97 protein-coding genes and 15 pseudogenes (1 of these 112 only partly in view) are annotated in these 115,343 nt (G+C 67.6%); 47 read left to right on the top strand and 65 right to left on the bottom strand.

All coding sequences use genetic code 11. The features are described from left to right. Nucleotides 1-293: 293 nt before the first annotated feature. Nucleotides 294-1,148, bottom strand: a complete 855-nt coding sequence (locus OG905_RS38800) for a hypothetical protein (RefSeq protein ID WP_328681960.1) — start codon at nt 1,146-1,148, stop codon at nt 294-296. 148 nt (nt 1,149-1,296) lie between these two features. Here OG905_RS38800 and OG905_RS38795 point away from each other — a divergent pair. Beyond that, nucleotides 1,297-1,821: pseudogene (locus OG905_RS38795) on the top strand (NAD(P)H-dependent glycerol-3-phosphate dehydrogenase); the annotation flags it as partial. Between the two features lie 185 nt (nt 1,822-2,006). Here OG905_RS38795 and OG905_RS38790 read toward each other — a convergent pair. Continuing rightward, nucleotides 2,007-2,429, bottom strand: coding sequence for a hypothetical protein (locus OG905_RS38790; protein ID WP_328681958.1), 423 nt, complete (start codon nt 2,427-2,429; stop codon nt 2,007-2,009). A gap of 362 nt (nt 2,430-2,791) precedes the next feature. Between OG905_RS38790 and OG905_RS38785 the strand changes: the two genes are divergently transcribed. Beyond that, a complete protein-coding gene (locus OG905_RS38785) occupies nt 2,792-3,259 on the top strand; it encodes a hypothetical protein (protein WP_328681956.1) in 468 nt (155 codons plus the stop codon). Between the two features lie 19 nt (nt 3,260-3,278). On the opposite strand, the pseudogene OG905_RS38780 reads toward OG905_RS38785, so the two are convergent. The 11 genes and pseudogenes from OG905_RS38780 to OG905_RS38735 all read right to left on the bottom strand — a co-directional run bounded on the left by OG905_RS38780 (nt 3,279) and on the right by OG905_RS38735 (nt 13,096). Next, nucleotides 3,279-4,282, bottom strand: a pseudogene (locus OG905_RS38780) (IS5 family transposase). Between the two features lie 563 nt (nt 4,283-4,845). After that, complete coding sequence (locus OG905_RS38775; RefSeq protein ID WP_328681953.1) at nt 4,846-5,223, bottom strand: hypothetical protein; 378 nt, start codon at nt 5,221-5,223, stop codon at nt 4,846-4,848. Between the two features lie 409 nt (nt 5,224-5,632). Beyond that, nucleotides 5,633-5,946 (bottom strand): annotated as a pseudogene (locus OG905_RS39300) (helix-turn-helix domain-containing protein); the annotation flags it as partial. A gap of 43 nt (nt 5,947-5,989) precedes the next feature. After that, a complete protein-coding gene (locus OG905_RS38765) occupies nt 5,990-6,679 on the bottom strand; it encodes a hypothetical protein (RefSeq protein ID WP_328681948.1) in 690 nt (229 codons plus the stop codon). Between the two features lie 515 nt (nt 6,680-7,194). Continuing rightward, nucleotides 7,195-8,211 carry a 4-hydroxy-2-oxovalerate aldolase gene (dmpG, locus tag OG905_RS38760; protein ID WP_328681947.1) on the bottom strand — a complete coding sequence of 339 codons (1,017 nt, stop codon included), beginning with the start codon at nt 8,209-8,211 and terminating at the stop codon, nt 7,195-7,197. Next, on the bottom strand, nt 8,208-9,140 hold the full coding sequence (locus OG905_RS38755) for an acetaldehyde dehydrogenase (acetylating) (RefSeq protein ID WP_328681945.1): 933 nt from the start codon (nt 9,138-9,140) through the stop codon (nt 8,208-8,210). Before OG905_RS38755 ends, dmpG begins: the two co-directional genes overlap by 4 nt. Continuing rightward, the gene (locus OG905_RS38750; protein ID WP_328681943.1) at nt 9,137-9,928 is read right to left on the bottom strand and encodes a 2-keto-4-pentenoate hydratase; all 792 of its coding nucleotides are present in this window, start codon (nt 9,926-9,928) and stop codon (nt 9,137-9,139) included. Before OG905_RS38750 ends, OG905_RS38755 begins: the two co-directional genes overlap by 4 nt. A 135-nt stretch (nt 9,929-10,063) precedes the next feature. Further along, on the bottom strand, nt 10,064-11,338 hold the full coding sequence (locus tag OG905_RS38745) for a trans-sulfuration enzyme family protein (protein WP_328681941.1): 1,275 nt from the start codon (nt 11,336-11,338) through the stop codon (nt 10,064-10,066). Beyond that, nucleotides 11,244-11,783: a RidA family protein gene (locus tag OG905_RS38740; protein WP_328681939.1), complete on the bottom strand. Its 540-nt coding sequence runs from the start codon at nt 11,781-11,783 to the stop codon at nt 11,244-11,246. The genes OG905_RS38745 and OG905_RS38740 overlap by 95 nt, the downstream gene beginning before the upstream one ends. Before the next feature lie 220 nt (nt 11,784-12,003). Continuing rightward, nucleotides 12,004-12,786 (bottom strand): IclR family transcriptional regulator, encoded by a 783-nt coding sequence (locus tag OG905_RS39295; protein ID WP_443044045.1) that lies wholly within the window; start codon nt 12,784-12,786, stop codon nt 12,004-12,006. A gap of 88 nt (nt 12,787-12,874) precedes the next feature. After that, a complete protein-coding gene (locus OG905_RS38735; protein WP_328681937.1) occupies nt 12,875-13,096 on the bottom strand; it encodes a hypothetical protein in 222 nt (73 codons plus the stop codon). A gap of 182 nt (nt 13,097-13,278) precedes the next feature. Between OG905_RS38735 and OG905_RS38730 the strand changes: the two genes are divergently transcribed. Further along, entirely contained in the window at nt 13,279-13,911 is a 633-nt protein-coding gene (locus OG905_RS38730) for a CGNR zinc finger domain-containing protein (RefSeq protein ID WP_328681936.1), read from the top strand. A gap of 249 nt (nt 13,912-14,160) precedes the next feature. Here the strand turns inward: OG905_RS38730 and OG905_RS39290 are convergent, their stop codons facing one another. Then, nucleotides 14,161-15,123, bottom strand: coding sequence for an oxidoreductase (locus OG905_RS39290; RefSeq protein ID WP_443044116.1), 963 nt, complete (start codon nt 15,121-15,123; stop codon nt 14,161-14,163). Between the two features lie 658 nt (nt 15,124-15,781). On the opposite strand from OG905_RS39290, the gene OG905_RS38725 reads away from it, so the two are divergent. From OG905_RS38725 to OG905_RS38715, 3 genes are read left to right on the top strand one after another with little or no spacing between them, the layout of a single operon-like run. Continuing rightward, nucleotides 15,782-16,381 carry a RidA family protein gene (locus OG905_RS38725; protein ID WP_328681934.1) on the top strand — a complete coding sequence of 200 codons (600 nt, stop codon included), beginning with the start codon at nt 15,782-15,784 and terminating at the stop codon, nt 16,379-16,381. Beyond that, nucleotides 16,371-17,378, top strand: a complete 1,008-nt coding sequence (locus OG905_RS38720) for a threonine/serine dehydratase (RefSeq protein WP_328681931.1) — start codon at nt 16,371-16,373, stop codon at nt 17,376-17,378. Before OG905_RS38725 ends, OG905_RS38720 begins: the two co-directional genes overlap by 11 nt. Then, entirely contained in the window at nt 17,375-18,361 is a 987-nt protein-coding gene (locus OG905_RS38715) for a quinone oxidoreductase family protein (protein WP_328681929.1), read from the top strand. Before OG905_RS38720 ends, OG905_RS38715 begins: the two co-directional genes overlap by 4 nt. Here the strand turns inward: OG905_RS38715 and OG905_RS38710 are convergent. After that, entirely contained in the window at nt 18,287-18,610 is a 324-nt protein-coding gene (locus OG905_RS38710) for a PaaI family thioesterase (RefSeq protein WP_328681927.1), read from the bottom strand. The two genes, OG905_RS38715 and OG905_RS38710, sit on opposite strands and share 75 nt — an antisense overlap. Between OG905_RS38710 and OG905_RS38705 the strand changes: the two genes are divergently transcribed. Next, nucleotides 18,573-19,154: a hypothetical protein gene (locus OG905_RS38705; protein WP_328682859.1), complete on the top strand. Its 582-nt coding sequence runs from the start codon at nt 18,573-18,575 to the stop codon at nt 19,152-19,154. The genes OG905_RS38710 and OG905_RS38705 overlap by 38 nt on opposite strands. Before the next feature lie 280 nt (nt 19,155-19,434). Here the strand turns inward: OG905_RS38705 and OG905_RS38700 are convergent, their stop codons facing one another. The 6 genes from OG905_RS38700 to OG905_RS38675 all read right to left on the bottom strand — a co-directional run bounded on the left by OG905_RS38700 (nt 19,435) and on the right by OG905_RS38675 (nt 28,087). Beyond that, nucleotides 19,435-19,851, bottom strand: a complete 417-nt coding sequence (locus OG905_RS38700; RefSeq protein ID WP_328681925.1) for a peptidase inhibitor family I36 protein — start codon at nt 19,849-19,851, stop codon at nt 19,435-19,437. A 361-nt stretch (nt 19,852-20,212) separates the two neighbouring features. Beyond that, entirely contained in the window at nt 20,213-20,563 is a 351-nt protein-coding gene (locus OG905_RS38695; RefSeq protein WP_328681922.1) for a hypothetical protein, read from the bottom strand. Between the two features lie 736 nt (nt 20,564-21,299). Then, nucleotides 21,300-23,786 (bottom strand): SAV_2336 N-terminal domain-related protein, encoded by a 2,487-nt coding sequence (locus OG905_RS38690; protein WP_328681919.1) that lies wholly within the window; start codon nt 23,784-23,786, stop codon nt 21,300-21,302. Beyond that, entirely contained in the window at nt 23,783-24,595 is an 813-nt protein-coding gene (locus OG905_RS38685) for an AAA family ATPase (protein WP_406301132.1), read from the bottom strand. Before OG905_RS38685 ends, OG905_RS38690 begins: the two co-directional genes overlap by 4 nt. A gap of 10 nt (nt 24,596-24,605) precedes the next feature. Next, nucleotides 24,606-26,921, bottom strand: coding sequence for a hypothetical protein (locus OG905_RS38680; RefSeq protein ID WP_328681918.1), 2,316 nt, complete (start codon nt 26,919-26,921; stop codon nt 24,606-24,608). Continuing rightward, a complete protein-coding gene (locus OG905_RS38675; protein ID WP_328681917.1) occupies nt 26,918-28,087 on the bottom strand; it encodes a hypothetical protein in 1,170 nt (389 codons plus the stop codon). The genes OG905_RS38680 and OG905_RS38675 overlap by 4 nt, the downstream gene beginning before the upstream one ends. A 486-nt stretch (nt 28,088-28,573) precedes the next feature. Here OG905_RS38675 and OG905_RS38670 point away from each other — a divergent pair, with 486 nt between their 5' ends. After that, nucleotides 28,574-28,744: a hypothetical protein gene (locus OG905_RS38670; protein ID WP_328681915.1), complete on the top strand. Its 171-nt coding sequence runs from the start codon at nt 28,574-28,576 to the stop codon at nt 28,742-28,744. Nucleotides 28,745-29,045: 301 nt separating this feature from the next. Beyond that, complete coding sequence (locus OG905_RS38665) at nt 29,046-31,049, top strand: hypothetical protein (protein ID WP_328681913.1); 2,004 nt, start codon at nt 29,046-29,048, stop codon at nt 31,047-31,049. Between the two features lie 54 nt (nt 31,050-31,103). Here OG905_RS38665 and OG905_RS38660 read toward each other — a convergent pair whose 3' ends face one another. From OG905_RS38660 to OG905_RS39285, 5 genes and pseudogenes are all read right to left on the bottom strand, one after another. After that, nucleotides 31,104-32,021 (bottom strand): SMI1/KNR4 family protein, encoded by a 918-nt coding sequence (locus OG905_RS38660; RefSeq protein WP_328681910.1) that lies wholly within the window; start codon nt 32,019-32,021, stop codon nt 31,104-31,106. Nucleotides 32,022-32,535: 514 nt separating this feature from the next. Continuing rightward, nucleotides 32,536-33,744, bottom strand: a complete 1,209-nt coding sequence (locus OG905_RS38655) for a glycosyltransferase (protein ID WP_328681907.1) — start codon at nt 33,742-33,744, stop codon at nt 32,536-32,538. A gap of 281 nt (nt 33,745-34,025) precedes the next feature. After that, nucleotides 34,026-35,072: an alpha/beta hydrolase family protein gene (locus tag OG905_RS38650; protein ID WP_328681905.1), complete on the bottom strand. Its 1,047-nt coding sequence runs from the start codon at nt 35,070-35,072 to the stop codon at nt 34,026-34,028. 625 nt (nt 35,073-35,697) lie between these two features. Beyond that, nucleotides 35,698-36,069, bottom strand: a complete 372-nt coding sequence (locus OG905_RS38645; protein WP_328681903.1) for an alpha/beta hydrolase — start codon at nt 36,067-36,069, stop codon at nt 35,698-35,700. Between the two features lie 50 nt (nt 36,070-36,119). Beyond that, nucleotides 36,120-36,398 (bottom strand): annotated as a pseudogene (locus tag OG905_RS39285) (alpha/beta hydrolase); the annotation flags it as partial. On the opposite strand from OG905_RS39285, the gene OG905_RS38640 reads away from it, so the two are divergent. Then, nucleotides 36,321-36,710: a hypothetical protein gene (locus OG905_RS38640; RefSeq protein WP_328681901.1), complete on the top strand. Its 390-nt coding sequence runs from the start codon at nt 36,321-36,323 to the stop codon at nt 36,708-36,710. The pseudogene OG905_RS39285 and the gene OG905_RS38640 sit on opposite strands and share 78 nt — an antisense overlap. A 35-nt stretch (nt 36,711-36,745) precedes the next feature. On the opposite strand, the gene OG905_RS38635 is transcribed toward OG905_RS38640, so the two are convergent. From OG905_RS38635 to OG905_RS38620, 4 genes are all read right to left on the bottom strand, one after another. Then, nucleotides 36,746-36,895: a hypothetical protein gene (locus OG905_RS38635; RefSeq protein WP_328681899.1), complete on the bottom strand. Its 150-nt coding sequence runs from the start codon at nt 36,893-36,895 to the stop codon at nt 36,746-36,748. 246 nt (nt 36,896-37,141) lie between these two features. Further along, nucleotides 37,142-37,822 (bottom strand): response regulator transcription factor, encoded by a 681-nt coding sequence (locus OG905_RS38630; RefSeq protein ID WP_328681897.1) that lies wholly within the window; start codon nt 37,820-37,822, stop codon nt 37,142-37,144. Next, nucleotides 37,819-40,281, bottom strand: coding sequence for a histidine kinase (locus tag OG905_RS38625; protein WP_328681895.1), 2,463 nt, complete (start codon nt 40,279-40,281; stop codon nt 37,819-37,821). The genes OG905_RS38630 and OG905_RS38625 overlap by 4 nt, the downstream gene beginning before the upstream one ends. After that, nucleotides 40,274-41,251, bottom strand: a complete 978-nt coding sequence (locus tag OG905_RS38620) for an alpha/beta hydrolase (protein ID WP_328681894.1) — start codon at nt 41,249-41,251, stop codon at nt 40,274-40,276. Before OG905_RS38620 ends, OG905_RS38625 begins: the two co-directional genes overlap by 8 nt. 264 nt (nt 41,252-41,515) lie before the next feature. Here OG905_RS38620 and OG905_RS38615 point away from each other — a divergent pair, with 264 nt between their 5' ends. The 4 genes and pseudogenes from OG905_RS38615 to OG905_RS38600 all read left to right on the top strand — a co-directional run. After that, on the top strand, nt 41,516-41,821 hold the full coding sequence (locus OG905_RS38615; RefSeq protein WP_267002932.1) for a transposase: 306 nt from the start codon (nt 41,516-41,518) through the stop codon (nt 41,819-41,821). 56 nt (nt 41,822-41,877) lie between these two features. Next, nucleotides 41,878-42,732 (top strand): annotated as a pseudogene (locus tag OG905_RS38610) (IS3 family transposase); the annotation flags it as partial. Between the two features lie 319 nt (nt 42,733-43,051). Continuing rightward, nucleotides 43,052-43,459 carry a nuclear transport factor 2 family protein gene (locus OG905_RS38605; RefSeq protein WP_328681888.1) on the top strand — a complete coding sequence of 136 codons (408 nt, stop codon included), beginning with the start codon at nt 43,052-43,054 and terminating at the stop codon, nt 43,457-43,459. 450 nt (nt 43,460-43,909) lie between these two features. Continuing rightward, a pseudogene (locus OG905_RS38600) lies at nt 43,910-44,314 on the top strand (ISAzo13-like element transposase-related protein); the annotation flags it as partial. On the opposite strand, the gene OG905_RS38595 reads toward OG905_RS38600, so the two are convergent. The 3 genes from OG905_RS38595 to OG905_RS38585 all read right to left on the bottom strand — a co-directional run bounded on the left by OG905_RS38595 (nt 44,304) and on the right by OG905_RS38585 (nt 47,891). Then, nucleotides 44,304-44,915, bottom strand: coding sequence for a hypothetical protein (locus OG905_RS38595; protein ID WP_328682858.1), 612 nt, complete (start codon nt 44,913-44,915; stop codon nt 44,304-44,306). The pseudogene OG905_RS38600 and the gene OG905_RS38595 sit on opposite strands and share 11 nt — an antisense overlap. A gap of 565 nt (nt 44,916-45,480) precedes the next feature. Continuing rightward, the gene (locus tag OG905_RS38590) at nt 45,481-45,975 is read right to left on the bottom strand and encodes a hypothetical protein (RefSeq protein ID WP_328681886.1); all 495 of its coding nucleotides are present in this window, start codon (nt 45,973-45,975) and stop codon (nt 45,481-45,483) included. Further along, nucleotides 45,972-47,891, bottom strand: coding sequence for a hypothetical protein (locus OG905_RS38585; RefSeq protein WP_328681883.1), 1,920 nt, complete (start codon nt 47,889-47,891; stop codon nt 45,972-45,974). The genes OG905_RS38590 and OG905_RS38585 overlap by 4 nt, the downstream gene beginning before the upstream one ends. A 241-nt stretch (nt 47,892-48,132) precedes the next feature. Between OG905_RS38585 and OG905_RS38580 the strand changes: the two genes are divergently transcribed. Next, nucleotides 48,133-48,660 (top strand): hypothetical protein, encoded by a 528-nt coding sequence (locus tag OG905_RS38580; RefSeq protein WP_328681881.1) that lies wholly within the window; start codon nt 48,133-48,135, stop codon nt 48,658-48,660. Here the strand turns inward: OG905_RS38580 and OG905_RS38575 are convergent. From OG905_RS38575 to OG905_RS38560, 4 genes and pseudogenes are all read right to left on the bottom strand, one after another. Further along, nucleotides 48,608-48,841 (bottom strand): transposase, encoded by a 234-nt coding sequence (locus OG905_RS38575; RefSeq protein ID WP_328681879.1) that lies wholly within the window; start codon nt 48,839-48,841, stop codon nt 48,608-48,610. The genes OG905_RS38580 and OG905_RS38575 overlap by 53 nt on opposite strands. Continuing rightward, nucleotides 48,736-49,449, bottom strand: coding sequence for an IS5 family transposase (locus OG905_RS38570; RefSeq protein ID WP_328681877.1), 714 nt, complete (start codon nt 49,447-49,449; stop codon nt 48,736-48,738). The genes OG905_RS38575 and OG905_RS38570 overlap by 106 nt, the downstream gene beginning before the upstream one ends. A gap of 217 nt (nt 49,450-49,666) precedes the next feature. Beyond that, nucleotides 49,667-50,170, bottom strand: a complete 504-nt coding sequence (locus tag OG905_RS38565; RefSeq protein WP_328681876.1) for an N-acetyltransferase — start codon at nt 50,168-50,170, stop codon at nt 49,667-49,669. Between the two features lie 180 nt (nt 50,171-50,350). Continuing rightward, nucleotides 50,351-50,527, bottom strand: a pseudogene (locus OG905_RS38560) (IS256 family transposase); the annotation flags it as partial. A gap of 8 nt (nt 50,528-50,535) precedes the next feature. On the opposite strand from OG905_RS38560, the pseudogene OG905_RS38555 reads away from it, so the two are divergent. Continuing rightward, a pseudogene (locus OG905_RS38555) lies at nt 50,536-50,781 on the top strand (transposase); the annotation flags it as partial. Nucleotides 50,782-50,798: 17 nt separating this feature from the next. On the opposite strand, the pseudogene OG905_RS38550 reads toward OG905_RS38555, so the two are convergent. Further along, nucleotides 50,799-51,890, bottom strand: a pseudogene (locus OG905_RS38550) (IS110 family transposase); the annotation flags it as partial. Between the two features lie 161 nt (nt 51,891-52,051). Here OG905_RS38550 and OG905_RS39280 point away from each other — a divergent pair. From OG905_RS39280 to OG905_RS38525, 5 genes are all read left to right on the top strand, one after another. Beyond that, entirely contained in the window at nt 52,052-52,258 is a 207-nt protein-coding gene (locus OG905_RS39280; RefSeq protein ID WP_443044044.1) for a hypothetical protein, read from the top strand. Nucleotides 52,259-52,869: 611 nt separating this feature from the next. Continuing rightward, complete coding sequence (locus OG905_RS38540; protein WP_328681874.1) at nt 52,870-53,568, top strand: hypothetical protein; 699 nt, start codon at nt 52,870-52,872, stop codon at nt 53,566-53,568. 269 nt (nt 53,569-53,837) lie between these two features. After that, entirely contained in the window at nt 53,838-56,108 is a 2,271-nt protein-coding gene (locus OG905_RS38535; RefSeq protein WP_328681873.1) for a hypothetical protein, read from the top strand. A gap of 298 nt (nt 56,109-56,406) precedes the next feature. Next, nucleotides 56,407-57,681, top strand: coding sequence for an IS701 family transposase (locus tag OG905_RS38530; RefSeq protein WP_328665437.1), 1,275 nt, complete (start codon nt 56,407-56,409; stop codon nt 57,679-57,681). Nucleotides 57,682-57,857: 176 nt separating this feature from the next. Continuing rightward, nucleotides 57,858-58,298 carry a GNAT family N-acetyltransferase gene (locus OG905_RS38525; protein WP_328681870.1) on the top strand — a complete coding sequence of 147 codons (441 nt, stop codon included), beginning with the start codon at nt 57,858-57,860 and terminating at the stop codon, nt 58,296-58,298. Here the strand turns inward: OG905_RS38525 and OG905_RS38520 are convergent. The 3 genes and pseudogenes from OG905_RS38520 to OG905_RS38510 all read right to left on the bottom strand — a co-directional run bounded on the left by OG905_RS38520 (nt 58,276) and on the right by OG905_RS38510 (nt 61,103). Then, nucleotides 58,276-59,203 (bottom strand): annotated as a pseudogene (locus tag OG905_RS38520) (IS5 family transposase). The gene OG905_RS38525 and the pseudogene OG905_RS38520 overlap by 23 nt on opposite strands. 380 nt (nt 59,204-59,583) lie before the next feature. Beyond that, a complete protein-coding gene (locus OG905_RS38515; RefSeq protein WP_328681868.1) occupies nt 59,584-60,006 on the bottom strand; it encodes a hypothetical protein in 423 nt (140 codons plus the stop codon). 242 nt (nt 60,007-60,248) lie between these two features. Continuing rightward, nucleotides 60,249-61,103 carry a helix-turn-helix domain-containing protein gene (locus tag OG905_RS38510; protein ID WP_328682829.1) on the bottom strand — a complete coding sequence of 285 codons (855 nt, stop codon included), beginning with the start codon at nt 61,101-61,103 and terminating at the stop codon, nt 60,249-60,251. 520 nt (nt 61,104-61,623) lie between these two features. Here OG905_RS38510 and OG905_RS38505 point away from each other — a divergent pair. The 7 genes from OG905_RS38505 (at nt 61,624) to OG905_RS38475 (ending at nt 66,758) form a co-directional block, all read left to right on the top strand. Beyond that, complete coding sequence (locus tag OG905_RS38505) at nt 61,624-62,046, top strand: hypothetical protein (RefSeq protein ID WP_328681866.1); 423 nt, start codon at nt 61,624-61,626, stop codon at nt 62,044-62,046. A gap of 550 nt (nt 62,047-62,596) precedes the next feature. Beyond that, nucleotides 62,597-62,842, top strand: a complete 246-nt coding sequence (locus OG905_RS38500) for a hypothetical protein (protein WP_328681864.1) — start codon at nt 62,597-62,599, stop codon at nt 62,840-62,842. A 273-nt stretch (nt 62,843-63,115) separates the two neighbouring features. After that, the gene (locus OG905_RS38495; protein ID WP_328681862.1) at nt 63,116-63,577 is read left to right on the top strand and encodes a hypothetical protein; all 462 of its coding nucleotides are present in this window, start codon (nt 63,116-63,118) and stop codon (nt 63,575-63,577) included. A gap of 5 nt (nt 63,578-63,582) precedes the next feature. Continuing rightward, nucleotides 63,583-64,968 (top strand): hypothetical protein, encoded by a 1,386-nt coding sequence (locus OG905_RS38490; RefSeq protein ID WP_328681860.1) that lies wholly within the window; start codon nt 63,583-63,585, stop codon nt 64,966-64,968. After that, nucleotides 64,965-65,276 (top strand): hypothetical protein, encoded by a 312-nt coding sequence (locus OG905_RS38485; RefSeq protein ID WP_328681858.1) that lies wholly within the window; start codon nt 64,965-64,967, stop codon nt 65,274-65,276. Before OG905_RS38490 ends, OG905_RS38485 begins: the two co-directional genes overlap by 4 nt. Before the next feature lie 218 nt (nt 65,277-65,494). Beyond that, nucleotides 65,495-65,776, top strand: coding sequence for a hypothetical protein (locus OG905_RS38480; protein WP_328681856.1), 282 nt, complete (start codon nt 65,495-65,497; stop codon nt 65,774-65,776). A 436-nt stretch (nt 65,777-66,212) separates the two neighbouring features. Further along, nucleotides 66,213-66,758, top strand: a complete 546-nt coding sequence (locus OG905_RS38475; RefSeq protein WP_328681854.1) for a thioredoxin family protein — start codon at nt 66,213-66,215, stop codon at nt 66,756-66,758. A 220-nt stretch (nt 66,759-66,978) separates the two neighbouring features. Here OG905_RS38475 and OG905_RS38470 read toward each other — a convergent pair whose 3' ends face one another. Both OG905_RS38470 and OG905_RS38465 read right to left on the bottom strand, forming a co-directional pair. Then, a complete protein-coding gene (locus OG905_RS38470; protein ID WP_328681852.1) occupies nt 66,979-67,440 on the bottom strand; it encodes a hypothetical protein in 462 nt (153 codons plus the stop codon). Between the two features lie 905 nt (nt 67,441-68,345). Further along, a protein-coding gene (locus OG905_RS38465; RefSeq protein WP_328681850.1) for an IS5 family transposase occupies nt 68,346-69,154 on the bottom strand; the annotation gives its coding sequence in 2 pieces (ribosomal slippage) (nt 68,346-68,815 and nt 68,815-69,154; 810 coding nt in all). A gap of 908 nt (nt 69,155-70,062) precedes the next feature. On the opposite strand from OG905_RS38465, the gene OG905_RS38460 reads away from it, so the two are divergent. Together OG905_RS38460 and OG905_RS38455 are read left to right on the top strand one after the other, a co-directional pair. After that, a complete protein-coding gene (locus OG905_RS38460) occupies nt 70,063-70,614 on the top strand; it encodes a hypothetical protein (RefSeq protein WP_328681848.1) in 552 nt (183 codons plus the stop codon). A 64-nt stretch (nt 70,615-70,678) separates the two neighbouring features. Further along, nucleotides 70,679-71,104: a hypothetical protein gene (locus OG905_RS38455; RefSeq protein WP_328681846.1), complete on the top strand. Its 426-nt coding sequence runs from the start codon at nt 70,679-70,681 to the stop codon at nt 71,102-71,104. Nucleotides 71,105-71,202: 98 nt separating this feature from the next. Here OG905_RS38455 and OG905_RS38450 read toward each other — a convergent pair whose 3' ends face one another. Further along, complete coding sequence (locus OG905_RS38450; protein WP_328681844.1) at nt 71,203-73,236, bottom strand: caspase, EACC1-associated type; 2,034 nt, start codon at nt 73,234-73,236, stop codon at nt 71,203-71,205. Nucleotides 73,237-73,238: 2 nt separating this feature from the next. Next, entirely contained in the window at nt 73,239-73,616 is a 378-nt protein-coding gene (locus OG905_RS38445; RefSeq protein WP_328681843.1) for an effector-associated constant component EACC1, read from the bottom strand. Nucleotides 73,617-74,109: 493 nt separating this feature from the next. Here OG905_RS38445 and OG905_RS38440 point away from each other — a divergent pair. Continuing rightward, nucleotides 74,110-74,908: pseudogene (locus OG905_RS38440) on the top strand (IS5 family transposase). A 21-nt stretch (nt 74,909-74,929) separates the two neighbouring features. Here the strand turns inward: OG905_RS38440 and OG905_RS38435 are convergent. Then, nucleotides 74,930-75,747: pseudogene (locus OG905_RS38435) on the bottom strand (IS5 family transposase). 23 nt (nt 75,748-75,770) lie between these two features. Here OG905_RS38435 and OG905_RS38430 point away from each other — a divergent pair. From OG905_RS38430 to OG905_RS38420, 3 genes are all read left to right on the top strand, one after another. Next, nucleotides 75,771-77,291: an ISL3 family transposase gene (locus OG905_RS38430; RefSeq protein WP_328681841.1), complete on the top strand. Its 1,521-nt coding sequence runs from the start codon at nt 75,771-75,773 to the stop codon at nt 77,289-77,291. A gap of 90 nt (nt 77,292-77,381) precedes the next feature. Continuing rightward, nucleotides 77,382-77,768 (top strand): nuclear transport factor 2 family protein, encoded by a 387-nt coding sequence (locus tag OG905_RS38425; protein ID WP_328681839.1) that lies wholly within the window; start codon nt 77,382-77,384, stop codon nt 77,766-77,768. Between the two features lie 913 nt (nt 77,769-78,681). Then, nucleotides 78,682-79,284, top strand: a complete 603-nt coding sequence (locus OG905_RS38420) for a hypothetical protein (RefSeq protein ID WP_328681837.1) — start codon at nt 78,682-78,684, stop codon at nt 79,282-79,284. A 636-nt stretch (nt 79,285-79,920) separates the two neighbouring features. Here OG905_RS38420 and OG905_RS38415 read toward each other — a convergent pair. The 7 genes from OG905_RS38415 to OG905_RS38385 all read right to left on the bottom strand — a co-directional run bounded on the left by OG905_RS38415 (nt 79,921) and on the right by OG905_RS38385 (nt 87,204). Beyond that, nucleotides 79,921-81,120 (bottom strand): SUKH-4 family immunity protein, encoded by a 1,200-nt coding sequence (locus OG905_RS38415; protein ID WP_328681836.1) that lies wholly within the window; start codon nt 81,118-81,120, stop codon nt 79,921-79,923. Nucleotides 81,121-81,287: 167 nt separating this feature from the next. Next, nucleotides 81,288-81,938: a DUF7691 family protein gene (locus OG905_RS38410; protein ID WP_328681834.1), complete on the bottom strand. Its 651-nt coding sequence runs from the start codon at nt 81,936-81,938 to the stop codon at nt 81,288-81,290. A 326-nt stretch (nt 81,939-82,264) separates the two neighbouring features. Then, nucleotides 82,265-82,975, bottom strand: coding sequence for a hypothetical protein (locus tag OG905_RS38405; RefSeq protein WP_328681832.1), 711 nt, complete (start codon nt 82,973-82,975; stop codon nt 82,265-82,267). A gap of 186 nt (nt 82,976-83,161) precedes the next feature. Then, entirely contained in the window at nt 83,162-83,479 is a 318-nt protein-coding gene (locus OG905_RS38400; RefSeq protein ID WP_328681830.1) for a hypothetical protein, read from the bottom strand. Further along, on the bottom strand, nt 83,476-84,045 hold the full coding sequence (locus OG905_RS38395) for a hypothetical protein (protein ID WP_328681828.1): 570 nt from the start codon (nt 84,043-84,045) through the stop codon (nt 83,476-83,478). The genes OG905_RS38400 and OG905_RS38395 overlap by 4 nt, the downstream gene beginning before the upstream one ends. A gap of 687 nt (nt 84,046-84,732) precedes the next feature. After that, nucleotides 84,733-86,259: an amino acid permease gene (locus OG905_RS38390; protein ID WP_328681826.1), complete on the bottom strand. Its 1,527-nt coding sequence runs from the start codon at nt 86,257-86,259 to the stop codon at nt 84,733-84,735. An 81-nt stretch (nt 86,260-86,340) separates the two neighbouring features. Further along, on the bottom strand, nt 86,341-87,204 hold the full coding sequence (locus tag OG905_RS38385) for a hypothetical protein (protein ID WP_328681823.1): 864 nt from the start codon (nt 87,202-87,204) through the stop codon (nt 86,341-86,343). Between the two features lie 797 nt (nt 87,205-88,001). Between OG905_RS38385 and OG905_RS38380 the strand changes: the two genes are divergently transcribed. Continuing rightward, nucleotides 88,002-88,202: a hypothetical protein gene (locus OG905_RS38380; protein ID WP_328681822.1), complete on the top strand. Its 201-nt coding sequence runs from the start codon at nt 88,002-88,004 to the stop codon at nt 88,200-88,202. 39 nt (nt 88,203-88,241) lie between these two features. Here OG905_RS38380 and OG905_RS38375 read toward each other — a convergent pair. From OG905_RS38375 to OG905_RS39270, 7 genes and pseudogenes are all read right to left on the bottom strand, one after another. Beyond that, a pseudogene (locus tag OG905_RS38375) lies at nt 88,242-88,513 on the bottom strand (flavin reductase family protein); the annotation flags it as partial. A 20-nt stretch (nt 88,514-88,533) separates the two neighbouring features. Beyond that, nucleotides 88,534-88,896 carry a DDE-type integrase/transposase/recombinase gene (locus OG905_RS39275; protein ID WP_443044115.1) on the bottom strand — a complete coding sequence of 121 codons (363 nt, stop codon included), beginning with the start codon at nt 88,894-88,896 and terminating at the stop codon, nt 88,534-88,536. Beyond that, nucleotides 88,848-89,042: pseudogene (locus OG905_RS38365) on the bottom strand (hypothetical protein); the annotation flags it as partial. The pseudogene OG905_RS38365 and the gene OG905_RS39275, both read right to left, overlap by 49 nt. Before the next feature lie 208 nt (nt 89,043-89,250). Then, nucleotides 89,251-90,012 (bottom strand): amino acid ABC transporter ATP-binding protein, encoded by a 762-nt coding sequence (locus tag OG905_RS38360; protein WP_328668337.1) that lies wholly within the window; start codon nt 90,010-90,012, stop codon nt 89,251-89,253. A 1-nt stretch (nt 90,013) separates the two neighbouring features. Further along, nucleotides 90,014-90,964 (bottom strand): amino acid ABC transporter permease, encoded by a 951-nt coding sequence (locus OG905_RS38355; RefSeq protein ID WP_328668336.1) that lies wholly within the window; start codon nt 90,962-90,964, stop codon nt 90,014-90,016. A 43-nt stretch (nt 90,965-91,007) separates the two neighbouring features. Then, nucleotides 91,008-91,967, bottom strand: a complete 960-nt coding sequence (locus OG905_RS38350) for an ABC transporter substrate-binding protein (protein ID WP_328681821.1) — start codon at nt 91,965-91,967, stop codon at nt 91,008-91,010. A gap of 618 nt (nt 91,968-92,585) precedes the next feature. After that, nucleotides 92,586-92,987 (bottom strand): hypothetical protein, encoded by a 402-nt coding sequence (locus OG905_RS39270; RefSeq protein ID WP_443044114.1) that lies wholly within the window; start codon nt 92,985-92,987, stop codon nt 92,586-92,588. Between the two features lie 690 nt (nt 92,988-93,677). On the opposite strand from OG905_RS39270, the gene OG905_RS38345 reads away from it, so the two are divergent. From OG905_RS38345 to OG905_RS38335, 3 genes are all read left to right on the top strand, one after another. Then, a complete protein-coding gene (locus tag OG905_RS38345; RefSeq protein ID WP_328681820.1) occupies nt 93,678-94,166 on the top strand; it encodes an SRPBCC family protein in 489 nt (162 codons plus the stop codon). A 905-nt stretch (nt 94,167-95,071) separates the two neighbouring features. Next, nucleotides 95,072-95,236, top strand: a complete 165-nt coding sequence (locus OG905_RS38340; protein WP_328681819.1) for a hypothetical protein — start codon at nt 95,072-95,074, stop codon at nt 95,234-95,236. 619 nt (nt 95,237-95,855) lie between these two features. After that, nucleotides 95,856-97,097 carry a PP2C family protein-serine/threonine phosphatase gene (locus OG905_RS38335; protein WP_328681818.1) on the top strand — a complete coding sequence of 414 codons (1,242 nt, stop codon included), beginning with the start codon at nt 95,856-95,858 and terminating at the stop codon, nt 97,095-97,097. 610 nt (nt 97,098-97,707) lie between these two features. Here OG905_RS38335 and OG905_RS38330 read toward each other — a convergent pair. From OG905_RS38330 to OG905_RS38320, 3 genes and pseudogenes are all read right to left on the bottom strand, one after another. Next, nucleotides 97,708-97,888 (bottom strand): annotated as a pseudogene (locus OG905_RS38330) (IS30 family transposase); the annotation flags it as partial. A 368-nt stretch (nt 97,889-98,256) separates the two neighbouring features. Next, entirely contained in the window at nt 98,257-99,825 is a 1,569-nt protein-coding gene (locus tag OG905_RS38325) for a glycerol-3-phosphate dehydrogenase/oxidase (protein WP_328681817.1), read from the bottom strand. After that, nucleotides 99,822-100,421 (bottom strand): TetR/AcrR family transcriptional regulator, encoded by a 600-nt coding sequence (locus OG905_RS38320; protein WP_328681816.1) that lies wholly within the window; start codon nt 100,419-100,421, stop codon nt 99,822-99,824. Before OG905_RS38320 ends, OG905_RS38325 begins: the two co-directional genes overlap by 4 nt. An 81-nt stretch (nt 100,422-100,502) precedes the next feature. Between OG905_RS38320 and OG905_RS38315 the strand changes: the two genes are divergently transcribed. From OG905_RS38315 to OG905_RS38305, 3 genes are all read left to right on the top strand, one after another. Beyond that, a complete protein-coding gene (locus OG905_RS38315; protein ID WP_328682827.1) occupies nt 100,503-102,098 on the top strand; it encodes an FAD-binding oxidoreductase in 1,596 nt (531 codons plus the stop codon). Between the two features lie 35 nt (nt 102,099-102,133). Next, the gene (locus OG905_RS38310) at nt 102,134-103,015 is read left to right on the top strand and encodes a YegS/Rv2252/BmrU family lipid kinase (RefSeq protein ID WP_328681815.1); all 882 of its coding nucleotides are present in this window, start codon (nt 102,134-102,136) and stop codon (nt 103,013-103,015) included. A gap of 403 nt (nt 103,016-103,418) precedes the next feature. Further along, nucleotides 103,419-104,033 carry a dihydrofolate reductase family protein gene (locus tag OG905_RS38305; protein WP_328681814.1) on the top strand — a complete coding sequence of 205 codons (615 nt, stop codon included), beginning with the start codon at nt 103,419-103,421 and terminating at the stop codon, nt 104,031-104,033. Nucleotides 104,034-104,429: 396 nt separating this feature from the next. Here OG905_RS38305 and OG905_RS38300 read toward each other — a convergent pair whose 3' ends face one another. Continuing rightward, nucleotides 104,430-106,007 carry an alkaline phosphatase family protein gene (locus tag OG905_RS38300; RefSeq protein ID WP_328681813.1) on the bottom strand — a complete coding sequence of 526 codons (1,578 nt, stop codon included), beginning with the start codon at nt 106,005-106,007 and terminating at the stop codon, nt 104,430-104,432. 1,015 nt (nt 106,008-107,022) lie between these two features. On the opposite strand from OG905_RS38300, the gene OG905_RS38295 reads away from it, so the two are divergent. Next, a complete protein-coding gene (locus tag OG905_RS38295; protein WP_443044043.1) occupies nt 107,023-108,303 on the top strand; it encodes an MFS transporter in 1,281 nt (426 codons plus the stop codon). Nucleotides 108,304-108,403: 100 nt separating this feature from the next. Continuing rightward, nucleotides 108,404-109,432 (top strand): TolB family protein, encoded by a 1,029-nt coding sequence (locus OG905_RS38290; protein ID WP_328681808.1) that lies wholly within the window; start codon nt 108,404-108,406, stop codon nt 109,430-109,432. A gap of 175 nt (nt 109,433-109,607) precedes the next feature. Here the strand turns inward: OG905_RS38290 and OG905_RS38285 are convergent, their stop codons facing one another. Then, nucleotides 109,608-112,013 (bottom strand): immune inhibitor A domain-containing protein, encoded by a 2,406-nt coding sequence (locus OG905_RS38285; protein WP_328681806.1) that lies wholly within the window; start codon nt 112,011-112,013, stop codon nt 109,608-109,610. A 484-nt stretch (nt 112,014-112,497) separates the two neighbouring features. On the opposite strand from OG905_RS38285, the gene OG905_RS38280 reads away from it, so the two are divergent. From OG905_RS38280 to OG905_RS38265, 4 genes are all read left to right on the top strand, one after another. Continuing rightward, nucleotides 112,498-113,004 carry a SigE family RNA polymerase sigma factor gene (locus OG905_RS38280; protein WP_328681804.1) on the top strand — a complete coding sequence of 169 codons (507 nt, stop codon included), beginning with the start codon at nt 112,498-112,500 and terminating at the stop codon, nt 113,002-113,004. 11 nt (nt 113,005-113,015) lie between these two features. After that, nucleotides 113,016-113,510, top strand: coding sequence for a hypothetical protein (locus OG905_RS38275; protein ID WP_328681802.1), 495 nt, complete (start codon nt 113,016-113,018; stop codon nt 113,508-113,510). 163 nt (nt 113,511-113,673) lie between these two features. Continuing rightward, nucleotides 113,674-114,954, top strand: a complete 1,281-nt coding sequence (locus OG905_RS38270) for a bifunctional glycosyltransferase family 2/GtrA family protein (RefSeq protein WP_328681800.1) — start codon at nt 113,674-113,676, stop codon at nt 114,952-114,954. 173 nt (nt 114,955-115,127) lie between these two features. Beyond that, nucleotides 115,128-115,343 carry the 5' portion of a glycosyltransferase family 39 protein gene (locus OG905_RS38265; protein WP_328682826.1) on the top strand. 930 nt of this gene lie beyond the right edge of the window, so 216 of the gene's 1,146 nt are visible here — the first part of the coding sequence; it begins with the start codon at nt 115,128-115,130; the stop codon falls past the right edge of the window.

The following is a 115,343-nucleotide window of genomic DNA, read 5'->3' as shown; positions in this document are numbered from 1 at the left end:
GCTGAGGCGGTGCACCTGGGGGATGTTCTGGGCACCGAGGCGACCCGAATCCGGTCGAGCCCGCGGCCCGATGAAGGGATCTGCGACAAAGAGCACTGTCCGGAGTGCGGTCTGGACCCATCCGTGATCGTCGCCTTCGAGCCCCTGGGACCTGTCACCGATTCACCGCCAGAGACGTCACCCCCTGAGTGGCGTCCCCGGAAGATGATCCCGCCGACTGCACCGACGGTACGCGCCACTATCGGCCCGGATACAGCGACTTGGGCGTCAACCATCCACGATCGTGTGGGGTTTCACGAGGCGAGCGGATCCTCGGTCGCGGTAATGCGGGCCAGCAGTGTGCGGGCTTCCTGGATGCGGGGGTGGGCCGGATGCAGGAACTGCTCACAGGCGGTCAGCGCCTGACGGGCTGCAGCTTCTGCCTCACTGCGGCGGCCCACGCCATGCAGGGCTGCGGCGGTAGCCATGCTCAGAGTTCCGCTTTGGGCACGGACCCAAAGCGGCGTGAGCCGACCTGCCTCGGCCAAAGCCTCCTCGTGCCGGCCCTGCCCGCTCAGGCTGCGCACCAGGACACGGTGCAGGGTGGCAGCCGTATTCCCCTCCGCGCGGGGCAGATTCCCGCGGGCGATGGCCTCGGCCTCTTCGTAGCGATCCTGCCCGCACAAAGCAGCTGCCAGATTGGCCAATGCGGACAGCTCGACCCTCCACACCTCGGTGAGGAGCGCGAGACGGGCTGCGCCGCGCAGTATGTCCTGCGCCTCGGCCTCCGCCTCCATATGCCTTTCCTGGTCGAGGAGGACCGACACACGGTTCCCCCGGACCGCCAGCAGCAGTGTCCGCTCGGCGCCAACGGCCCGCTCCAACTCCGCGATCAAAGTCTCCATCTCGGCCAGCACCTCGGTCCCGCGCCCATGAGCGCCCGCCGCCGCCGTGGCGAAGGCCTTGGCCAGCCACACCACCATGGGGCTCCGGCCCCAGACGCGCCGTGGCGCGGCCGCAAGAGCTCTCGCCCGGGCCTCGGCCTCCTCGTACTCGCCTGCCTCGAACAGGTCCCGGAGGCAGTCGAGCTCCCTCCCCTGCCAACGGGACACCCCGGACACCCCGCCCTCGGCCCAGCTGAGCCCCGAGCCGCCCCGCACCATTCGCATGAAACTCCCAAGCCGTGAGATTACGGGAACCCAGGCAATTTCGTCCCCGCGGTTCCACGGTCCCGAAAGCCTCCCCGCCACCACCGGTCTCCGGCAACATCCAAACGCCGATCTGTGGGCCGCACCTGGACGATGTCACACATTCGCCGCCTGGAGGCACAAAGCCGCATCGGTGATCGCCTGCCACGACGAGACCACCGCGAAGAGGCTGCAAGGAGCGTGCCTGACCCCGTACTTCCGGCCCTACACCAACACCGACGTGGTCGGATGCGAACTCGGCGGCGCGGTCAAGAACGTCATCGCGCTCGCCGTCGGACTCGCCACCGGGATGGGCCTGGGGGACAACGCCCGCGCCCTGCTGATCACCCGCGGGCTGGCGGAGACCGCCCGCCTCGGCGCAGTCCTCGGTGCCGATCCCCTCACCCTTTCCGGACTGGCCGGCGTCGGTGACCTCATTGCCACCTGCAGCTCGCCGCTGTCCCGCAACCGCACATTCGGTGAACACCTCGGCCAGGGCATGACCGTGGCCGAAGCAACCGCCGCCACCAGCCAGACCGCCGAAGGCGTCAAGTCGGCCGCCTCGATCCTGAACCTCGCCCGCAGACACCGGGTGGAGATGCCTATCACCGACATCGTCGTCGCTGTCATCAACGGCACCGTCACGGTCACCTAAGCGGCAACTCTGCTGATGACACGGTCCCCCAAACCCGAACGCTACGGCCCCTGATCAATGCCGGGGCGCGTAGCGGCCGTACCGGTGCAGGCGCCCATCGAGTATCTCCCGCAAACGGTCGATTCCGAGCGCGGACAGTGCCCGCTTCGGCAGGTAGAGCACCACTAGTCTGTGCGGGGCGGGGTTCAGCAGCACGAACCCTGCCGCCGTCTCCACGTACCCGAAGAAGCTGCCCCAGCCCGCCGGACCTCCATGCCGGCGCCCGTGAACCGTACCCCCTCGCCGCATTCAGAGACCGTCGCGGTCCACGGCCCGAGCGGGACGCCCGCCCTGGCTTGCCGAGCGGCCACAACGCCTCGCTTGAGCGGCAGGCCCAGCAACATGCCGCAGAACGTGGCACCTGCGACCAGGCCGCGGCCAGTGAGGATGAGCACCGCCGCCCCGAAGAGCAGCGGGCCCAAGACGCCGAGCAGCCGCGCCTTCACTCCCTGCGGCACCTGCGCACGGCCGCGGAACACGTCCTGCCAGTCCGGCTGCCGCAGCTCGAATCTCAGCTCGACAACGTCGTTGGCGTCGATGTCGTGCACCACGCCCGAACTCTCGGTCATGGCCCTCCCAGTCCTCGGTGACGAGCCGTGATCGTAACGCTGAGGTCAGACAGCCGAGCCGGTGGTGTCGCGGTGAGAACGAGAGCGATGATGAGCACCGGCGTTGGCGACTGAGCCAAAACCCTGACGTCAGCTCAGCCTCGCTGACCGCCTCGCCGGGGCGCCCGGAGCATGCTCGCCGCCTGACGCGTCCCCGTTGCCTGGCGCTTCACCCACCGCAGCCGTACGGCCTCGGACTCACGCACGAGGGAGGCCCTCGCAAGATCGCCCCCGCCTGCGGCTGGTGACACACGTCCGCCGTGGGTTGAGGGGTTGATTCTGAAGTGGCAGCATGAGAGCGGGGCTGTTCCTATGCTGCGGCGATGGAGTGGACAGCCGTGATCGCGGTGGTGCTGGGCGGAGTCATCGGTGTGGGCAGCACGCTGGCCACGGACCGCGCCCGATGGCGCAGAGACCGGGCGACGCAGGACCGCGAGACGCTGCGCACGGTGTATGTGCAGTACTTGGAGGCTCTCGCCCAGGCCCGCGATGTCATATCCCACGCCAGTCAGGAAGTGCACCGCTCCGCAGAAGAACGGGCACAGATCGCGTGGACCGTCACGCGGGACCACGGCGTGTATGCCAGGCAGTACGCCCTCGAACTCATCGCACCCACCGAGGTAGTGGAGAAAACCAAGGCCGTCGCCGCGAAACTCGTGGCCTACCGGGATGCAGTGGTCAGCGGCGAGACATTCGCAGATGCTGGCTGCACGGAAGCCCGGCGCGCCCTCCGCCACGCTCGCCACGCACTCATGAGCGCCATGCGTGACGACCTTGCCCGTCCGCACTAGGGCCTGTGTGACGTCGTGATCAATCAGTTGCCTTCAGCAGGTCGTTGATCCAGATCATGGAGGCGCGGAGGTGGAGGCCGGCGAGGTAGCTCTCGGGTGTCTTGTCGTATCGAGTTGCGATGCCCCGCCAGGCTTTCAGCTTGTTGATCAGGCGCTCGACGGTGTTCCGCCCCTTGTAGAGTTCGGCGTCGTGGCGTGTGGGCCGGCCGCCCCGGCTGCCTTTCTTCTTTCGGTTGGCGGCCTGGTCCTTCTTCTCCGGGATGACTGCCTTGATGTTGCGTTTCCGCAGGTAAGCGCGGTTGGCGCGGGATGAGTAGGCCTTGTCCGCGGCGACAGCGTCAGGCCGGGTCCGGGGACGGCCGACCGGTAGACGGACCCGCACCTTCTGCAGCACGGGGACGAACTGCGGGCTGTCGGCGGCCTGTCCTGCGGTCAGGACGAACGACAACGGACGGCACTTGGGGTTAGCGGCGAGATGAACCTTGCTGGTCAACCCGCCACGGGACCTGCCGAGCAGGGCTTCCTTCAAGCGGAGCTTGCGCCGTCGCCTGATGTGCCGCCGCTCGTCCTGGCCGGGGGCGTCCCTTCCGTCCTGTCCGTTCTGTTCCGGCGGGCCGCCCCCTTTTGCCGGGGCCGTTCCTGGTCAGCGGCGGCTTCCTCGAGGGCCTCCATGACCTCCTTGCCGATGCACATCCCGGCGGCGTCGTGGTGGGCGCGGGCGGTGGTGGAGTCCACGCTGACCAGGGACAAGTCCGTCTGCCCCTGGCGGGCGGCTTCAGCGATCACGCCTTCCAGCAGCGCGGTGAAGACGCCGGCGTCCCTCCAGACCCGGAAGCGGCCGTAGACCGTCGGCCACGGGCCGAACTCGCCCGGCATCTCCCGCCACTGACTGCTGGTGCGGAACCGCCAGATCACCCCCTCGAACTGCTCACGCAGCCGCTCGGGGTACGGGCCGTACTCGCCTATCGGCAGGAACGGCTCGATCAACTTCCACTGCTCGTCGGTGAGTTGCCTGCGCGTCACGATCGTCTTCCTACTGGATCCGGCTTCCAAACGAATCCGGATCGGCAAGATTGATCACGACGTCACACACGCCCTAGAACCCGCCGTCAAGACTGGCACCGGCAGACGGATGGATGACGGTGCCGCTTCTGAAATCGCCTGTTTCAGCGAGTCTGTTCGGCAGCCCTTCGATGCCGTAGAAGGCTGCCTGGATGAGGCGCCCAGTGGGTCCGCCCCGGGCCGTCGGCGACCGCCGCGCCGCGCTCCCGGACCCGTCAATGAAGGTGCTGTGCCTGCTCCGTCGCTCGCGCCGGTGACAGGACGGGCGGACATTGACCGCGAGCGGATAGACTCGGGCGTCCGCGAAGCGCACATCTCGGCAGCTGGCGGATCGTCACGGGCCCTGCGGCACGGACTTCAGACTGATCGCATGGATAACTGGGACGGTCCCGATCCGCCGGACTGGCAGCTATACGCCGTTGGCCGACTGGGCCCCGTGACAGGCAGCGGCTGCGCCGCCCACCGTCACCCTGAGCTGCGGCGGTTATCAAGATTCGACGGCACATGAGGCGGTGGTGCGCGCGCTAGAGCTCGGGCTCTGCGGTTTCCTTGTACGAGACGTGGCCGATGGCCCTGTACGCCTGGTCCAGGCCGCGCTCAAGAGCTTGAGACGCCTCGCTGGCTGCGGCGAGGCCGACGTGGAAGTCCTGCAGCTTCTCCTCCAGCGACGCGCCCCGGAAGTCGGTCTCCAGGCGGCCAGCTGCTCGCAACCGGTCGATGCCGCCCTCGAAGAGCTCGAGCAGTTGCGGCAGTTCATGGGCGCTGCGCGTCAGGCCGCTCAGGATCCTGTACGCCTCCAGCGGATACTTCGGCGGCGACTCGGCCAACGCCTGGACCAGCTCGCTGTGTGCTTGTGAAGCGTCCAGCGCGTACCGCTCAACGGCCTCACGGTTATCAGTCAACGGAACCGTCCCTCGGAGTCGCGGTGGTGGTCGAGAGTCTGGCAGCGGGCAAAATGTTCCGGGCCGGAACGGCGGATCCATGCTGCAGCGCCTTCAAGTGACCCTGACGCGCAGGACGTACCGATTGCCTGCTGATCGCTTCGGCCTGCTCGACCAGGTCGGCGCGGGTTGACTCCAGCAGGGCCTGGCGGCCGCCCGACGCAGCATGGGCAGGATCTCGGCGACGGTCCGGACACGGTGCGCAGGAGCAAGCTGATTGAAGGCCCACTGGCAGCGAAGTGCGCAGCGAAGTCCCGGGCATTGCGCCCGGCACTTCGTGTGCCATCGGTAGGTACCGAGCAGAGCCCGGGGTCAACGCGCCGCGTGTCGTACTTGATCGCCCACAGAGGAATCTGGTGCGTCCCTGCCCACGTCCGATCAGCGTCTTGATCCGCGCCAGCGTCCAGGTGTGGTCCGGCCAGCCGTGCGCTACCGGCCCCTTGGCCAGTTCGGTGCCTCACTCAGCTTGGGTTTGGACGCCGGTCCCTTCGACTCCAAGGCTGACTTTCCGCCGTGTTCCGATGCCTGGTGCCATCGCTGTACCGACCGGACGCTGACACGTAACTGCCTGGCGACCGCGGCACTGTCGTGTCCAAGGGCGAAAAACTCGGCCGCCTGCATCCGAATGTACTCGCGAAACGCCCGTCTCTCCGCAGTCAGCCCGCCCCCTTGTGGATACCTCATACAACCGGCCTACCGCGCCAACCACCGCTTGTCAGCCACGACATCACGCCAACAAGGTCAGTAACGCGACGGAGTCTGCGGGTTGGGTGCGAAAGGTGGCGAGTCCCCACTGCTGGTCGACGACTAGGGTCATCCCGCTCTGGGCAAGAGCGGGTCGCATCCGGTGGATTCGGGCTTTGAGGGCGCGCAGGTTCATGGGAAGGCCAGGTGAGCCCATCAGCAGTCGCAGGTGGTGACAGCAGACAGGCGTCCTCGCCGCAGCCAGGATGTCGAAGAGCAGGCTCTGGCCGGCGGACCAGCTGATGTGTCGGGTCGATGCTGGCGGGGGCGGGCAGCTTCTGAGGTCGGCGCGAATGCGCCAGGCCAGTTCTGCAGCCGGGGCCTTGCGGTCCAGGACGTTGAGGGCGCCCGCGGTGAAGGCAGTGAGCGTGTCCTGCCCATCGGGGGGCAGGACGGTGACTGGCGCAAGGAGGCGCGCTGCTCTCACGAGGCCGGTCAACTGCTGCTCACTCGCGCTGGGCACGTCGAGGAAGATCACGGCTGGTCTTCGGTTGTGCACCATGTCGAGGGTGGAGGTGCGTCCCCAGCTCATGGCAGGCCCGAGGGCTAGACCGGTTCGCGCCAGCCGCTGAGCGAGTTGGGCGCTGGCCGCCTGTTCAGTGGAGAGGAGCGCAGGTGCTTTGGAGACGCCCGTGGTGTGGACGGTGAGGTGAAGGTTTGCGTGGTGCGTCATTGGTGACTCCTGCCAGCCGGTTGTGTTGCATTCCGGTGAAGGCACCAGGGACGGACCTCGTGTTGACAGGTCCTGTCCGGCCCCTGGGCGGAGGTCGAGATGATGGGGACTCGTTGGGTGGAGCAGCAGGTGATGGTGCGGGCGCTCGCCCAGATCGAAGAGTCGGGCGCGGTCTGGCAGGTGGTTGTCAGATTCCCAGTGGGCCGAACGGGCCGGTCCAGAGGCCAAATGTGTTTCCCGTCGGACGCCGAGGCGTCTCCCCTGCTAGGAACACGAGACTGCCAGCTTGAACAGCGTGGCTGAAGGTCCCAACCCGGCGGCGGAGGGCGGCAGTGTGGACGCACTGCACGCCGGTTGCGCTGCGGCGGGGACGGGCCGCTCTGTCTTGATCATGTTCGCCGGCCCACCCAACGCATCAGGCCAATGCAGTTCGTTGCCGTCGTAGCAAGTTCGGAGGGAGGCCGCAGCCAGGCCGCTTGCCAGTGGTCAGCGGCCTGGCAATCGCAGGGTCCTTGTCAGGCTGGGCGCTTCAGCAGGTCGAGGGCGATGTCGTGAATGAGGTCCTCCTGCCCGCCTACGAGCCCGCGCCGGCCGACCTCGATCAGGATGGACCGCGTGTCCAGGCCGTGCTGCTGCGCGGCCGTCTCCGCGTGTCGCAGGAAGCTCGAGTAGATCCCGGCGTAGCCGAGTGTGAGCGTTTCGCGGTCGACGCGCACTGGGCGGTCCTGCATGGGGCGCACCAGGTCATCGGCCGCGTCCATCAGCCGGAACAGATCACAGCCGTGTGACCAGCCCAGAAGTTCGGCGACAGCGATGAAGGCTTCGATGGGACAGTTGCCCGCTCCCGCTCCCTGGCCTGCCAGGGAGGCATCGACCCGGGTGACTCCTTCTTGGACGGCGATGACCGTATTCGCCACGCCCAGTCCGAGGTTGTGGTGGGCGTGGATTCCTATGCCCGTGTCAGGATGAAGAACGTCGCGGTAGGCCCGCACCCGGTCTCGGACGTCTTCCATTGTCAAGCGTCCGCCGGAATCGGTGACGTACACGCACAGGGCACCCGCAGCTTCCATGATGAGTGCCTGCCCGGCGAGTTCCTTGGGCGAGGCCATGTGGGACATCATCAGGAATCCGGCGACGTCCATGCCGAGGTCCCGGGCCGCGGTGATGTGCTGGATCGCCACGTCGGCTTCGGTCGCGTGCGTGGCTACGCGTACTGACGTGGCACCGTGGTCGTGGGCGCGCTTGAGGTCCTCGACGGTGCCGATACCGGGCAGCAGGAGGGTGGTCAGGCGTGCATTGGTGACCACCTCCGCTGCGGCGGATATCCATTCCAGGTCACTGTGGGCGCCTGCACCGTAGGTGAGGCTGCTGCCCCCCAGTCCGTCGCCGTGGGTGACTTCGATGGCGCTCACTCCAGCGGAATCCAGGGCTGCAGCGATGCTGCGAACCTGCGCCGTGCTGATCTGGTGGCGTACGGCATGCATTCCGTCGCGGAGTGTTACGTCTTGGATGTAGAGGTGCGGCTGAGTCATGTGGTCATCGCCTTCTCGCCCAGCCGCTCAGCGACTCGCACCGCGGCGGATGTCATGATGTCGAGGTTGCCCGCAAAGGGCGGAAGGTAGTCACCGGCGCCTTCGACTTCGAGGAAGACGCTCACGACCCACCGCTGGTCGTGAGGCGCGTCGTCCAGCAGTCGGTGTTCTGCGGCGTTACTGGCCAGGCGGCGGAATTGCACGTCCTGCTTGAGCCGGTAGCCGGGAACGTACTGCTGGACCGCCTTCACCATCTGGTCCACTTCGGCGGTCACTTGTTCCGGGTCGCAGCCGTCGACGATGCACAGGACGGTGTCGCGCATGACGAGGGCGGGCCTGGCCGGGTTGAGAATGATGATGGCCTTGCCACGGTCTGCTCCGCCGACGGTTTCCAGGGCGCGCGAGGTTGTCTCGGTGAACTCGTCAATGTTGGCGCGAGTTCCGGGGCCGGCTGAGCGGGAGGCGATCGAGGCAACGATCTCCGCGTAGCGCACTCGCGCTGCGCGCGAGACTGCAGCGACGATAGGCACCGTTGCCTGGCCGCCGCAGGTCACCATGTTCAGATTGCCTGTGTCCAGGTGCTGGTCAAGGTTGACCGGCGGAACGACGTAAGGGCCGATGGCGGCAGGCGTGAGGTCGATGATCTTGACCTGAGTTCCCTTGAGTGCCTGTGCGTTTGCGATGTGCGCAGAGGCGGATGTTGCGTCGAAGACCAGTTGGATCTTGTCGAAGTCCGGTTGGTCGAGTAGTCCGGCGACGCCGGTGCTCACGGCCCTAACGCCCAGCCGCTCGGCGCGTGCCAGCCCCTCCGAGGCGGAGTCGATGCCGACGAGTGCTGAGAGGTGAAGGTGGGGTGATCGAAGAATCTTCACCATCAGGTCCGTGCCGATGTTGCCTGACCCGATGACTGCTACGTTCGTCCCGGTCATGATGCCTCCTTGAGGGGCATGCGGGTGGAGACGGTACCTAGGCCGCTGATTCCCGCCTCGATGACGTCGCCGGCGTGGATGGGAGCCATGGGGCCGAGCGCACCGGTCAGGACGATTTCGCCTGCTCGCAGTGGTTGCCCGAGTTCCGCCGCTTTGCGCGCCAGCCACAACAGCGCGTAGAGAGGATCACCGAGGCAATCGGCTCCGGTTCCTCTGGACACTATGGCGCCGTTGACTGTCATGGTCATGGCCACGCCCGCAGGTTCAACGTCCTTCAACCTGGTCGTGCGACTGCCGAGCACGAACAGGCCACACGAGGCGTTGTCAGCAATGGTGTCGGTGATGGTGATGTCCCAGCCGCGAATGCGGCTGTCGACAATCTCCAGCCCGGCGTACATGCAGGCCACTGCTTTGCGGACCGATTCCTCGTCGATGTCGGGTGCATCGAGGTCACGGCCCAGGACAAAGGCGATCTCAGCTTCGATGCGGGGCTGCAGCAGACGGTGGCTCGGCAGCTCGTCTTCCGTGATCAGCATGTCCTGCAGCAGCGTGCCGAAGTCTGGTTGATCGACTCCGAGTTGCCGCTGTACCGCGGGAGATGTGATGCCGATCTTCCGTCCCAGCAGGACGTGCCCCGCGCGGGTGGCCCGTGCCACGTTCTCGGACTGGACGTCATATGCGGCATTGAGGTCGTCGGTGCCGATCAAGTCGCGCACCGGGGCGCACGGCATGTGCTGCTCGCTCGCCACGCGTAGGCGCTTTGCTGCCGCAGCGATGGTTGAGCTCATAGGAAGAGGGTCCTTTACTGTCAGGCCTCCGTGAGGCACGGCTAGTGCATTTGGTGCAGCGGGGCGCCGTCTGCAGGGTGGTTTGCGTGATGCAGGGACGAACGCCGACGCCACCGTCACAGAGTGGGGACTTCGTCAGGCCGACAGGTTCCCCAAGGCCTGGGCAAGGTCGTCAACGAGATCGTCCGGACTCTCGAGCCCCACAGACATGCGCAGGAACCCTGCGTGCAGTCCCGAGACCGCGAGATCCTCAGCCGACAGCAGCCGGTGGGTTGAGCTGGCGGGATGAGAGAGCGTGGTCTGGGCAGAACCCAGCGAATGCACCAGGTGGATGAGGTTCAGATCGCGGGTGAACTGGTTGGCTACGGCAAAATCGGGTGTCAGTTCGAACGAGATCATGGCGCCATAGCCCTGTTCCAGGACCTGCTGTGCGATCAGGTGATCGGGGTGATCACTGCGGCCGGGGTAGAGAACACGGTGCACCTGAGGCTGCTCGGAGAGCCAGTCGGCCAGAAGGGAAGCGGTTGTCGTGGCCCTGGCCATACGCACCACCAGGGTCTGCATGCCCCGCAGCGCCAGCCAACTGTCCATCGGGGCAGCGATCGATCCGAGGCGGACCATTCGGTCGCGGATGCGCTCGACAGACTCGGCCGCACCCGCCAGGACGCCGATGACGGTATCTGCGTGCCCAGCCAGGAATTTGGTGGCACTTTCCACTACCAGGTCGGCGCCGAAGGCTGCCGGCTGACAGCTGTAGGGTGTGGCGAATGTGTTGTCGACCAACACCTTCGCTCCGAATTGATGTGCCAGGTCCGTCAATGCTGGCAGATTGGGCACTCGCAGGCGAGGGTTGGATATGGTCTCCGCGATGACCATGGCTGCTCCGTGGCGCAGGGCCGCAGTCAGTTCCTCTGTCGACGAAAGGTCGACGGTAACGTGCTCGATGCCCCACTGCTCAAGGTCACGGAGCAGGCCAAGCGTCCACCCGAATCCCTCGCGGCTGACGACAACGCGGTCACCCGGCCTGAGTTCGGTCAGAAGGGCAGCCGCGATCACAGCCATACCTGTGTTGCCGGCCACAGCCGCTTCCATGCCTTCGAGATCACTGATCGCGGCCTCGAGGGTGAGGTTGTTCGGCATGCCGATGGTGCCGTACTTGGCGCCATGAGCCACAGCGTCACCGAATATGGCGTCCATCTGTTTCAGGTCAGCGAACTGCCATGCTGCCGTCTGGTAGATCGGATGCGAGACCGGCGGGTTGACGGGAACAGGCGCACGCCTGGGGTGCAAGGTGATTCGGGCCAGGTCCCGGTCACTACCACGCAAGGCGCACCACCGCTTCGATCTCGACAGCAGCACCGAACGGCAGCGAGGACATCCCGACCGCCGAACGACTGTGCGCGCCGGCATCTCCCAGCACATCTATGAGGACCTGAGACGCGCCGTTGATGACTGCGGGATGTTCCGCGAACGTGGGGAGCGCACGGACCATCCCGAACAGACGAGGCACACTTGCGATGCGGTCCAGCGTGCCGAGACCTCGCTCCAGGGTGCCCAGGAGAGCCAGGGCCGCATCGCGCGCCGCCCGCTGTCCGTCCTCGACTGTGAAATCGTCGCCGAGCAACCCCACTTCGGAGGCGCCGCCGTTGCGCCATCCGATGTGCCCCGAAACGAAGGCGAGATTTCCGTCGATGACCAGTGGCTGGTAGGGCCCCACTGCGGGGTGACTCAGAGGCTCAAGGCCGAGCTCGGCAAGTCGGGCCCGCACCTTTCCGCCCGGGGCCGGGGATGTGGCATTGCCGTGGTGTGAATCAGTCATGTCTGAATCGTGAACCAGCCAATCCGGCGAGGCCATGCCGCATTCCATGATGTGGAATGCGGGCGTGCCGAGTGCTTCGGAAGGCGTGCTGACGTCACATGAGGCGACGCATAACACGTGGGAATCCCGCCTCGGTGCCGCGATGCGCTGGACCTCGCTTTCCCGCAGCCGCTGGATGTCCCGGCCTGGTCCGGATCGCCCAGGTACAGACGGCACTTCACGCGCATCGACCGGGCCACGTTCGCCGCCCTACCCTCTAGGCGGCGCGAAGCATCCTCTTGATCCCATGCGCTGCAGTAAGGACGGCTCCTTCGAACCGGGAGGGCAGGAACCGGCCAGCTGGGCCCGCGATGGACAACCCGGCCACCACCGCGCCTGTCCGGTCGAACACGGGCGCTGCTACGCAGACGACTCCTGGCTGGGCCTCTTCCCGGTCATAGGCAACCTGACGGTCCCGAATTGCGGTGAGTTGGCGTTCCAGCAGGTGCCTCGTCACGATTGATGCAGACGTGCGCGGAGGGCCAGCGGCCCGTACCGCAGAATCGATGGCTTCCGGGGAGAGGTGAGCCAGCAGCACTTTTCCTATGCTGGTGTAGGGCGCCGGCATCCGTCCGCCCACTCGGGTTGGGGTGGCCGCAGAAGTGCGGCCAGTGATCTTTTCGACGTACACAACCTGCCCACCGTCCAGAACTCCCAGGTGCACGGTTTCACGTGTGGCCTCGTACAGGTCCTGCATGAACGGCTGCGCTGCGGAACGTAGGTTGCGGGTTTGTGGAACCACTTGCCCGAGTTCGAATAGATGCGGTCCCAGGCGAAGCCAACCGCCGCTTGATTCCACGGCCCCCCAGGCGCACAGGTCCTTGATGATCCGATGCACCGTTGGTTTGGGCATGCCCGTCGCCACGGCTACGTCCGCCAGCGTCGACTGCCCGCCTGCGGCTGCGAGGTGATCCAAGACAGCGAAGAGCTTTCCGACCACAGCAGTGGCAGCAGGAGGCCGGTGTGCGCCGTGGGGAGTTGAGGAATTCCAATTCAACATGCGCGGACCGTTCTTGATTGCACCGAGTGCCGCAGGATGCGCCCGGGCTCTCAGAGCAGCCGTTATTTCCCGGGTCGGGCGGAGTCTCTCAGGACTGGAGGCCGGGGTCGTGCCAGGCGGCCTCAGAACCGCCGGGACGGGCCATGGCCCCTCGACGGTGCCGGATCGCGGAAGCGCTGTGCATGTCGATACCAACCTGGCGCTCGGCGAGAGGAAGCGACGCAAACCGGTACACGTCGTAGGTAAAGATCTGCACACCCTGAGTGCCGCTGGCCGTAACGGTCGGCACACTGATCTGCCAGTAGCCCATGAGGCTGTCCTCTTGATGGTCTCTTGGTGGACATCGTCCACACACTGAGGCGTCGACCACCTGCGGGCACAGAATCGGATGATCCGCTTCGGCTGTTCCCACTCCATCTGCGGTGACACCTGTTGAACTGGTTTCAGTCTCTGCTACCACATGATCCGGTGTCAAGAGCTACAATCGGTTGCATGATCGCGACCCCTCCCCCCGTGTCACTGGATCCGACGGATCCGCGAATGGCATTTCGGTTCAGCGGCGGTCGGCTATGCCTGAACTTTGCTGCCACGCTGGGTACGCGTCACACCACGCCCATCGAGCGGCTTCCCAATCAGGCGGCGCTTGCTCGCTGGATCGCCGAGGCCGGCTTGGCCGACGGGCCGGACGCCGTGGACGCTTCCTCGACCGTCATGACGGACGTTCGCGAGCTGCGCGAAGCCATCTACCGGCTCGTCCTCGCCGTCATGCATGGTCAAGATCTTGCGCACGAGGATCTTGCACGGGTGAACACCGCATCCGCCCAACCCGACTTGGCCCCGCAGCTCGACCGTGTCAGCCAAGGAACGGGGGACCGGCTTCAGCCAGCCATCCGTTGGATGTCCGGCGCCGGCGCCGGCGCCGGCGTGGCCACAGTTGCGCGCGATGCCGTTGTCCTCCTGAGTAGCCCCGTCTTCACGCGGGTGAAGGAGTGCGAGAACCCCGAATGCTCGCTCCTGTTCTTCGACGAGTCCCAGGCGCGCCGTCGCCGATGGTGCTCCATGGAGCGCTGCGGGAACCTCGCCAAGCTCGCCACCTATCGCTCCCGCCCGCGTCACAGCTCCTAGCCAGGAGCTGTCCGGCCGATCAACAGGTCGCCGATGCCCGCAAGGGGTAGATCTCGAGTGAGGGAGCGAGCCTGTCTCCCCCGGCCAGCAGCTTGACGTTGCAGGCGGTTACGGAACGTGGCCAACAGGCGACGTATCGGCCGAGGGCCAGGAGCTCGGACGCGACCCGCCACGAACGGTTCGGGACGGGGAAGCCTCCCCGGCCCGGCAGGCCCCGTTTCATCCCGCCCGATGGCGCAAGCCGCTGGATCAATAGTTCGCGGGGCGGCCAGGCGTCGTCGGCCCGGCAGCCCACCAGCCCCTCCTGTGGAGTTGAGCCACCACGGCGGAGGGACCCGCAGTTCTTGAAGTCTGCACCTTGCGGCGCAGCGGGTGTGCCCTGACGTCATACGCGACGAGGTCGGCATGGCCGGCCAGGAGCAAGGCGTTACCCGTGTCGAGGCTCGGTCCGCCGTCCAGGACAAGAGTGCCCGGATACAAGGATCGAATGCGCCCTCTGTCGCCGCGTGCCAGCGGCCCCGCGTCAGTAGGTACGCAAAATTCGTCCGCCACGTGCAAGAAAGCGAGCCCACAGGAAAACAGGTTCGCGATGAGGTCTTCCATAAGTGCGCAGAGGTGGGTTGGGCAGCGCGTCAGCCTAACGGCGACAAGGTCACTTCTCCAAATTGCGAAGACACTCGCCATTATCTCAAGAAGCCCACGCTTCGAGTTGCCGCCCGCACAGCAACTCGCCCGCGCATGAATCACTATCCCATCGAAACCCGCATCCCACGCGTTGCTGGCACATTCCGCATAGCTCCGAGAAATGCTCTTTCTTTGATGGGCAACACTGTCGGCCAGTTGCGAACCGAGGCGTTGGTGGATACCGCTCGCCGGAGCTGCCGAAGACGTGGCGTCGTGCGTCAACTGGCAGAACAGTCGCCCTCCGTTTCCTTGAACATCCCAGGCCGCTTGGGCCCACGTTTCGACCTGTCCATCGGTAAGGATTCCCGGGCTCGCCTGATCGCGAGCGGGAGGAGGGAGCGTGTTGATAGCACTGGAGATGATCAGCCTCGGTGTCGCGGGAGTGCTGTACTGATTGATCGTGTCCCGCCCGGCGATAGCTCCAGTCGATGCGGTGGCCCGCATCGACACGAGACGGTTCGGCAGAAAAAAATCACCCAACTGGAATCTACTGCCAAGGGCCTCGTGACGAGGTGAGAAATACGACATGTCGATCACCCTGGTGTACCCGTACCGGTCTGTTTGAGGCAGGGTCGGTCGACCCCCTAAATTGTTCTCGCGGAAAGGACGATATTTTCCGCAGGGCTCGATGCAGAGCCGCCTCCCGCTGATCCTTCAATGCCGTCCAGATCCCTCAAGTTGTCCCGCGCTCGGCTTCGGGCTACCGCTACGCGCAGCTCGGCCGACCGATCATCCCTGTGCCGTGGATCAAAGCATCCACGGTGGCTCCACAGCGGTGCCGGGGCCCGTCGCGCCCCCATCGTGGAGGAACATCAGCCTGTCGGCACGTCGGCGTTCCGCGATGTGAAACGCCGGCCGGTTCACCTCTGGCGCGGCCAGCGCCCCTGCCGCAGCCCCTCCTGCTTCTGGAGGGACGTGCTGACGGCACGCGTCATTAACAGTCGGCAGCGTGGCACCCGCCCCCCCTTGACACCAGTTCATACGGTGTCCGAACATGGAGACCGTTCAGTAGGGACGTCGTCCCGCCCTGATCACCAGATCAGCTGGGCTGCTGCAGTCGGTTCACTTCACGTAAGCGACTGCCCCGGCCCCTTCGTGTCTCCGCTCTCTGATCATTGCGGCAGGCCAGGCTCGCCGGGAGCCCGGTCAAGCGCAGCCCCGGCTGCGTGGCGTCGGGACAGATGCAATGCCGGAGGCGGCGAGTTGCGAGCGAATGCGCCGGGCTGCATCCCCAGCGCCTTTCAGGAAAGGCGACCGGAAATCAACAGTGAGGCATACGAAAGAATCTGGCGACTATCGTCAGTGGGTAGGAGCCATGCACAGGCTACTGCCACCACTTACCTTCCTTCCGAGTCCAGTGGCACTCGAAGGCACAAGAGGACTGAGGAAAACTGCAATGGCTATTAGTCGCACCACGAGCGGCCCGGGACTGCCCACGGGATTTCCGTTCAGCCTCGCAGCCCAGGCAAACGGAATCTGCTATATCAGCGGGATGCCGGCGCTGGACGCTGACGGCAAGTTCATCGAGGGCACGTTCAGGGAAGAAGCCGACCGGGCGTGGGGCGCAATCTTCTCCATCGCTGAGGCTGCAGGCTACGCCCTCGACGACATGGTCTTCGTACAGATCGTGCTGGCGGACATCGGCCACTACGCCGAAGTCAATCAGTGGTGGCGTGCACAGTTCCCCGATGTCGACCGCGCTCCGGCTCGATTCACATTCCAGGCCGGGGCCCTGCCGTTCGGCGCGAAGATCGAGATCCAGGCAGTGGTCGCGCATGCACAGTGATGCCGAAACTCCGCCAGTCGAACGGCAGGTGCTTGCAGCGGACCCCGTGCCCGAGGTGAGACGCGCCGACATCGATGCCGCACGTGCCCGGTTGGGCACGCGTATCCGCCGGACGCCGACCCTTCGTATCGAGTCCGGTGAGTTCGGCAGCGACGTACCCGAGTTCTGGCTGAAGCTGGAATCGCTGCAGCACACCGGTGCGTTCAAGGCACGCGGTGCGCTCAACAACCTCCTGGCCCGTCCGGTCCCCGAGGCTGGCGTGTGTGCGGCCAGTGGCGGCAATCATGGTCAAGCGGTCGCATGGGCAGCGCGAGAACTCGGTGTTCCTGCGGCTATATTCGTCCCGACCACCTGTCCTCCCATCAAGCGACAGCGGCTTCTCGAATATGGAGCGGACCTCACTGTCGTGGGCGACGTCTATGACGAGTCGCTTCTCCACGCAGAGCGTTTCGCGCAGGACAGCGGCGCGCGCCTCGTGCATCCCTTTGATCAGGTACTGACGATCGCGGGAGCGGGGACAGTCACGGCAGAGATCAGCGAGGACGTCGAAGGGCTCGACACCCTCCTCGTTCCAGTGGGAGGCGGTGGCCTGCTTGCGGGCGCACTGGCCTGGCTGGACGACGTGCCGACCACGGTAGTCGCTGTTGAGCCCGTCACTTGCCGCTGCCTTGGTGCTGCCCTTGACGCGGGCAGGCCGGTCCACGTGGAGGTGTCCGGGGCAGCTGTGGACAGCCTCGGCCCCAGCCGTATCGGATCCATCGCCTTCAGCGCCGCTCAACGGAGCAAGGTTCACCATATCGAGGTGACGAATGAGGCCATCACCGCCACTCAGAGAATGGCATGGGAGCAGCTTCGTGTCGGGCTCGAAGGCGGCGGTGCCACAGCGCTGGCGGCACTGGTAAGCGGCGCCTACGTTCCGGCGCAAGGTGAACGGGTCGGAGTTCTCAGCTGCGGCGGCAACGTTGACATCGTCGCTCTCATCGGAGGTTCATCGTGAAGGCCCTTGTGATCGACGGTCCCGGCGCGCAGCCGAAGGTGACACAACTACCGGTGCCGGAGCGAGAACCTGGCATGACGCTGGTGAGAACTCTTGCCGCGCCACTGAACCCGATCGATTTCGCAGTAGCGGCCGGCACGTTCTACGGCGGCCATCCTCCCTACCCGTATGTGCCCGGGAATGAAGTGGTCGGCGAGGTCGTGGAAAGCGACCGATGGCCGACGGGCATGACCATCTGGGCAGGCGGCGGTGGTGCCGGCACCGCGCGCCACGGAGGAGCCGCGGAGTTCGCCCTGGTCGCTGATACACAGGTGGAGCCGGTGCCGACGGGCCTGGATCCGGCCCTTGCCGGAGCATTGGGACAGGCCGGTCTGACGGGCTGGCTGGCGACCACGTGGAAGGGCGGGGTGAGCGCTTCCGACCGCGTCCTTGTCCTCGGCGCCACCGGATCGGTCGGCTTCGTTGCCCTGCAGTCCGCAAAACTGGCCGGTGCCGTGCGCATCGTGGCCGCAGGCCGGGAGACATCCTCCCTGGAGACTCTCCGCGGCCTTGGCGCGCACGAAATCGTGCACCTCGGCGACCTGTCCTCCTCCGACCCTCAAGCGGAACTGGGCCAAAGATTCACCAAAGCCTTCGACGGCGACGGACCGACCCTCATCATCGACCCGCTGTGGGGCGCTCCCGCAACCGCTGCCCTCAGCAGCGCGGCGACCGGAGCGCGTCTCGTCCAGCTCGGACAGTCAGCCGGCGCGGAGACCACACTGACGAGTGCTGCCATTCGCGGCAGGCAGCTTGCAATCTTGGGATTCAGCATCCTCGCCGCTCCGGCAGATGTTCGTGGTGCGGGCTATGCGAGGCTGTGCAGCGCGGCGTTGGGTGGCGAAGTGCACATGCCGCTGACGCGCTACTCACTCGATGACGCAGTCGACGGATGGGCTGCTCACGGAGGGACCGGCACGGGCAAAGTCGTCATCATTCCGTAGGCCCTCCGGCTCGAGCAGCCCCCCTCCTGGGCGTCGAGGGAGCCGTCGGCATTGGCCAACCGCCCCGACGGGCTTGCCTTGCTCGTCGACAACCTTGCCTTGGGCGAGGGCGGTCCAGCGGTCAGCGTGGACTACGACACCCTCTGCGCTCAGAATCTGGCCGTCGGTACGGGCGGCGCGAACGTAGTTGATACTCAGTTCGAGTGTGGCGATGCCGGCAGGCAGAGTGGTGTGCACCGCAGAGGCCATAGCCGAATCGAGGAGAGTAGCCGCGATCCCGCTGTGGACGGTGCCGAGTGGGCAGAACGCGGCCGCTGCCCGCAAAGCCGGAGACCGGGAACTGGCCCGGCGGGTCGGCGCGCTGAGGCGCCCAACGCTGTCCGCATGGGCCAGCAATCTGCTCGTACGGGGTCAGCCCGACGCTGTTGCCGGTCTGCTCCGTCTCGGCGAGAGCCTGCGAGCAGCCCACCTGGAACTCGACCCGGAGCAGCTGCGTGAACTGTCCAGCCAGCAGCACCGCCTGATCGGTGCGCTCGCTCGCCAAGCCCGGCAGTTGGCAGCCGACGCCGGGCATCCGGTCAGTGAAGAAGTGCAGCGCGAGATCGAAGTGACCCTGCACGCGGTCCTGGCCGATCCGCAGGCAGCCCAAGAATGGGCCTCCGGTCGGCTCGTCAAGCCACTCACTCCGCCCGTTGGCTTCACCGCGGCCGCGGTCAGCGGCGCCCCGCAACGAGCGGCCCCCGCCCCGCCCTCGGCACTATCCGGGAATCGGGGGCGCTCGAAGCACCGGTAGCCCGCTCCCAAGAAGCGTGAAGGGCGGCCGTGACCAGTGGTGTGGGCGTGGCGTTCGGCCAAGGGCAGTCACTATTTGGCCCTCGGTGCGAGCGCGCAGCCGGGCGAGAATTCCATTGCTGCGGGCAGCGTCTTCCGCGGCTGCTCGCTCCGCCTGGAGATCGCGGTGGACTCGCTCGCACGTCGGGCACCGCCCGCCTTCCGCTGCCTGGTAGCCGTCGCTCACCGTGTCAGGGGTGACGTCCGTACGGCACCCCAACTGGAAGGAACTGTGTCCGTGTTCAGCCGCAGTCGTTGTTGTTGATCTTCAGTGAGCGGGTCTGGTCGTTGAGGTTGTAGGAGCGCAGGTCGTGGATGGAGCCGCCGCTCCGGGTGACACAGACCCACCGTCCGTGGTGATTGCGCTTCTCGTATACGCGGGCGGTCTTGCCGGAGTTGTTCCTGATGGAGCTGCCGTCGTCGCGGATCTGTGAGGGCAGGTCCTTCACGCTCCCGTCAGCCGCCCGACGGACCCAGGGCTGCCCTCCGAAGTTGATGTCCGGGTAGATGCAGACGTAGCCATCGGGGCAGGCCACCGCACGCACGGTGGAGGTTGTCGTAGCTGTGCCGGGGTTCATCACCGTACCGGTGGCCTGAGCCGACGACGGCAGGCTCAACGGCACCAGAGCAAGGACTGCGGCTACCGCGGAACGCGTCATGGTTGTCATCACACGGATACAGGTAGCGCGCCCCGCACCGCTCCACACCCCCCAGACCGGGCGCGCTCACCCTCCCGGGTCACGAAGTTCACCGCAGAAACGATCACCCTGACCTTCGCCGCGGGCTCTCTGGGACCAACCGCGTCCGTCTCCTATGCCTGGCGGCCTGCCGGGGTGTGCATAGGTGCGGCGTGCGGATCACGGGGCTGTTCCCAGTCAGTCACCTCCCGAGCGGGATAGGTCGTGCGCAGGCCGAACTTGGGGAACCCCAAGGGGCCGTCAGATGCTTCCTCGGAAAAGGCGTTCAGCTCTTTCGCCCAGTAATCAGAACCCATCTCTGGACCTCAAAGCTGATCGCCGTCTACTTGTAGACCTGGCTCAGCGCCCAGATCGCCCAGACGATCACGGCCAGCGGAATCACGACGGCCGCGGCGCCGAGCGCGACACCCGCCCGCGCCCGGAAGCGATCGGCTCCCTCCCGGCCCCGCATCCTGCGCAGAGCGACGATGCCTGAGACGACCGCAGAGATCCCCACGGGCACGAAGAAGTACACGGGAAGAAGGCGGACCCACATCGGGACCGGGACGGGCAGCAAGGGGCAGACCATCATCGCGACGGCGACAGCACCCAGTACAAGCGACGTCGTACCCCGCGACTGCTGCCGCGCCGCCACCTGTTCACTCGATCCGGCCATCTGCTCAACGGAACTCATACTCGGGATGCTAGGCAGCAGGTACCGCGCTCCGCTTGGGCGCGAGTACCTAGGTCGTCCTGAGTAGCCCGCAGCCGAATAGACGGCACGAGACCAGCGCAGGAGCGGGCAGCGCCTCCACAGGTCTGTAAGCCCTGTTGCTCCTAGTGCTGAATTCCTCAAAGGATGTACACATATCGGCGCCGTAGTAAGCGAGTTGGCGGTGTGGGTCTGCCCCAGACCAAGGGCTGGCACGGGAGTTGAGTTGGTCGGTGGCCAGGGCCGTGGCCTGGTCGATGTCATCGCGGGTAGCGAATGAACGGCCGGCGAGGGTGGCTTTGCGGAAGATGCGCCACCAGCCGGTCCGAGTGGACAGGCTGTTGTCACTGGACAGATTGTCGGTGACGATCCAGATCTCCCCGTCCGGGTGGGCCTGCTCGAGCCATTGCAGGAACTGCTGGTAGAAGACGCTGTTGCGAGAGGATGGGTCATCGTGACTGCCTGGCCGTCGGTTGGTCGCAGACCGCCGTAGACCCAGGTTTTCTCCGGTCCGCGGCTGTAGTCAAGTTCCGCATTGATCCCGTGCCCGCCCGGTGACCAGGTGGGTGCGGGCGGGAAGGTTCGCGGGATCACTGGCCCCAGCTCGTCGGCGCAGATCACCGCGGCCAACCCGTGGCGGCCCTCGGTATCAGCTGAGCAAGCAACTCCCACTTCCGGTCTGTGAGTTCATGACGGCGTATCACCCCGCCACGGGTTGTCAGGCTCGTATGGAGAGAAGAAGCGCCTCGTTCTGTGGGGTGTGTGAGATGCCGACGTATACCCTTCCCTGATTCACGACTGGTGCCCACCAAACGAGCCCGCCCCCCGTGTAAAAAGTCCAGCGTTCTTCGCCGGTTTCCAGGTTCAGGGCCCACACGTAGGCGCCGTGCGCTGCGTACACGACCCCGCCGGAAATCACCGTGTTGCCTCCGACCCGACCCTCAGCAGGAGCCCAGCGCTTGACACCCGTCGACGCATCCAGCGCTACGAACTGTTCCACGCCCCCCACGCAGACCAGGCCGTTGGCCACCGAGGGCGACCACCACCAGCCTTCGTGCGACCACCTCAGCTCCCCGCTGTCTGCCTCAAGCGCGTACAACCGTTCATTGCTCGGTGCATAGATCACGCCGTTAGCGACGACAGGAGCGTGCAAGAAAGCGCCGCCAGCCTCAAAGGTCCAGCGCAGGCGTCCAGTGCCTGCCTCCAGTGCACGCAGCCGGTGGTCATAGCTGGCGACGAAGACGAGGCCATCAGCAACGGCAGGCGCCGCCTGCACCTTGCCAAGGGTGCGAAACGGGCTGGACCAGCAGGGCTCGCCTGTCTCAGCATCCACTGCCCAAAGGCCAGTCTCCCCACCCACGTAGACCACACCGTCAGCCACAGCCGGGCGCGAGGTCTCCCACTCCCCAGTGGGCCAAGACCACGTCTCGCTGCCGTCCCGCGCATCCAGCGCGTACAGGCGCTGCGTATCGCTGACATACACGACTCCATTCGCTACCGACGGAGCCGAGGGGTACTGCAGGCGTCGCTTCCAACGCACGCGGCCGGAACCTGCCTGCACCGCCCACACATGTTCCGTGTCGCTGACGTACACCGTGTCCTCGTCGGTAGCCAAAAACGACGCCAAGCCGCCACTGGATCCCAGCGGGTGCATCCACTCGGGCTCTCGGCGCTTACCCGCGGGCTGGGGGGCGCCACTGCTGTCCTTGGGCAGCGGGGTGTGAGGGGGCCGGGTGATTCCGAGGCGTCCCGCCGCCCCCGCCTCGATGCGGGCGAACGGCTGCGAGCCCTCGTCGAGCCTGCCCTCCGCCGGGGTGGCGATCCAGGCCGGGAAGTCCGAGGATCGTCCGACGAGGTCGGCCATCCGGCCTGCCACACGGCGCCCCGTCTCGACCAGTTCGGCCGTAGGCACCGCTTCCAGGAGCAGGTAGCGCGCGTCCGGGGTGAACTCGAAGGCTGGCACTTCGACGTCGTCGAGTGGCTTGAGCAGGCCGCCGAGGAGTACCTCGGCCAAAGGGGCCGGGCCGTGGGCACCGGGTAGGCAGGCGTGGACCAGGCGCATGACGGGGACGGTCACCGGGGAGTAAGCAGCCAGGTGGGCGGCGAGCCGGTAGGCGTCCCGGGAGGCGGTGCGGCGGAAGTCGGTGACCGACAGTGCAGGGCGGGGTGAGAGGCTGCCGGAAGCGGTGGGTGGGGTCCACAACGACAGCGGTGTGAGACGACCGATGGCGGTCAAGGATTTGGTCCAGGCGGCCAGGGAGGCGGGGGCCGTTTCCAGCACGGGGATGGGCGTGCGGCCTGGGGGGAGCGGGGTGCCGGGAAGCGCTGGGTGAGTGACCGTCCAGGTGACGTTGGGCGAGCCGCGGCGGTGCTGGGCCACGTGCCAGGTATCGGCGGTGAGGAAGGTGCCGGGCCACATGCGGCGGGGCAGGGTGTGGACGACGGCGGTCGGGCCGAGCCGGGCCACGTGGTTGAGCAGTCTGCGCACGCGGCCGTCGGTCCAGACGGTGCGGGTGCCGTCGGTGAGGGCGAGGACCATCGTGCGGCCGGTCGGGTCGAACAGGTTGGCGTACGGGTGTTGCAGGGCGCGGTCCAGGGGGACTGTGCGGATCTCTCGGAAGGCGCCGCAGCGTTCGAGCAAGGACTGCAGTTCGCGGGCGTGGCCCCGCCACAGCTGCATGGACAGGCCGTCGTCCACGACCAGGACCAGCCGCAGCCAGCGCTCGGGGACCGGGCGGTCCACGACGTACGGGACGCCGGTGTCGGCGCGGGCAGCGGCGGTCGCTGCCTCGTCGAGCTCCCGGCCGGACATGCCGGGGACACTGCGCTTCAGTGGACGCAGGGCTCGGCCCAGCTTGAGCTGCCGGGACAGGGCGCGAGGCCCGGGCAACCGTACGGGCTTGGCTGTCCCCGGGCCGGTCCGGACTGCGCCGCGGCCGGACTCTTCTTCAGTGCTGTACGCCGGAGGTGCGGCATGCGCCCCTACGGCCGGGGCCGCGTCCCGGGGGGGAAGTGCGGACCCGGGGAACGACTGGTGGGACTCCTGGGTGGGCGGACGGGCGGCAGCGATAGCCCGCGCCACAGGTGCCGCGGCTCCGGTCGGCAGCCGTGCGGCAAGCCACAGGGCGTCGGCCAGCTCCGGGCCGTCGAGCTCGACTCCTGCGGCGGCGAAAGCCGCCTGCAGCCGTCCGAGCGGCGCGGTCACTCGGCGTCGCCTGTCCCGCTGAGTTTGTGCAGGACGGTATCGAGCAGCCCGTCCGCCAGCCGGGCCCCGCCCGCACGCAGGAACACGGCGTTGAGCAGCTGGTCGGTAGCCAGCTCGCCCCAGGCCCGGCGGTGCAGGAAATCCTCGATGAGGTCGTCGGCTCCGTCCAGCGCCTCCTCGCCCAGTCGTACGGAAATGATCTGCCGCAGCCGCTCCCCGTCCGGCTGCGTCAGGTGCAGCGGTACGCAGCGGCGCAGGAAGGCGGGCGGGAAGTCACGCTCGCCGTTGCTGGTGATGACGACCACGGGGAACTGGGTACAGCGCACGATGCCCCGCTCGACGCCGGTGCGCGCTCCGCGGTCCGCTGTGAGGACGTCGATCACCGGCTGTTCCTCGGGGAGCCGGGCCAGTTCGGGGATCTCGAAGCTGCCCTCCTCGAAGACGGTCAGCAGGTCGTTGGGCAGGTCGACGTCTCCCTTGTCGAGCTCGTCCACCAGTAGTACCCGTGGCCGGTCCGACGGGGCCATGGCCGTACCGAGCGGGCCGAGCCGTACGAAGGTGCCGATGTAGGGCCGCTCGCCACCGGGTTCGGTCTCCTGAAGGCGTCCGATGGCGTCGTAGCGGTAGAGCGCGTCCTGCAGCGTGGAGCGGCTGTTGACCGGCCAGTGCAGCACCGGCCCGAGATCCAGTTCCCCGGCGACGGCATGGGCCAGCGAGGACTTGCCGGTGCCGGGCAGGCCGGTGACGAGCAGCGGGCGGCGCAGGTAGAGGGCGGCGTTGACGACTTCGATCTCGAACTCGCCGAGCACATACGCGCGCTCAGACGGAACCGGTGAGGGGCGGACGGTCGCGAACCGGCGCCACGGGGGCGGTTCGGGGAAGGTGGTCGGTCGACCGTTCCGGCTCCGGAAGATGCGCCAGTCCACACTCTCGTTGCTGTTCATCGGCGGTGATCTCCTGGGTCAGGGGCAGGACAGCCGGCAGTGGCAGGCTCGGATCGTCGTACACGAGTGAGAGGCGGCCGGGGCACGCGGCCGGGTCCACGAGCGCTTTGGCCCGGTAGGCGCGGATCCGGTCAGGCAGAGCGCCGAGGGCGGCGCCGCGGGGAAACAAGGGGTGGAAGAAATCCTCCCCCAACGGGCCCGGGAGTTCACGTTCCCAGAGCACCACCCTGTAGCCCAGCTCGACGGCCAGCCACGCCATATCGAACCGGTAGGGCTTCTCGGCGGTGATCAGGGCCAGCCCGCGGGCTTGGTCGGCCTGGAGCGCTCCGTGGGCGGCCCAGCCGTCGCGGTGCAGGTCGGTGAGCACGACGGGGGCCCCCGGCGCCAACCGGCGGCCCCTGTAGGAGCCGGCGGCGGCTGCGCAGCGGAGCACCACTGGGTGGTCGACGGCCAGGAGTTTCGGTGCGCGGCGTCCGGGAACGGTGCAGTGCCAGGTGTCGACCGGCACGGCGAGCCCTTCCAGGGGAACGAGGATCTCGACGACCGGGCTGGTGGCGCCGAGCGTGTCGACGGCCTCGGCGACCAGTCGCGTCACCTGCGCGGCGGTGTGCCCCCCGCCCCCGCTCGACGATCCGGGCACGAGTTGGCCGTCGCCGATGTCCGACCACACCGCGCAGGTGTACGTTGCGGCGTCGTCCCAGTCGGCGCCCGCGCCAGCGTCCAGCTGGACGACGACCCGGCCGCGGCCCAGGGCCGGGCGGGTCGCGGCCCACTGCCGGGCCTCATCCCGCCAGCTGGCGGCCACTTCGGCGCTGCCGCCGACACGCAGCACGGTTTCGAGCCCCCACGCACGCAGCGCTTCCGCGTCGGACTCGGGCACGAGGGCTGCGAGGAACTCGGTGAAATGGACGAGTGGAGGGTACTTTCCCAGGCGGCGCTTCTCGAGTTCCCGTACCCATGCGACCAGGCGCTGGTACGAGTCCTCCTCGGCCGGGAGATCCGGGAGGATGACCCACGGCAGGGCGGCCTGGAGGCAGGCCAGCACCTGCGGACCGGACAGCTCGGGCAGGCCGCGCAGGATCTGCAACAGCCGCTCGTACTCCATCGGCGACAACAGGCCCGGAAGGTTGCGGGTCGCGCCCAGTTCCCGGATCTGGTTCGCGTACGGGCTGCCCGCCCGGTGCAGGCTCTCGGTGAACGCGGCCATGGCCCTGGGATGGGTGTAGAGCGCGCAGGCCACCTCGTCGGCCGAGGCCTGCCCCTGAACCCCAGACGCCGGACACTCCGCGGCCAAGTGCTGGGCGTGCCTGGCGAGCTCGCCGACATCGGCGAAAGCGGTGCGGACGGTGAGGGCGAAGTCGCGGAAGTCGGGCGTGGCGGGCGGGGCCGGGAGCGCGGCGCGGTGGAGCTGCTCCTCATCGCCACTGAGGTGCCGGACGTGGACGGCGGTGGGAAGGGCGACGGAGGGCTTGCCGATGGCCAGCTGCCGGAAGTGGGCGGCGAGGTGGCCGGTCAGGGCAGCCAGGTCAACATCCCGCGCGGGATCGGTGGCGGCGGCCTCCAGGTGGTCGAGCACAGCCTGGGAGAAGAGGCCCTCTCCAGGGTTGTCGGCAGCCTCGCCTGCGCGGGTGGCGTACAGCATGAACTGCTCGACGCCCGGAATGCGCTGGGGTTCGGGGAAGTAGGCGACGGCCGGGTCCGGGTCACCGCTGTTGAGCCGTTCGTAGTAGGTGGCGCAGGAGTCGACGAGGAAGACCTGGCGCCGGAACCCGGTAAGTTCATGCCTGGTGAGGTATTCGCGCAGGTTGGTGAAGTTGAGGCAGCGCCGGTCCTCCCAGGTGGAGTTGGGGCAGTACAGCAACCGCTGGTCATTGCGGGCCATCACGCCGTGACCGCCCCAGAAGACGTACAGCGTGCCACCGTCTCCGCCGGGTCTCGGACCGTCCCGGAAGACGTCCATCAACTGGTCGCGGGAGACGGCCTCGTTGTACCGCACCCCCAGCGCCTGCGCCTGGGCACGCAGGCCGTCACCGCTCAGCGGGGCTAGCCACAGCTGGATGTTCTTGGCGGGCACGCGCCTGCGGCGAAGCCAACGGGTGAAACGCAGCGCATCGGCGGCCGGGCCGGGCAGTTGCCAGACCCCGTACTGCTCCAGGCCGACCACGACCGCATGGTCGTTCTCCGTGGTCACCCCAGCCACGTCCGGACCGCGTCCCAGACTGCATTGTTGTCCCAGTAGGCGCTGTGTGCCTGGGGGAAAGGCTGTCCGTTGTCGACGCGGACGTCCCGTACCCGGCCGCGGAAGACATCGGTGGCACGGAAGGAGAGGAAGTCGCGCGGGTCGTAGATATTGAGCCAGCGTTCGGGGAAGTAGGGCGGCAGGAGGTCCGGGTGCTCTCGGGAGACCAGAGCGCCGGTCTCGTAGAAAAACGCGGCCTGCGAGCCCACGGTGATGAGCTGGTCGACCCGCGGGACGGACGCCAGCGCCAGCAGGTCGACGGCGGCGATTCCACCCAGGCTGTGCCCGATCACGGTGATCCGGTCGCCCGGCGTGTCCTCGACGGTACGGCGCAGCAGGCTCCGCACCCCGTCGCCGCGTGCCTGGTAGCGCAGGATATCGGCGGCGAATGCGAACCCGTGATCGGTGTACGAGCCACGCCTGCGGTGCACCCGCCAGGTGAGCCCGTGTGCACTGGCTCGCTTCAGGCGTTCCGCCAACGAGCGTGCCTGACCACCGAGTTCAGCGCTGATCCGGGTGGCAAGGGCATCGCGCGCGAGACCGGTGAGAGCGGTGTCGCGGCGCTCGGCGGCTGCTGCGAGCGTGTGCGCGGTGAGCGCGCGGGCGGCGGCGTGGCGGTGTTCGTGGCCACCTGTGTCGGCGGTACGAGCGGCCTCCTCAAGCTCGGGGGAGCCGCGGAGGGCGACAACAGCTTCGGTGAAAAACCCGCCGAGATCGTGCCGGGCAAGCAGCGCGAGAAGCTCCGCAGACGGGGTGAGGCTCCTGATCGCAGTGAGGAACTCCTCGGCCGGCGGTAACCGACCGGGCACGGTCCGGACCACTGGTGGGGCACCCAGGCCGAGCAGCCGCAACTCGTACCAGGGATCGGTGTAGAGCACGCCCCACAGGGCGATGTCCTCGTCGGCCTTCTCGTCCGCTCCTCCGCCGGAGTCCGCGTAACCGGGGATGGAAGCGCCGTTGAACAGCAGCCGGGCGCCTTCCTGCGCACCCCAGAAGCAGCCGCGGACTTCCCGCCCGGGTGATGTCGCCCGTATCGCGTCGCGGACGGTGCTGAAAGTTCTGGTGTATTTGTCGGCACGCACCCCGGTGCCATGCACGAAGACAACCGCCCGTTCCACGCGTCTCCCCCATCGCGTTGCCGCCTCGGCGACAGTAAACCGATGCTAGTGGTTCTTCGCGCGGTCAACGCCGTTTTGGTACGGATCGGCCTTCGCCGCACGGCACCAGTTCGACGCTGTCTTCTCGGCACGGCGCGGCTGCTGAGACTCGCTGCGTCCCTTGTGTCGGGAAGCTGTGGCCATTGGTTGCTACGGATCTCGCGGGCGGGAGAGCGGCTTCCTCGTCTGCATCACGGCTTGGCCGTGCCCGTAACACCACTTCAAGCACCCGCCCCCGAGCACCCCAACCACCCAGCCACCAGCATCTATACCCACCGAAAGCGGACCTTCGGCCGATGGTCGACCTGCCGTCGTGGAGGTTCATCGGATGAGGGGGCGCAGCACGGGGATGCTGGCACCGGTGCCGGTCAGGCCGGTGAGGATGGCACCCGCGACGGGGACGGCGCTGCAACCTAACGCGGATCGTTCAGGACAATCGCCGCGCCGATGGTGTTCTCGTCCGCGCAGGATGTCGCTGACGCCCTGAAAGGCAAGGAAGACCTGCTGCCCAAGGAGATCCTCGCCCAGTTGGGGGCTGTGGCCAGCACGGCAGCCTTCGCCAAGACGATTGCGGCAGAGCGGGTACCCCATCCGGGTTCCACGTCAATGCACGCGTAGACGGCGCGGCCGGTAGCGAAAAGGGAGCAGGTGCCACGCCCCGGGAGTTGGGCGTGGCACCTGCGTTCCTGTTGTTGAACATGCTGCTGGACGGGACCTTCAGCTACTGCACCGCGGGCGTCGCCTATTGCGCTCTGATGGGCGGTCACCGGTGTGTGGGCGTGGCGGAGTTCGGGCGAGGTTGGGGCTTTTGGCTGGACTTTCTGGGTGTGGGGTAAACCGTGTCCTTGGCCATATTGGCCTTGGGGATGTGTCTGATGAGCTTGCGTCGAACATACGTACCCTCAAGGAGGATTCGAAGTTGAGACGCATACGCACCCTGTCGGCGGTGCGGCACGTGGCCGCAGGCGCCGTCCTCGCTCTGCTCGCGGGAGTGGGAACGGCGTCAGCCGCCGGCTTCACGCCGAGTCCTACCCCTTCCGCTCCTCCGGCATCGCGTCCAGCAGCCGGGCCCGAAGACGCGACAGCCGCCGGATCGCGCCCCGTATCGGGCAAGAACCCCTCAGCCGGGCCGCAGTTCAAGAAGAGTGGCAGCACATGGCGCGTCATCACACCCGAGACCATCTTAAGTAACACAGTCACCGACGCAGACGGCGACAAGAGCACCCTGACCTTCGAGGTGTGGACAACTGACGCCAACGGCAAGCCCAAGACCCAGGTCAAATTGACCGACGCCAACCCGTACGGCGTTCTGGTATCGGGCTATGTGGCGTCGGGCAAGCCCGCGTCCGTCCCCGTCCCGTACGGGAAGCTGAAGCCAGGCGTGACCTACACGTTCCACACCAACGCCTTTGACGGCAGCCTGTACGAGACAACCTGGTCACCGTGGGCCAACTTCCGCATCGAGCCCTACGTGAAGTTCCCTGCGCCGCAGGCATCGTCGACGATCGACCCGGTCGCGCAGAAGATCATCGAGTTCACGCGTACCGACCCGGGCCCGGCGCTGCCGACCCTGCGCAAGGACGGCACGACCCTCAAGGCCCCCACTCAGAAGCGTACGTGCGGCAAGCCTGACGCACAGGGGCACAAGCTGTGTGTCGAGCTGAACCCGCCGTCCAAGAAGGCCAGGAACGCGCTCCGGGCGTCCGCGCCGCTGGGCCCGGGCGTCGATCTGGTCGACTGGTGCTACGACAAGCCGTCCGGCAAGGACTACATGAGCCGCACCGAAGCCTGCATGAAGACCATCGGCAGCGGCACACTGATCTTCACCGACACCGACCCGAACAAGCCCGCGCTGGGTACCGCCACCTTCAACATCGAGCAGCGCATCAAGACCTACCCGAAGAAGGGCGACAGCGGCTCTAACTTCGCCGAGTTCGACCAGCAGATCATGCTGGTACCGACGCACATCGACCCCGTCCTCAAGGGCGTCCGCATGAAGTGGAACGTCGGGTCGACGTGTAAGTCCTGTGTGACGTCGAACATCAGGTGGGCGGACGACCAGAACAACCCAGCGGGTGGTGATGCGTACTGGCCCATCGAGATGGACGGCCGGTACGGCGGCCGGTGGGGAACCATCCAGACCACCTGGTCCGGCACGGGCAAGGAGATCATCGACCTTGGATGGTCGATCACCGCCACCGTGGACGCCGGCGGAAACCCCGCAACAGCCAACTTCGGCACCAGCGGTGACGTGCGCGTCAGGGAACTCGCCCCGCGCTGCGACGACATCCTCAAGGGTGTGGCGCCCGGCTGTGTGCTGCCGTTCTTCAAGCCGACGTACACCGTCGACACCAACCTGTACCCGGCGGCCGGTGCGTACTACTGGCTGATGCAGGAGAAGATGCCCGACCACGCCGGCTCGGTGAAGTGGGACTCCCTCCTGCACTATCTCGGCCCGGACACCACCGCGACCCGGCCCGACGGCAAGCCGTGGACGTCGGATGACAGCCGTGACAAGGTCTGCCCGAGCAGCTGGGCGGCGCACCGCGCCGACGCCTCCGTGGGAACGATGGACTGCGACGAGTACGCCATGGCCTCCACCCACGAGAGCGGCGGCTTCCCCGGCGGCGTCAACCAGGTGTCCTCCGGGGACCAGTGTGCCCAGCTCTTCACGGACAAGCTGGGTGACGGCAGCGCCAACTTCGGCCTCCTCGCAGACACCCGGACGGCCACGAACGGGCCCGCCTGGAAGGAGCGGTGCGGGCGGGCCGGAATCGAGTCAACCCAGAACCGGAAGGCATTCAACAAGCTCAACCCCGCCATCTGGCGTCTACTGGACAATGACGGATTCTTCGTCAGCAACCCCGGCTTCGAGCACTGCGCGTATGCCGACACCACCTGCGCCTGGCGCAAGGTCGGCTGACACGACCTGACATGAGTGAGGGGGACCGGCACCGGCCGGTCCCCCTCACTCATGTCATCCGTTCCACGGCCGCCACAATGCCTCTTCGTTCGCATCACCTGGTGGCCCCCACACAAGGCCGCCGTTCAGCAGTCCGGGCTTAGGCCATGTGGCAAGAGAGGGCACCTCAAGAGCATCCGCCATCCCCTCCAGGAAGGCCGTCAGCGACTCGAACTCGGTACGACGGTCGATCGACTCAGACCAGCGGCAGACCTCTCCACTCTCGGCATCAAGGTAGAGGCCGGAGGTGAAGTCGTGCGTGCTCCACGCGCAGAAGGGAATCCAGGAGGGCTTCCAAAGGAAGGGCTCGTCACTTCCCCAGTCCCGCTGGAGTTCCATGCGCTCCCGGTAGACCAGGGCCACCGCGTCGAGATCCATCAGCGCCCAGTTGTACTCGGGGAGGAACCCGGCCCCAGGCTCATCTAGGTGGCCTGCGCGAAGCTGCCACAGCGCCTTCAAGGACGCCGGGACGCGCACGCCGATCGCTTCTTCCAGCGCGGCTATCTCACCCTCCGAGGCGCCTGGCTTGAGCAGATCGCATGAGGCGGAAGCATGCTCACACAGCCACGCCTCAATGCGCCGCCACGCGTCCGTCACCTGCCGCGCTTCGATCTCCTCCTGATGGGGATCTGGAGCCGCGACGGCCTCCTCTTTCGGCTCGACGGCAGCCGGATGCGTCTCTTCGATACCCCTGATCTGTAACTGTCCCTCCTCCAGTAGCGGAGGGCCGTAGGCGTAGTGCACGGTCAGCGCCGGGCAGTCTTCGAAGGTCTCGCCGTCGATCTGCGCGATGTAGAGCGACCGGTCACCCGTGGGGCTGCCCAGCAGGGGGTCGTCCTCAAGCTGCGCGCACAGCACCTTCAGGGCGTAGCCGACACCTTTCCCCAGCCCTTTGCAGCGCGCCTGTATATCCGCCGGTACTTCAACAGCCATCGCCTGCTCCTCGTCAGTAGCCGGATACCCAAGACTCTCAGACCCCGGAGCCGTGGCGGCCGGCTGGCCTGTATCGGAGCCCGGCCGGACGGGCCGGGCTGCAATCCGGGTCAGCCCCCGACTGCTGGGTCTTCTGGTGGGGCTTTGACTACGGGGGCGAAGCGAGCCGATCCAAGCCGTCGCCGCCTTCGGCGCCGCGGTGGCCGTTGGCGGTGCAATGTGTAGCTACCGCATGGTAGTTGAACGCCTTCGCGCCGCACGGTGATGCGGGTGCCGGCCGGGTAGCCGGCACGGCAGCTTTGCTTGATGTGACGATTGCTGCCGCACCCTCACCGTCGCCGAGGGCCTTTATGCCCCCGGACACCTCGGGGAGTTGACTCAGCAGGTCCCCTTCGGGCATATCTCCTCCAAAGCCCAGCGGTCTGTCTACGAAGCGTCTTGCCGCTGTCAAATACGGACAGTGATGATAGAGGAGAGAGTGCTGCTGGCCGGAGAAGGCGGGCGCGAGCGGGTGCTACTGCCTCTCGATCATTCGGCGGGCTGCGGTCAGTGCACCGTCGGTGCGCACCCGCCCTGCCAGAGTGTGTGCGGTCTCGACCACCTGGGGGGCGAGGGCTCGGCCCAGCGCTGCGGTGAGGGAGTCGGCCGTCGGGTCGCTGACCGCGAGGGCGCTGCCGATTCCGAGCTGGTCGACGCGGCGGGCGAAGTAGAACTGATCGAACATCTGCGGGACGATCACCTGGGGCGCCCCGGCTGCGGCGGCCGTCGTGGTCGTGCCCGCCCCACCATGGTGCACGACTGCGGCGACCCGCTGGAACAGCGCTTGCTGGTTCACGTCTCCGATTGCCAGGCAGTCGGGCGCGGCTTCGTCGAGAGACAGCTCGGCCCAGCCGCGGGCGAGGATCGCGCGGCGGCCGAGTGCGCGGGCGGCTGCGATCATCTTCCGGGCGATGCTTTCGGGGGCGCGTACGCTGCCGAATCCGAAGTAGATCGGTGGCTCGCCAGCGTCGAGGAACTGTTCCAGCTCGGGCGAGAGCGGCCGGTGATCCGTCAGCGTCCACGCCCCGGTCTGGAACACGTTCAGCTCCGATGGCTCGGGCCACGGTGCCAGGGTCGGATCGGCGGCCAGCCACGGGGTGTCGGTGAAGATATGACGGCTTACATCGCTCACCGGGGCGAGCCCGGCAGCCTCTCGCTGTGCGTTAAGTGCCGCGCTCCACATGACATTCCAGCGCTGTGCGTCCTGGGCCCACAGGGTCTGGTTGTCGACGGGGCTGTCCGTCGGCTTTTCTCCCAGCAATCCGAACACGGGCGGCGCGTGGTGCGGCGAGGGCAACGTGATCGGTGCGAACGCGGCGTACACGTAGCCGATACCTCGCTGCTCGGCCACCGAGTGGGCGGCGATCGCCAGAGCACCGCCTCCCACGATCATCCCGCATCCCTCGGCGGACGAACCCACCGCCGCGAACTGATCCGCAACCGTGCCCTCGATCATCTGTCGCCGCTGCTCGGGTGTGAGCACTGCCCCTGCCGGCCGCTTGGCTGTGGCGTGCAATTCCGGGCCGACCGGGACGTAGGTGATCCCCAGCGACTTGGCCCACTCTTGGAAATCAGGAGGTGCGCAAACCACGGCCTCCTGCCCCAATTCCTTCAGCTGCACGGCCAGAGCGATCACCGGCTGGACCTCTCCGCGCGATCCGATAGTGGACAACAGCACCCGCATGTTCACTCCCATACTCTTGCCGCGCTCGTGACGCGGAGGGCCATCTTCACCCGATATGGGGGGCTTGCGGCAAGATCCCCCATGCGATATACCGTTAAACGGGAGATGGAAGTAGGGCGACTTGCCCGCCTCGGGTCCCGAACGGCGATGCCGAGTGCAGCGAGCGGTCCCATCCGCCCCCGGCGGCATGACAGGCTGCGCTCCGCCTCCACACGCGTACGACCGGCCAGGCGTATCCGAACGACCGAGACCGCACCGCGGTCGTGTGAAGGCAGCCGCAGTCAGGGTCGGGATGAAGTGCCTGAGTTGTCCTTGGCATCCCGGGTGGAGGAGTGCTGGAAAGTGACCTCGGAGTTGGCCTTGCTCGGGCCGTCGAGCAACGGCTCGTCCTTGCCGCGCAGCTGCTCGTCGAAGAAGGCGCCCACGTAGTCACGGGTGATCTCCGCAGCTCGCTTGCCGGGCAGGCCCTTCGGGTCGTCATGGCCCAACTGCCCGGCGAGCGGGGCCAGATCGGTGAACGCGAAGTGGTCGGCTCCGGCGACCGTGGCCCAGCGCTTCCAGCCCTCGAGCTTCTTCCAAGCCACGTCCCACGTCTTGTCCTCGCTGCCGGGGCTGTGGTCGGCCTTGGTGCCCAGCATCAGGAAGGGCCGCCCGGAGAGGCCGGACTTGCTGCCGGAGTCGATGAACGGGCCGTCCATGTTCACCCCGGCGCGCACGCGCGGATCCTGGGCCATGGTGGCGGCGGTGCCAGCGCCGCCCAGGGAGTGCCCGGCCATCCCGACCCGGCCCTTGTCAATCATGCCGGCGTGCTTCCAGGGCGACGTGCTCCCGATCAGCTGGTCCAGCGCGAAGGAGAGGTCCTTGGCTCGGCCCTCGGCGGCGGGCTGGAAGCTGGTGGGGCCGACCTTCCCGCAGGCCGTGCACGGCAGGATGCCCTTGCCAGGGAAGTCGACGCCCGCAGCCTCAAAGGCGTGGTCCACGACCGCGACGACGTAGCCGCGGCTAGTCAGGTCCTCGGCCAGGCCGGTGAGAGTGGCGCCCGGCGTCTTGAAGCCAGGCGAGAAGACGACCAGCGGGAACTTCCCCGACTCGGGCTTCGCGTCGGCGTATGTGTGGGTGCGGGTGCCACTGAGCACCTTGGCGGGGACCTCCAACTTCATTTGCTTCAGGAAGGCTTGGGCCCCCTCGGTGCTCATGTACGGGGCGGGCTTGCCGGTTCCCTTCTGCGCCGGGTAGTACATCGACACCATCAGCTCCCTGTCGCCCGCCTTCGACACCCAGGGGTCACGGCGGCCCTTGTCGACAAGGTGCAACGAGTCGCGGCTCACCGCGTACTCACCGGTCGGGGCGGAAAGTGCGAGGCCCTCCTTCCGGTCCTCCGAAGCGGCAGCGTGAGAGGACGAGGGGGAGGGCACGGCGGCCGAATCCTCCTTCCGGTCCTCCGAAGCGGTAGCGTGAGAGGACGAGGCGGAGGACACAGCGGCCGAATCCTCAGAACTGCAAGCGGTCAGGGTGGTCACGCCCGCGGCGACAGCGCCGGCAAGCAGGACGGCAACGGCTCCACGACTGTGTGCGGACATTTCCATCACCTTTCTCTCTGTGGCCGCGCAATTCTGTGACGGCCTTGGAATACCAACGTAGAAAAACCGAGACCGGAAAGAATCACGCCGGAGAGCCAACCCGAGCAGTAGCTCTTAAGGACTAGAGGCCCCCGGGAGCACGGCAGGCATGCGTTCCGTCGGCGCCTGGTGGGCCCGCACGATTATGGAGACCGGGGCCGCGGCTCTGATGTACACGCGCTCCGGGAGCGTCCCGAATCAGATGGTCGCCCGCCCGGCGCGAGCGGAGCGGCACGCACAGTCCTTGGGCTGTGCGTGCCCCTCGAACGTGGGCCGGGTCGGCCCTGCCCCAGGTCGGAACGGGCCGGCCAGGGGGCTTGGCGGGACGGCGAGGTCAGCGTGCGTCTTTGGTGAGGAAGTCGAGCAGGATCTGTCGGCTGGTCTGGGACGTGAGGCTGCCGTAGGCGTCGTCGAAGGCGTGCTCGGCGAAGGGCAGTTCCTTGACCTCGGTGTCGACGCCCTTCTTCTTGAGCGCGTCGCCGAAGGCGGTGATGGTTTCGGGGCGGGCACTGCGATCGCGGTCCCCGACCACCAGCAAGGTGCGGGGCAGGCCGGGGTGGATGTCGGAGGTCGGGGACACCTCGCGGTAGCGGTCCGGGTACTGCTGCGGCGTACCGCCGGTGAACATTTCCGCGGCCTCGCGGGTTCCGGCCACATCGTCCTTCCACATCTGCGTGACGTCGGCGCCGGGGTAGAAGCCGACCACGGAGGCCAGAGGCTTGGGGGGGTGCCTCGGTGGTCTTGATGGTTTCGTTTGTGGAGGCGGTAGGCGGTGTTCATCGCCAGGGTGCCGCCCGCCGACATGCCCCCGAGCGAGATCCGCGAGCTGTCGATGCCGTACTCGTCGGCGTTCTTCTGCACCCAGCGCACGGCAGAGACGAGGTCCTGAGGGGCCTTGTTCCAGGTGGGCCGGTCGGGGCCGGCGAGGCGGTAGTCGACGGCAAAGACGGCGACCCCGTGGTCGACCAGCCAGCCGCCGGTGCCGCGCAGGTCGCTCTTGTCGAAGGTGTGGAAACCGTCGGCGTGGGCGAGCACGATGGCGGGCACCTGCTTGCCCGGGTTCTTCTTGGGGAGGTACGCGTCCACCTGAAGTGGCTTGCCTTCGGGGCTGGCGTACGTCTTGGTTGCGTCCGGCTTCGCTGCCGGATAGGCGAGTTCGGTGAACGCCTGGCCCAAGGAGATGTCGACGCCGGCGTTCTGCGCAGCACGGAACTGGATTCCGCCGATGGCCAGGGCACCCAGGGTGCACAACGTCGTGATGACGGTGACCGTGCGGCCCCAGCGCACCAGGCCGGCACGCCGGGCCAGCGCGGCGAGGACGGCTGCCGCGACGGCGAGCAGGGCTAGGTGGAAGGGATACTGCCCGCCCAGGACCGGCCCGATCACTCCGGCTTTGGGATGGCCGGAAAGCACGCGCCGAGGACGATGGCGACGGCCAGGAAGGCGAGGAACGAGGCCAGGACGGCGGCGATGACACGCAGGATCCGGACCGACCCGCTGGTCGGTGCGGTGGGACTTCTGTGCGTGGTCATGGCTGCGCTCCTGCGGTTGTACGTGGGCGGAACTCGGCCGCCTGCTGGACTGATTGGGAGCCGCAACATCCTCGGGAACCGCATGTGAAGCGGCCAGGGCGAACTCACTCAATAAAGGTAAAAACCGGGCCCCTGGTTCGGCCTCCCGCTACGGAGCCATTCCTTGGAATGGCTCTCAGGCAGGGGTGCATAAGACATCAGCTGCCACAGGCTCAGATTCCGCTGAGGCCCAGCCTCGCCGTGGGGTCACAGGTTGGTGCGGCCTCGGGCGACCAGGCCCGTCTCGTAGGCGAAGACGGCTGCCTGGGTGCGGTCTCGCAGCTGGAGCTTGTGCAGGATGCTGCCCATGTGGGTCTTGATGGTCTGTTCGGCGACGACCAGCTTGCCGGCGATCTCCGCGTTGGAAAGCCCTTGGGCGACGAGCGTCAGTACCTCGGTTTCGCGGTTGGTGAGCCCGTCGACCCGTACGTGGGCGGGTGGCTTCGCCGAGCTCGAGCTGCTCAGGCGGGAGAACTCGGTGATGAGCCGCTTGGTGATCTCCGGAGACAGCAGAGCTTCGCCGGCGGACACGGTGCGTACGGCTTCGGCCAGTTGGACTCCCGAGGCGTCTTTGAGGAGAAATCCGCTGGCGCCGGCACGCAGCGCTTCGTACACGTACTCGTCGAGGTTGAAGGTGGTCAGGACCAGGATCTTGGTGGGCAGGTCGGCCTGCGCGGTGATCTGGCGAGTGGCGTCGATGCCGTTCAGTCCGGGCATCCGGATGTCCATGACGATCACGTCGGGGCGTAGTTCTTCGGCCTTGGCGACGGCTTCCAGGCCGTCCACGGCGGTCGTGATCACTTCGATGTCGGGCTGGGCGTTGAGAAGCACCGAGAAGGCTTCGCGGACCATCGCCTGGTCGTCGGCGATCACCACTCGAATCGTCATGCGGTTTGTTCCCTGTCTGTCCGAGCAGTCGGGGCGGCAGGCACCGGCAGCAGTGCGGTGACCTCGTAGCCGCCGTGGGGTGTTGTACCTGCGGAGAGCTCTCCGCCGAGCATCGCGGCGCGTTCGCGCATACCCAGGACGCCGTGGCCGGCTCCTGGTGAGGGCTGGGCGGTCTGTAGTCCGGGGCTGTTGAGGATCCGCAGGTGAAGAGCGTCTTGGGAGTAAGTGAGCTCGACGCGGGCCGTGGCGCCCGGGGCGTGGCGCAGTGTGTTGCTGAGCGCCTCCTGCACGATCCGGAAGGCCGACAGTTCCACGCCTTCGGGCAGCGGGCGGCGGGCGGCGGAGATCACCACTGTCACGTCGAGCCCGGCCGTACGCACGCTGGCGAGCAGGCCGTCGAGCCGTTCCAGGGTGGGCTGCGGAGCCTCGGGAGCGTTGCCGTCGGGATGGTCCTCGGAGCGCAGCACTCCGAGGAGGTGGCGCAGCTCAACCAGCCCCTCCAGGGCGCCCGCGCGGATGTCGGCCAGCGCCGTGACCAGTTCCTTGGGCGGATCCGCGACACGGTACGGGGCGGCATCGGCCTGGATGGAGATGACCGACATATGGTGGGCGACCACATCATGCAACTCGCGTGCGATGCGGGCGCGTTCCTCCAGAACGGTGCGGCGTGCCCGCTCCTGCACGATGGCTGACTCCTGCTCCGCGAGCCGGGTGCGGACCTCCCGGGTCCTGCGCACCCCGATCGCGGCGGCCACGGCGAGAGCGAACATCACCAGAACAATCACGACGAAGCGCCAGGGCCCGATCCCGCTACCCGATAGCTGCAGCCCAAGCAGCAGCACGGTGCTCAGCAGCACTGTCTCGACCATCACCCGCAGTGGGTTGCGCAACGCGATCAAGAACAGCAGCCCGGCATGCACAGCCCACGCCCACCCCTCGTACGCGCTGAAAGGCTGATGGAGCGAGAACACTGGCACCATCACCAGCGACAGCCACCAGGCCGGCACCGGCCAGCGCAGCGCCAGCACGAGCAGCGCCGCGTGGACCATCCCGACGGGCCTCGTCGAGATGTCCTCTGTGCCCCCGTGCGCGGCTAGAACCGTCACCGCGACGACTGCGAGATGCGGCAGCCACCGCAGCGAACTCGGCCCGCTCATGGGCGGCATCGGCTGCGGGGCCAGCGTGAACAGATCCTTCCTTACGGTGTGCAGTGCTCCGCGCACTGCCCCCTTCACAGCCGTGTCCATGCGCTCAGTATGGTCCAGTTCATCCATCAGTCTGTTCCCTACCGGTCGTGGAAAGTCCAGCTGCGCGGTCGTGTCCGCGCCTGCCGGTGGGCAGAACGCGGCTCGGCATACGGCCAGGGCAAGAGCGAAGGCCGGGAACCAGCACAGGCGGGCGATCAACCAGCGGGGGCCATCCACTGTGGTGTGCAGCCCAGGGAGGGGGCCAAGGGCCAGCAGGTCGGTGGTGACCGCGAGCATCGCGGTCTGGTGCCAGGCGAGGATCGCGGCATCCGCGCGGCCGACCACCCGGGCCGTCATCCGGACTGTCCGCCTGGAAGTGGCCCTGCGTAGCGGCTCGTACAGGAGCAGGGCCAGACCGCATTGCACCAACCCCAGTGACACGGCGGCCAAGTTCGGGCCTGTGGTCGTCGACCCTGTCACACCGAAGGTGCTCACGGGACCGCCAGCCCGGACGACCAGCCCTGCGGCGGCCGCAGAACCCCCTGTCAGCAGGAGCCAGCCGGCACGCCGCGTACCGAACCCGTCCCGTGCCCACATCGCACCCAGGCCGAAGGGCACCAGCCAGCCGACCACCGCATTCACCCAGCCGAGCCAGTCCAGCGCTCCGACACCGAGGCGGATCACGTCCACATGCAGGACGACGGCGATCGGCCACAGCGGCCCGATGCGCGCGGCAATCGGGGTCACCGCGGTGAACAGGGCGAGGACCGGGAGAAACCACAGCGGGGACAGGGCGATGTCCAACTCCACCAGGAGCATCCCGATGTCGACGCCGAGGGCCAGCATCACGATCGCTGCCGGGGTCCAGAGCCCGAGCAGCCATGCCACGGGCCCGAACAGCCGGGACAGCCGTCGACCGAGCCACTCGCGGTAACTGACACCTCGGCTCTGGGCCCGTGCGTAGCTCTTGGCGGTGGCATGCACTTGGACGAGAAACAACACCGCCAGGGGCGGCACCACCCAGGACACCGGCGTGAGCCAGGCCAGGTGTTGCAGCTCACTGAATTCCGCCAGCCGCCCCCGACTGCCGTCAACGGCACCGTGCAGCAGCCAGTTGCCCGCCACTACACCTACGACGGTGATGGCCCAGAGCGTCTCCAACGCCGGGTCATGACCGTCATGCTGCGCAGCAGCTCCGGCATCGGCCACTCCTCGAGCGGACCGCGTGGTGCCGATGCCGCTGGGGGCGGCACGGCTCAGAAGGTCAGTCACCGCTCACCTCCTGGGCCGTTCCGAGCGCGATGCGAGCGAGGTTTTTCAATGACACGGAGTGCGGTGCCAGGTAGTCGCTGTGACCCGCGGCACCGCTGGCGAACACCCGGGCCCCGAAGGCAGCAGAGGTGGGGTCGGCGCCGAATCCGACCGTTGTGCCAAGGAACGTGGCGCTGACGTTGGGCACGTACGAGATCCAGTCCTGCTCGCCTCGGGCGGCCCAGACCCGTGCGGCGGTGCCCCACTGAGCCAGCGAATCCGCGCCAGTGCCCGGACTGCCGTAGACGGCGATGTCGGCGACTTCGAGCCCGCTCGCCGCCCGGCCACACACAACAGATCCGTAGGAGTGGCACATCAGCGAGACCCCTGCGGCGTCGTTGGCCTGCTCCAGGGCGGAAACAAAGCCACGCAGTTCGCGTGCTCCATCTTCGGCGCGGGTGGTCGTCAGCACATCCGTACTGATCGTCTTGGGCGGGGTATATCCGAGCCAGGCGACTACCGCGACCTTGGCTTCAGGGGCTTGGCGGTGGATCTGCTCCTGGAGCGAGCGGGCCGCCCCGCCGATCCTGGAGGACGGGCCGTCAAACGTGTCCAGGGTGGTGTCCGAACCAGGAACCAGGATCGATATCCGGTCGGCGGCGGCCAGGTCACCGAGCACCTCGACCGCGCGGCCCTCGCCCCGGCCGTCGAACGACAGGAAGTGCCGGCCGGGAGCGGCCAGGGCACGCAGCGCGCGCTCCCGCGGAACATCACCGGCTGCCTTCGCCATCTCCGCAGCCTCGGCGATGTTGCCGCGGTTGGCCGTGTAGCGGGCGTCGAGACTCTCGGCGGAGAGGGCGGGCAGCGCAGCCGGGGCCGGTGCGGGAGTGCGGGGCTCAGCAGCAGCCCAAACCGGACCGCACAGCGCGGCGGTGATCATCGCCGCCAGTACGCTCCGCCGTAGCCGGGCAACTCGGGTTCGGACGCTCACGATACTTCCCCTCCAGACGTTCATCTGGAGGGGAAGTTACGGAGCGAACCTGCTGGTCAGCCTCACGCTGCGGAGCCACCTTCCTGTCTGGCTCTCAGGTATGACGCGGCGTCGCAAAGCGAACCATTCAGCGGGGAACGCGGCGCCAAGGTGGTGCTGCAGTAGTGTCCTGAGTCTGGGGAAAGGTATGGAAGTGAAGTTCCCCCCGTGGCCTGGACAGCCTGATACTGGGACGGACGGTCCCGGAGGAAGCAGTTCCAGGTAGTGAGCAAGAAGAGCAACACGAGCAAGCGGTACACGCCCGAGTTCAAGCGCGACGCGGTCGCCTTGGTGCACTCGTCGGGCAAGACGGTCACCGAGGTCGCCCGGGAGATCGGAGTCAGCGCCGAGGGATTGCGGAACTGGGTCAACCAGGACAAGACCAACCGCGGCCAGGGGCCGGCGGGAGCATTGACCACGGCCGAGCGCGAGGAACTGGTGCGACTGCGTCGCAAGGTCCGTGAGATGGAGCAGACGATCGAGGTGCTGGGAAAAGCGACCGCCTTCTTCGCGAACCACAAGACGAAGTAGGCGTAGCCGCGCGCTACGCGTTCGTCGACGCGGAGAAGGTCGGCCCCACCTGCCCGGACGGTTACAGCGTCTCGCTGCTGTGCCGGGCCCTGAAGATCTCCCGCTCCGGCTACTACGCCTACCTCGCCGCACGTCCGAGCGCCGCCGCCAGGGCCCGCGAGGAGGACACGCTGGTCGCGGAGATCCGGCAGATCCACAGCGCCTCGCGCCATGCCTACGGGGCACCGAGGATCACCGCTGCCCTGCGCCGCCGGGGACGCCTGATCAACCGGAAGGTCGAGCGGCTGATGCGCGAGCACGACATCCGCGGGATCACCCGCCGCAAGCGCCGGAACCTCACCAAGGCCGACAGGAGGGCGGCACCGTCGCCGGACCTGGTGGGACGCGACTTCACCGCGGCCGAGCCGGGCGCGAAGCTGGTATCGGACATCACGTATCTGCCGACGCTGGCCGGCTGGTGGTATCTGGCGACCGTCATCGACCTGGCCACCCGCGAGGTGATCGGTTACGCGATGGCGGACCACCACCGCGCCGAGCTCGTCGCCGACGCGCTGGAAATGGCCGCCGGCCGCGGGGCCCTGAAAGAGGGATGCATCGCCCACTCGGATCGCGGCTCGGAATACACATCACATGAATACCGCACGCTGATACGGGAGTTGAAGCTGAGGCAGAGTATGGGCAGAACAGGCTCGTGTTACGATAACGCCGCAGCCGAAAGCTTTTTCGGATTACTGAAAGCGGAAATCGGGACCAGCGTCTGGGAGTCCCACGAAGCGGCCCGCGCCGACGTCTTCCGCTTCATCGAGGTCGAGTACAACCGCACCCGCCTGCGCAAGCACCCGGTGTACGGCTACGTCACCCCGCTCGAAACCAGAGCCCTGACGACCCACGACCTCACCCCCGCAGCGTAACCATCCGCTGTCCAGGATCAGGGGGGAACTTCACTCGTTAGCTTTACCCTTCAGATCGGTCTCCCGCGGCCCGTGCATAAAGGAACCCCTTATTTCTCGGGCCGAAGGGTGTATGCGTGTGGCGCACCCATCTCTTGCGCTAAATGTGCAGCTCAGGTCACGCATGAGGCGTACTGCCATGCTCCTGGGGCGGCCTCTAGTCCTTAAGAGCTACTGCTCGGGTTGGCTCTCCGGCGTGATTCTTTCCGGCCTCGATTTTTCTACGTTGGTTCTTCAAGGCCGTCACGGAATCGCGCGGCCACCGTCCAGGGAGGCCGCAGTGTCCCGAACGCCGCAGGAGATCTTCGAGGGTTACCTCTACGCCGGTGCCATGACCCGGAATGCCGATGCCCTTGCCGGGAACTTCACCGCGGACGGCGTCTTCGAGGCGCCGCTCATGCCCGCCGGCGCCACCTTCCCCAGGAGGTTGGTGGGGCGCGAGGAGATCCGTCGCGCGATGGCGGCGTACTACGAGCAACAGGTGAAGGACGACCGCTCGCCGAGCCTTGAGAAGTCCGGATACGTGCTGCACACCACCTCCGATCCCGACGTGTTCATCGCCGAGATCGACACGGTCTTCGACGGGGACGGAGATGACGTGGCTGTCTCGCTGGTACAGATTTTTCGCATCCGCGACGGGAAGATCGCTCGACTGCGTGACTACTTCGCGCCCGAGGTGATGAGCTGAGGACGTCCGAGCAGTTCCCGCCGCAACGATGCGCTGACCATTCGGCCGCTCCTTGGCCGGCGGCGACCCGTTCCCGGGCTGCCGCCATCAACGGGCTCAGGGCGGAGCAAGCTCTCCCAGGAGATCAGGTGTGAGCACAACGGAGCGGTCGCACTCGGACCGGCAGGATGAGTCTTGTTGCGTTGACCACCGCTCTCTTCCATGTCCCCAGGAGCGCAGTCGTCTCCGCTACCGCATCGGCATCTTCGGAACTGGTTCCAACAAGAATGACGAGTGACCACTTGGTTCCAAGAATCTTGGCAAATCAGTTCCAACAACCGTGTCACGCATAACGAGAACAGCCAGGCCAACACGTCTCGCCGGTTCCAACTATCGCGTCACGGCTCAAGAGCCTAAGGGCTTGCAGGGAATCAAGGTGTTGCTTCCCGTGCTGGAGCTCGTTGATGTGGTATGCGCATCCCGGACGAGGTTCGTGACCGACTCACTGTGAAATTCGCGGTGTTGTTCCCGCATCTGGACGAGCGACAGCGGCGGCTGATGATGGCTGCCGAGGCCCGGGTGCTCGGTCACGGCGGTGTTCGGGCCGTCGCGCGGGCGGCCGCGGTCAGCGAGACGACGGTCCGCAAGGGCGTATTCGAGCTGGAGGCCGGTGAGGAGCCCCTGGGGCGGGTGCGGCGGCCGGGAGGAGGTCGCAAACGGGTCGCGGAACTCGATCCGGGGCTGCGGCGGGCCTTGCTGGCGCCGGTCGAGCCGGATGTGCGGGGGGATCCGATGTCGCCGCTGCGGTGGACGCTGAAGTCGACCCGCGCACTCGCGGGGGAACTGACCCGGGCCGGGCACCGGGTCAGTGCGGACGCGCCGTTTGTGCCGGGACTACGAGACGCTGACCGCGACCAGCGAGGCGATGATCCTGTTCTCGATGATCACGCGGATGAGCCGCCGGCTGGCCCGGCCACGAGCCGACGGCCGGCGCTCGCCCCCGACGCCTCCTGGAGCAACCATCCGCGCTCGCCCAGGCGTTCGCCTTCGACCGCACTCCCTCGACCTTCGCCGCCACCGACGCCTCGATCCCGAGGGCCGCCGCGATGTCCTTGGCCCGCACCGGCTCGTGGCCCGGCCGGTCCTGAAGCACGTTCAGGATCCGCTGGTTGTCCAGCGAGAGCACCGACACCGACAGCCCCTCCCTCCAGGGCGGCACGACCGCTCCCGGCACCGACGCGGACACCGGCACAGGAGAAAGCACTTCCTCGCCTTCGGCCTCCGCCGCGGCGGTGGTCTCCTCAGCAGACGCGGCCAGGGCGTCGACGAGCTCTTCACGCGCGATCACCCGCCGGTCCCACTCGATCTCGGCGGCCTCCAGCGCCGCGGCCATACGGGCCGCTTCCTCCCGCAGGGCCTCCACCCGCTCACGGGCAGCCGTTTCCCGCGCCTCCAGCAACCCCAGCATCGACGCCATCGCGCACCCCTCGACGATCAAGCAGAAACAGAACGTCGAGACCATCCCTCACCCCGACCGAAACCATGCCTGACCAGCAGGAACTCAACGATCACATCCGGTTCAACAACGGCTTCTGACGGCAGCACAGGCACAGGCCACCTTGGTGATCACGGAGCGTCGCAACTCTGTGATCACCAAGGCCCGTGCCTGTTCCTGCTACGGGGGATCCCCCAACGCACCTGTCGGCGCGGTTTCTCAGGCGGGAAACCGGTCCAGCACAGCTCGGCAGGCAGATGCCGCATGTCGTTGCAGACGAGGACGGAGGGCGGCCGGTTCGGGCGGGTATCGGACGACCGTCAGGGCGCCGTCCACAGGCCCAGGAAAACCTCACCGCCTGGGGCCCGGGAGGGAAACGGGGCCGTGGACTGCCTGGGCCTGCCGCAAACTCAACGATCAAGTTCGGTAGGACAACGGCTACCAGTTGTCCAGGGCGGTGCGTTGGGGGCCCGCGTGAAATGACGAGGGCTGGATCTCGGGTTTTGACCGGACCGAAGGCCGAAGCCGAGGAGATAGAGAATCAAGCTCAGATCTCGTTCGCGGCAACGCTGGAGTGCTGGTCCTTGACGCGGGCAATGCGGGCAGCAATCCTGCTGGCCGCATGACGGATGTCAGGATCAGGATCCCCAACGCTGACCCGGTGGGCGAGGTCTGACAGAGCGATGATTGCGTCGTCGTGGCGGCTGTCGCTCATCATCAGCGCACCCCATACCCGCTCGCGGATCTCGGTATCGGGGTGTTCGGCGACCAGTGCCATCGCGGGCAGTGCAAGGCGGATGTCCGCGCCGCTGACGGCCCGTTCCTCGGTGACGGCCATGGCGGCACGGCAGACGTCGACGTCGGGGTCGAGGATGGCCACTGTCAGTGCGGGCTGGGCCACCCGCACGTCGTGGACATCGCGTGCCTGCTGGTGGAGCCGGGTGATGATCGCACGCCGGGGCTGCGGATCCGGTTCAGTCCACAACGGCCGGATGACAGCCCTCAGCCGGTCATCCGCCCGGTCCTGTGCTGCGGTACTCATATGGAGGTCAGCTCCGTTCGAGGAAAATCGTTGCCGATGTCTGTGCCGCGCGACGCGAGGGCCGCCAGGGCGGCGGCTGCTTCGCGGCTGGCAGCGAGCGACGCCCAGGAAGCGGCATCGGAGCCGGGTGTGTCGAAGGGATGCGCGGCCACTGCGGTCAGGCCCTCCACCAGGCAGCGTCCGTCCGCGCCCTGTGCCACGGCCAGCCGGGCGACCTCGGCGGCGGCGCGAGCACCGGGCCGGCCAGGGACGAGGAAGGCCGGCAGCCAGCGAGCCACCGAGGCCACCGACCTGCCGGCCTTCGCGATGTCACGCAGGCATTCCAGAGTCGCGTCGAGAGAGACCCGCCAGTCACCGCACAACAAGGTCCCCGCGATCGCCGGCACCGCTGCTGTTACGTCGGATCCGTTGCTGGCTGCGGCTGCCAACGCTCCCAAAGCGCTCCCCCGGCGTCGGCCGGCCAGGTGGTCGATCAGGATGCCAAGACCCTCGCGGGTTTGCACCCGAACGTGAGGTGCGAATCTGGGATGGAAGGCCGACTCGGATTCGAAACACCAGGCCGGGTCGAAGTCGTTGGCCACCAACCAATCCACCAAGGAAGGTGCGAGCTGCCCATACGAGGTGTCCATCACGCCCTCAACGGCGGCATAGACCAGCTCGCGTCGGCCGAGCACTGCTTCCAGCGCTGTGAAGTCGCCGCCGAGCCGTGCGCTGACCACGCCGAGACCGAACGCCGCCGCCTGCCGGGCCTGCCCACGGCGCTGGGACAACGCCTCCTGAAGTCCCGCCACGATGAATGCCGGATCGGCCACTGCGCCGACAGCCTGGCCCAAGGCCAGCGCGGCGTGCGTCCCGGCCGTGGCGTGCCACCAAAGGCCCTCCGATGGAAGACCGGATTTTTTGCGATGCTCGTCTGTCAGAGCGTCCAGTAGCGCCGGAACAGCCGCTTCGACGTTCGCGCCGGCAGCCGCGCATGCGGCCAAAGTCGCGATCGTCACGATGCGTACATCGGGTTCCGCGGAGGCGATGCAGGGATGGATCCCGTCGACGATTAGCTGGATGTTGCGCCCTCGTGGCCAGCGGCGCGTGCTCCCGGCGTAGATCGAACCCACCACCTGGAACAGTTCTCCCGTCCCCGTCCCCGCCGCCGACCGCACGGCCGCGGCGAATCCCGGCGAGTCCCCGCGCAGCCAGCAGCGATAGTAAAGGGGTTCGGTATCGCTGACGCGATCAACCGCCCATCCATAACCCGCTTCCGCCGCCGCGTTGATCAATTCGCGCCACAGCTCAGGCTCGCCGTCGCTGAACGCCTGGAGAATCACACGGCAGGCGCCGGGGTCACTCACGGCGAGACCTCGGACCTCCCGCCGTACGCCCGCACGCACCTCCTCGACCACCGCCCGGCTCCGATGGCTGCACAACGCTCGCAGCGCCGGTGCCAGACGGGGTGCGGCCTGCGACAACAAGCGGAGCGCGTCCGCAACGGCCGCGCGGACATCGGCGACCTTGCGCGACCGCAGAGCCCCCTCGATGTCGGCAACCGTGTCGTCCAATACCCTCGGATCGACGTGAGCAGGCTCCACATCACCAATGCCGGCGGCTTCGGCGCTTCCTTCCGTGCGCGCTTGTGCCACCGCTGCGGTTGCCGCCTCCATCCACAACCTCTGGCGGCCCGCCGACTCACAGTCGGCCCCAAGACGCGACACCAGTGGCCCCATGGCCGGCTCCTGCCAAGCCTCCGACGCAGCCCACGCCACCGCCGCAGCAACCGTCAACGCTTCGCTGCCACCCACGTCACACCGTCGAAGAGCTTCCTCGACAGCGGAGAGCCTGTCGGCGCCCAACAAGCGCTCATACAGTTCCCACGCCGCCGACCAGCCGCGACCACCATCTCCATCTCCCGGATCACCAGACATGACCGGCAGCCTAACCACCCCCACTGACACGCCACCGCCCACCGGAAATCCCCGCAACCACAGTTGAGTATTGGCTGCTCCCCGGGACTATCACGAATCAGGTGTACATCACTCGGTTGATGTAAGAAGCCGTATCTCAACCGAACGTGATCCGTTGATTTCTGCTGGTCAGGCATGGTGTAGCTCGGAATGAGAGAGACATCCGGCGTCTTGTTTCCGCTCCGTGAGCGAGGGGTGCGCGATGGCGTCGGTGCTGGGAATGCTGGAGGAGCGGGAGACAGCGGCCCGTGTGCGGGTGGAAGGGCTACGGGAGGAAGTCGCCCGGCTGGCTGAGGTGTTGGAGGCCGCCGAGATCGAGCTGGACCGGCGGGTGATCGCGCGGGAAGAGCTGGTCGAGGCCCTGGCAGCCTCGGCTGCCGAGACCACCGCCGGGACCGAGGCCGAGGAGAAAGCGGTGCTGTCGCTCGCGCCGGTGCCGGGCTCGACGGTGCCGCCCTGGCGGGAAGGGCTGCCGGTGACGGTTCTGGCGCCGGACTATCAGCGCATTCTGGGCGTGCTGGAACAGCAGCGATCCACGGGTCACGGACCGCTTCGAGCCAAGGAGATCGCGGTGGAGCTGGGCCTTGACGCGACGCCGGCGAAGGTCGAGGGGCTGCGGTCGAAAGCCCGGCGCCTGGCGGAGCGCGGGTGGCTCCTCCTGGAGGCGTCGGGGGCATTCAGTGCCGGCCGGCGGCCCGTGGCCGTCCCAGACGCCGGCTCATCCGCGTGACCATCGACCACCGGATCATCGCCTCGCTGGTGGCGGGCAGGGTCTCGTAGTCCCGGGCCAGACGGCGGGAGTTCATCAACCACGCGAACGTGCGCTCTGCCACCCAACGCCTCGGCAGGACCCTGCCATGTCGTCGGTGCGCTTGACGATCTCCAAGGTCAGGGCGAGTTTGTCCCGGCACCAGCCGACGAGGGAGCCGGTGTAGCCGCCGTCGGCCCACACGAGGGTGATGTCGCGGTGCAGACGGCGCAGCCGCATCAGCAGGCCCGCCGCGGCGTCCCGGTCGCCGATGTTCGCAGCCGTGACCGCGACGGCCAGGAGCAGGCCGAGGGTGTCGCTCACGATGTGCCGCTTGCGGCCCGGCACCTTCTTCCCGCCGTCGTAGCCGCGTGAGGCGGCCGGCACCGTCGCGGCGGCCCGCACCGACTGCGCGTCGATGATCCCCGCCCTGGGCTCGGCCTCACGGCCCTCGCGCTCACGGACCGTCCCGCGCAGCCGGTCGTGGAACTCGGCGATCAGCCCGTGCTCGCGCCAGCGGCGGAAGAATGCGTAGACCCGGGCCCATGCGGGGAAGTCCGAGGGCATCGCCCGCCACGAGATCCCGCCCGCGACCAGGTAGCGGATCGCGTCCAACAGCTGCCGGTGGCAGTAGCCCTCGGGCCGTCCACCCCGCCCCTGGAACCAGGCCGGCACCGGCAGCAACGGCCGGACGGCCGCCCACTCCGCGTCCGTCATGTCCGACGGATACCGGCGCACCCGGTCCGGATGGTCGGCCGCGTTGCCGTACACGTGCGCGAGGCAATCGCACGACACGGCGGGCGAGTTGAAGTCAACATGCTCGGGAACGTACAACAAAGACAACAGGGCCTCCGGGAACCACTCGGAATGGGATCGCACCCCCGAGCTACCTGGAGGCCCTGCTTTCACGCGCGGAAACCGCCGCAGTCACCCGATCGAGACTCCCGTTCGATCGACAGCCTTCGAGATCGGTACGGGCAACAACCACTTACGTGTCGGGATGCCCCGGCAGGGCGAGCCAGTCCGACCAGGAGATCTCGCGGCCGAGGAAGCGCGGCTGCTCGAACGGCCAGTCGGCGGCGATCCACTGCGGCACCAGCCCGTCGAGGGCCTGCTCGACCTTGCTGCCCACCAGCTCGTCCACCACCCACCAGGAGATCTCGCCGTCCGCGCCGGCCCTCTCCGGTGGGTCGATGTAGACACAGCCGAGCAGAGCTGTCTCCGCCGCGTCGAACAGCGCGTAGTTGAAGGACTGGTGTGCGGCGATCTCCTTCTCGTGCCGCAACAGGTCGGCCTGGTCGGCCTCGTAGGTCATGGTGGCCGCGGGCCAGCCCCAGGCCGGGCCGAAGATGGTCCACAGCCGCTCGCGCGAACCCATCACAGCCGGATAGTCGAGCGGGGTGTCCGCCTCCCGGATCGGCCGCAGGTGATGGCCACCGCCCGGCAGCGGTACCAGGACGGGGTGGACGAAGTCATCGGGAAGCCAGCTCATGGCGCCCGACCGTAGCAGCGCGCGGCCGTCCGTTCCCCTGGATTTTCCCCGTATACCGCCAGGCCCTGCTCTCATGCCGGGCAGGGCCCGCGATCACCCGATCGAGACTCCCGTTCGATCGACAGACTCCATGATCGGTATGGCAACGGCTTCTAAAGGTTTCTGGTTGATCTGACTGGCCTACGCTCGTTCGGCCGAGAGTCTGCCGTCGAAGGCGATGTCGAAGGCGTTCATCGCGTCCTTCCAGCGGTTGGACCAGCGTTGGCGTCCGCGGCCGGTGGGGTCCAGGGCGAGCGTGGTCAGGTAGAGACGTTTGAGGGCAGCGGTCGCGTTGGTGGTCGAGATGATCTTCCTGATCGGGGGCGATTTACCCCGTGATCTTCATCGACGCGATCCACGTGAAAATCAGGGACGGTGCCGTCGCGAACCGCCCCGTCTACGTCGCCCTCGCAGTCACCACCGAGGGCCGACGCGAGATCCTTGGGCTGTGGGCCGGCGACGGCGGAGAAGGAGCCAAGCACTGGCTGCACATCCTCACCGAGATCAAGAACCGCAGCGTTGGCGACGTCCTCATGCTCGTCTGCGACGGGCTGAAAGGACTTCCCGACCTTGATGCTCCTATCGTTAGTCAAGCGGCAGAGAGCCAGCTGCGATAGGAGTCGGCGAAGGTGTCATCACGGCGAAGGCCCCGTTCGATGTTGGAGATGACGGCGGGCCAGACTCCGAAGTGGTTCGCTGCGGCGGTGAGCGTGATGTTCTTGGCCTGGCGGGCGGGCCTGAGGTCCGCGATCTCGGGGACTTCGACTGTGGTGGTCAAGAGGCGGAACACCTCCCGGGCGATGGCACGTTTGAGGAGCCGGATGATCTCCTTCTTCGTCCGGCCGGCCTTGGTTTGACGCTCCACGCAGTCACGGGTGCGCTGGTCGCGGCGCATGCGGACGAGCGCAATGCGGTAGAGGGCCCCATTCGCCGCGCGGCCACCGCCGCGCGAGAGCCGGTGACGGTTGGTCTTGCCGCTGGAGGCCGGAACCGGGGCGACACCGCATAGGGCGGCGAAGGACGCTTCGGTGCGCAGGCGGGCGGGGTTGTCACCAGCGGTGATCAGCAGTTGCGTAGCGGTGTCGGGACCGACGCCGTAGGCGGCGCGCAGGCCGGGGTTGAGCCCCGTGACCAGACTGTCTAACTCCTCGGTCAGAGTGGCGTGTTCGGCGGTCAGACTCTGGACGCGTCGCGCGAGCGTGCGCAGGGCGGTCAGGATCGGAGCGTGGACGGGATCGCTGCTGACCCGGAGCCGGACCAGGGCGTCGATGCGCTTGTCACCCCGCAGCACCTCGTACTTCGCGCGGATACTCTCGGGCGCGCTGATCAGGATGTGTCCGATCTGGTTCACCGATGCCGTACGGGCCTTGATCGCGGATCGTGCCGCGTTGTGCAGAGCCCGGATCCCGGCGACGGCATCGCCTTTGGGGGCACTGGTGGCCCGTCCGGACATGACCGCACGAGCCGCGGCATAGGCGTCGATCGGATCGGACTTGCCGATCCTGCGACGCTCGGCCTTGTCCGGCCGGTTGACCTCGACCACGGTCAGACCGGCCTCGCGGGCCGCGTGCGTGAACCCCGACCCGTAGGAGGACGTGCCCTCCACACCGACGGCGGCAACGGTGCCGTGAGCAGCCAGGAAAGCCAGCGGCGTCCTCTTCGAAGGCGATGACCTGGGGAAGTGGCTGAAACGGCAGAAGCAGCCGAGCACCTGGGCGCAACTGTCCACCGAGCAGCAGGAGCGGCTGTCCCAGCTGGGCGTACAGCCCGCTGAGGCACCCTCCCCCCGCTCCCACCGCCAAGAGCACGCCGGGCAAGGCGCAGGCGGCCTTCCAGCGAGGCGTGGCGGCCCTGGCGCAGTACATCGCGCGGGAGGACGCCGACAAGCCGGTACCGCGCGGGCACCTCGAACCGATCATGGTGGAGGGCCAGGAGGAGCCGGCGGAGCACCGGCTCGGCGTGCGGGTCTCGAACACCAAGAGCCGCCGGGACAAGCTCACCCAGGAGCAGCGCACCGCCCTCGCAGAGCTGGGCGTGAAATGGGCGTGACACCGGCAGCGGCTGTTCGTTGACCCAGCCGGACACACCAGAGCACAGAGAGACCCCGGGTCGTCATGGTCCCGGGGTCTCGTGCCGTCAGGTGCCGTGCAACACGGTGGTAAACGCGCCCACCGAAGCCGTCCGAGCGTGACGCGCTGGAGACCGAGGGTGCCGTCCTCGGCGTCGATGAAGTCGTCGGCGTCTTCGAGGCCGGCGCATTCATAGGCGAAGGTGACGTAGGAGTCGAGATCGCGGGGGTGCATGTCTCTTCTCAGTGAAGTTGGTCGCTGTGGTTGCCGCTGACTTGGGTGGACTGGATTGAGTGAGACATCCATCACGGTCCGGCTGACCCACCTGGCGCCGAGCTGCCCTTCGACAGCGTGGGCCGACAGCAGAACGTCAGTGGGTGAGTGTCGCGTCGAGCCGTCCGCGGCCCTCCTGCTGACGCCCGGTTCGCGATCGTCTGCGCGCCCCCGTTTGCCAGGCCGATGCCTCCCACAGAGCCGCCCTTCGCCGGGCGTGGGCCGAGCGGGCGGACGTAGCGTCCCGCCAGACGGCGTCTCGGCCGGTCCCGAAGACGGCGTCAGCGACATAGCGACGGACAGCGTGAAGGAGAGTACGTGACCGATCAGACTGCCCGTCGAGCTCCGGATCGGGTCGCCAACTCCAGCCTCCTCGTGCACACCGAGGGAGTGGACGACAGAGGAGTCGTCCAGCACGAGCTGATAGATCTCCGCCTCTCGCCCGGCCACTGGGGCGCGTTCGGACGGAGTCTGACTGGCCGGTGGAAATCTCGGATAACCCTCACGGGGCAAGGGATTCTTCGATATCAGTGGTTCATGCCTGAGCCCATTACGCTGGCCGCCATCTCGCTTGCGGGGATACCGGTCGTTGCCACATTTCTGCTCGATCGCGTCGGATCTGTGTTGGATCGTCGGCGTGGCGAGAGGAACTTTCCGATTGTGCGAGAGCCATCGCCGCAGCAGCGGGACGAGCTTGAGGAGCTGCACGGGACGCTCAGCGGGGTGATTACGCGGCCAGCCGCTGAGGTGAGGGGCGACGCTGACGCGCTGGCGGCGATGGAGCGGGCGCGGACGTTGCTTGAGCATCTTCATGACCGGCAGATTGACTTTGAGGGTGAGAAGCGGGCGCCGTCGAAGTATCGGATCAGAGCCGTTGTCGAGGTTGAGGAGCTCAGGGACGGGGCTGTGGGGGTCCGGCTGGGTGAGGTGCGGTCGTCAGCGAGCATTGATTCGCAGGTCAAGGCCAAGTCGGCGGACGGGCCGGTTACCGGCGTGCAGATCGACTCGCTCGAGTGATACGCCGAGACGAACTGCTATTCGAGCATCTTCTGGACGAGCATCTCACTGGGGATCTTGTCCGGCGGGACTGGCTCTTGGGTCGGCTCAAGGAGCTCCTGGACGCGCCGCGTATCCGCTTCATCGTGCTCGAGGGGGTCGCGGGGACTGGGAAGAGTACGTTCCTCGCATCACTGGCGCGGGAGCCGGGGATCAATCCTCGCTATTTCATCCGGCGCGACAGTATCGCGCCGTTGTCGTCGGGAGACGGGCGGGCGTTCCTAGTCCGCGTGGGGCATCAGATCGCGGTGCTGCGTCCCGAGTTGATGGATCTGGACCTGGCCGTGAGCGCGACGATGGAGGTCGAGCAGGCCGATGACCTGATCGGCGTTGAGATCGGGAGGCTGGTCGTGTCGTCCTTTCGTAGGACGGCCTTCGAGACCAGGCAGTCGGCGGCGCAGGCCGGGCAAGTGATCGCGGTCAGGATCGGGGAGCTGATCGACGACCTGTCACGGACCAGCCTGGCTGATCTGACCAGGCAGGCGCTGATCGAGCCGGCGGCGCGGCTGGCGGCTGCCGATCGGTCGGCCTCGATCGTGCTGCTGATCGACGGACTGGACGAGATCGGTGCGGCCACGGGCTGGACCGGCGGCGAGGACTCGATTGTCGACTGGCTCACCGATTGTGCGGAGCTGCCGGAGAACCTGCGGGTGGTGGTGACGACCCGCCCGCTGCCACTGGAGCAGTTCTACCGGCGCCAGCAGGACCGGTGCGCGCGGATCAGCCTGGACGGGCACCGCCAGCAGATCGAGGACGATATCGCAGAGTACGCCGCGTTCGTCCTCGCCCAGGCCGGGATCACCGGACACCCCGGGCTTGACCGCGAGGTGGCGCGCAAGGCCGACAACGTCTTTCTCTACGCCGCGCTCTGGGCCAAGACGGTCCCCGACCTGCTCGAACCGCAGAGCCTCCCCGACGGCCTCGACGATCTCTACGAGTATCTGGTCGGCCAGGCGCGCCGGGCCTCGGGACGCCGCGTCCCCGGCAAGAGGGCGGGAGACAGCCACTGGAAGGCTTACTACCAGCCCCTGCTGGCCACCCTCGCGATCGCTTTCACCCCGCTGCCGCCGCAGAGCTTGGCGCGGTATCTCGGGTTCCCCGCCAGCTCTCCGGACTTTCTCGCGGCCGTCCTGGAGGACCTCGGGCCGATTCTGCGCGTCAACCACGACCAGGTCAGGTTTTGCCACGGGAGCCTCGCGGACTTCCTCACCACCCCGTCCAGGCAGGAGTATTGGAGGGTGCAGCCCTCAACAAACCACCTTGAACTGGCACGAAGCCTTATCGGCCTGCACGGCCACGACTGGGCGTCCTGCGAGGACGTCTACGCGCTGACCTACACGGCCAGACATCTGGTCGCCGCGCTTGAGGAGGACGTCCCCGAAGCCCTCGACCCGCTCGTGGGCCTGCTGGCAGACGTGCCATTCGGCCGGGCGAAGGCACGGCACGCCGAGGTCGGTTTCGGGAGCCTGGTCACCGACCACGTCGCCGCCTGGACGGTCGTGCCGGACCGGCGGGATGAGCTGGCCCGCGGGCTTGCCCGGGTCGTCATCACCCTCGAGGCACACGATCAGCTTCGCGACACACTCGGTTACCGCACCGACGGCAGAGAGCTGCACGAACGCGTCCTGCCACTGCTGGGCGATGAAGACCTGCTGCGGGAACACGCAGCCCCGGACCGTCAGCAGGCGCTCGCCCTGGTCGCGGCGCACTCCGAGTCCGCCCGGATCCGCCGCCTGGGCGGCGCGGCCAACCTGGAACGAGCGGGCGAAATCCTGCGCCGCCTCGTCTCGGCCGACGTCTCCGGCGACGAGGAGCCGGGCAACCTCTCGGCGATCTTTTACGACTTCGCCTACCTCGAGTTCCTCCTCGGCGACGCCGAAGCGGCGCGCTCGTGGTTCCACCGCTCCATCGAGGTGGACGAGCGCCGGGGCAACACCAAGGGCCTCTACATGACGACGTCCGCACTGCGCCGCCTGGAGTTCCACCTCAGCGAGCTGACACCCGACGCGTACCAGGCCTTCTTGGACGAGGCCGAAGCCTTCTTCAGCGGCCTGGGACCCGATGCCCAAGGCGAGCGCTGGATCATGACCCTGACCTTCCACCGCCTGGAACTCGCCCTAGCGACGGATGACCCGGCCCTGGCCGACGCCCAACTGGCCGCACTCGAGGACAACACCTGGCTACGCGACTACGGCCGTACCGACGACCGCGCCAAAGACGACCTGATCACCATCGCCCGAGCCAGAACGGAGTTGGCCAGGCAGAACTGGACCGAGGCCATCCCCCTGTTCGAGCAGCGCCTCGGCGAAGACCTCGACGGAGACCCGGATCACCGCGAGGAAATGGCCCGCGACCTGTACGACTACGCCACTGCCATGGTCGGCGCGGGCCGCCCTGACGACGCCCAGCGCGTGCTGGCCGTGGCGTCCGATCTTCCGGACGGCACCGGAGCCTGGCTCTGGAAGCCTCGCATCCGCGCCCTCCGGGACACCTTGGAGTAGCCAGATCATCGCCGACCGCGCCTACCACCGCGGGATCGAAATCCATCAGCAAGGGTCGGCCCCGCTCCAGCCACGACTCGAAGCCGACATGCTGCCCGGTCGTCACCGCCCAGTACCAGCCCTCGAAGTGAGGCTCGCCCCTCGACCAGCGAAACGAACGCACCGGACGCTCGCGTGCAGCATCCACGTACGACAGCTCGACGTACGGCCACGCACGATCCGCCCCAGCCGATACAGCCACCTAGTAGGACTCCGTTACGTCCGTCTGTCGGTCCTAGTCGGGGGCATGTGTAGGGGTGTGGATGCACATGAAGTGAACCGTGCTCGGGCGAAGTTGGCGTTATTCGTGGCTGATGTGTTCGCCTCGGTACCGCGGAAGGACCAGCGGGCCAAGAGTGACTGCTATCTGCGGGGTCTGATGCTGGACGGGCGGCGTAAGTCGATCCAGCCGATGGCGGAGCGGCTGCCGGACGGCAATGAGCAGAACCTGCAGCAGTTCGTGAACCAGTCGACGTGGGATCCGGTGCCGGTGCGTCGGCGGATCGCGCAGCGGATGGTGACGCAGGTCGGCCCGGACGCCTGGGCGATCGATGACGTGTCGTTCCCCAAGGACGGCCGGATGTCGGTGGCGGTCGCGCCCCAGTACTGCGGAGCGCTCGGCAAGCAGGCGAACTGCCAGGTCGCGGTGAGCGTGCACGCGGTCTCCGACACGGCGTCGTGTCCGCTGCAGTGGCGTCTGTTCGTGCCTGAGGAATGGGCGGCGGATTCCGTCCGTCGGCGCAAGACGGGGATCCCGGAGGAGATCGGGCACCGGGAGAAGTGGCGCCTGGCCCTGGACAGCATCGACGAGCTGGCCGAATGGGGCCTCGTCCCGCCGGTGCTGGTGGCCGACGCCGGCTACGGGCAGAACGCCGACTTCCGTGACGGGCTGGAGCGTCGGGGCATCGGCTACGTGGTGGCGGTCCGCTCAGATGTGACCGCTCACCCGCACGATGCGGTGCCTGCGGTCCCGCCCTGGTCCGGCAACGGACGCAAGCCGCAGCCCCGTTACCGCGACAAGCCGTCCCCGGTCGCCTCGCTCGCGGCCGGCCACGGGCGACAGGCTTTCACCGAGGTGACCTGGCGGGAGGGCTCTCGAGGCCGGATGCGCTCGCATTTCCTGGCCCTGCAGGTACGGCCGGCCGGCATCAAATCCCGCCGCCTCGCCCGGGCCGCCGCCGCAGACCCAGGCAGCTGGGACGGCGTCCTGCCCGAGGTGACGCTGCTGGTCGAATGGCCCGCGGGCGCCGAGGCACCCACCGATTACTGGCTGTCCAATCTGCCCGACACACACTCCCTCGCCGAGCTGGTCCGCCTCGCAAAGATCCGCTGGCGCATCGAGCACGACTACCGGGAACTCAAGCACGGCCTCGGCCTGGACCACTTCGAGGGCCGTTCCTGGAACGGCTGGCACCACCACGTCACCCTGGTCACCGCCGCCCACGCGTTCCTCACCGAACAGCGCCTGGCCCCAAAAGCCGATACAGCGGACTCACCCTCTACCAGATCCTCGACACCATCCAGGACCTGCTGAACTGCTGGACCGGCACCTGCACCACCTGTCACCGCCCCCTGCCCAACAAGAGGCCACCAAGATCAAGACAGACCTAACGGAGTCCTACTAGGGCCTGTCTGACAAACACCGCGTGGTTCCGTGGAGTTAGAGGATCAACGAAACCAGGGTGCGTCCGGCGGAGTAGCGTGGCGATCATGGTGGACTGGGATATTCGGCCAGCGTCGGTGGTGGACGTCGAGGCGGTGGCCGAGTTGCGTGCCCTGGTGCTGCGGGATGACCTGGAGCGGCTCGGGCGGTACGACGAGCAGCGGGTGCGGCAGCGGCTGCGGGACGAATTCGACCCGACGCACACCTGGGTAATCGAGGTGGGCGACGCTTTCGCCGGCTGTGTGGCGCTGCGACAGGCTGAGGACGCCCACTGGCTGGAGCACTTCTACCTGGCTCCGCATCTGCAGGGCAGGGGCATCGGTTCGGATGTGCTGCGCGGGCTGCTGGAGCGATGCGACCGCGACGGCGCCCTTGTCCGGCTGAACGTGCTGCAGGGCAGTTCGGCCCGGCAGCTGTACGAGCGGCATGGGTTCACACTCGAGACCGAGGATCCGGTGGACGTATTCATGGTGCGCAAGCCGGCCTAAGAACCGGCCGGTAATCGTTCATGTCGGGCTCACGCAGCCACAGCATGAGTGAGGCGAGGTGAAGTCCAGCGAGGTAGCGGGCGGCCAGCTTGTCGAAGCGGGTGGCGATGGCTCGGAACTGCTTGAGTCGGCTGAAACAGCGTTCGACGACGTTGCGGGCCTTGTACAGCTCGCGGTCGAAGGCCGGTGGTCTGCCGCCCGCCGATCCGCGGCGTACGCGGTTCGCCTTTTGGTCCGCCCGTTCCGGGATGACTGCCGAATGCCCCGGTGCCGCAGGCCCTGTCGGATCGCGCGTGAGGAATACGCCTTGTCGGCGATGACCGCATCGGGCCTGCGACGTGGTCGCCCGGGGCCGGTCCGGGGCACCCGCAGCGTATCCAGGACCGTGTCAAAGACGGTGGAGTCATTGACGTTGCCACCGGTGACAACGACAGCCAGGGGCAGGCCCCGGCCGTCGCAGGCGAGATGCACCTTTGTGGTCAGCCCGCCGCGTGACCGGCCGAGCCCCTGGCCAGCCGCCGCACGTGCCTGATCTTCCAGTTCGTCCCCCGCCGCCGCCCCCTTTTGCGGGCCCCGGCGGCGTGCTGGTGGGCTCGGCTGATGGTGGAGTCGACCGACACGGTCCATTCCACCGCTCCGACGGAGTCGTCCCGGACCTGGGCGCGCTCCAGCAGGCGGCCCCAGGTTCCGTCCGCCTCCCAGCGGGCGAACCGTTCATACACAGTCTGCCACGGCCCATACCGTTCCGGCAGGTCACGCCACGGCGCACCCGTCCGCAAACGCCACAACACCCCGTTGATCACCTGCCGGTGGTCCCGCCAGGGACGACCCCGCCCGTCCACACCCGGCAACAGCGGAACTATCCGATCCCACGCCGCATCCGTCAGCTCACCACGACCCGCCACAAGATCAATTATCAGACAGGCCCTAGCGCCCCCCAGATGCGATCGCCCGCGCGACTAGGTTCGCTGATACGAAAGCCAAAGCGACTGGGTTCGCTGAGCAAACGCCTCGATTGGATGAGAACAGACAGTGCAGCAGTCGGCCGCCGATCGTCACGCTGGCCTTCTCAGGGCTACCGACGGAATTCGCCTACCTGCGGTTTTGGGAGCTGAGCCTGTGAACGCCCCATAACGAAGCCGTCGGATTCCCTGGAGAGGGCCGCCGGAGCACCCAGTGCCGTGGCTCGTTGTGCGGTGGTCTGCCCGGCCACTGAGCCGTCCGAGTAACTGCGCCACACCGCCGACGTGCGGTGCCCCGCCCCCGGGCGGGGCACCGCGTGAGACTACTTGGGCAAGTAGTCGGTGCAGCGCGGGCCTTGGGCGTACCCCTCAACCCAGAGGATTTTCAGGCCCTTGGGCTGCTGGAGCGTGGTGTCCCAGCGCGTGAGGACGTTCTTCCCCTGCCCGCCCTTGCGCCAGGGGTAGTTGGTGATCGACCCGTCCTTGTTCAGCGACTTGAGGCGGATGTAGGGGGCGAAGTTGTCGTCCTTCTTGTCGAAGGTCGTCAGGACCACGCCGTACCTGGCGGTCGGCGCGCCGCTCCCCACGATGGTGGCCGTGATGTAGACGGTGTTCGGACCGTCCGTGCACTGCATCGACCAGGACTTGCGTGGCGTGGCTGCATGGGCCGGTATCGCCGAGGTGACACCCAGCAGCATGAAGCAGGCGCCCGCTGTGGCGACGGCCAGGCTGGACTTCTTGAACATATAGAGCTCCTTGACATGGTGTTCGCGCACCCCCGTTCGCACGACGAGCCGCGTCCGACGTGCACCAAGGACGGTGCGACGCGTTGCGTCACCTGCTCTCTTGTAAGGGGGTTGAACACGGCGCGCTAGAACACGCCGTTTGAATGGCCACTGACTTGGATGTCCTCGCGACATCGCGGTGTAAGGCTGACATCCGCCCCGCGCCCGCGTCTTGGACAAAAGCGAAGCGGGGCGCGGGGCCGTCAGGTTGTGGGCCAGGAGCAACCGGGGGCCAGGGCAGTCAGGAAGCGGCCGGGAGGCATGCCGGTCAGTGCCTTGAACTCGCGGGTGAGATGGGCTTGGTCGTAGAAGCCGCAGGTGATCGCGGCTTCGGTCTGGCTGCTGCCCTTGGACAGCATCAGGATCGACCGATTCAGGCGCAGCACCCTGGCCAGGCGTTTCGGGCTGAGCCCGATCTGGTCGCGGAATCGGATCTCGAGCTGTCGCTGGCTCCAGTCGGTGCTGGCGGCAAGCTCGCGGATGGGTATGGTGCCCGCCGTACGGGTGAGCAGGTCCCACGCGCGTAGCACCGGCGGGGCGGGCTCGCGGGAGGCCGCGGCGCGAGCGGTCCAGCGCAGTAGCGTCTGGTCCAGGATGGTGAAGCGGTCCGGCCAGCCCGGAGCCTCGCTCAGTGCTTCTGCGAGGTGGCGAATGCGGGGCCCCAGGACGGTGGAGGCGTCGACCATGGTGTCAGCCAGGTCGCCCATCGACGCGCCGAAGAGGGTGTAGGCAGCCCACGGCAGAACGCAGATCTCTACCCCCTCCATGCTTCCTGCGTGCCCCAGAACCTTGGGGCGGATGTGCGGGCCGTAGACCGCCGCGGTGCAGGTCGAGGCCGCTGCCGATTCCTGCCCCGCTGTACCAGCCCGTAACTCGCCGTCCAACGTGATGAATAGGGACACCTGCCCGCTGGGAACGAACAGTCGCTGCTGCGGCACCCCTCTGGTCAGACGGAACGCGCGGTAGCGCACGATTCCCGGCTGCAGTCGGGAATCGGGCCGTGCGAAGAACCGGTCGCAGTCGCCTTGCACGCACACACGATGTCTCACGTCGTTCATCCCCCGGCGATCCGGCACTCCGATAGGACGATGACACTATTACTGATCACTTCAGAATGAGTTCGCGTTAACCCCCGAACAGCGCACCGCCCTCACCGAGCTGGGCGTCGAATGGGCCTGACATCAGCAGCGGCCTCCTGCACGAGGCCATCGAGCGCGCCCTCGCCGAAGGCGAGACCTTCGAGACCCTGGCCAACAATGCGCACACCTGTCGCCCGAGTACCTGCGCCAGGCCTACGAGCAGTTCGACCGCGGAACGCCGGCGCAGAGCCGTCCCAACCAGCATGGCCGGTAACCCTGGCGCGTCCTGGGCTAACCGCGCCCACTCCCCTGGCTTCGAGCCGGAGAGTGTCTGCTACCCGCCTGTCGACTGCCCGCGCCTGGGGTGCCCCTGCGGCGGGGCACCCCACGACGGCTACGCGAGCACCCTGTGCAGCGTCGCCATTGCCAGGCCCGCCGCACCGATGGCAGCCAGTGGGCCGCCGACCGCGAAGGCGACTGCGCCGCAATGAGCGTTGGGGTGAGGATCACTGCCCGGCGCAGCCGCAGCCGCATCTGGGCGAAGGCCGCAGCGGTGCCGGCTCTGTCCGGCGGCCCGGCACCGGTGGGCGAAGGTCCCGTCCAGCCCGCGCCGCCGGTCGTGCAGGAGGACCACGACCGGGGCGACACGATGACGGAGGAGGAGCGCGAGACCCAAGTGGCGCGGGGCAGGGCGCGGGTGCAGCGCATGAACGAGCTGATGCGCAACCAACCAAGGCCGAACTGCAGCGCATGGGCCTACGCGGGCGGCCTGGTGAACCACAACTCCCCCGAGAAGTTGAGCAAGGACGAAATCGCCTCCGGTGTCGTGGACATCGAGTTCCGGGCCGCCGAACGGCCCGCCACGGCCCGGCCCGCCGCAGGCACCGCGCGCCCCGCTCCGGCGAAGCCGCTGCCCCAGTGAGTCCACCACGATGAGTGCAACAAGATGCTGTACGAGGGCGGCACCTGCACCTGCGACCTCATCGAGGAACTCGGACCGCCCTCCGAACGCGAAGACCCCTACTGGGACGACTACTGACCGCTCCCCCCACCCCGTCCCACGAGACCCCGTGCCTTTCGAGGCCCGGGGTCTCGCGCTGTCGGGTTCGGGACGGGTGCAGTCGTACGGATCGCGTAGGCCGCCGGGCATGGAGGACGGTCACCACCGCGACCCGCGCCCGCACCGTGCGCGTCTCGAACCGGGCTCGCCGCCGTGTTCTCCCAGGTACGGAGTCACGGCGTGAACTATCCAAAAGTTCGGCCCTAGATCATCAAAGATCACAATCTGAAGCGTTAACGATTTTAGGCCCCAAATACGCTCCTGCCTGAGGCTTCGAACACCCAAAGGTTTCTGACCGGTGTCCTCGTCTTCACATGGTTTCCGATAGCCCGGTCTGAGCGGGAGACGGGCCAAGCGGCCGCACCGGAAATCGACACCCGCCCCGGGCGACCGATCGGTGAACATGGACTCCGTGAACACCGAACTGACCGTGCTCAAGCGGGACATGGCCGTGAGCCAGGACGACACGATACGGATGCTGCTGGAGCAGTCCAAGCGCTTCGGCCGTGCCGTCCCCATCCGGCGCGCCTTCGTCCAGGATGCCGACCCCGGCCTCCGCCTGGTCACGCGGCCCGGCCCGTTCTCCAAGATGCTGCGCAGCGACGAACGGCCACGGTCGAACTCCGAGCGTGGCAGCGGCTCCAACCGGAGACAGTGAAATGATTCTGATTGGTTGGGAAGGGATCACGTCGGCGTCGGTGCGCTCGCGCCGGCCATCAGACGATGCAACAGAAGTCGGCTTCGCTGGCCTCGCGGGCCTCCTCATCCGTCCCAGATGCACGACCTGAAGCGGGGCGCGAGCAGGCGCTGCGCCCTTTCGTGATCTTCAGCACTGGCCGGAACCGATCCGCCACAGTCATCAGTCATGATCATGGAGAACGGCTGCTCGTGCGCACGTACGACTGCCCGGGGGAAGCGAGGACGTACACCCATGCCATGGGACGAATGGGAACAGCTGAAGACCGAGGCCGCCCAGCGTCATGCCGCACGGATGCAGATTGACCAGGTGCCGGCCGACCCCGGTGAGGGCGGGAGCCCGCATTCCGGCGGCAAGGGCGGGGGTGACGGCATCGACGTCAGTCACAGCTCGCTCAACGGCAACTCGAACCTGCTGATCGAACTGGCCGGTCTGCTCTACGAGGGCCGACCCGACGGCGATCTCTGCACCACCGCACGGGTACCCCGCTCGCACCCCGATGTCGCGGCGAAGGTCGACCGGTTCGCCCGCTTCGCCGACGACCAGTACCAGGACGCGACCGCGCTGCTCGCCGCCCTCTCCACCCGGCTGCGGGAGACGAAGGGCACGTATGTGACGTACGACGGCGAGGTCGCCGGCGGACTGCTGAACGCCGTCCTCGAAAGCGGCAAGTACGTGTCCCCGGAAGACAGGTGACGACCATGGCCTACACATACCGGGACGACGTCGAGTTCCTCGAGGACTGCAATCCCGCTCTCGTCGAGCGCAACGCCCTGGAGTTCCGCAGACTGCGCGATCTGCTCCTGGAAGCGAAGCCCGGCGTACAGCGCGCGGCCACCCACACCCACTGGATCAGCGAGGGCCGCAAGCCCTACGACAAACGGCTGCGTGAGGCCCGCGACCTGGTCACCCATCTCGCGGACGGTTACGACAAGGCCCAGAGCGCGCTCATGCACTACGCCTCCGCTCTGCGGACCGCGAAGGCGCACTACTCGAACGGAAAGGCGGACGAGCAGACTCTCGCCGACCTCATAGCCCAGGTCGCCGACGCCGTCACACGTACGGCACAGCAGGCCGGGCCCATGCGGCAGTGGGAGGATCTGCGCGGCACGACGGGCTTCCTCGACTGGGCCGCCGAACTCACGGTCGACATCGACGACATCAAAGACGACGCGAACCGCGCGCACGACAACGCCAGCGCGAACTACGACCTCGCCAAATCGGCGGAGAGCCGAGCCCGCGAGGCGTGCACCACGTCGCTCGACCAAGCCTACAAGGCGCTCCCGGACTACCGCGGCGGCGGCTTCGCCGACGCCAAGGACCTCCTTTCCGCCATGCCCGCGCTCCGCGCCGAAGCCACCGAGGCCCGCGCCGATTCCCTGACCCGGCTGGAGGGCAGCGGCGCCAAGGCGGAGTTCACCAAGCCGGTCGGCAAGGACGATGTGTCCGCGTCCCTGATGGACATCCGTCTGAAGCTAACCTCGCTGCCCGAGGCGACCGATGCCTACTGGGCGGTGCCGAGGAACGCAGAGGAGCGCCGGGAATGGATCGCGGCCAACAAGGACATCATCAAGGCCGCGGCGGAGCGGTCGGGGCTCCCGGCCGACATGGTCGCGGGAATCGCCTGGCAGGAGGTCGGCGGCCAGTGGGGATGGATGGACGACGGCGTCGACACCGTCCGGGGCCTCGCCAAGGACGGATGGCTGCCCATCGCTCCGGAGGCACTGCCCGACCGGCTCGGCGGTAACCCGGACGAGACATCCTTCGGCCCCATCGCCATCCAGGTACGCCGCGCCGCGGAGGTACTCGGATACGATCCAGCGCATCTCACCGAGAGCCAGCGCGACACGATCGAAGCGGCCCTCCAGGATCCGGGGCAAAACATGTTCATCGCCTCGGAGTATCTGGCCATGCTCAAGGAGGAGTCCGGCTTCGCCGATGTGCCGGCGGAAGAAATGACCCGGGAGCAGCGCAAGGAACTGGCGGCCCGCTACAACGGCGGCCCCTACTGGCAGAACGACCAGGCTCAGGGGTACGGCCGTGGTTTCGACACCAATCTCGACGAGGCAAGGAACGCCCTGAAATGATCCGTGAACTGCGCAGCCCTTGGGGAGTGCTGCTCCTCCTCGCCCATCTCGTGACCGCCTGGCTCGCCTACGCGGCACTCGTGACACAGCCGCAGGGGACCTGGGACGAGAGCACGCTCACGGGCATCGAGGCCGCATGCGCCATGGTCGTCGCGGCCGGTGCAGCCACGCTAATGCTGTCCGTACCGCCGCTGCGCCGAAAGACCCTGGGGCCGTGGTGGCTGGCGCCACCAGTGGTATTCCTGGCGCTGGGAGCCGCGCGCTGGATGTACATCGCACAGAACTACCCGCAAGGGGCGGGCAGCTGATCGCCTCGAATGCCTCGGTGCGCACCGAACGGTCGCCGTCGGCGCGGGCGAGAACCAGGAGAGCGTAGGGACGCTGGCCGCCCCTCCCGCAACGCACCTGCTGAACCCGGTTAAAGTCACCGGAACGGCAGGTCCGAGTCTGCCGCGTCGTCGCATACATCTCCCGCAGGTCCCTGCAGGCTGCTCATCGACAGAAAGAGGAGCCCGTGGATTGGTTCATGAGAGTCGCCCTCTTGGTTGGCCCGCTGTCGATGGCCCTGGGAACGGCTTCGATACTCACCGGGTGGACCTGGCCCTGGGCGCGCCGCAAGGTCAAGAAGCCGCGGATTTTCGGACTCGGAGCACTGATGGTGGGCACGGCCTGTCTGGTGCAAGGCCTGCTCCACTTCCAGACCACGCCAACCGGCCCATGGCAGATGCGTTTCCTCAACGCGCTCGTGATCTGCGGCCTGGCGGTCCTGGCAGCGGGGCAGGGATCGTCGCTACGCCGCAAAAGCTGACCCCCCATCACCGAATGCGGTTGCGGTCCTCAATCCAGTCGTTGACGGGTTGTCACGGGAACTTCACCTTGCGAGATCTACCCGCAACAACTCCTCCGGGCCACGATGAGCGGCGCCCCCCGCCCGTCAACCCCGGCTCGGGGGTCGATACTCATGCGCACACACGCCCGTGCGCCCGCGCCTGGGTCCAGGTGAAGTACCACTACGGACTCTCCGTCGACACCGCCGAAAAGAACGCCCTGACCTCGGTCCTCAGCAACTGCTGACAGACCTCACTTCCCGTCCGCCGCGGTGCCCGTCCGTCCCGCTGGAAAGAATCCAGCGGGACGGAACAGACGGCGACCGCCGAACAGCGCCGGGCCGTTCCCCTGACGAGTCGGGCGGGTCCAGGGTGAGCCGACTCGGATACGCGGTGAGACGTTCGTAGCATGGCAGTATGGCTGTCTTGTCACAGATGGTGCCCCTGGGTACGCCCGCGCCGGACTTCACGCTTCCCGATCTGGCCGGCCAGGCTGTCCGCCGTGACGACTTTGCCACCGCTCCTGGGCTGTTGGTCGCATTCTTGTGCAACCACTGTCCCTACGTGCGCCATGTCGAGGCCGGGCTCGGCAGGCTGCTCGCCCGGTACCCGAAGCTGGCGGTGGTGGGCGTCTGCGCCAATGACGCCGACGCCTATCCGGACGACCGGCCCGAACGCCTGGCTGAGCAGGTCGGGCGGGCGGGCTGGACCTTCCCATACCTGGTGGATGCCGACCAGACCGTCGCCCGGGCTTACCAGGCCGCCTGCACGCCGGACTTCTTCCTGTACGACGCCCAGCGCCGGTTGGCCTACCGGGGAGCGATGGACCAGTCCACACCGGGAAGTGGCAAGCCGGTCACCGGGGAACTGCTGGACGCCGCCATCACTCACGTCCTAGCCGGTGATCCGGTCCCTGAACCCCACCGGCCGAGCATGGGCTGCTCCATCAAGTGGCGAGTGTGATCACCGCTCTCTTCGAGGAGACGCCCAGGGGACATCGTCACCATGTGAACGCCCGCTCGACCCTCCGAGTGAGGTGGACTCGGGCGCTTCTCAGCTGCAGTCCCGCGGAGCGGCAATTCGCAGGCCAAGCCGGCCATCCGTGACAGGAAGAGACTCAAAGGGGGGCGAGCTTCACCTCTGCCCACACCGCCCATCTCATCGGCGCTGACCCAGAGGGGTCTCAGGAGCGGACCAAGCGCCCGATGGTGTCCACCACGCTGTCAGCCGCATCCCTAGCCCGATGAGAGCGTACGGCAAGGTCTTCCTCGCCCGAGGCGTAGTGAAGAGTGAACGTCGCCTCCGCCAACTCGGCGAGACACGCGCGCGCCTCAGCATCGTCGGTGAGCAACTGGACCTCGGCCAGCGCGGCGATGACATCCGAGCGTGCTGTCAGCGCAGCAACGGCAGCCGTGTCCCTGGCCGCGGCATCAGCGTCCCGCGCTCCCCACCGGTCGTACTGCAGGCGGCGCAGTATGGTCTCCGCCGCGAGGAGACGAGCGGTGGCCTGGCGCAGCTCGCGTCTGATCTCGACGCTCAAGCCCTCGGCGTGCAACTTCCGCGCCGTGCGGGACTGCAGGAGATGCGAGGTAACCGCGCCCAGCAGCGTGCCGACAACAGCAACGATTCCCAACCAGAGTTCCATGGCACTCCCCTCCCCATCTGAGCCAGCCGCGATGCGGCACCAGCCCATATCCCGAGTACCACCCAGCTGTCCCGGCCCCGGCCCCACCCCCAACTAGCAGCAACTCCTCAGCGCTCTCGGCGCGCCTCCCAACGGGCACCCGGACACCGACACCGCTACCAACCAACAATCAGCAGAACTGATCAGCGCCCAGTACACATGACAAGCCTCACCAAACCCCCGCCAACTGACAAACCACCAGCTCACCGCGGAACAGCACCCACACGCCCGTGCCAGAGATGCAGCCACCCCACCACCTCGGCATCCACTGGGCAGCGTGACGGCACGGTCGCGGCGCCCACTCCAGATTTCCGGGGTGGGCGGCATGGTCGTGCGTCCTCCCCGTCGTCGTCCCCGCACTGAACCGGCCCGGCGGTCAGCGCCTCGAGACCTGGGAGGAAGAATGAGCGTGACCTCACCAGCAACGGTCTTGAGGGTGAGGGTGCTCTCGCCACGACCGATGGCGCGATCGATCTTCTTGATCTCTGCCCATGTAAAGCCGAGGCGGCGGTACTTGTTCCGCTGCTTCGGCCGCATGTGCGTGGATGTCCTCTTTCGAGGCCGTGGTCATGCCCGGATGCCACGACCGGGCTGGGCCGGGCCGCTAGTCATCTTGGGCATAGGGGCCATCCTTCACCCAGACCGGCTGAGCGTTGTCCGAGTAATGTTCCCTGTCCCGCGGTCGAAGCGCGGTGTCCGCCGGAGGGATGAGCGCCTTGGCAGGCTGCTTGGGTGGGCTCTGGACCACCTTGTGCTCGAGCGGCTGAGGCAGTCGGCTGGCCGGGATCGGCCGTAGAAGATAGTCGGGGATCTCACCAGCGACGATGCGAGCTGCACGGGCCCGCGCAGCTGACTTACTGATCGTTTCAGAATGAGGTTCGGAGTCGTCTCAAGCAGATGATGCTGCAAGCGAGTTGGAGCAGGGCGAGGTGCAGGTCGGCGCGTATCTCGTAGCGGATGCGGAGTCGCTTGAACTGGTGGAGCCAGGCGAAGGTGCGCTCGACGACCCAGCGGGTCCTGCCGAGCCCGGAGCCGTGGGTGGTGCCGCGGCGGGCGATCTTGGGTGTGATCCCTCGAGCCCGGAGGAGGCGGCGGTATTTGTCGAAGTCGTAGCCCTGGTCGGCGAAGAGCCGTCGAGGGCGGCTTCGGGGTCGGCCGCGTAACCCGCGGACCGGCGGGATGGCGTCCAGAAGCGGCATGAGTTGGGTGACGTCGTGGCGGTTTCCGCTGGTCAGCGTGACGGCGAGCGGTGTGCCGTGCCGGTCGACGATGAGGTGGTGTTTGCTGCCGGGCCGGGCACGGTCGACCGGCGAAGGTCCGGTGTGAGCCCCCCTTTGAGGGCCCTGACGTGAGAGCCGTCGATCGCGGCGTCATCCATCTCCAGCAGGCCTTCTCTGCGTAGTTCCGCCAGAAGAACCTCGTGCAGGCGGGGCCATACCCCGGCCTCGGTCCAGTCCCGCAGCCGCCGCCAGGCCGTCACCCCGCTGCAGCCGACCTGCTCTGCGGGAACGTCCCGCCAGCTCACGCTCTTGCACAGCACATAAACGATGCCCCGCAACGCAGCCCGGTCATCCGCCGGCAACCGCCCGGGATACCGATGCCGCCGAGGCGGACGAGCAGGCAAGAGCGGCGCCACTTGTTCCCACAGGTCATCAGGCACAAGATCAGCAGACACCCAACAGATCCTGCCGCCACAACACCCAACTGCCAAGCCCCACACCGAACTTCATTCTGAAACGATCAGTAACAGCAAGAGCAGGCGAGCCAAGCTGAGTGCCGACAAGCTCCAGGCGCTGGCCGCCCTCGGGCTCAACTGGGCGGCGTCCTGACGCTGTCGGGCCGACTCGGGCGCTTTGTACGGCCCGGGGACTTCGCTGCCCCGGGCCAGCAGCATCGCACTGGAGTGCGTGTAGGCGCTCGGATCCCGGGCTGCTCCCCCTTGGGCTGTGTGGGGGCCGGGAGGGGTTCTGTGAGGCGGTCCAGCCGCGTGTAGAAGGCCCGCATGAGGCAGGCGGGTTCTGGGCGCAGCGGCCGTTCTGGGCGTGCGTCCTGGAGTCTCAGGAGGGAGCACCCTGCCGTTGACGACAGGAATAGTGCTCGGGCTTGTCTTCTGCATTCCGGAGGCTGGCCGGTTGACCGCAGATGTGGCAAGGCGGGATGGGTTGGCCGGAGGCGTCGATCGCGGGCAGGACGGATTGGGGTGTCACCTCGCGGGTCTCGAGGACAACGGTGCGACTCTCGTAACGCTTCTTGGGCTCGTTGCGAACTTCCGTGGCTGGCCGGTCTTCCGTGCACAAGGCTCGCCTGTCGCCAAGGCGGACTGCGCTAGGGCCCCCGCCACCGACGCCTAGCCTCCCGATCGTCGAACCAGCACTTGCGGGCCTGCACGTCACCTGGGACGGAGCCTTCGCCGATGCATTGGCACCGCCTCTCGACCTCGCGCGCGTCCAGGTACACCTCCTGCCCTCAGCGGACGCCATCCCCGACGTACGGTCGCCCGCGGCGACCATTGAGGCAGGCTCAGGGGCATCTGTCACTATCGCCCGGTCCTCGTACGAAGGCCTCTGGGTTCGCCTCGTCGCCGTGAACACATCCGGCATCCCCGGCCCGGCATCGGCAGCGGTCACAGCCAAGCCCCGCCAGACATCCCGGAACGACCTGGCTGTCGGGGCGGTCGGTCCTGACAACCTCGTGGCGGGGTCCGTCACGGCCGCTGCCTTGGCCGCAGACGCCATCACCGGCAAGGTCGTCACAGGTGGCGTCGTCCAGACCGGCACGTCCGGCACCCGCCTGGTGATGTCGCCCACCGCCGGGGGCACGGGTGTTCCTGCGCTCGCCTTCTACTCCGGCCATCCCCAGGAGACCGCGCCAGGAACCGTCAGCTCAACCACCACCACCGTCGACACCGCCCTGCAGCCAGTCGCCCGTCTGGAGGCGCCGCGCGTCGACTCCGGCCATGCCGAGCTGTACCTGCGCTCGCCCGCCCAAGGTGGCCTGGGGTCCTTTGAGTTGGATGCGAACAGCGCGCGCCTACTGCTATGTCAGGGGCAGCGGCGCAACGGATACTGCATCCTCACGGATCGAGTTGTTCGCACAGAACGGTTCTGCGGGCCCGGCGTCAGTCGCCATCGTTGAGGGCACCCAGGTGTTCCTGCGATCAGGGCTGGCCAAGACCGTCTTGACCCGGGACGGTCTATCCGTGGACGGCGAGACGGTGCGCTTCAACAGCCTCACAGTAACGAGGGACGGTTGGCTCACCAGGAATGGAGAAGCGTGGAAGCCGATCACCTTCGCCTCCGGGTGGACGGGCTACGGCAATCTATACGGTTCGGGTCGCTACCGGATCTACCCCGATAGGACGGTTGCACTGCGCGACGTGATCCGTAGAACCCAGACCAGCATGCCAATCAATGGTGAACTCCTGTTCACGCTGCCCGAGGGATATCGGCCGTCGACCAGCATCCAGCTCAATCTCCACGCGGGCACAACTGGCGCAGCTCTCTCGCTGACCATCGGTAATACAGGCTCGGCCACCGTCAACAATATAAGCCCAAGTGCTGCTACATACCTGTCCACTGGGTCGGGCTACCTGAGCCTCAACAACGTCAGATTTCCAATCGACTGACCCGTCAGGGGGTGACGCGAGCCGCAGACGTCGAGATGGATCAGGTCTGGACCCTCCGCCAGCTGACGCCTCGGAGCCAGGATCCACTGAGGCCTTACTCAAGGCCCTCCGGTGGTGGTGTCGATGGCGTACAGGTTGTGGTCGTCGCTGCCGACGAACACGACCCCGTTCGCTACCGCCGGAGATGATCGAACTTCGCCGCCGGTGGTGAAATGCCACCGCTCTTCGCCGGTGGCGGTGTCGATGGCGTACAGGTTGTGGTCGTCGCTGCCAACGTACACCACCTCGTTCGCTACCGCCGGAGATGATCGAACTTCGCCGCCGGTGGTGAAATGCCACCGCTCTTCGCCGGTGGCGGTGTCGATGGCGTACAGGTTGTGGTCGTCGCTGCCGACGTACACCACCTCGTTCGCTACCGCCGGAGATGATCGAACTTCGCCGCCGGTGGTGAAGTGCCACTTGTAGCCGGTGGTGGCGTTGATCGCGTACAGATTGTGGTCGCTACTGCTGACGTATACCACCCCGCCCTCTACTGACGTTGGCCACACGGAGCGAGAAAGGATCACGTTTAGTCGCCATCTCCTCCTTCCAGTTGCGGTGTCGAACGCGTACAAGCTGCGGCCCGTGTTTCCCGCGCACACCACCTCGCCCATGGCCACGACCCACTCGATATCCGACAAGCCGACGGACTTCTGCCACCTCTTCATTCCGGTGTCGGCGTCGAGGGCATAGACGGTGTTGGGACTGCTGCCGGCGTACACGACCCCGCCGACCACCGCCGGCGATGAGCGAACGTAGCCGTTGGTAGTAAAGTGCCACCTCTTTTCTCCGGTGGCGGTGTCGATCGCGTACAGGTTGCGGTCGTCGCTGCCGAAGTACACCAACCCGCCCTCTGTCTCCAGCCCAGAGTGCACGGAGTCGCCAGCGGCGAAGTGCCACCTCTTTTCTCCGGTGTCAGCATCGATTGCGTACAGGTTGCCGTCATTCTTGCCGACATACACCAGCCCGTTTGACGCCATCGGCGACTCAGGAACGGGGCCGTCGAAGGGGAACCGCCACCGCAGTGTTCCAGGCTTCGGGAGGGGCCTAGTGGATGAGGGGGCTGCGGGGCTCTCCTGCACGGGCGGGGCTACATGCGGTGTCGCCTCGGGCGGAGCCACTGGCGAGTGCGGAATTAGGACATCCCGCACCAGGAGAGTCTGGAGCTGTGCCGCCGCCGCAGCTGAGACGCTACGGCTGTCGTCGTTCGTGAGGAGCTGGATCTCGGTCGCAGCACGTTGGCGTACGACGTGATTGCCCATCCGATACAGGTGAGCGAGTCCCTTCACGACGCCAAGCCGATCAGTGGCGATTGGGCTGGTGAGCGCATGCTGTAGGTGTGCAGGCAGAGCCCAGTTGACGTTCCGGGCGATAACAATGCGGCCTTCGACATTGTCCTGCCTCTTCGGGCGCTGCTGCGGCATCTCATCGACGACCTTGTCGTGGACGTAGGCGTACAGCTCGTCCAGGGTGATGTCCCCATCGCCATCGAGGTCGGCGCTGCCGTCCCGCAGGCCGTGCGCGAGATGCCGGGTGAACACGGACTGCGCGGCGCGGCCGTGTACTTCGTCGCCCTCGAATGAGTACTGGGTGGCGTCGGAGGCCGTAAGAACAGTGCGTCCGCGGCCCTGGAACCGCTCCAGGGTGTGCACATCCGCATCGGCCTTGGCGAGGCGTCCGGCAGGGAAGGCACCGCTGTAGCAGCAGTCGAGGATCAGAACCTGTTGCCGGGACATGCAGCCCGACATGGCCCGGTCGACCTGTTCGGCGGGCAGCGACGTGAAGGCGAGATTGTCACGCCGGGTATTGGACATCGCCAGGTGGAGCCGGCCCTCGTCGTCCTTGAGGCCGTGGCCAGTGAAGTACAGCAAAGTCAGATCGTCGCGTCGAAGGCCGCGGTAGAGGTCGCCGATGGCCTCGCCGACGCGGTAGTGGGGCTCGTTGATCAAGATGGTGACCTCGAACCCCGCGATGTCGGGATCCCGGAGGACCTCTGCTAGGGCCTCCGCGTCATGCGCGGGAGCGGTTAGCTGCCGCAGCCCTGGATCTTGGTGCTCGTAGGTCGCGATCAGCAGTGCGAGTCGGCGCCCCATGGCTACTTGCCCTTTAGGTGGCGGCGGACGAATCCATCGATCAGATCCCTGCGTTCGTCGGCCGATGCCCGTTCCAGTTCGATGGTGTCGCCGTCTATTGTCACCGAGATGCGATGCCGGGCTGACTGTCTGCCTAGCCAATCCCGCAGAGTCTCGATGAGGGCGGTGAACACCCCGCCGGACGCGCTCAGTGCCACAACGATCGTCCCCAGCGTGACCGGATCGACGGCCTTCGCGCCATCGGGGGCCTCCGCCCCTGGCAGGGAGCTGAGCGACTCGATGTCCAGCTCGGAGAGCTCTGCTCGTAACCGGAGCATTAGCTGCTCGCCTGCCTCCGGATCCAGCTCGCGGTCGGGCGCCAGAACCAGTTGGATGTCCATTGCACTCTCCGTGCTCACAAGGCGCGGCCAAGCCAAGCCCCGCCACGCGCTTTGCGTGTCACGCACGGGGGCCGCGACGTTCTGGACAGTGTGGCGATCCGCAGTCGCCGCCCGCAGCAGTTTCCTACAACTTGCCCTACTGCAAACATCATTGGCGCCCACCGGCGTGCGGTCGTGTCAGGCGCGCTTCGAATCGCAAGCGGATCATGCGAGCAGATTGGCGGCGCAAACGGCCCGTACAGCTAACTGCCCAGCAGAGCTCATGGGAGTCAGAAGTCACGTCAGCTGATCACCGGTGCGGGACCGCCAGTCGGAGGAGCGATGTGACCGCGCCCAATCAGGACCCCACGCCGTGGGAACTCATGCGCGCGATGCAGCAGCTGCGCGATGACCTGCGGGCCGACCTCGCCGCTCTTGGCACCCGACTCGAGCAAATGGTCACTAAGAGGTCATCTCATTTGGTCGTCTCGGTAGGCTGTCGGTTGTGGTGGGGATCGTTGAGCGGCTGGTGCCGGATGAGTTGTGGGAGTTGTTCCAGCGGGTTGTGCCGGAGGCACCCTCGCGGCCTCAGGGCGGTGGCCGGCGTCGCCATGGTGACCGGGAAGTGCTGGCTGCGATCGTGTTCGTGGCCACGTCAGGCTGCACGTGGCAGCAGTTGCCGTCCGCGTCGTTCGGCCCGTCGGGAGCAACGGCCCATCGGCGTTTTGCCGAGTGGACAAAGGCCAGGGTGTGGGCCAAGCTCCACCGTCTGGTCCTCGACGAACTCGGCTCCCGCGGCGAGTTGGACTGGTCCCGCTGCGCGATCGACTCGGTCAACATGCGGGCGCTGAAAAGGGGGACCTGACGGGTCCGAATCCTGTCGATCGGGGCAAGTACTGCTCGAAGATCCACTTGATCACCGAGCGGACCGGTCTGCCCTGGCCGTCGGAATCTCGGCGGCGAACCTGCACGACAGCCAGGCTCTGATCCCCCCGGTGAAGGGCATCCCCCCGATCAGCTCCCGCCGCGGACGCCGGCGACGCAAGCCGGGAAAGCTCCACGCCGACAAGGGCTACGACTACTCGCACCTGCGGCGATGGTTACGCGGGCGTGGCATCACCCACCGCATCGCCCGCAAGGGAATCGAGACCTCGCAGCGGCTGGGCCGCCACCGCTGGACCATCGAACGCACCATGGCCTGGCTCGCCGGGTGCCGACGTCTCCACCGACGCTACGAGCGCAAAGCCGAGCACTTCCTGGCCTTCACCAGCATCGCCTGCACCCTCATCTGCTACCGCAGACTCGCCAAATGAGATGACCTCTAAGACCGTGTCCTATGTGGTGAGGCGGATGAGTCGTTTGTAGCAGCACAGGGCTGCCGCGAGGCCGAGGAAGGCCAGGTAGTTGCGGGGGTTGCGCTCGTAGCGGTGGTTGAGCCGGCGGTAGCCGGTCATCCAGGACATGGTGCGTTCGATGACCCACCTGCGTCGGCCGAGGCGTTCGCTGGACTCGATGCCCTTGCGGGCGATGCGCACGCCAATGCGCTTGCCGCGTAACCATTTTCGCAGGTGAGGCATGTCATAGGCCTTGTCGGCATGCAGACGCTTGGGCTTGAAGTGACGGCCCCGGTGAGGGTCGTGTCTCGTTTGGTGACCCTCCACCATGGGCTTCAGGGCGAGGCTGTCGTGGGTGTTGGCGGCCGAAACGCCGACGAGGAGGGGCAGTCCGTTCGCGTCCGACAGGACGTGCATCTTGGAAACCCGGCTTGCCCCGGTCCACGGGGCTCGGGCCTGTGAGTTCGCCCCCTTTTAGCCCTGACGTGGGCGGAGTCGAGGACGACCCGGGAGAGGTCGAGGAGCTGGGCGTCGTCGAGTCGGTGCAGGATCGCCTCGTGCAGTCGGCCCCACACACCGGCCCGCGACCAGATCAGGAACCGTCGGTGCGCGGTGGACTTCGATATCCCGAAGCACGGTGGCAGGGCCCGCCAGGCGCAGCCGCTGACCAGCACGTAGATGATCGCCGTGAACAGCGTCTCATCAGGTGTGTCCTGTGTTCCGCCGCCCTGCGGCCGCACCTTCGACGGTGGGATCAGTGGCTCGGCGATCTCCCACAGCCCGTCCGGAACAATCCAACTCCGCATACCCCGCCCCATGAACAGCCCAACGACCGATCGAGGTGACCGACACGGTCGTCCGAGTCGAGGCCCGGACGACCGTCAGGCGGGCGGCCTGCCCGGAATGCGGGTGCTGGTCGGGCCGAATACATGGTTCCTACCTGCGATTGCCCCGTGATCTGCCAGCGGCCGGCAAGTTCGTCGTGGTGTCGTTACGGGTGCGTCGGTTTGTTTGCACGGAGGACTCCTGTCCGCGCAAGACCTTCGCCGAGCAGGTGTCCGGGCTCACCCGCCGGTTCGGCCGACGGACCGAGCGGCTGCGATCGGCGTTGGTCTCGGTCGGTCTTGCGCTCGCGGGCCGGGCCCGCGCCCGGATGGCGGATGTCTTCGGGGCTCCGGTGAGTCGGAACACCTTGCTGAGGCTGGTCACCTCTCTGCCGGACCCGACCACCGCCGCGCCCCGTGTAGTCGGCGTGGACGAATACGCCCAGCGCAAGGGCCGGATTTACGGAACTGTGCTCGTCGACGTCGAGAGACGTCGTCCGATCGACCTCCTGCCGGACCGGGAGGCGGACACGCTGGCGGCCTGGCTCGCCGAGCGGCCTGGCATTGAGATCGTCTGTCGCGACCGCGCCCCCTTCTTCGCCGAAGGCGCCACCCGCGGTGCCCCGCAGGCTCTGCAGGTGGCCGACCGGTGGCATCTCTGGCACAGCCTGGGTGAAGCCGCTGAGAAATGTGTCTACCTGCACCGCAACTGTTTGCGCCCCACCCCGGCACCGCCGGACGAACCTCAGGAGGAGACGGAGTCGACCGCCGTATCACCCTGGCCGACAGGGCACCGGTTCGCCGAACGCACGCGCGCCAAGCACGCCACCATCCACGCGCTACTGGCAGCCGGCCACAGCAAGCGGTCCGCCGCCCGGCAGCTCAACATGACCCTCAACACCATCCTGCGTTTCTCCCGCGCCACCACCGCGGAGGAGATGTTCACCGGCCAGTGGCAAAGCCGCGCGACCAAGCTCGACGCCTACAAGCCCTACCTCGACCAGAGGTGGCAGGAAGGCTGCACCAACGCCTGGAGGCTGTGGGAAGAGATCAAGGCACAGGGCTATCCAGGCGGTTACGGCAGCGTCCGCGACTACGTCATCAGGACCCTGCGCGGCAAGCCTCAGCCGGTCGGGCCCCGGCCGCCATCAGCCCGCGCTGTCACACGCTGGATCCTCACCCACCCCGACGCTCTGAACGAGAGCGACCGGCTCCAGCTCAAGGCCGTCCTAACCAACTGCCCCGAACTGACAGTACTTGCCCAGCACGTGCGCTCCTTCGGCCATATGCTCACTCACCTGCAAGGCAGCGACCTGCCAGCATGGATCGAATCGGCCACCGCCACCACCGACCTGCCCACTGTCCGCCGGTTCGCCCAGCACCTCGAACGCGACATCGACGCCGTCATCGCCGGCCTCACACAGCCGTGGAACTCCGGTGTCGTGGAGGGCCATGTCAACCGGATCAAGATGCTCAAGCGCCAGATGTTCGGCCGCGCGGGATTTGAACTCCTCCGCAAGCGAGTCTTGTTGGCGTGACCGGCGCCACCGCACCACAAGAAGTGGATCGACACCGGAAGCAGCAATACTCGATTGCGACAGTCCTGGTGAGCTCGGTGAGATACGTCCATGGACAGTGCAACAGACGATGTGAATCAGGCAATCGCGGGTGAATTGCAGCTTATGGATCCGCATGTCCGTGCCTCGCGTGAACTCGCCAGCCAACTCCTCGACCCGCAGTTTGTGGAGGTGGGTGGGTCTGGGCGACGGTGGACGTACGAGGTCATGCTCGCCGAACTACCCAACCATCCGGGTAGTTCACTGAGTGGTCCCTGCTTCGAGCCCTCAGACATGTCGGGCGTGCTGCTGGCCCCGGGGCTGGTCCATCTGACGTTCGAGACCGTCCTCGGCGAGCGCAGGACCAGGCACAGTTCGATCTGGCGCAAGGGAGACGGAGCCGCGGGGTGGCGTATGTACTACCACCAAGCGACACGCGTGCCTCCCGGCGTGCAATAGGGCTCTACCAGAACCGAGTAGCCCAACGACTGCATAGTCGGGCGGCCTCAACTGCCAACGCATGAAGACCGGCGGTCACGCTGCGTACGCGGCCACAAGAAGTGGACCAGAGCCCGTTCTCGCGTACGTAGCCACGCGTTCGGTTTGCCGCGATTGTCGCCGCTCGCCTCAGCCCTGGAATCTCTCGGTGAGCGGTCCGCGCAGCGGCGGGAGCGAGCGGCGAGCCGACGGGGCGAGTGAGCGAGGTGCTGGGGACGGGCTGGGGGCCGGGAAGGACTGGACGAGGTGAGAGAGGGAAGACAGAGCGAGCAGGGCGCGCCGGGACGTCAGAACATCAAGCCTCTTCCTCCGACTATCGCGGAGAAAGAGGTGTCGGCGAGCGAAAAGGGCTTGCCCAAGGGGCCTGACCAGGCAAACACTCAAGATCCAGAAAGGGGGGGTTCACACCTCCGGCAGTACCTCCGGTGCCACCGTGGATCCCCCTGTGCAGGCAACTGTGCAGACACCTTTGGCTGCAACCCTCTTCCGGGTGCCCAGCAGGGGGCTTGCACAGAAGTCACCGGCCGCCCAAGTCGCCGAAGCGGCTGACGAACTCAGCCAGGTGCCGGCGCTGACGCCTCTCTTCAGCGAGCTGCCGGGCGAGCTGCGTCTCTTCACTCCCCAGACGGTTGTCGCAGGGAACGGGGGCGGGCTGCCTGCCCCACGGCCGGTCGGCACAGTGCAGTCGTAGGGTTCTGGCATGCCATTCTCAGCTCCGAAGCAATTCACGTCTGGGGGCGTGTTCTCGTCGCTGCCGCGACAGCGCACACGTCGGCGGCGGCTCGCCACGGCTACCGGAGCTGGTCTCGTCGTGATCGCCGGCGGCCTGTGGCTTCTGTTGGGTACCGGGCCCAAACCAGGCAACCACGCGCCCATGGCCATATGCGCCGTCGACAGCAACATCCTGCGCGCCGACGTGGACGCGGACGGACAACTGGACGAGATCCACGACCAAGGCGGCGACGGCACCGGCTCAGTGGTCTTCCAGAGAGACGATCACCGGACCGCGGTCAGCGTCGGCGATGCCCGCGGGTTTTGGCAGAAGCTGCGAGGCGTACCGGAGGAGGACATGGAGACGCGGGGCACCTTCGGCGACTTCGATGGCGACGGCTACCTCGATCTGGCTCTCTTCTACAGTCAGCGCGACGAGGGCGACGCTCCGCGGGACAACATGGTGGTGCATGAGGTGCACTACGGGCCTCTCGCCCGCGACCTGAGCAGTGACCGGACCGGCACCATCCGTATGAAGCACTCGACGTTCGTATACGGGGTGCGGGCCACCGACACCAATCACGACGGCCGCGCCGAGCTCCAGGTCTTCCAGTCAAGCGGGGATGGCGGCGTTTCCCGCTTTATCGGCCGGCAGGACGGCGGCGGGGTCTCTGTGAGCCATGAGGAGAGCGACTTCTACGGGGTGGCGGACTGGCCCGAACTCAAGCTCGGCTGGCTCGACTTCGGTGCCTGCGCAGATCGCTAGTGCTCCCGTGTGCGGACTGCCCTTATGGGGAGCTTCAGCAGCAAGTCAGAGATCCTCATCAGCGCGGTGAACGACAGCTGGCCAGTGAATGCTTCCCATGCCGGTACATGCACCCGTCCGGCGTTTCCGCAGGTCAGACGTTTGGGCAAGCCTGGTCGGTGGATGGGCAAGCCCCAGGCCGTCGCACTGTGACTGAGCACGCTGGTTGGCCGTCAGATACGGTGCTCACTCCACCGGCAAGTCGAGCGCCCGCCCGCCGACCTGTTGGCGGGCCTTCACGATCAACCGTGCTTCGATCAGGTGGGCATGGATAGCCACGGACCGTCTGCAGCGGGCGCGCGGCCGCATACCGGGGGACGGCGTCCGCGTCCGCCACCTCAGCACTCTGCCCGAGTGACTACTTGAGTGCATGCTCCCGCGCCCCCTGGCCAACTGCCCCGCTCAGTCACACGCGTTTGACTCAGCGCGCTACTTGGCCAGGCTTGCCAACCACGGCGCTCAGTCACTTTGCCTAGAAAGCGGTCGTAGGCGAAGGTCGCCGGGAAGGGCGATGGACTCGTTCTGGCGGGGCGGGATCGGTGTCCGGTAGAAGACGTCCGCGAGACTCGCAGCACCGGCCGGGAGGCGCGGCCAGGCTCAGAGCACGCCTCCCGCCTCGTCGTGGAACACCTCCGGCCAGTAGCAGTAGTCGTCCTCGCCCGTCGAGGGGAGGCAGGCGACCGGGTCCACCGACGAGAGGACCTCGGCCATCGTGTCGGCGAGCTGGTGGTAGAAGTCCTGGGTGAAGTCGTGCTCCTCGTCGAGCCGTTGCTCCCGGCTGTACATCCACATCGTGAACGCCAGCGTGGATATGTCGGCGTTGACCGGAGTCGTCGTGTCGTCACCGTAGAGGTGGTACGAGAGGAGCCCTGTGCGGCCGTCGATCACGACCTCGAAGTCATGGATCAGACTGCCCAGGCCGACCAGGTTGTCCGCGTCGGCCGGCATCCGGCAGGAGTCCTCGTCCATGGGGGTCGCGAGCTCCGCAAGTGTCCGGAGCAGGGATTCGTCGCGCCAGAGGCCGAACATGAGCTCCACTTTCGGGAGCCCAACTTCCGTGAGGAACCGTCGAGTCGGCTCGTGGACCAGGGCCGCGGGCAGCGCTGACGGTTCGATGCGCACCATCTGGTCCGGGCCGAACTCCTCGTCCAACAATCCCGTCGGCAGGTCCAGTCGAAGGCCCCCGCCCGGTCCCGCGACCAGAGCCAGCGGTCGGATGAGGGCGGCGATCCGCCAGAATGCAGGGATGGGATGCCCCCATGCGGATGGTGTGCCCGCACTGCCCCAGCCGTCGTGGCCCCAGTCCTCGTCGGAGAAGACCGACATCAGCAGGGCCGATGCCTCGGCCACCACGGCGGTGCCGGTCCGCACCGCCAGCGCGGCGAACCTGCCCCGCATCAACCGGAAGTCGTCCACGTGCGCGAGGAACCGCGCCAGGGCGTCGACGGAGGGGGCGAGAGGGATCACGTCGATCAGGCCGGGCGAGCCCTCGAAGAGGTACATGGTGAAGACCCGGCCCGTGGCCCCGTCGAGGACGACCTCCTGGGCGTCGTACTCCTCGCAGCGAAGGTGTCCGATCAGCAGCAGGTCCGCGATGTACGGATCGAGCTTGCCCGGGTCCGCCCCCTCGGCGAGCAGATCCGGGACAGGCACCACCCTGGACTCGGCAAGCGGCCCGAACCGGATCAGCCCGTGCTCCGCGGGCAGTCCGGGCCCGGTGAGGCGGCGGCGGGTCGCCTCGTGCGTGATGGACGCAGGGAGTGCGTGCGCGGGCACGACGATGCTGGTCGCGGACATGGATCCCCCGTGGTGCTGTGCCGTGATCTCTCTACGACCACCACGATAGGAACCACCACTGACAACGAGTCAGCGGCGAGCTGCGCGTGACGAAGTGCGTCCGGGAGACGCGGGAGAGCGCGAGCTGGGGGCCGCCGGGACTGGCCCGGCGGCCCTCCAGTGGTCGGTCATGTCAGCTTGAAGAAGAGCGTGTCTTGGGTGTACCAGTCGACGTTCTTCGTCGCGTACTCCCACTCATTGTGCTCGAAGTTGAGCTTGTCGATGAGCTCCTGGACGTCGTACCGAAAGTCCGGGTCCATTCGATCCAGGACGGCGCGGTAGGCGTCGGCGGCGGGCTTGGTCTTGGCCAGCGGCAGGTGGCCAATAGCCGGGTAGCCGTCTATCGAGTGCGGGACGTGGGGGAAGTCGTCGGGCAGCCCGCCGTAGAAGTAGCCGTGGGGCAGTAGGTCAGTCGGCACGCCGAGGCGGCGCATCTCATCGTCCACCAGGCCGAAGAACGTCGAGGGCTTGGAGTAGGTGCCCAGCTGGGAGGGGTCGGAAGCGTTGTGGTCGATGATGTGCTGCAAAGCGGAGTTGTAGGCGTTGCCCGCACACTCCGCGTCCGAATCGCTGCGCCCGGCGATGAGGTGATCGAGGGCGTCGGGGATGGACAGGCCCCAGTCGACGCCCTGGTGGTCGAGATCGTCCTGATGGGCCTGGGCATCTTTGCGCATGCCGTCGAGGCGGCGGCGCTGGTCCGCCCTGAGGTTGCCGTTGCTGCCCAGGTAGGCCAGGACGTCGGCCTTGTCGGCGGTCGAGTACGCAATGTTGTGACTCATGATCGCAATGGTGCCAAGAGGCACTGACATCTGGTCGTCGGTGGGTGGGAGTTGATCGGGGTCACTCCCCGGCGTGGCGCCACGCGCCGGGCACCACGACCGGGCTGCGGTGGCCGGGGCGGTGCCGCCGCCTCGAGGTGCGCAGCACCAAGGGCAAGGGAACCGGCAGCGCGGAGCGAGGAAGCACAGGGCGGAGCGCTGCCGGTTCCGCCTGCCGGGACCCGCAGCGCATGAGAGCGCGAAGCGCACACCCCGGACGGCCGCGGAGCGGCCACCGGGCACGCGGCGAGACGGGGGCAGCGCGAAGCCAACCGGAGCGCGGAGCGCTACCGCTTCCGGCTGCCGGACGTCGCGCGGGCGGTAAAGGTCGCCGGGGCCGGCGGTCGGGGCAGGAACAGCAGCGGGTGGTGCGGGGTAAAGCCGAAGTGGCCCAGATCGGCCGCGCGCTCCTCCTCGAAGAGCTGCGGCTCGGTCCACAGTCCGACGCAGACGACCAACCAGATGTGAGGAGAGTCCGGGTCGTTGCACAGCCACAGGTCGAACGTGCCCACCAGCAGGTGTTTCTCCCACTTCCAGACCTTCGCCCGCGGATCGAGGTCGTCGGCACCGTCCACGCGCAGTGGCAGCAGGGCCCGTTCGAACGGGGCGATCACATCGTCGTAGGCCGCCCGCAGGGCGCTGCTGCCGGCGTGGTCGTAGGTCCGCGCCCGGTCGGGGGTGATCTCCCATTCCAGACCGGGAGGCAGTTGCGTGGCCAGGTACTCGCGCAGCCGGTCGAGGGCGAGCGGGATGCCGACCGGGTTCCGTCGTGCGTGCCCGGCTGCGGGCAGGCGGACCCACCAGGCGTAGTAGGGGACGTCATCCTCGGAGGAGTCGTCGTCGCAGCAATCCTCGTACACGCAGCCCAGTGAGGCGGCCAGATCCGTCATCGGCTGCCGGGTTAGCTCGGCCAGGTCCGGCTCCGCCCCGGCGCGCTGTTCGGGGTCGTCGACGTTGATCCGCCACACCACCCACTCGAATTCGTCCCAGTCGGTCATGTCTCGGCCCTTGCTTCGTCTTGGCGAAGGGCCAGTACATCAGGGACGATGTCGGGCTGTTCACGAGTGGGGATGACGTGCATCAACGAGGCCACTTGGAGATCGCTTTTGCGCCGGCCCCGGGCCGGGCGGGGCAGGACATCCCGCGTCCCGGCGGATCGTAGACCCGCCGGGACGCGCTGTCGGTCAGTCGATCCGCTTGGGCATCACGATCCGGCTCGCCCGCTCCCCCGGCCCCGAGATCAGGCACCACGTCCCGCGATCCAGGATGCCGTCCCCCTCGGGGCGGGCGTCCACCGTGTCGGGGAAGGTCACCTCGGCTGCCAACAGGTCGAAGTCCAGCGGCAGTTCCAGATCGCATTCCGCGCCGCCGTGAGGGTCCTCGATGAAGCCCTCGCGGCCCGGCACGTACCGGTTGCCGTGGGCGAGCAGCAGCTCGACCACGGGCAGCAGGTTGCGCCAGGGCTCCGCGCTGTCCGGATTCCCGGGGGCGATCTCAATCATCGTGTGGACCTGCCGTTGCGTGCGGTTGCGGGTGCGCGGTCAGGGGTGTTGGAAGCCGCGGTCGGGGTCGCGGGCCAGGTCGGGGTCGAAGGGGGTGAACCAGTCGAGCGGGGCAAGGTCGACCATGCCCAGAGGCTGGTTGACCTCGCTGCCGCGGTCTTCGACACCGTCGAGGGCCGGGTCGAACAGTCCGGAGCATCGGGACCGCCGTCTAGGAAGTCGTTGCCGGGACCTGCCCGGAGTGTGTCGACGCCATCGCCGCCGTCGAGGTCGTCGTTGCCGACTGCAGGTCCGAAGGTCCTGTTGTTGTCGAAGTTGGTGTTGTCGCCGAAGATCACGTCGTCCCCTCCGCGGCCGGAGATCACATCACGAACGGCGGTCCGGGGAGCGGCGTTCACGGAAGAGTCGCCGACGAGAAGGTCGCCGCGGGAAAAGGGGTCCTCGGGGGCATCGTCGCCGCCGATGATCCGGTCGTTGCCGGAGCCGAACGCGGTCCCGCCCTGGCGACGGTTATGGATGTTGTGATCTCCGATCGCAAACTGGTCGACGCCGCTTCCCAAATCCAATAGATCATCTCCGCCGCTTCCGCGTGCGTTCCGCCCACTGTCGCAGTCCCCGACCAGCTCGTCGTCGGTGCCGGGGCCTCCCAGGAGAACGTCGTCTCCTGCGCCCTCTGCGTCCCCGGTGACCGAGAGGTGAAGCCGATGCCGCGTTCACACAGGGCCGACGCGATGGCGATGAGGTCCCGGAGCGGCTGCGAGGGAGCGCCGGCTTGAGTGCTGGGTCGTGCGGCCGGTCCGTTCATCCCTGGGGCGTGTCCGGTTGCGGAGGGGCGTCGATGCGGGCATCCCGATGCCCGGACCGCTGCGGGTCCGGCTGAGCCAGGCGGTGGTGCCGAGCAACTCGCGTTTGATGGTGGCGAAGAACGACTCGGCGAGCGCGTTGTCCCAGCACTGACCGGTGCGACCGACCGAAACAGCGGAACGCCCAACTGGATGGCCAGGGATGTGAATTGCTCGCTGGTGTACCGGCAACCGCGATCTACGTCTTGTCCCGGCTGCCTGGATCGCAACCGGCTTGCCATCGACGACCGCCGTCGCTACCGCCATAACCGGGCTTTGTGGCCGGTCAGGACGGGCGGAGCCGGGAGCCCAGCAGAGAGCCGGTCCCCATCAGCCAACCAGCCAACCAGGACGAGCCCCAGGCCGCGGGGCATCGAGCCCGTCGGCCAGGTACCCGGCGACGCTGCACGCCTATCTGTCGACCGATCCCATGGGGACGCGGATGGCGTGGCGAGCGCGCCTCCGACTCATCGTCGGGTTGAGGAACCACGTGCGGGCAGAGGCCAGCCACCAGCACGCGGCGAACCCGAGCACGACCAGGACGGCGATGGGGGCGTAGTTGAACGTCTCCATTGTGACGGGGCTAACCTGCGGCATCATGAACAGCCCCGTGATGAAGCACACCCAGATCACCGCGATGGTGCCGACCAGGCGGCTGGCCCGGCCCAGGTGCCACGGACCGCGCTCGAAGTCGTGGCCCCGGCGAAGGCGCAGGTAGGTCGGGATGACGTAGGCGATGTACAGGCCGATCACCGCAATCGAGGTGACGGCGGCGTACGCGGTGACATTGATCAGGTAGGGCAGGCCGAGGGCCAGCGCGCCGAGCGCGGCGAGCCAGACCGCGTTGGTGGGGGTGCGGGTGTTCGGGTTGATGCGGTGCCAGATGTGGGAGAACGGGAGCGCTCCGTCGCGGGAGAAGGCGTAGATCATCCGACTGTTCGCGGTGACGGAGGCCATGCCGCAGAACAGCTGGGCGCCGATGGCTATCAGCAGCAGCATCTTGCCGCCGGCCACGCCGACGGCGTCCATGAAGATCTGCGCCGGGGGGACACCGGTGGAGCTGGACAGGGCCGCATCGTAGTCCTGAATCGCGAAGGTCAAGCCCACCAGGAGCACGAAACCAACGACCCAGGAGACCCAGATGGACCGGATGATGCCGCGCGGCCCGGCCACGGCGGCGTTGTTGGTCTCCTCCGTCATGTGGGCGCTCGCGTCGTAGCCGGTGAAGGTGTACTGGGCCATCAGTAGCGACAGCATGCCGACGTAGAAGGTGGAGTGCCAGCCGGTGTTATTCACGAAGGTCCCGAACACGAAGTGCGCTGACTGGTGCCGCTCGGGCAGGAAGGCGAGCGCACCGACGATGACGAGGACGCCGACGATGTGCCACCACACGCTGAAGCTGTTGAGGAAGGCCACCAGGCGTACGCCGAAGGTGTTGATCAGCCCATGCAGGGCCAGGATCGCGGCGAAGAGGATCACGGTGTGTACGGAGGTGGCAGCGAACCCGAACTGCAGGTCCAGATAAGCATTGAGGAACGACGCCGCGCCGAAGTCGACGCCGGCGGTGACGGCGACTTGCCCGAGCACGTTGAACCAGCCGGTGAACCATGCCCAGGCGGCCGCCGTACGGGGCGGGGCCAGTTTGTGCGCCCAGAAGTACAGGCCGGCCGAGGTGGGATAGCTGGAGCACACCTCTGCCATGGCCAGGCCGACGAAGAGCGTCATCAGGCCGACCGCGACCCAGCCCCAAATGATCATCGCGGGGCCGCCGGTGTTCATGCCGAACCCGTACAGCGTCAGGCAGCCGGCCAGGATGGAGATGATGGTGAACGAGACGGCGAAGTTGGAGAAGCCGGACATCCGCCGGGCGAGGACCTGGGTGTAGCCGAGTTGACGTAGGCGTTCCTCGTCCGAGGTGGCGGAGACGTCGAGTGGCATGGGGAATGCTTCCTTCCAAGCAGGAATGGGACACATACAACGCGAACAGTGGGAAACTGGCCGACCTTGGGATCACCGGGCTCAGCCAGGGACGATCGCTTTCTGGGCCCAGCCCCGATGGCGCAGGAACAGCTGGGTCGGATCTCCGCAGTACGCCCACGGCAGGCGCGCGGCGTACCGTCCGATCGCGTCGAAGACCTCGAATGCCTCCGCGTGGCGATTGGCGTAGGACAAAGCGTGTGCCAGGTAGTTGGCGTCGTCCATGAAGTGGGCATGCGGCTGCGGTGCTCGGTAGCGCCACCAACCGTTCAGGACTCGGTCGATGTCCGGGCAGTCCAGCCACGGATGGATAATCAGCCCGTACGACCTGCTGTTCTGTTCCATCCGGATGCGGTGGGACTCGGCGTGAGCAACCAGGAGCAGCACCGGGATGGGCGTGCCCCGCGGAGCGGAGCTCGTCAGCTCGTAGGCCCAGTCGTGCATCTCGGTGGCGGAGCCGTGGTTGCACCCGAAGACGTAGGTGAGCAGCTCGTGGTGTGCCTCCCGGTTGTACGGGTCGCGCGCCCGCACCTCCTGCCAGACTTCCGAGAGTGTCTCCCGGTCGGGGCAGTGCACGCGCAGCAGCGCCATGAGCACCACCCAGGGAGAGGGGTCCGCCGGCCACGCTTCGGCGGCCTCGTGGCAAGTCCGCCAGGCCTGCTCCAGCAGTGCCCGACCGTCCTCCGGGCCGACGACGATGGAGCGCAGGGCCTGAACGTGGGCGAGCATCGCCAGGGCATCAGGGCTCGTCCGCTCCGCGTTGGCCCAGGTCTCCGCCCATCGCAGGCTGACCGCGCCATGGGCGAGGACTTGCAGCCGGAAGATCCGGCGATCCCAGTCCTGGCCGGTGGCTTCGAGTAGATCGCGGGCGGCCTCCCAGCGGCCCATGGCGGTGTCCTCGCACACGCCGCGCAACGTTCGATCATCCCGTGCCGGGTGGCCGTCAAGCACAGTGCCGGGAGCGTGGCCAAATCTCCTGAACATCAGGCCCCTTGAGCAGAGAAGGGCAAGGGGTACCGCGCTAACGCCCTGACGTCGAGGCGAAGTCCTCCAGCGCTGGTTGCGCCCGCACCATTAAGATCAGGCGGCGACGGAAGCGAGCGGGGTTCCTCAGCCGAAGAGGCAACCGGTGAGATAAACCTCCTCGAAGTCGGTCCTACTGCACGGCGGGCGACATCCATTCCAACGGGGGTCGTGGTCACGCCGCCGGTGACAGGTCGGGTGGGGCTCAAGGGTGGGGTCCCATCTGCGGTCGGCTGGAACAACTCTGCTCAGTGGTCAAAGACTTCGCGTCAGGCAAAAGGGCGGCCAGATGGGCGTTCAGGACACGCCGCTGGCGCGGGGTACGGGGGAAGGAGCGGGGCACAACGTTCTCCACAACTATCGAGTGACTCTCTGCACTCGGTTGCACTCAAGCGTCCTTGGGTCGCGCGGCCGGCATCACGCCGATCTCTCCTGAGAGAACCGGAGGAGTGGGGCGGGTTCGGGGTGAGCCTCGTCGGCGTGCGTCAGGGAGTACGCGACTCTCAACGTGTTCTGCACTCGTCAAAGGAGATCCGAAGTTTCCACTCATGGCAATGGCCGCAAGCGACATTGCATCAGTGGGGGGATGTTGGCGTCACACATTGTCTTGCCCAACGCCTTGCTCACCAACGCGGTCATCCTCCCCAACGCCCCAGGTCGCCGAGATCGTCCGCCAGCTGTTGGAAGAGGGCTGGGAGATCGATCCCGGAGACCTGGCCCAGATCTCGCAATACCTGACCGAGCACATCCTGCGGCTCGGCGAGTACTCCACCCACGAACTCGGCATCCAGCGCGACGCGTACGACCCGGAGCTGCACGTGGACTTCACCCAGCTCCGCGACGGGCGCCTGACCGCCGAAGGACTCGGTCAGGCCGCCTGAACCAGCTGCACGGGCCAGGCCGGCGCTGGGCTGACGAGCTCACTGCTCTACGGCAGCATCGGGCGTCGGGGGCGTCTGGGTGCGGTATGAGCGGCCGAGTTCCGGGCCGAGCCCGAAGTAGTGGCGGAAGTTGTAGATGAGCGGGCTCCAGGCGGCGGGGTCGACATGGTCCGTGCCGGGAACGACGATACGAGGGTCGGCGTGCACTTCCGTACGACGGCCTCAACGATGACGAATGCTCCGGAGACGTCCGGCCGCACCTGCTCAGCGCGCGCCTCCAACTGTATGTGGCATTCGGCGACGCGCCCGGGACATCCGGTACTTCACATACTCACTGTCGCTGTGATGGATCAGCTGTCCGGGCTGGTGCGGACTGCCCTCCCGGTCGCGCTCCCAGAATCCCATCTCCAGTGCGGTCAAGACCAGTTCGGTGTGTGTTGGTCGTGGCTGCGGACCAGCCGACGATGCGGCGGGAGAAGGTGTCAACGACGAACGCGACGTAGACGACACCGGCCCAGGTGGCGATGTGGGTGAAGTCCGAGACCCAGCAGCGGTCGGCGCCTGGGCGAGGAAGTCCCGGTCGACCAGGTCGCGGGCCCGGCTGGCGGCCGGGTCGCTGACCGTAGTGATGACCTTCTTGACCCGGACGGCGCCGGCGAGCCCGAGCTCGCGCATCAGGCGCTCGATGGTGCACCGGGCCACCTCATGACCTTGCCGGTTTGTCTGGTCCTGGCAGTCGCACTTGCACAGTGTCTCCGTCGTCCCGATCCCCAGCTTGGCGGCGACCGCCTTCGTCGCGGACCACCCGGTGTCGTACTCAGGCCGCACCCCGGCGACCATGCGGACCACGCGTTGCGCAGCCAAAGGGGTAGGGGAAAGGACGGGCATAACCCGGTCCTCTCAAACGGTGGAGTCCCTACCGAACCCGGAACCGTCCATTATCAGCCTGGGCTTTCGGCGGGTGGTGTTCCGGTTCCGCGGTTACGGCGAGAGGGCGGTACGGACATGGTGTCCGTACCGCACGTTGGCTGCTGCTGAGTTTGGCTGGTTAGAGGACCTTGGAGAGGAAGGCCTTGGTGCGGTCGTGCTGCGGGTTGTTCAGGACCTCGCGGGGGTGGCCGGACTCGACCACGACACCGTCGTCCATGAACACCAGCGCATCGCCGACCTCACGTGCGAAGCCCATCTCGTGCGTGACGACGATCATCGTCATGCCCTCTTCGGCGAGGCCGCGCATCACGTCGAGCACCTCGCCCACCAGCTCCGGGTCGAGCGCCGAGGTGGGCTCGTCGAAGAGCATCAGCTTCGGCTCCATCGCCAGCGCGCGGGCGATGGCGACGCGCTGCTGCTGACCGCCGGACAGCTGGGTGGGGTAGTGCTTGCCCTTGTCGCCCAGGCCCACCCGGTCGAGCAGACGCTCGGCGCGAGCACGGGCCACGGCCTTGGACTCGCCCTTGACCTGTATCGGCGCTTCCATGACGTTCGCCAGGGCGGTCATGTGCGGGAAGAGGTTGAAGCGCTGGAAGACCATGCCGATGTCCCGGCGCTGGGCCGCGACCTCGCTGTCCTTCAGCTCGTAGAGCTTCTCGCCCTTCTGGCGGTAGCCCACCAGCTGGCCGTCGACCGACAGCCGGCCGGCGTTGATCTGCTCCAGGTGGTTGATGCACCGCAGGAACGTCGACTTGCCGGAACCGGAGGGGCCGACCAGGCAGAACACCTCCTGCGGAGCGACCTCGAGATCGATGCCCTTGAGGACGTGGGCCAGACCGTACGACTTGTGTACGCCCTCGGCCTTCACCATGGCGGTCATGTCACACCCCCCTGGGGCTGCTGCGGAACGACAGGTTCTTCTTGATCTTCTGCCACGGCGTGAGCGGTAGCTGGCGCAGAGAACCGCGGGCGTAGTACCGCTCCACATAGTACTGGCCGACGCTGAAGACGCTGGTCAGAGCCAGGTACCAGACCGAAGCGACCAGCAGCATCTCCATGACCGCGAAGGACGTGGAGCCGATGTTCTGCGCCGCGCGCAGCAGCTCGGTGTACTGCACCGCGGACACCAGCGAGGAGGTCTTGAGCAGGTTGATGAACTCGTTGCCGGTCGGCGGCACGATCACCCGCATCGCCTGCGGAAGAACGATCCGCCGCATGGTCCTGCTGCTGGACATGCCCAGCGCGTGCGAGGCCTCGGTCTGGCCCTCGTCGACCGACTGGATGCCGGCCCGGACGATCTCGGCCATGTAGGCGCCCTCGTTCAGGCCCAGCCCCAGCAGGGCCACCACGAACGGGGTCATCACGTCGACCATCTCGTCCTTGTAGAACCCGAGGTTCAGGACGGGGAAGATCAGCGCGAGGTTGAACCACAGCAGCAGCTGCACGAACACCGGAGTGCCGCGGAAGAACCAGATGTACAGCCAGGCCACCGCACCTGTGACCGGGTTCTTCGAGAGCCGCATGACGGCGAAGACGACACCCAGTACCAGGCCGATGAGCATCGACAGCACGCTGATCAGCAGCGTGTGCCACATGCCGGTGACGATTCGGGGGTCGAAGATGAAGTCCCCGACCGTGCCCCAGTTGACGTCGCCCTGAGAGAACGAATAGACCAGCAGGGCCAGCAGCGCCAGGACCACGACGCCGCTGATCCAGCGGCCCCAGTGCCGTACCGGGATGGCCTTGATCTGCTCAGGGTGTGACGCCACCTTGACGACCGCTGAGTCCTTTGGGGGCTCGTCGGCAGGCGTCTTGTCGAACTTGTCAGTCACAGTGACTGCCCTTCAGTGAAACGCTTGAGGCGGACGGCAGGGATTACTTGCCGGCGTTGATCGTCGCCTCGGTGACGGCGCTGTTCTTGACGTCCCACTTCTCCAGGACCTTGTTGTACTCGCCGTTCTTGATGATCGCGGTCAGGGCTTCCTTGAGCGCGTCGCGCAGCTGGGCGTTGTCCTTGTCGACAGCGATGCCGAACGGGCCGGCCTCGGTCTGGTCGCCGGCGACCTCGAAGTCGTTGCCGCCGCCCGCGGTCTTCGCGATGTACGCGGAAACCGGGTAGTCGTTGAGGTCGGCGACCGCGCCGCCGGACTTCACGCGGGTCTGGGCCTCGGCGTCGGTGTCGAACGCCTCGATCGTGAGCTTGCCCTTGCCGTCCTTGCTGCACTTGGCGGCCTGGGTCTTGAAGGTCTCTTCGTAGATCGTGCCGCGCTGGACGGCCACCTTCTTGCCGCACAGGTCGTCGAACGACTGGATCTTCTCCGGGTTGCCCTTCTTGACCAGGAGCGAGACGCCGGAGGTGAAGTAGTCGACGAAGTCGACGCCCTCGCCGACCTTCTTGCCCTTGTCGTCCAGGCCCTGCTGGCGGGCCTTGGTGTCGCTCATGGACGACATGATGATGTCCTGGCGGCCGGTGTTCAGCGACGAGATCAGGCCGTCGAAGGTGCCGTTGACGAACTGGAGTGTGACGCCCAGCTCCTTGCCGAGCGCGGCGGCGATGTCGGGGTCGACACCGACGATCTTGCCGCCCTCCTCGAACTCCATCGGTGCGTAGGCGGCGTCCGTGCCGACCTTGATCACCTTGGAGTCCTGGTACTTCTTCGGCAGCTTGCTGAACAGCGCGGCGCTGCTCTCGGAGGTGCCCGTGGACTCCTTGGAGCCCGAGGCGGTCTGGTCACCACAGGCGGTGAGCATCAGCGACCCGGCGACCGCGATCGCCCCGACCGCGGCGACACGGGATTGGGAGGCGGTCTTACGACAGGTGTTGCTTGCGGTCATGATCGGGGTCCTTTGGCGGTGATTGGGCGCAGTCGCTGAGGGGCGAGTGTGTCTTCGAGTGAGCGGCGTTGTGCAAGGCGCGACTGCCTCCCTTCAGCAGGCAGGCGTGCTCGGATGGCAGGCGAACCAAGCGCCACGACCGGACGATGCGGTGATCGCACCATGCCGGGCCATGCGGGGCCCTGGCGGTACCGGGGCATGGCGGCTGGCGTGCGACCCCCAACGGATGCACCGAGCTTCGGGATCGCCGCCGCTCTTCGTCCTGCCCGAGACCCTACGAGGACTCGATGCCGTCTGACATGCGTATTTATTGCGTGTGAAGCTCTGATCATTGCGCAAAATGGACGCTTAGCGGTTGATCGCTGCGTGGGCCACGACACCCACCGTTCCCGCACTGCGTGGCGGTCGGACCCGTCCTCTACGAGGCACTGTCCCCGGCGCCGACAACGACGGTGCCCGTCGGCGTTCTGTACATCACGTGACACATGACGTCCCAGTGCGACCCTCGCTTCCTCCTCGCCTGACCGGCTCGACGGATTAGGTCGGCGGTCGGCGGTGTTACGGAGGCGCCGGATGGCGTGATTCTCGTGCGGCTCTCTGTACGCCGTCGGCGGCCGCTCAGCACCGTGGCCCGCAAGGCAACCTGTCCCAGCGGCGTCCGGACCCCCTCCCTGGGCCGAGGAGGCGCCTGCGTAACCTTGTCGGCCAGACCCGCCGCTGGGCGACTGGCCCGCTTACCCGGCGTAAAGCAGGGCCCCCAACAAGCGATGCCGTTGCAGTGGGAGTGCCGCAACCGAGGAAGGACAACTGCCGCCTGAGCATTCGGAGTTGGCGAACCAGTACGTCAGCAGGTCCTTGCCCCCCGAGGCACGCGAAGACATCCGCATCAGGTTGGAGGCGACCGTAGACGAGCAGCAGCAGATCGGCCGCGGTGCCCCGAACGGTCGCGTCGGCGGCGATTTCCGCTCCCGCGACATCAGCGTCGAGCCGAAACCGTCCGGCCGCACGCGGACCAGCCAGTCGCCGTTCCGTCAGTGCACCGGGAGCCGATGGTCTCGCCGTCTCCGGTCAGGCTCGCCACGTTGGAACCTGCGCGGATTGGTTGGGATGGGGGCTCTGCGGGCCTGGAACGGGTCATGTCGGCGCGGGCTGCTGGGGGTTCGTCGGTTTCTTCAGGTAGTTCTATTCAACTGTGCGACGGGATGCGTTGGTTGGGCGGTGGTGTCTCGGCGGGGGGTTGCATGTGGGTCATGTCTGATGATCTGCATGTTGACGGTGTTGGTGCTGGATCTGGCGGGGTGTATGGGAGGTTGGGCGATCCTGCGTTCTTGGTGAACGCCGACCCGGAGGAGGTTTGGGGCCGCGGCGCACTACGGGCGCCACGAGCTCGTGATCGGCCGCCGCGAACAGATTGACCGCAGCGGCGTTCTGCCCGGCGCTCCCGCTCACCTCTGTGAACGGCATCCGCAACCGGGCTGTCGGATCAGGCTCGGCTGTCAGTGCCGTGATCGTCGCCTCAGTGAACCGCCGTTCCCACAGTTCAAGGCCGCCACGACGAGTGCATCGCGGTTGGCGAAATGCCAGTAGAAGCTGCCCTCGCCCAGCCATCCCCAGCAAGTCGCCGTCGCCCTTGCTCCACATCCATACGCTACCGTACGGCCAACACCATACGCTCCCGTATGGGAGGCTCGCACAAGGAAAGGAGACGTCGTGCAGAACATCCACCGCCGCACCGTCGACGCGCCCGCCGCCGACGTCGGCGCCCTTCTGGACCAGCTGGGTACCCCGCACGACCGGATATGGCCCATCCCGGCCTGGTCGCCGCTGCGCCTCGACGCCGGCCTGGCCTTCGGCTCGCGCGGCGGACACGGAAGGATCCGCTACTCGGTGGCCGAGTACGAGCCCGGAAGAAGAGTGCGGTTCACCTTCGCTCCCGGACTTGGCATCAACGGCTATCACGAATTCCTCGTCACCCCCGATGGGCCGATGCGCTGTCAGATCTCGCACACTCTCGCAGGACGCACATACGGCAGGATGGGCCTGATGTGGCCGTTGGTGATCCGCTGGCTGCACGAAGCCCTCCTGCACGACGCGTTCGACAACATCCAGCGCGCGGCAACGAACCACCTGCCCCACCCGGCCCGCTGGTCGATCTGGGTCCGCTTGCTGCGCCTCGTGTTCGCGCCGCGTCACCAGTGAAGCCGACCCACTGAGGACCCACCGAAAAATGTGTCGGCCACACACGGTTACGAACGAGCCACCCAACCGGAGAACTCGTGACAGTTGAATACGCGAGCTCATCAGTACCGGGGCCGGAGTTGCCACGCCCGTGGACACGGCCCGAGTTGGCGCGCGTTCTGGTTGTCAGCGACTTTCTGGGCTGAGGGCCTGCCGCAGACGTCCGACGGATCGCGCTGCTCTTGTTGGCCCTCGGGGGCTACGTCGACGGTACGAAGACACCATTCGGGCTGAGGACCCGGGATGCCTGATCTGATCTGCCCCGATGGCGGGACAGTACGTCCTACGAGCTGGCTGACGCTATGGCAGCTGCGGGACCGCGCTGCGAGCGCGGCGTCTTCTCTCCGACCTTCTTGGGTCCGTGGTGCGCGGATCGACTGCTTCGCCGGGCGCGACGCAAGGGTCAGTGGGCGGGCGTGTTGCACCTCTGGCTTGAGGGGCTCACGGCACGTCTGCCAACCGGCCAATTGTGTCCTGGTGCTACGCGGGAAGCTGGTGGGCGGTGCCCTCAGCGCCATACGGTCGGTACAGGCGTTTCTTGCGCAGTGCATTCGAGCATGACGTCGCCGGAAAGCAATGCAAGCTATGTCGCCCAAACGCGTGACTACGGGGCGGATGGCGAACATCCCGCTGAAGGAGCTTACCGTCCACGCCGCGACGCGTGAGGGCCGCAGGGCCGGACAGGAGTCGATGGTCACGCGCGGCTCCGATGGGCAGACCGGGCGTCTAGTTCCTTGACCCGCTCGGTGGTGAGTCGGCCCGCGCGGCGGTAGCGGCGCTGTTCGGCGATCGAGGGGGAACCCGTCACTCGCGGTGTCGTTGGTCGGGTTGGGCGCCCGGTAGTCGTCCGGCACGCGCAGGTCGCCGTGGATGGCTTGGTAGGCCATGGCGGCTTCCAGGCCGCGTCGCCAGGCGTACTTTTCGGGCTGGAGGACGCGCAGGGCGATGAACCGGCCGAGCAGTCCGGGCTTGCGGGGTGTGCTGAACAGCAGCAGACCTTCTCCCCCGGCTGTCTGCTGCGGGTCGGCTGACTCGTCGCTGGCGGCACCGTCCGGATCCGTGTCGTCAGGGTCGAGGGGGCGGACGGATTGCCTGCCACGTCTGTCGGAGCGGTCTCGGAGGGTGCGGACGGGTTCAGTGCCGAGGCGGCGAGCGCCTCAACGGCCTTGGCATCGTGGGCGCGCAGGGCTTCCAGCAGGCGGGCGAGGTCGTCATACGCAGGGGAGGCGAGCATCTGGTCGGAGCTCTCCCCCGGGCCGAGCATGACCGGCACCACGATGGTGGCGACCCCCTGTTCGTCACCGGTGCCCGGCCTTGGTGCTGGCTGGCTACTGGGCGGCCTCCCGAAGTGCGGCGCCGCTCGAGGAGAGATGTTGGTGCACAACGCGATTGAGTGCCATCTGTTCTGACCGTGTGTGACATGCCGCGTTTGGCGTAATGGGCTCTTAGGGTTGGTCAGCCGCGTCACTCTGTGCGGGTTGATCACGGTCGTGTCAGGAGCCGTGTGCAGATCCCGTGAGCGGGTTGAGCGGATCCGCCGTGACCGCCGGATGGACCGGAGCGTGTCGGGGTGGGTGCTGGATCCGCGGCATGAGGTGAGCAGGGACACGGTGGGCGAGACTTTGAAGACGCCGGTGCAAGGGTGCGGCTATGGCAGAAGATGAGCGGCGGCCTGACAAGGGCATGGTGGACCGGTCGGAAGGGTTCGGTGAGCGGTTGCTGGGGGTGTTGTTGGACCGGGCACACGAGATGCCGCCGCAGCTGATCGCCCCGCTGATCGCGGAAGAGGTGGCCAGGGTCGGTGGCCGCGAACTCTCGATCCTGCTGCAGGACTATGCGCAGCTGCTGCTGGTGCCGTTGCCGGGTCGGCGGCTGATGGTCGGCGAGCCTGAGCCGATTGGTGACTCTCCTGCTGGCGCGGCCTTCTTGTACGCGACGCGTGTCGAGGTGCCGCAGGCCGACGGGGTCCGGATGTACCTACCGCTGCTGGACGGCAGCGACCAGGTGGGAGTGATGGCCCTCACCCTGGATACCGTCGATGACGACGACCGGCGCCTGCTGCGCAGGCTCGCCGGCCTGGTCGCTGACATGCTGGTCACCAAGCACGGCTACACCGATCAATTCTTCCTGGCCCGGCGCCGCGAACCGATGAGCGTGGCTGCGGAGATCCAGTGGTCTCTGCTGCCGCCGCTGGCGATGTCTGTCCCACAGGTCGCGGTGGCCGGAATCCTGGAGCCCGCCTATAACGTGGCAGGCGACAGCTTCGACTACGCCCTCAACGACGACATCCTGCACGTGGCCATGGTTGATGCGATGGGCCACGGTCTGGACTCTGCCACGATGGCGACTGTCGCCGTCGGCGCCTACCGGCATGCCAGGCGTGCCGACATCGGTCTGTCGGAGATTTACACGTTCATGGACCGGGCCATCGCTGGGCAGTTCGGGCCGGACCACTTCGTCACCGCGCAGATGATGCGCCTGGACATCACAACGGGCCACCTGCAGTGGGTCAACGCGGGCCACCCTGCGCCGCTGCTGATCCGCGAGCACCAGGTCGTCGGGCAACTTCAGGGCCCGACCACGTTGCCGGTCGGCTTCGGCGGTGAAGAGCCGCAGATCAGCGAGCAGATGCTCCAACGCGGCGACCGGGTGCTGTGCTTCACCGACGGCTTGATCGAGGAGCACGAAGCCGGCGAAGAGCCCTTCGGTGAGGAACAGCTCATCCACTGGGTCAACCGCATCGAGCCCGTCGAGAAGGGGGTACGAGCGGTGGTGCGCTCGCTCTCCCACACGCTGCGGCAGCAACGGGGCGGGAGCACCAGCGACGACGCGACTCTCTTCCTGATCGAGTGGCGCGGGGGTGCCGCCGACCATCTCGCCGTCCTGGAGTGAGCCGACAGCCGCGCCACCATAGACAGAGCCGACGGCACGCAGACCCGCTGCTGGCCAACCGCGGCGCGCACTCGCCGCGGGGAGGGTCCGCCGGTGCGCCCCTGACCACGGCCACCCACGGAACCGGGGTCCTCACGAGCCCTGCACGTCCGAGACGCGACCCGAGGGAACAGGGATTTACCGACCGATCGTTCCGCTCCCCCGCACTGCCGCGGACACTCTGCCAGGGAAGCCGGCTCCGCGATCCCCCCGGGGGCATTGTGTGACGCCACCCATGGGGAATGGGGAATGACGCGACCGTCCACAGATGACGCGTAACAACGTATTGACGGGTGCTGCGCGGCAACGAGAGACCGGGGACGATCTGCATCCCTCGCGTGGGGGCGGGCGCCGCTGCTCGGCGGCCGAGGCCGCGTGCAGGGCGCCGGCCCGGCACGAGCAGCGAGCAGGAGGGTGGCCGGGAGCACTGATGAACTGTCCGTCCAGCGCGGCGTTTTGGCGTTCGTTGCGCGCGTGGAACCCGGTCTTGGGGATCGCTGTGCGCGGGAGCGGGTTCGGCTTTGATGACGCGGCGGCTGGGGCCGGGGCGCGTGCAAGCGCTCCGGCATGAGTGGCCGGGCACGGCCCTGTCGGCGGCTTCGGCCGGCCGGTCTCTGGTCATCGCCTTGTTAGGAATGTTTGCGGGGCTGGCGCTTGTGGGACTGGCGTTGTGGCCGGCGCCGGGCTCGTCCGGTCCGCAGGGCCTTGGTGATTTCACGGCGGAGTTCTCCGCGGCCTTGGACGTGGAGGGCTCATGAGCGCTACGGCGCAGCATCGACGTCTGCCGGCCCAAGTCCTCTGTGCGGCCCCGAAACAAGCACGTGTGAGGAGTTTCGCTGCCGCCATCGGTCACGACGGTTTCGGAGAAAGGACAGATGTGGCCCAGCGGCGGGAACTCTGACTGTTCGATCCTGCTGTCCCGCTCATGGCCGCAGGTGCCCTCGCGACCACATCCCTGTTTCAGCACGTAGCTGAAAACCGATCGCCCGACGACGCTGCCGCCAGGGCTCCGCCGCACTCCGGCCGGGCTGAGCGTGCCGACGAGCCGGTCAGGGCTCGGCGGTCTGGTCGGCGGCGGACGCCTGCCGCAGAGCGGTCTGCCGTTCGGACCCTCGGCAAGTCAGCGGGGCGGCATGTCAGTTGTGAGCGCGTCGCGGGCGGCGGCATGCGCCGCCTCGCGGTCGTGCGGGACCAGGCCGATACGGGTGCGGCGGTCCAGGATGTCGGACTCGTCGAGGGCTCCCTCGTGGCGTACGGCCCACAGGAGTTCGGCTCCGGTGACGGGGTGGCCGGGGATGACCGGGCGGGCGAGGGCGGGGGCGGCGAGGCCGATGGCGTGGATCTGGAGTGCTTCGCTCCCGTAGCGGCGGACGAGGCGGCGGGGGGCGTCGAGAGGCGCGAGTGTGCCGGGGCGGGCGGCGCCGACGAGCGGGAGGGTGGCCGTACGGCAGGGGCCTGCGGCCAGGTAGCGTACGCTGACGGCGGCGTCGACGGCGTCCTGGGCCATGCGCCGGTACGTGGTGAGTTTGCCGCCGACGACCGTGACGACACCGTCGGGTGAGGTCAGTACCGCGTGCTTGCGGGAGATGTCGGCGGTGCGTGCGGAGTCTGACGTGGTGTCGAGGAGGGGGCGCAGTCCTGCGAAGGCTCCCACGACGTCGTCCCGGGTCACGGTGACGTCGAGTGCCGAGCCGAGGACATCGAGGAGGAAGCCGATGTCGGTCTCCGGCACTTCGGGTACGTCCGGGATGTCGCCGTCGACGGGTTCGTCGGTGAGCCCCACGTACACCCGGCCGTCGCCTTGGGGCAGGACGAGGACGAAGCGGTTTTTCTCGCCGGGGATCGGGATGTGCAGGCCGGCGGTGAGGCTGCCGAGGTCCTCGGAGCGCAGGACGAGGTGTGTGCCGCGGGAGGGGCGCAGGCGGATGTCGTCGACGAGGCCGCCGGCCCAGACGCCGGTGGCGTTGATGACCGTACGCGCCCGGATCAGCAGTTCCTCGCCGGTGAGTTCGTCGCGGACGCGGGCGCCGGCGCCGCTGAGGTGGAGGGCGCGGGTGCGGGTGAGAATGCGGGCGCCGTGGGCGGCCGCGGTGCGGGCGATCGCGGTGACCAGGCGGGCGTCGTCGGTGAGTTGGCCGTCCCAGGACAGCAGTCCGCCGCGCAGGCCGGCGGGCCGGAGCGCGGGGGCCATGTGACGCGTCTCCACGGCAGAGAGGGTGCGCGGGGCGGGGAGGGTGGCGCGTCGGGTGCGGGCTGAGGCGCGCAGCAGGTCGCCGGCGCGGAAGCCGGCTCGGGCAAGTGCGGCCTGACCGCGGGAGACGAGGGGGGTGAGCGGCAGGACGAAGGGCTGGGCGCGGACCAGGTGGGGGGCGGTGCGTTCCATGAGGATGCCGCGTTCGACGGCGCTTTCGTGGGCGACGTCGAGCTGGCCGGTGGCGAGGTAGCGCAGTCCGCCGTGGATGAGTTTGGAGCTCCAGCGGGAGGTGCCGAAGGCGAGGTCGTGGGCGTCGATCGCGGCGACGGTCAGTTGGCGGGTGGCGGCGTCGAGGGCGGCTCCCGCGCCGGTGGCTCCGAGGCCGACGACGAGGACGTCGACCTGTGTGCCGTCGGCGAGTTCGGCGAGTTCGCGGCTGCGGCGTGCGGCGTTGAGTGAGGACGCGCCGGTTGTGGGGGCGGTCGGGCTGCTCATGGGGTGAGGGTCCTCTCCAGAATGGTCCGCAGTTCGCCGAGGAACGCGGTCTCGGTGAGTTCGGGGTCGGCCTCGTCGGTCATCGTGCGCAGCGACAGCGTGAAGGCCTGCACGGCCAGCAGCAGTGAGCGGGCCTGCAGGCCGGGGTGCATGGTGCGGACGGATCCGTCGGCGTGGCCCTCGGTCAGGGCGCCGGTGATGAGTCCGAGCAGGGCGTCCTGGCTGGCGCCGCGGCGGTCGAGCACGTAGGGCAGGAGCAGTTCGGGGTCCACATCGAGGATCTTGTGGAAGAGCGGGTGGGCGCGGAAGGCGGTGACACCGGCGACCAGTCCGTCGACGAGGCGGGGGCGGGTGGGGGTGCCGGGGTCGTTCTCGGGCATGGCGCCGACGGCGAGCGCGATCCATTCGCGGGTCATCAGGTCGCCGACCAGGGTTCGTACGTCCGGCCATCGGCGGTAGAGCGTCATGCGGGAGACCCCGGCGCGGCGGGCGACGTCGGTGAGGGTCGTCCGGCGCACGCCGACGGCGAGGACGCAGTCGCGTGCCGCGTCGAGGACTGCGTCTGCGTCCGACTGGTTGTGACGAATGGGCGTCATCTGTCACAGTGTAATGCCAGTGCAGGGTGCACGGCACGGCGCCAGGCAAACCGACGGTGAGGAACGACCCAAGTGACCCAGGTGGACATGTTGTGGAGCGGCTGGGGCGACCCGGACAAGGCAGCCCCGCTGCCCGACTCGGTGATCGGTCTGCTGCGCGATCTGCTCGGCGTCACACCGCGCGAGGACGAGCCGGCCCGGCTCGACGGCATCGCCGTCCCTCCGTCCCCGCTCGCCGGTGACACGCTCCGAGTGCTCGCCGGGTGCCTGGGCGACGGCGCATACGTACGCACCGATGCCGAGAGCCGTATCCGGCACACCCGGGGCAAGTCCACCCCGGACCTGCTGCGCATCCGGGCCGGTGAGGTCGACGACATCCCGGCGGCGGTCCTGCTGCCGGGCAGCCATGAGGAGGTGCTGGCCGTTCTGCGCGTCTGCGCCGAACACCGTGTGGCGGCCGTGCCGTTCGGCGGCGGGACCTCCGTCGTGGGCGGACTCGCACCGCAGGTGAAGCGCTGCTTCGTCGCGCTGGACCTGCGCCGCCTCGACGGGCTGCTCGCGCTCGACGAGGTCTCGCGCACCGCGACGCTGCAGCCCGGACTGCGCGCGCCGCAGGCGGAAGCGCTGCTCAACGAGCGCGGCTTCACGCTGGGCCACTTCCCGCAGTCCTACGAGTGGGCATCGATCGGCGGCTTCGCCGCGGCCCGCTCCAGCGGTCAGGCCTCGGCCGGCTACGGCCGCTTCGACGAGATGGTGCTCGGCCTCACCCTCGCCACCCCTGAGGGCACCTGGGAGGCGGGGCGGGCGCCACGCTCGGCGGCCGGGCCGGATCTGCGTCAGCTGATCCTCGGCTCCGAGGGTGCCCTCGGCGTGATCACCTCGGTGACCGTACGGATCAGGCCGCTGCCCGCGACCCGGATCTACGAAGGGTGGCGTTTCGCCTCGTTCGAGGCGGGCGCGGCGGCGCTGCGCACGCTCGCCCAGGACGGTCCGCGACCGGCCGTACTGCGGCTGTCGGACGAGACGGAGACGTTCATCGGCCTGGCCCAGCCGGACAGGATCGGGAGCCCGGACGCACCCGCGGCGGCCGGGTGCATGGCGATCGCCGGATTCGAGGGCACCGCCGAGGACACCGCACACAGCCGCGCGCGGGCCCGCGAGGTGCTCCTCGCGTGCGGCGGCGAGTACGTGGGCCAGGAGCCCGGGGAGCGCTGGGCGCACGGCCGTTACAACGCCCCGTACCTGCGCGACGCACTGCTGGACGCGGGCGCCTTCGCCGAGACGCTGGAGACCGCGGGCTTCTGGTCCGCCCTTCCGGCGCTGTACGGCGCGGTGCGCCAGGCCCTCACCGCCACACTGACCGAGGCAGGCACGCCGCCGCTGGTGATGTGCCACATCTCCCATGTGTACGAGAACGGCGCATCGCTGTATTTCACCGTGGTCTCGGCGCAGGGCGACGACCCGGTCGCGCACTGGGCCCCGGCCAAGCGGGCCGCGAACGACGCGATCCTTGCCTCCGGCGGCACCATCAGCCACCACCACGGCGTGGGGACCGACCACCGCGACTGGTACACCCAGGAGATCGGCCCGGTCGGCGTCCGTGTCCTGCAAGCCGTCAAGGCCGAAATCGACCCTGCCGGGATCCTCAACCCCGGCGTACTCATCCCCGTCCGCTGACCCCTCACGCCCCCTGCCGTCCGAAAGGCGCACACATGCGACAGTTCACCGCGGTCGTCAACCCCGCCGCAGGGGGTTCCAGCGGTACGGCGGCCCTGCTACCGCTGGCCCGCCTCCTGCGGGAGGCCGGGGCACAGATCGACACCCATTACAGCCGCAGCCTGGAACACGCTCGGGAGCTGGCGCGGCAGGCCGGCGAGCAAGGGCACATCGTGCTCGCCGTCGGCGGCGACGGCATAGCCGGCAGCATCGGCGGAGCGCTCAGCGGCACGGACACCGTGTTCGGGCTCGTACCGGCCGGCCGCGGCAACGACTTCGCCCGCGCGCTCACGCTGCCCACCAACCCCTCGGCCCTCGCCGAGGTACTGCTGCACGGCACACCCCGGCCGATCGACACCATCGAAGTCGAATCAGCCGTCCATGACCGGACATCCGTACTGGGCAGCGTGTACGCGGGCGTCGACGCAGTGGCCAACCGGCACGCCAACACCTCCCGGCTGCTGCGCGGCGCCGCCTCGTACTACGCGGGCGGACTACGGGCCGTAGTGACCTGGCGGCCCGCCGCCTACCGCATCACGGTCGACGGCGTGATGCACGAGCGGCGCGGCTACACCGTCGTCGCCGCAAACTCGGGCTTCTACGGGTTCGGCCGCCATATCGCCCCGGACGCGCAGCTCGACGACGGCCTCCTCGACATCGTCGTCATCCAACACGCGCCCAAACGGCTCTTCTTCACCATGATGAACGAACTCAAAACAGGCGCCCATCTGCAGCGACCACAGGTAGAGGTACTACGCGGCAAAGAAATCCGCATCGATGCCGACCGGGACATCCCCTACGGCACGGACGGCGAAGTCGACGCAACACTCCCGGTCACCGTCAGAATCCAGCCCGGGGCACTCAACATCCTCGCCTGACAGCCAGGACACGGCAGGCCCCCCGAGCCGGGGGGCCACCACCCACTCACACACTCCCGTCACCCGAACCGATCTGAAGCGGACGCCCGGCAACGGTGGCCGGCGCCAGGTCCTCGTGCCGGGCCCTGGTGCAGGCCGTGCGGGCGAGATCCGGATCAACAAGGTGCTGACCGCGGTGCCGATGTTCCTCGTCCATGCGGTGGCGAACAACGTGGCCCCGCGTGGGTGTTGGCATGATCCGCCTGCCCGCCAACCACCCCACATCACCCAGGCCGCCTGAACTCTCACAGCCACCGACTCCTCCCGCCTACTCCCTGCGACACGAGACCGCCGGGCATACTCCCCTACCAAGGGAGGGACATATGGTGCTATTCCGGCTGGTCAAGAGGAAGTGGGCTCTAGCATGACTCGAATCATCGCTGACATCTCGGTCTCCCTCGACGGCTTCGTCACCGGGCCCGACCCCGGCCCGGACAACGGTCTGGGCACCGGCGGCGAAGCCCTGCACACCTGGGCGTTTTCCGACGACCCCGAAGACCGCCGGGTCCTGCGCGAGGCGACCGCCCGCTCGGGCGCCGTCGTCCTCGGCCGCCATCTCTTCGACCTGGTCGATGGGCCGAACGGCTGGGACGACAAGTCCGGCTACGGCGCCGGCGAAGTCGGCAAGCCCGCGTTCATCGTCGTGACAAGCTCACCGCCGGAATCGGTGCGGCTCACCGACCTCGACTGGACGTTCGTCACCACCGGCCTGCACGACGCCGTCACCGCCGCCCGCGAGCGCGCCGAGGTAGCCTCGTCGGACAGCCGCAAGGACCTCGACGTCGTCCTCATGGGCGGCGGCGCCACGATCGGCTCGGCGCTCGACGCCGGGCTGGTCGACGCGCTGACGCTCCACCTCGCGCCCGTCGTACTGGGCGCCGGGACACCACTGTTCACCGGCGGAACGCCGCGCACGCTGGTGCAGCGGAGCGTGACCTCGACAACGACCGCGACACACCTGACCTACGACGTCCTCTGACGACCTCGTTGCGGAACTTCACATCGAGCAGTCAACGGCGCCCCGGTGGGCGGCCGTTCTTCATGTGCTTCAGCAGTCACTCCTGACCACACGCCCCCCACTTCGGGGATCGAAGACAGGCACTCACCCGAATCAGGCATAGCACCACACCTGTTGCAACTAGATCCATGAACACCGCACGGACGCCGATCATCCTCGGGTGCACGGCACTCCCGCGGAGGAATGGCCCAGCTCGCCGGCTCGAACCCGAGTCTTCACTCGGCACAGGTGGACCGGCTCCTCGGCCAGTGGCACTCAGGGCCGTTGGGCGGACATGCCCGCGGCACCGGCATCGAGCATGGTGTCGATGCCGGTGCCGCGGGTGGGGGGTTCACCAGGACGTGGCGAGACGCCCGGTTACGAGGCCCAGATGTCGTAGATCGGGATGGCGTTCGTGTCGTTGGAGGTCATGCGGGTCAGGCCGAGCGCATCCTCGACCGTCCGGGTCACGTTGTAGTGGTTGTAGTAGGTGTTCGACGTCGATCCTGCCGCCTTCAGCAGGTTCGGGGAGCCGACGATGATCGTGGGAATGGGGTTGGCGGACGTCCAGTACCTGTCCTCGTCCCAGGTGATGATCAGCAGCGACTTCTGTGTCTTGAACGCGGGGGAGTTCAGCAGCGTCGGCAGGTTGTTCTTCATCCAGTTGTCACCGGCGCTCACGCACGTCTGGATGTTGGGGCTGCAGTTGTTGTGCATGGTGTTGTTGCTGTTGGGTACGAACCACACGTAATTCGGCGTGGTCGACGTGCTCCGGAGGTCCGTCCAGAACTGCGAGATCGGCTTCAGATGGTTCTGGCAGTACGTGGTGTCGTTCCCCACGCCCTTGAAGTAGAGGAACGGCAGGTCATCGGGGTCATACGGGCCGTTGGCCGTGAGGTCGCAGCTGCTGCTCGTGCCCTCGATGTAGCCCTTCCATGTCTTGCCCGCATCCTCGGTGATCGAGCCGAGGTGCTTCGTGTTGATGCCTCCGACGCTGTGCACGTAGGAGAAGTTGTTGCCCTGGATGCCCACTTGGGCGGCGGCCAGTGCGACGTAGTTGGGGTCGCTCGGGTGCATGAGGCCGTGCGAGTTCGTGAGCGTGATGTTGCCGCAGGCGAGCTGGGACAGGTAGGGCGCGGGCGCCGTACTGGGAGAGGCACAGTTGGGCTTGTTGTTGCTCGTGCCGAAGATGTCGCTGGGTGCCTTGTTCTCCATCATGACCATGAAGACGTGGTCCAGCGCCGGAACCGTGCCCGCCGTCGAGGGGGGCGAACCGACATAGAAGTGCACCGGTACGCTGTACAGATCGCCGAGCTTGGGGTCGGTGGCCAGGTCGGTGCTGTATCCGTCGTTGTACAGGTAGTAGGCCACATAGCCCCCGGACGCCAGGCCGCTCGTCGAGAGGGTCACCGTCCCCGAGGCGCCGGTCGCATATTTCCATGCGACGGAACTACCTGATCCGGGCGTGTCATTCTCCTTGTAGATGCCGATCCAGTTGTTCTTGGGTCCCCACTGGTCCGGCACGCTGTACTTGGCTGTGATGGTTTCCCCGGCCGCGTAGCTGGACTTGTCCAGGCCCAGCGTAGGCCCAACCCAGAAGTGGCGGTTGGCCAGTTGGGTGTAGCCGTTGTTCCACAGGAGGTAGGCCACATACTCCCCCGGAATCAGGGTGGTGCCTGCAGCCTGGTTGCTGTCCCCCTCGGTCGTGCCCGGGGCACCACTGCCGGCGAAGGTCAGCGTCCCCGAGGAACTCCTGGCATACGCCCACTTGATCGCGGCGGCCGACCCGGGTGTGTCACCCGCCTTGTAGATGCCCACCCAGTTGTTGTTGTTGGCCGTGGTGGTGTACGTGACGTTGATCGTGTTCCCTTGCATGTACGTCGTCTTGTCAAGGGTGATCGTGTCCGTAGCGGCCGAAGCCGAAGGTACAGCGAGAAACGCTACGAGCAACGCCATCGGCGTGATCAACCAACACAGAAGCCTGAACGGTCTGCGTCTACGGGAGCCAGCCATGTCTCCACTCCTCGTGGGGGCCGCGTGCATGACAAATGGGGGGATGTGGCCCCAGGGTGGTTGGCTCACCAGGGGCCTTTGGGGGCGCGGCCCGCCCTCGATTGCGGGCACGTCGCGCGTCTATCACCAGTGCAGGGGTAGCCAGTTCAGGGATGGCGTGCTGACGGCGTCGAGGCCGATTACGCGAATGTGCCGGTTTCCGCCGCAACGCCACCGCCGACCTGGCTATCGGTCGGCCGTACTCTATTCCCCGACTCAGGCTGTTTCAATGGGTGCGCTCGAATTCACATAGCGCAACGAAATGTTAGGCGTGTCTTTACCGAGGTGATCTGGTGCGATGGCAACCGCGCGCACCCCACACGGTGCACGGCTACTGATCGTTCTGCCCGAAAGGGCGGCTGTGCGGGCGCCGTTCTCCTCGGGCGGTGGGTGCCGCCAGGATCGCTCCTGTGGCCGCAGGCCTGCCGAACGCCGCCAATCCGCCGACGTCGAGCCCATCGCCTCGGAGGCGTTCGTCGCAGTCAACTGGCGCCGGAGCGGCGGCTGTCATCCCGCCACCACCAGGGACCGGTCCCGGGGCTCGCGGCATGAGTTACTTGTCCCCGCTTGGTCGGACAACGCCCGTTCGTCGGACGGTTCGAGGCTCAGGATCGGATCGTTCCTCAGAATCCACCGGCTCGCTCCACGCGTTCCGTTCCATCCAATTTCGCCTCCGTTCAATTTCCGTTCCATTCAACGGCGTCGCAGAGAGGCACCCTGCGTCCGGGCCCTCCATTGCACACGCCTACTCCACCCATGAGGCCTTCCGGGCGTGCTGCAGGAGAGGTGATGCCATCGGCTTCGCCCCGGCCCAGCTGGTCGGAACCGCGGCAGTCTCTGACTCCAGGGGCTCGACACAGCGGTTCCCGCACATCACGCTGATTGACCAACGGACGGCCCGCGCCAGAAAGTGATGCCGTTGTACCTCTCTGACAGTCGTAGTACTCCTCCACCGCCCACCGGCACCGGCGTTGGACGGCGGTCTGCCGTGCCCGGCACCGTGCTGGCGCTCGGGGCCGTCAGCCTGGCCACCGATGTGTCGTCGGAGATGGTCACCGCCATCATGCCGCTGTACCTGGTGACCGGGCTCGGCCTGTCCCCGCTCGGCTTCGGCTTCCTGGACGGGATCTACAACGGGGCCGGCGCGCTGGTACGGCTGCTCGGCGGACACCTCGGCGACCGGGGCGGAAACCGCCACAAGGCCGTAGCCGCCGCGGGATACGGGCTGTCCGCCTTGTGCAAGCCACTGCTCCTGCTCGTCCATACCGGGCCGCTCATCGGTGCCGTGTTGGCGGTGGACCGCACCGGTAAGGGGCTGCGCACCGCCCCCCGGGACGCCATGATCTCGCTGGCCACCGAACCCGCACAGCGGGGCAGGGCCTTCGGTGTGCACAGGGCCATGGACACCACCGGAGCGCTGCTCGGACCCCTGGTCGCCTTCGCCCTGCTGCGCCTGGCGGTTGACGGCTACGACGCGGTGTTCGCGGTGAGCGGGTGCATTGCCGCACTGGGTGTACTGATCCTGCTGCTCTTCGTCCCCGGACACCGGGGGAGAGTGCCCGGTGCTGCCCGGCCGTCCGGGCACGAGCGCGGATGGCGGGCCGCGTTGGGGCTGCTGCGGCTGAGTGAACTGCGGCGCCTGACCGGCTGCGCGGTACTGCTGGGGCTGACCACAGTCAGTGACTCCTTCCTGTACTTGCTGATCCAGCGCCGACTCGGTCTTCCCGGGCATCTCCTGCCCCTCCTGCCGCTCGGCACTGCCGCAGCATTTCTGGTGCTCGCCGTGCCGCTGGGCGCGGCCGCCGACCGGATCGGCCGACGCCGGCTCTTTCCCATTGGCCATCTCCTGCTGCTCGTCGGGTACGGATTGCTGCTGGTGCCGCTCTCAGACGGTTGGACGGGGGTCCTGCCAGTGCTCGTGCTGCACGGGGCGTTTTATGCCGCCACGGACGGGGTGCTGGCTGCGGCCGCGGCCGACACCCTCCCTCCGGCCCAGCGCGGCACGGGACTCGCCCTGGTCGGTACCGGCCAGGCGCTGGCCCGCTTCGCCGGCTCACTCGCCTTCGGTGCCCTCTGGTCCGCCTGGGGCACCGGCATCGCACTTGCCACCGCCACGGGTGCGCTCGCTGTGTGCACAGCGGCCGCGATGGTCGTACTGCGCCCCACCGGCAGCCGGGTGACGACGGAGAGCGCTTCGTGACGCCGTTGCCGAACCGCCTTGGCTTCTCCCGCACCCGACACCCCTGGGTGAGCCAACCCTGCGAATGGCCGGCTCGGCCCCATCGGAAAGGCAGTGCCTGATGACCCGCAAGAGCCGCTTTCTCACTTTGCTCACCGCCGTTCTCCTGCTGGGTTCGATCGCCGCCTTCGCCGTGCACCATGCCGCCGAACGGGCCGACCGCCGCGCTCGGCCGCAGCCGGGCGGACCGGCAGTCGCGGACGGCCGGGTGTCGCTGGCCGCGCCTGCGGGCGCGGGACGGCGCATGATCTTCCGCAACATGGCCTACGGCCCACACCGCGACGAACTCGCCTCGGTGCCTGCCGAACGGCCCGACGCACAGCGCGCCACGTCGGGGGTGAAGTGCCTGCGCTTCTTCGCCGCGGGCGGCACCGGGATCTGTCTGCGGGGCGCGCAAGGGCCGCTGCGGGACAGCTACCGAGCGGTGGTCCTCGACGAGCGGCTGAACGAACGGCGCAGCTACCCACTGGCAGGGGTCCCAAGCCGGGCCCGGGTCTCGCCGTCAGGGCACCTGGTCGCATGGACGGTCTTCGTCAAGGGGGACTCCTACGGCGCCACAGCTTTCTCCACGCGCACATCCATCCTGGACACCCGCACCTGGAAGCTGCAGGACACCCTGGAGGAGTACGACCTGAAGGTGGACGGCCACGGGTACCGGTCCCTCGATGTGAACGTCTGGGGCGTGACCTTCGCCGACGATGGCCACTTCTACGCCACGGTGTCCACCCGCGGGCAGACCTATCTGGCGGCAGGCGACATCGCGGCGCAGACGCTGACGACCGTGCACGGCAACGTGGAATGCCCCTCGCTCTCTCCCGACGGCACCCGGATCGCCTACAAGAAGCGGGTGCCCGGCCTCCCGGCCGACTCACCCTGGCGGCTGTATGTGCTGGACCTGCGGACCATGACCGAGACCGCAACGGCCGAACACAGCAACATCGACGACCAGGCGGTGTGGGCCGCCGACACAACCCTCGTCTATGCCAGGCCCGGGAAATTCGGGACGGACCTATGGACCGTGCCCGCCGATGGCAGCGGGGCACCAATACAGCTGGCGAGCGCGGCCTTGGCACCGGCTTTCATCGGTTGACCGCCGGAAACCACCTGCGCAGTCCCACCTCGCCCTCGGATTGCAGGAGATGTGGCGACGGGCTCCGGTCGCAGTCGCCTGGGTCCTGCTCGGCCGGACCGCGGACACCGCCTGCCACCTCGTCAGGTCGTGCGACGTGAGGGGCGGTGCCCGCGGCGGGCCGGACCGATCGCCGTCAGCCGTCGGAGGGTTCGACCGCCAGGACGACATGGTGGCCGTCGCCGGCCTCGTTCAGGACGGTGATCCTGGTATTGGTGTCCGGGACGATCACGCCGCTGGTGGGGTTGGCCGGGTCGTAGTAGCGGTCACCGTGGTGGTCGTCGAAGACCGGCACGCCAGGCGCCGTGGGCACCCGCACCTCGACGCCGTTGCGGTGCAGCGTGAAGGCGTCGGTCGGCTGGAGGCCGAAGGGCGAGTCGAAGGTCTGGGTCAGGTTGCTCATCAGCGTGCCGTCGGGCCAGCGCAGCGGGGTCGGGTGGGCATCGACGGGCAGGATCTCGCCGTGGCCGGGGTGCTGGCCGACGTTGTTGTCCGGCTGGGAGGTGTCCCACAGCGAGATGAGCAGGCCGTTCTGGAAGGGGTAGTGCTCCACCCACCGCGGGCGGGTGGAGCGCCAGCCGAAGTTGTACGGGCCGGTCTGCAGGGTGGTGTCATAGGAGACGTACTGGCGGTTCTCGGCGATGTAGTACTGCGGGTACCGGCTGATGAATGCCTCGCCGATGCGGGAGAAGCCGCTCGCGGTCCAGCCGTTGTCGCCGCCCTCGGCGTCGTCGGCGAGCACGGCGGCGCCGTCGGCGGTGACGGTGATGATGTCGGCGGCGAAGCCCTTGCCCTGGACGGCTTCGTCGGTGGCGTAGCGGAACCTGACGTCGATCTTCTGGCCGGCGTAGGCGGTCAGGTCGTAGGCCAGGTTCTTGTAGGCGCCGCCCGTGCCGGTCAGGGCGGGCCTGCCGGCGCCGTCGTGGCCGATGGACGCGCCGTCGGCGGTGCCGTTCAGGGCGGTCCAGGTGGTGCCGCCGTCGGTGGAAGCCTCGGTGTAGAGGAAGTCCCAGTCCTGCTCGATGTCCCACCAGCCCTTGAGGGTGAGGGCGGCGGTGGCCTTGCCGGTGAGGTCGAGGGGGCGGGTGAGGGTGGTGGTCAGCTTGTCGCCCATGCCCGACCACCACTGCCTGCCGCCCTGGGCGGGGGTGGTGATGGGGGTCGCGACCTGCTTGTCGGGCAGGTCGACGACCAGGGCCTGCGGGTCCTTGCTGTTGAACTCGGCGTAACCGAGCTTGTAGGTGCCCTCGGTGGCGGCCTTGGCGGTGTCATGGTCGAGCCAGCCCAGTTGAAGCTTGTCCCATGCGTTCATGTCGCCGGGCAGGTCGCCGATGACGCCCTTTCCTCGGCCGAGCCAGGAGCCCTGCGACATCACGCTCCAGGAGCCGGAGGAGGATTCGCCGGTGCCGCTGGTGTCGTAGTGGTCGGGCAGGCCGAGGTCGTGGCCGTACTCGTGGGCGTAGACACCGAGGCCGCCGTTCTCGGGCTGCATCGTGTAGTCGCCGACCCACAGGCCGGTGTCGCCGATGGGGGTGCCGCCGCCCTTGTTGCCCGCCGGACCGGTCCTGCCGGCGTTCTGTCCGTAGACGTAACTGCGATGGGCCCAGATGGCGTTGCTCCCCTGGGCGCCGCCGCCGGCGGACTGGTCCTCGCCGGCGTGGACGATCTGGAAGTGGTCGATGTATCCGTCGGGCTCGTTGAAGTCGCCGTCGCCGTCGTAGTCGTTGCGGTCCCACTGGTCGTAGGAGGCGAGGTCGGCCTTGATCTGCTGGTCGGTACGGCCCTTGGCCTTCTGGCCGGCCACCCAGGCGTTGGCGGCGTCGCGGACCAGGTCCTGGACGTTGTCGCAGATGCGTGCGCCGCAGAAGTCGGAGCCGTAGCGGGCCTCGTTGAAGGGGATCTTCACCCAGTCGACGACCGTGCCGTCCACGGAGTAGCGGCCCGAGGACTGCCGCTCGTAGTACTTGGCCACCGACTCCTTGGAGGCGTCGTGCGAGAAGTACAGGTCCTGGAAGTGGTCGCGGTCGTAGTCGGCCTGCCAGGCGGTGGAGTTGTCCATGGTCGGGTCCGGCCGCGCGATCTGATTGTGGGCCGGCCCGGGCTCGCCGCCGTACTTGACCACCGGCGGCTTGGGACCGGCGCCGTCCGGGTCGTAGGTGGTCGTGTTGTCGACCGTGTCACCGAACTCGGCGAGGATGACGAATATCCTGTCGGTCTTCTCACGGCCGAGCTCGGCGTACTTCCCCTTACCCAGGCGCACGACCTGGGAGGCGCCGCGCTTCTCGACGGAAGCCTTGCCCGAGAGCACCTGCTCGAGTGCTTCTTTGCGCTGGGCCCGGTTCTCCTTGGTGAAGGGGCCAGGCAGGTCGTGCTCGTCGGGGCCGAGGTCCGCGCCGGGATCGGCTGTGGCGGCCACATCGTCGACAGCAGGGTCGGCGGGGGCGGCGTCGGCCGCCGAGGGCACGGCGGCCAGGGCGAATCCGGCCAGCATGGCCGTCGCGGCGAGCAGGGTAACGGACGGATTGGTACGTCTCTGATGCATCAAGGCAGCCTCCTGTGTGATGTGTGACATTGCACAGCACGGGAACGGGAAGGAACAAGACCTGAGGCGCGTCTTAGAACTGAGCTCCTGGCCACCCCTCATGCCGTGATGATCTCGGTGTGGGGCATGGGCATCTCTCGGATGGCCAGTGAGCAGTGTTGGGCAGGGGGTAAATTGCATGCGCGAGGCTCGGGTCCAGGAACCGCAGACGAGCCGTCACGCACGACGTTGAACTCGTCCTCACCTCGGGCGATACACCTACCCCCGTGCACCACTGGAAGGGCACTAGACCCCCGGCCGTCGGGTGCTGAAGGTCACCCCCGTGATGGCGAAGCGCTGCCAGAGGTTCGGTGTGCGGTGCAGGCGTGGTCCGCGGCCTTGTGCGGCAATCGTGTGATCCAGATCACGGGCAGTGGGTGCATAGCGAGGCGCGTGCCAGTGCCTTTCCCATGGTGTAGGCAACTGGCGAGAGTGGGGGGTGCGGATGGAGCAGGCTCGGGCCGGTGAGTTCGACGAGTTCGTGGCGGCCCGCTGGTCGGCGTTGGTCCACCTCGCCCGTCTACTCGTCGGGGGCGATCGGCATCGGGCCGAGGATCTGTTGCAGGAGTCCTTGGTCAAGCTCTGGTTCGTCTGGCCGAAGGTCGCGGAGGACGCACCGGAGGCGTACGTCCGCAAAGTGATGGTGCGCGCGGCGGCACGCTCGGGCCTGCGGCGTTGGTGGGGTGAACGCCCCGTCGAACGGCTGCCCGAGAAGGCGATGGCGGGTGATCTGTCCGCGGACGTGGTGGAGCGCTCTCGACTGGAGACCGCGCTGGGTCAGTTGCCGCCGAGGCAGCGGGTGGCTGTGGTGCTGCGCTATTACCAGGATCTGCCCGAGCGGCAGGTGGCGGAGGTGCTGGGCTGCCCGGTGGGAACGGCTCGGTCTCATGCCGCACGTGGAGTGGCGCGGCTGCGGCACATCCTGGTCGATGTCGTCGACCAGGTGTGGTGAAGGGGGAAACCATGGATCACTTCGAGCGGCGGCTGGCGCAGTTGATGCGCGACACCCAGGAACCCGCATCCTTCGAGCCGAAGCACCGCGAACGCCTCCAGGCAGGCGTTTCGGCACGCCGTCGCACCCGGGCCGCACAGCGGGCTGCCGGCTCGGCCCTGGCCGTCGCCGGAATCGCCGTCGGGCTGCTCCTTCTGCCCCACGCCTCGGACCGGGTCGAGCCCAGCGGTCCCCGTCCACAGCCCGCGACGAGCCCATCGCCCTCCGCGCCTGGCCCGACGCCGGAGGTGTCCCCGAGCGCGCCCTCCTCCTCGGCCACCTCCACCGCCACCACGCTCCCGGATGTGACCAACCCGGTCACGCCGCCTGCCACTACCGGCAGTTCGACCGCGACCTCCGGCACTCCGTTCGGGAGCGCGGTCACCACGCCACCGTTCTCGACGCCACCCACGCCTTCGGGCACGGCGACCACGCAAAGCCCGCCGCCGTCGCCCGGGTCCGGATAGGGCCTCCGGCGGGGCTCCGAACCCGCCCCCGGAATCCGTAAGCCCGCGACCCACACCCCGTAACGCGCGGCCGGCATCAGTAATCCGTAACCCCGGCTCCCCGGAACGCACCGCCCCGAGTGCCTTCGGCATGCCCTGCATCAGAGCACAACAAGGACAAATCATGCAAAATCAAGGGCTGTTCGCCCTGAAGGACATGAACCGGGTCCCGGTTCAGGATCTGAACCCTCTGCCGCAACGCGCACCGGTGCCGGCGCACCACCCGGAGCCCGTCCTGGACGTGGTCGTCCCGGTGTTCAACGAGGAGACGGATCTGGAGCCGAGCGTGCGGCGGCTCCACGCACACCTGCGCGGGACCTTCCCCTATCCGTTCCGTATCACCGTCGCCGACAACGCCAGCACGGACCGGACCCCGCAGATCGCCGCCCGGCTGGCCGACGAACTACCCGAAGCGCAGTGGCTGCGGCTGGCTGAAAAGGGGCGCGGCCGGGCGCTGCGCGCCGCCTGGTCGCAGTCGCGGGCCCCGGTGCTCGCGTACGTGGACGTGGACCTGTCCACGGAACTGGCCGCGCTGCTGCCGCTCGTCGCCCCACTGATCTCCGGGCACTCCGACGTTGCCATCGGCACCCGCCTGGCCCCCGGTTCCCGGGTGGTGCGCGGCCTCAAACGGGAGATCACCTCCCGCTGCTACAACGTCCTCCTGCGCTCCACCCTCGCCGTGGGATTCTCCGACGCGCAGTGCGGTTTCAAGGCGGTGCGGCGTGATGTGGCCGAGCGGCTGCTGCCTCTGGTGCGGGACTCCGGGTGGTTCTTCGACACCGAACTGCTGGTGATCGCCGAGCGGGCTGGGCTGCGTATCCACGAGGTGCCTGTCGACTGGGTGGACGATCCCGACAGCCGGGTCGACATCCTCGCCACGGCACTGGGCGACCTGCGCGGCATCGCCAGGATCAGCGCGGCGCTGGCCCGCGGCACACTCCTGCCGGTCACGCTGCACCGCAGCGGCGGCGGCGAGCCGCCGGACGGCCCGGCCACCCAACTCGCGCGCTTCGCCACCGTAGGAGCGGTGCGCACCCTCGGACACCTGCTGCTCTACGCGGCGTTGCGCCCGACGGCGGGATCCCAGGCCGCCAACGCGCTCGCGCTGCTGGTCTGTGCCGTCGCCAACACGGCCGCGAACAGGCGGCTCACCTTCGGGCTGCGCGGCCGCGGCGGTGCGCTGCACCACCAGGGCAGGGGGCTGGTCGTCTTCCTGGCCGGACTGGCGCTCACCAGTGGATCGCTCGCCGCCCTGCACCACGCGGTGCCCTCGGCAGCGCACCGCACCGAACTCGCCGTACTGGTCGTCGCCGACCTGGCAGCGTCATTGCTGCGGTTTCTGCTCTTCCGGGCATGGGTGTTCCGCGCCGGGCCGCGTCGTGACCGGACAGGGTCGGTGGCCTGATGAAGACCACCGGCATGGATGCAACCGCCGCCCGGACGACCGACACTCACCCGCCCACCCCCCACACGAGTGCCCTGAACCGGAGGCTGTCGGACGAGCCCCTTGGCCATCGCCCTCCCGACCAGTGGGGGCTGCTGCGCCGTGCAGCCAAGCGCTACGGCCCCGTACTGGCCATGTACGGCACGCTGAAACTCATCGGCTTCTCCGTCTTCATGTACCTGCTGTACTCCGCCGGGGACTACCGGGAGAAGCACCCGCGTTTCGGCGGCGGCGACCACCCGTGGGACGTCCTGGCCACCTGGGACGGCTGGTGGTACCAGCAGATCGCCGAGCACGGGTACCACCCCGGACTCGTCCAGATCCCCGGAGCCACCGGCCTGATCACCCTC

Origin of the sequence: Streptomyces sp. NBC_00322 (assembly GCF_036147535.1) — a bacterium.
Taxonomy (GTDB): domain Bacteria; phylum Actinomycetota; class Actinomycetes; order Streptomycetales; family Streptomycetaceae; genus Streptomyces.
The sequence above is the reverse complement of the archived record's forward strand: the minus strand, read 5'-3'. Positions and strand labels throughout refer to the sequence as shown.

Coding starts and splice junctions, on each gene's coding strand:
- OG905_RS38800 (WP_328681960.1), bottom strand. CDS start 1,148: ATGCGAATGGTGCGGGGCGGCTCGGGGCTCAGCTGGGCCGAGGGCGGG.
- OG905_RS38790 (WP_328681958.1), bottom strand. CDS start 2,429: ATGACCGAGAGTTCGGGCGTGGTGCACGACATCGACGCCAACGACGTT.
- OG905_RS38785 (WP_328681956.1), top strand. CDS start 2,792: ATGGAGTGGACAGCCGTGATCGCGGTGGTGCTGGGCGGAGTCATCGGT.
- OG905_RS38765 (WP_328681948.1), bottom strand. CDS start 6,679: ATGACGCACCACGCAAACCTTCACCTCACCGTCCACACCACGGGCGTC.
- dmpG (WP_328681947.1), bottom strand. CDS start 8,211: ATGACTCAGCCGCACCTCTACATCCAAGACGTAACACTCCGCGACGGA.
- OG905_RS38755 (WP_328681945.1), bottom strand. CDS start 9,140: ATGACCGGGACGAACGTAGCAGTCATCGGGTCAGGCAACATCGGCACG.
- OG905_RS38750 (WP_328681943.1), bottom strand. CDS start 9,928: ATGAGCTCAACCATCGCTGCGGCAGCAAAGCGCCTACGCGTGGCGAGC.
- OG905_RS38745 (WP_328681941.1), bottom strand. CDS start 11,338: ATGCCGGCGCGCACAGTCGTTCGGCGGTCGGGATGTCCTCGCTGCCGT.
- OG905_RS38740 (WP_328681939.1), bottom strand. CDS start 11,783: ATGGCCTCGCCGGATTGGCTGGTTCACGATTCAGACATGACTGATTCA.
- OG905_RS39295 (WP_443044045.1), bottom strand. CDS start 12,786: ATGTTGAATTGGAATTCCTCAACTCCCCACGGCGCACACCGGCCTCCT.
- OG905_RS38735 (WP_328681937.1), bottom strand. CDS start 13,096: ATGGGCTACTGGCAGATCAGTGTGCCGACCGTTACGGCCAGCGGCACT.
- OG905_RS38730 (WP_328681936.1), top strand. CDS start 13,279: ATGATCGCGACCCCTCCCCCCGTGTCACTGGATCCGACGGATCCGCGA.
- OG905_RS39290 (WP_443044116.1), bottom strand. CDS start 15,123: ATGTCGTATTTCTCACCTCGTCACGAGGCCCTTGGCAGTAGATTCCAG.
- OG905_RS38725 (WP_328681934.1), top strand. CDS start 15,782: ATGCCGGAGGCGGCGAGTTGCGAGCGAATGCGCCGGGCTGCATCCCCA.
- OG905_RS38720 (WP_328681931.1), top strand. CDS start 16,371: ATGCACAGTGATGCCGAAACTCCGCCAGTCGAACGGCAGGTGCTTGCA.
- OG905_RS38705 (WP_328682859.1), top strand. CDS start 18,573: ATGCCGGCAGGCAGAGTGGTGTGCACCGCAGAGGCCATAGCCGAATCG.
- OG905_RS38710 (WP_328681927.1), bottom strand. CDS start 18,610: ATGGCCTCTGCGGTGCACACCACTCTGCCTGCCGGCATCGCCACACTC.
- OG905_RS38700 (WP_328681925.1), bottom strand. CDS start 19,851: ATGACGCGTTCCGCGGTAGCCGCAGTCCTTGCTCTGGTGCCGTTGAGC.
- OG905_RS38695 (WP_328681922.1), bottom strand. CDS start 20,563: ATGAGTTCCGTTGAGCAGATGGCCGGATCGAGTGAACAGGTGGCGGCG.
- OG905_RS38670 (WP_328681915.1), top strand. CDS start 28,574: ATGGTGTTCTCGTCCGCGCAGGATGTCGCTGACGCCCTGAAAGGCAAG.
- OG905_RS38660 (WP_328681910.1), bottom strand. CDS start 32,021: ATGGCTGTTGAAGTACCGGCGGATATACAGGCGCGCTGCAAAGGGCTG.
- OG905_RS38655 (WP_328681907.1), bottom strand. CDS start 33,744: ATGCGGGTGCTGTTGTCCACTATCGGATCGCGCGGAGAGGTCCAGCCG.
- OG905_RS38635 (WP_328681899.1), bottom strand. CDS start 36,895: ATGACCACGCACAGAAGTCCCACCGCACCGACCAGCGGGTCGGTCCGG.
- OG905_RS38630 (WP_328681897.1), bottom strand. CDS start 37,822: ATGACGATTCGAGTGGTGATCGCCGACGACCAGGCGATGGTCCGCGAA.
- OG905_RS38595 (WP_328682858.1), bottom strand. CDS start 44,915: ATGGCGTCGATGCTGGGGTTGCTGGAGGCGCGGGAAACGGCTGCCCGT.
- OG905_RS38590 (WP_328681886.1), bottom strand. CDS start 45,975: ATGAGTACCGCAGCACAGGACCGGGCGGATGACCGGCTGAGGGCTGTC.
- OG905_RS38585 (WP_328681883.1), bottom strand. CDS start 47,891: ATGTCTGGTGATCCGGGAGATGGAGATGGTGGTCGCGGCTGGTCGGCG.
- OG905_RS38580 (WP_328681881.1), top strand. CDS start 48,133: ATGGCGTCGGTGCTGGGAATGCTGGAGGAGCGGGAGACAGCGGCCCGT.
- OG905_RS38565 (WP_328681876.1), bottom strand. CDS start 50,170: ATGAGCTGGCTTCCCGATGACTTCGTCCACCCCGTCCTGGTACCGCTG.
- OG905_RS38525 (WP_328681870.1), top strand. CDS start 57,858: ATGGTGGACTGGGATATTCGGCCAGCGTCGGTGGTGGACGTCGAGGCG.
- OG905_RS38515 (WP_328681868.1), bottom strand. CDS start 60,006: ATGTTCAAGAAGTCCAGCCTGGCCGTCGCCACAGCGGGCGCCTGCTTC.
- OG905_RS38510 (WP_328682829.1), bottom strand. CDS start 61,103: ATGAACGACGTGAGACATCGTGTGTGCGTGCAAGGCGACTGCGACCGG.
- OG905_RS38495 (WP_328681862.1), top strand. CDS start 63,116: ATGCCATGGGACGAATGGGAACAGCTGAAGACCGAGGCCGCCCAGCGT.
- OG905_RS38490 (WP_328681860.1), top strand. CDS start 63,583: ATGGCCTACACATACCGGGACGACGTCGAGTTCCTCGAGGACTGCAAT.
- OG905_RS38485 (WP_328681858.1), top strand. CDS start 64,965: ATGATCCGTGAACTGCGCAGCCCTTGGGGAGTGCTGCTCCTCCTCGCC.
- OG905_RS38480 (WP_328681856.1), top strand. CDS start 65,495: ATGAGAGTCGCCCTCTTGGTTGGCCCGCTGTCGATGGCCCTGGGAACG.
- OG905_RS38475 (WP_328681854.1), top strand. CDS start 66,213: ATGGCTGTCTTGTCACAGATGGTGCCCCTGGGTACGCCCGCGCCGGAC.
- OG905_RS38470 (WP_328681852.1), bottom strand. CDS start 67,440: ATGGAACTCTGGTTGGGAATCGTTGCTGTTGTCGGCACGCTGCTGGGC.
- OG905_RS38450 (WP_328681844.1), bottom strand. CDS start 73,236: ATGGGGCGCCGACTCGCACTGCTGATCGCGACCTACGAGCACCAAGAT.
- OG905_RS38445 (WP_328681843.1), bottom strand. CDS start 73,616: ATGGACATCCAACTGGTTCTGGCGCCCGACCGCGAGCTGGATCCGGAG.
- OG905_RS38425 (WP_328681839.1), top strand. CDS start 77,382: ATGGACAGTGCAACAGACGATGTGAATCAGGCAATCGCGGGTGAATTG.
- OG905_RS38420 (WP_328681837.1), top strand. CDS start 78,682: ATGGCCATATGCGCCGTCGACAGCAACATCCTGCGCGCCGACGTGGAC.
- OG905_RS38415 (WP_328681836.1), bottom strand. CDS start 81,120: ATGTCCGCGACCAGCATCGTCGTGCCCGCGCACGCACTCCCTGCGTCC.
- OG905_RS38410 (WP_328681834.1), bottom strand. CDS start 81,938: ATGAGTCACAACATTGCGTACTCGACCGCCGACAAGGCCGACGTCCTG.
- OG905_RS38405 (WP_328681832.1), bottom strand. CDS start 82,975: ATGACCGACTGGGACGAATTCGAGTGGGTGGTGTGGCGGATCAACGTC.
- OG905_RS38400 (WP_328681830.1), bottom strand. CDS start 83,479: ATGATTGAGATCGCCCCCGGGAATCCGGACAGCGCGGAGCCCTGGCGC.
- OG905_RS38390 (WP_328681826.1), bottom strand. CDS start 86,259: ATGCCACTCGACGTCTCCGCCACCTCGGACGAGGAACGCCTACGTCAA.
- OG905_RS38360 (WP_328668337.1), bottom strand. CDS start 90,012: ATGACCGCCATGGTGAAGGCCGAGGGCGTACACAAGTCGTACGGTCTG.
- OG905_RS38350 (WP_328681821.1), bottom strand. CDS start 91,967: ATGACCGCAAGCAACACCTGTCGTAAGACCGCCTCCCAATCCCGTGTC.
- OG905_RS38335 (WP_328681818.1), top strand. CDS start 95,856: ATGGCAGAAGATGAGCGGCGGCCTGACAAGGGCATGGTGGACCGGTCG.
- OG905_RS38325 (WP_328681817.1), bottom strand. CDS start 99,825: ATGAGCAGCCCGACCGCCCCCACAACCGGCGCGTCCTCACTCAACGCC.
- OG905_RS38320 (WP_328681816.1), bottom strand. CDS start 100,421: ATGACGCCCATTCGTCACAACCAGTCGGACGCAGACGCAGTCCTCGAC.
- OG905_RS38310 (WP_328681815.1), top strand. CDS start 102,134: ATGCGACAGTTCACCGCGGTCGTCAACCCCGCCGCAGGGGGTTCCAGC.
- OG905_RS38305 (WP_328681814.1), top strand. CDS start 103,419: ATGACTCGAATCATCGCTGACATCTCGGTCTCCCTCGACGGCTTCGTC.
- OG905_RS38300 (WP_328681813.1), bottom strand. CDS start 106,007: ATGGCGTTGCTCGTAGCGTTTCTCGCTGTACCTTCGGCTTCGGCCGCT.
- OG905_RS38290 (WP_328681808.1), top strand. CDS start 108,404: ATGACCCGCAAGAGCCGCTTTCTCACTTTGCTCACCGCCGTTCTCCTG.
- OG905_RS38285 (WP_328681806.1), bottom strand. CDS start 112,013: ATGCATCAGAGACGTACCAATCCGTCCGTTACCCTGCTCGCCGCGACG.
- OG905_RS38280 (WP_328681804.1), top strand. CDS start 112,498: ATGGAGCAGGCTCGGGCCGGTGAGTTCGACGAGTTCGTGGCGGCCCGC.
- OG905_RS38275 (WP_328681802.1), top strand. CDS start 113,016: ATGGATCACTTCGAGCGGCGGCTGGCGCAGTTGATGCGCGACACCCAG.
- OG905_RS38270 (WP_328681800.1), top strand. CDS start 113,674: ATGCAAAATCAAGGGCTGTTCGCCCTGAAGGACATGAACCGGGTCCCG.